Below are 94,100 nucleotides of genomic sequence, written 5' to 3'. Positions count from 1 at the left end.
ACGGAGGCGATGTGCAGTCGCAGTCCGTGCTTTTCGACGGTGCGGTCTCGGTAGGCGAGGACTTCGGGGAAGTTGTGTCCGGTGTCGACGTGCAGGAGGGTGAAGGGGATCGCGGCGGGGGCGAAGGCCTTCAGGGCGAGGTGCAGCATGACGATGGAGTCCTTGCCGCCGGAGAAGAGGATCACCGGCCGTTCGAACTCGCCCGCGACCTCACGGAAGATGTGGACGGCCTCCGACTCCAGGGCATCCAAGTGCGACAGCGTGAAGGCCTGTTCGACCGTCGCGGAGGTCATACGAGCCCCCTCGCCGCGAGCACCGCGTGCACCGAGTCCGCGGACTCCTCCGGGGTCTGCAGATGCGTCTCCAGCGTGAGCGCCGGGTCCAGCGGCGGCTCGTAGGGGTCGTCGACGCCGGTGAGCCCGGTCAGCCGGCCCGCGGCCTGCCGGGCGTACAGCCCCTTCACATCGCGCTCGCTGCACACCTCGACAGGGGTGGCGACATGCACCTCGATGTACGGCGTCCCGCTCGCCTCGTGCCGCTCCCGGACGGCGTCGCGGCTGTCGGCGTACGGCGCGATGACGGGCACCACGGCGAGGACGCCGTTGCGCGCGAGCACCTCGGCGACCAGGCCGATGCGCTGCACGTTGGTGTTGCGGTCCTCGCGCGAGAAGCCGAGACCCGCGGAGAGGAACCGGCGGACCTCGTCGCCGTCGAGCACCTCCACCCGGTGCCCCTCCGCCTTCAGACGGGTCCCGAGTATCCGGGCGATGGTCGTCTTGCCCGCGCTCGGCAGGCCCGTGAGCCAGACGGTCGCTCCCTGAGCCCTTGCCGTGGTGGTCATACGTGCGGTCCTCTTCCTGTCCTGGCGTGCGGCTCACGACGCTAGGTAAGAAACATGAGAAGAGGGACGGAAGAGGCTGAGGGTTCCCTTAGCGCCTCATGATGTAACCGAGGTCACATGCCGGTGGGTTCGGTGAAGCGCGCCCCCGTGTCCCGCAGCCGCTCGTGCAGCGCCCGGAACACGGCGGCCGAGCGGGCGCCCGGCCAGTCCTCGGGCAGCAGCGCGGAGGGCAGCCCCGGGTCGGCGTACGGGAGGTGGCGCCAGGTGTCCAGAGCGAGCAGATAGTCGCGGTACGCCTCCTCGGGCGGGGTGTCCGCGCGCCGCCGCCAGTCGCGCAGCACGGTCGCGTGCTGGTCGAGGAAGGCCTCGTGCTGCTTGGCGATCGCCGCCAGGTCCCACCAGCGCGCGACCGCGTCCGCCGTAGCCGCGAAGCCCAGGTGCTCCCCGCGGAACAGCTCCACGTAAGGGTCCAGCCGCAGCCGCGCCAGGGTGTGCCGGGTCTCCTCGTAGAGCCGCGCGGGGGCGAGCCAGACGCCGGGGGCCGCCGTCCCGAAGCCGAGACCGGCGAGGCGTGAGCGCAGTACGTGCCGCTTCTGCCGCTCGGACTCCGGCACGGAGAAGACGGCGAGCACCCAGCCCTCGTCCTCGGGGGGCGCCGTCGCGTACACCCGCCGGTCGCCGTCCTCCAGCAGTTGGCGGGCGTCGGGCGACAGCGCGTACCCCGCGCCGCCCGCCGCCGTACGGGCCGGTTCGAGCAGTCCGCGGCGCTTGAGCCGGGACACCGACGAGCGTACGGAGGGCGCGTCGACGCCGACCGCGGCGAGGAGCCGGATCAACTCGGCCACCGGCACGGGGCCGGGCATGAAACGGCCGTACGCGCCGTAGAACGTGACGATGAGGGACCGGGGGGCGTGCTGCTCTGACACGTTGATCACTCTAGTGCGCGAAGATCACTTGGGACCGCCGCCGGTGGACAACTCACCCTCCGGCGCGGGCGGCGACGGAGTCTCCCCGCTCGCCGGCGCGGCGTCCGCGCGCAGCCGGAAGCGCTGCAGCTTTCCCGTCGCCGTGCGCGGCAGCGCGTCCAGGAAGACGAACTCGCGAGGGCATTTGTACGGCGCCAGCTCGGACTTGAGGAAGGCGCGCAGCGGCTCGGCGTCCTTGCGTGCCCCCTCTCTGAGGACCGCGTACGCCACCACCACCTGCCCGCGCGCCTCGTCGGGCCGCCCCACGACCGCCGTCTCGACCACGTCCGGGTGGCGCAGCAGGGCGTCCTCGACCTCGGGCCCGGCGATGTTGTACCCCGCCGAGATGATCATGTCGTCGGCGCGGGCGACATAGCGGAAGTAGCCGTCGGGGTCGCGCACATAGGTGTCGCCGGTGATGTTCCAGCCGCCGCGCACGTACTCCCGCTGCCGTGGGTCGGCGAGATAGCGGCAGCCCACCGGGCCGCGCACCGCGAGCAGTCCGGGCTCGCCGTCCGGCACCGGCGTCCCCTCGGTGTCGACCACCCGCGCCTGCCACCCCGGTACGGGGACGCCCGTCGTCCCGGGGCGGATGTGCTCGTCGGCCGCGGAGATGAAGATGTGCAGCAGCTCGGTGGCGCCGATGCCGTTGATGATGCGCAGTCCGGTGCGGTTGTGCCAGGCCCGCCAGGTCGCGGCGGGCAGGTTCTCGCCCGCGGACACACAGCGCCGCAGCGAGGTCGTGTCGTGCTCGTCCAGCTCCGCCAGCATCGCCCGGTAGGCGGTCGGTGCGGTGAACAGCACCGAGACGCGGTGCTCGGTGATCGCGGGCAACAGCTGCCCCGGGCCCGCCTGTTCGAGCAGCAGGGAGCAGGCTCCGGCGCGCATCGGGAAGACGACGAGGCCGCCGAGCCCGAAGGTGAAGCCCAGCGGGGGACTGCCGGTGAAGACGTCGTCCTCGTGCGGCCGCAGCACGTGCTTCGAGAAGGTGTCCGCTATGGCCAGCACATCGCGGTGGAAGTGCACACAGCCCTTGGGGCGGCCGGTGGTGCCGGAGGTGAACGCGATCAGCGCGACGTCGTCGGCGGCCGTGTCGACCGCCGTGAACGGTTCGTCCGGGGCGCCCGTGATGCGCAGTAGCAGGTCGTCGGGCGCGTCCCCGCCGTAGGTCGTGATCCGCAGCCCCGGGATCTCCGCCTTCGCCAGGTCGTCGACCGACCGTACGTCGCACAGCGCGTGGGTGACGTGGGCGATGGCGCACATGGTGGTCAGCTCGTGCGAGCGCTGCTGGGCGAGCACCGTGACGGCGACCCCGCCCGCCTTCAGGACCGCCAGCCAGCACGCGGCGAGCCAGGGTGTGGTGGGGCCGCGCAGCAGCACCCGGTTGCCGGGTACGACGCCCAGTTCGGTGGTCAGGACGTGGGCGATCCGGTCCACCCGGGCGAGGAGGTGCCCGTATGTCCACAGGTCGCCGGACGGCGTGCGGAAGGCGGGGCGCTGCGGTGGCTTGTCGGCGAGGAGTTCGGCGGCGCAGTTCAGCCGTTCGGGGTAGTGCAGCTCGGGCAGGTCGAAGGGGAGTTCGGGCCACTGCTCGGGGGGCGGGAGGTGGTCGCGGGCGAAGGTGTCGACGTGGGCCGAGGTCGTCGGCTCCAGGGTGTCGCCGTCCATGGAGGGTCGCCCCCTTGTCGTGGTGGGCTCTCAGCGCTCAGCTCGTGGCTCTCGGTGTGCTCGGTGCTCGGCTCTCGGTGCTCTCGGCTCGCGTCTCGCACAAGGAGCGTATCGTGTTGGTGACGACAGTCAACGTCTCGCGATAGCCTGGGGTCCCGCAGTCCGACGGCGGAGAGGGAACCGGCAATGACCGCATTCTCGCTCGATCCGGCACAGACCGCCTGGTGTGCCGAGCTGCGCGCGCTGGCCGAGGAGCGGTTGCGCCCGCTGGCGGAGAAGGGCGAACCGGGTCACGTCAACCGTGCTCTTGTCGCCGAGTTGGGCCGGCTCGGGCTGCTCGCCCGCCTGTTCACCTCGGGCGCGCTCGATCTGTGCCTGATGCGGGAGTCCTTGGCGCGCGGTTGCACCGAGGCCGAGACGGCGCTCGCCCTGCAGGGCCTCGGTGCGCATCCGGTGCACGCGTACGGCACCCGGGCGCAGCGCGAGCGCTGGCTGCCCCGGGTCGCGGACGGCAGTGCGGTGGCCGCGTTCGCGCTCAGCGAGCCGGGCGCGGGCTCGGACGCGGCGGCGCTGGCGCTCCGCGCGGACCGGGACGCCCCGGGGGTGCCCGCCTGCGCACCGGCGCCCGGCGAAGCCGCACCCGCGGCCCACGGGGCCTCGGCCGCGGCCTCTGGAGCGGCGCCCGGAGCCCCCCGAGCCGTGCCTGCGGCCTCTGCAGTCGCGCCTGCGGCCCCCGGCACCTTGCCCGCGGATCCCGGTTCCTTGCCCGCCGACCCCGAGCCCTCCGTCGTCGAGGCGCGGGAGTCGCCCGTTGCCGAACGTGAGGGCTCGGGGAGCTGGCGGCTCAGCGGGGAGAAGTGCTGGATCTCCAACGCGCCCGAGGCGGACTTCTACACCGTCTTCGCGCGGACCACCCAGGGCGCCGGAGCCCGTGGCGTCACCGCCTTCCTGGTGCCCGCCGACCGGCCGGGCCTCACCGGCACCCCGCTCGACATGCTCTCCCCGCATCCCATCGGCGCCCTCGCCTTCGACGCCGTACCGGTGACGGCGGACGACGTGCTCGGCGAGCCCGACCGCGGTTTCCGGGTCGCGATGCACACCCTCAACCTCTTCCGCCCGAGCGTGGGTGCCTTCGCGGTCGGCATGGCGGAGGCGGCCCTCGCGGCGACGCTCACGCACACGGCCGGGCGTGAGGCGTTCGGCGGCAGGCTGAAGGACCTGCAGACGGTGGCTCACCAGGTCGCCGAGATGGCGCTGCGTACGGAGGCGGCCCGCCTGATGGTCTACGCGGCGGCGGCGGCGTACGACGAAGGGTCCCCGGACGTGCCCCGGCGCGCGGCGATGGCGAAGCTGCTGGCGACGGAGACGGCCCAGTACGTGGTCGACGCGGCCGTCCAACTGCACGGCGCCCGTGCCCTGCGCCGCGGCCATCTCCTCGAACACCTCTATCGGGAGGTCCGCGCGCCTCGTATCTACGAAGGCGCCAGCGAGGTCCAGCGGGCGGTCATCGCCAAGGAGCTGTACGCGTCGGTGGAGGCCCCGTGAGCGTCGAGAGCCTGGAGGTTCAGTGAGCACCGAGCGCGTCAACCCGCCCGAACTCTCCCCGCCCACCGGCTTCTCGCACGCCGTCGTCGCCACCGGCACCCGCGTGGTCTTCCTGGCGGGCCAGACCGCGCTGGACACGGACGGGAAGGTGGTCGGCGAGACCCTCCCGGAGCAGTTCGAGAAGGCGCTGACCAATCTGCTGACGGCGTTGCGGGCCGCGGGCGGCACCCCGGCCGACCTTGCGCGGGTCACGGTCTACGCCACCGATGTCGCGGACTACCGTGCGCGGGCCCCCGAACTCGGCCGCGTCTGGCGGCGGTTGGCGGGACGGGACTATCCCGCGATGGCCGTCGTCGGCGCCGCCCGCCTCTGGGACGAACAGGCCCTGGTCGAACTCGACGGTTTCGCGGTGCTGCCGTAGCACCCCGCCCCGGAACTCCCGGAACCCCCGGAGGGACTAGGCGGCGACGGCCAGCCGCTCGGCGAACACCCGGTGCGGAGCGACCACGCTGCCGTCGGGGAGCAGTTCACCGCTGTCGTCGAAGACGATCGCGCCGTTGCACAGCAGGCTCCAGCCCTGCTCGGGGTGGGCCGACACGATGTGCGGAGCCCTGGAGTCCGCGGACGGGCACAGAGTTTGGTGGGAACACATGACGCACCTCCACGTCGGATGCGATGAGTGTCGACGGCACTGTCGCCGCCTCGCATAGGTAAGACCATGCTCCCGCGGCGAACTCATCGGAACCGCCGGTCGAGAAGCGTGACAACACGCGGACAACTCTCGAACGTTCCCATGACGCACGGACTCGACCCGCGACGGACCGGACCCGCCGTATACCGAACTCGCCGTATACCGGACTCGCCACCAAAGGGGTGAGGATCACCGCCTCGGGCCTGTGCGCCCGGTACCTGTGGAGCCCCCCACGTTCCAGGAGGTACCTCATGCCCTTGCGCCAGGTCTTCGGCGCGGCCACCGGCGCCGTGCTCCTGCTGCTGTTCGCCCCGTCCACCGTCGCCGTGTCCGCCGTCGCCGTGTCCGGCGGCGCCCTGTCGGCCCCGTCCGAGACGGTCACCGTCGACTCGACCGGTCACCTCGCCGCCGACGGAACCGTCACTCTCTCCGGCACCTACCGTTGTCTGAGCGGTACGGGGCCGGTGCTCGTCTCCTCGTCGGTGTCGCAGGGCGACCCCCGGATCCGCTACGGCATCGGCGGCAGCGCGGCGGTCTGCGACGGCGCGGAGCACCGCTGGGCCAACTCGGAGAAGCGCACACCCGGCACCCTCGCACCGGGCGCCGCCCATGTCGAGGCCACCCTGATGGAACTGAGCCCCGCCCTGGGCGGTCTGCCGCTGCCGCTGTTCCACGCGCTCCAGCAGCAGGACATCACCCTCATGGAGGGCTGAGCCGGCGCACGGGCGGGACGGGACGGCACACGGCGGGCTCGCCGAAGGGTGGCGCGAAGTCGTCCCCCGGCGAGCCCCACTACCTTCCGTTCGTCCTAGATGTCCCTGAACGTCTCGATCTGCGCTCCGATCGAGTTGAGCCGCTCGGCCAGGTCCTCGTAGCCGCGGTTGATGACGTACACATTGCGCAGCACGGACGTGCCGTCGGCCGCCATCATCGCCAGCAGCACGACCACGGCGGGGCGCAGCGCGGGCGGGCACATCATCTCGGCGGCGCGCCAGCGGGTCGGGCCTTCGACCAGCACGCGGTGCGGGTCGAGCAGTTGCAGCCGGCCGCCGAGCCGGTTGAGGTCGGTCAGGTAGATGGCCCGGTTGTCGTAGACCCAGTCGTGGATGAGGGTCTTGCCCTGTGCGGAGGCCGCGATGGCCGCGAAGAACGGCACGTTGTCGATGTTCAGGCCCGGGAACGGCATCGGGTGGATCTTGTCGATCGGCGCCTCCAGCTTGGAGGGCCGTACCGTCAGGTCCACCAGTCGCGTTCGGCCGTTGTCGGCGAAGTACTCCGGGGTGCGGTCGTGGTCGAGGCCCATCTCCTCCAGTACCGCGAGCTCGATCTCCAGGAACTCGATCGGCACCCGGCGCACCGTCAGCTCCGACTCGGTGACCACCGCGGCGGCGAGCAGGCTCATCGCCTCGACCGGGTCCTCGGAGGGCGAGTAGTCCACGTCCACGTCGATGTTCGGCACGCCGTGGACGGTGAGTGTGGTCGTGCCGACGCCCTCCACCCGTACGCCGAGTGCCTCCAGGAAGAAGCACAGGTCCTGGACCATGTAGTTGGAGGAGGCGTTGCGGATGACGGTCACGCCGTCGTGGCGGGCGGCGGCGAGCAGCGCGTTCTCGGTGACGGTGTCCCCGCGCTCGGTCAGCACGATGGGCCGGCCGGGGGAGACGGCCCGGTCGACCTGGGCGTGGTAGAGGCCCTCGGTGGCGGCGATGTCGAGCCCGAACCGCCGCAGCGCGATCATGTGCGGCTCGATGGTCCTGGTGCCGAGGTCGCAACCGCCCGCGTACGGCAGCTTGAAGGTGTCCATGCGGTGCAGCAGCGGGCCGAGGAACATGATGATCGACCGCGTCCGGCGGGCGGCCTCGGCGTCGATCGCCTCCATGTCCAGCTCGCTCGGGGGCACGATCTCGAGGTCGACCCCGTCGTTGATCCAGCGGGTGCGGACGCCGATCGAACCGAGCACCTCCAGAAGGCGGTAGACCTCTTCGATCCGGGCCACCCGGCGCAGCACCGTGCGCCCCTTGTTCAGGAGCGTCGCGCACAGCAGTGCGACGCACGCGTTCTTACTGGTCTTGACATCGATCGAGCCGGACAGACGACGTCCGCCGACCACGCGCAGATGCATCGGACCCGCGTAGCCCAGAGAGACGATTTCGCTGTCCAGGGCTTCACCGATTCGGGCGATCATCTCAAGACTGATGTTTTGGTTGCCGCGCTCGATGCGATTGACGGCGCTCTGACTTGTGCCGAGTGCCTCGGCGAGCTGCGACTGTGTCCAGCCCCGGTGTTGCCGGGCGTCACGGATGAGCTTGCCGATGCGTACGAGGTAGTCGTCTGCCATGGCGCGACCGTATATCTGATGTGAGATAAAGAGAAACGGAGCGCACCCGTCCGAGTAGTGGCCTACAGCACACCGCACCCACAGGGGAGTTCGGGTGCGGCGCCGTGGCGGCACGGCGAGTTCGCTCAGCGCTCCCGCCGGCGCGTCGTGCGCCGCCAGCCGAAGGGGCCCGGCAGATCCATCGACGTGGTGCGGCGTCCACTGCTGCTGCGGGTGTGGTGCGGCCCGTGCCGGCCGCCCGTGGTGATCGACCACGAGCGCCGGTTGATGTTCAGCCGCACCCCGGGAAGGATGCGGAAGCTCTTGCGGAACGTGAGAGGCATGGGTGGTCCCCCTTGGGGCATTTCACGGCATTTACGTCGTTTCGTGGCGCCGACTGTGGCGCGTCCCGTCCCCAGTACCCCGAAGCGGGCGATGGTTGCCTGTGAATTCCCGGCGTGTTCAGCCTCGTTCGGCTGCCCCGCGCTCCACGAGCATCTGGGTGCCGATGACCCCGAGGAGGGCGACCTGTTCGGCGTCCCGCGTTCCCGGCTCGACCGTGTAGACCATGATGTGCAGGTCGCTGCCCGCGACGCTGAGCACGTCGCAGTCGAGCGTCAGGGGGCCCAGCTGCGGATGGTCGATGGTCTTGCGCGAGGCCTCGTGGTGGCCCACGGCCTCGGACTTCCACAGCTCGTCGAACCGGTCGCTGTTCGCGCGCAGCTCCTCGATCAGGCGCCGCAGTCGCTGGTCCGCCGGATACCTGCGCGCGGTCGCGCGCAGGTCGGCGACCACGGTGGTCTCGAACTCGCGCCGTGCCTCGGGGGTGTGGCGGACGTGGGTGCCTGGGCCCACGAGGTTGCGCCACACCGCGTTGCGCTCGTTGCCGCGCCAGCCGGACGGGTCGCCCATCAGGGCCGCGTACAGCGGGTTGGCCAGCAGCAGGTTCCATGCCGCGTCGAAGACCGCGACGGGCGTTCCGGTCAGCCGGTCCAGCATCCGGTGCACGCCGGGGGTGATGTGGGCGGGCACCGTGCCGCGTCCCGGTGGGGCCAGCCCGGCGAGATGGAAGAGGTGTTCGCGTTCGGCGCCGGACAGCCGCAGCGCCCGGCCGAGCGCCTCGACGATCTGCTCCGAGGGGTTGCTCGCCCGGCCCTGTTCGAGACGGGTGACATAGTCGACCGAGATCCCGGCCAGCAGGGCCAGCTCCTCGCGGCGCAGTCCGGCCGCGCGCCGGTGCCCGCCGACGGGGAGCCCGGCCGCCTCGGGGGAGACCCGGTCCCGCCAGCGCCGGACCGTCCGCCCGAACTCCGTACTCGCCATGCCCCCACTGTGCACCGGTCGGCCCGCCCGTGCCTGGTACTGGCGGTGCCAGGCACGGGCGGCCGGACCCGTGACCGCCCGCCCCGCCCCGCCCCGAGCGCGGTGTTCCCCGCCCAGAACGCCGTCGACAGGGTGTCGCCGTGCCCGCGTATCCGCCGATGCCGTCGCTCCTCGAGACCGCCCGGCTGACGCTGCGGCCGTGGTCCGACTCCGATGCCGAGGGTCACAGCGCGCTCTTCGCGGAACGGGGCGACGGGCCGCTCCCGGTCGAACGGAGCCGCGAGATCATCGCGGCCCAGCTCGCCGCGGCGGCGTCGACCGGCATCGCTCTGCTGCCCGTCGACCGCCGCGACACGGGCGCCTTCATCGGCTACTGCGGGCTCCTCGTCGGCCGGGCCTCCCTCGACGAACCCGAGATCGCGTACGAGTTGTTCCGGAGCGCCCACGGGCACGGCTATGCGACCGAGGCGGCCTCCGCGGTGCTCGCCGCCGCGGGCGCGACCGGGCGCGGGCGGGTCCGGGCGACCGTGCGCACCTGGAACGCTCCGTCGTTCCGTGTCCTCGAAAAGCTCGGGTTCGAGCGCGACCACGTCTCGGCCGACGACCGCGGCGAGCTGGTGTGGCTCACGCGCGCGCTGCCCCGGGCGCGCCGGAGTGACTGACGGCAGGTCGACAGCATGCCGGGCATGACCCGGGGGCGCCCATGTACTAGAGTTATCTCGACATCGAGATATCTGCCGAGGTGCACCGCAGCCGCACGGTGTCGTCAGGTCCGACAGTAAGGCTTGCCTAACTTAGCCTTACCTTAGCGGATCGGCCAAGACGTAGTGGCGGCAGGATGCGGTGGGAACGCGCACATCAATGAAGGAGACTGTCGTGTCGGCGAACAGCTTCGACGCCCGCAGCACGCTGCAGGTGGGCGACGAGTCGTACGAGATCTTCCGGCTGGACAAGGTGGAAGGCTCGGCTCGCCTTCCGTACAGCCTGAAGGTGCTGCTGGAGAACCTGCTCCGCACCGAGGACGGCGCGAACATCACCGCCGACCACATCCGCTCCATCGGCAACTGGGACTCCCAGGCGCAGCCCAGCCAGGAGATCCAGTTCACGCCCGCCCGCGTGATCATGCAGGACTTCACCGGCGTGCCCTGTGTCGTCGACCTCGCCACCATGCGTGAGGCCGTCAAGGAGCTCGGCGGCGACCCGGCGAAGATCAACCCGCTGGCCCCGGCCGAGCTGGTCATCGACCACTCCGTCATCGCCGACAAGTTCGGCACGAACGACGCGTTCGCGCAGAACGTCGAGCTGGAGTACGGCCGCAACAAGGAGCGCTACCAGTTCCTGCGCTGGGGCCAGACCGCCTTCGACGAGTTCAAGGTCGTCCCGCCGGGCACCGGCATCGTCCACCAGGTGAACATCGAGCACCTGGCGCGTACGGTCATGGTCCGTAACGGCCAGGCGTACCCCGACACCCTCGTCGGCACCGACTCGCACACCACCATGGTCAACGGCCTCGGTGTGCTCGGCTGGGGCGTAGGCGGCATCGAGGCCGAGGCCGCGATGCTCGGCCAGCCGGTCTCCATGCTCATCCCGCGCGTCGTCGGCTTCAAGCTGACCGGTGAGCTCACCCCGGGCACCACCGCCACCGACCTCGTGCTCACGATCACCGAGATGCTGCGCAAGCACGGCGTCGTCGGCAAGTTCGTCGAGTTCTACGGTGAGGGCGTCGCCGCCACCTCGCTGGCCAACCGCGCCACCATCGGCAACATGTCGCCGGAGTTCGGCTCGACCGCCGCGATCTTCCCGATCGACGCAGAAACGATCAAGTACCTCAAGCTCACCGGCCGCAGCGAGCAGCAGCTCGCGCTCGTCGAGGCGTACGCCAAGGAGCAGGGCCTCTGGCTCGACCCGGCCGCCGAGCCCGACTTCTCCGAGAAGCTGGAACTGGACCTCTCGACGGTCGTCCCGTCGATCGCCGGCCCGAAGCGCCCGCAGGACCGGATCATCCTGGCAGGCGCCGCGCAGCAGTTCGCGCAGGACGTGCGCAACTACGTCGACGAGGACGACGAGGCGGGCAAGGAGTCCTTCCCGGCCTCCGACTCCCCGGCCGCCACCAACGGCGTACCGACCCGTCCGACCACGGTCACCGCCCCCGACGGCTCGACCTACGAGATCGACCACGGCGCGGTGACGGTCGCGGCCATCACCTCCTGCACCAACACCTCGAACCCGTACGTCATGGTCGCCGCCGCGCTCGTCGCGAAGAAGGCCGTGGAGAAGGGCCTGACCCGCAAGCCGTGGGTCAAGACCACCCTCGCCCCCGGCTCCAAGGTCGTCACCGACTACTTCGACAAGGCGGGGCTCACCCCCTACCTCGACAAGGTCGGCTTCAACCTCGTCGGCTACGGCTGCACCACCTGCATCGGCAACTCCGGCCCGCTGCCGGAGGAGGTCTCCAAGGCCGTCAACGACCACGACCTCGCCGTCACCTCGGTCCTCTCCGGCAACCGGAACTTCGAGGGCCGCATCAACCCCGACGTCAAGATGAACTACCTGGCCTCCCCGCCGCTGGTCGTCGCGTACGCGCTCGCGGGCTCCATGAAGGTGGACATCACCAAGGACGCGCTGGGCATCGACCAGGACGGCAAGCCGGTCTACCTGGCCGACATCTGGCCCTCCGAGGCCGAGGTCAACGACGTCGTGGCGAACGCCATCGGCGAGGACATGTTCAACAAGTCCTACCAGGACGTCTTCGCGGGCGACGCCCAGTGGCAGGCGCTGCCGATCCCGACCGGCAACACCTTCGAGTGGGACCCGCAGTCCACCTACGTCCGCAAGCCCCCGTACTTCGAGGGCATGGCGCACGAGCCGTCCCCGGTCACCGACATCGCCGGTGCCCGTGTGCTCGCCAAGCTGGGCGACTCGGTCACCACCGACCACATCTCCCCGGCCGGCGCCATCAAGGCCGACACCCCGGCCGGCAAGTACCTCACCGAGCACGGTGTGGAGCGTCGTGACTTCAACTCCTACGGCTCGCGCCGAGGCAACCACGAGGTCATGATCCGCGGCACGTTCGCCAACATCCGCCTGCGCAACCAGATCGCGCCGGGCACGGAGGGCGGCTACACCCGCGACTTCACCGTCGAGGGCGCGCCCGTCGCGTTCATCTACGACGCCTCGCGCAACTACATCGAGCAGGGCACCCCGCTGGTCATCCTGGCCGGCAAGGAGTACGGCTCCGGCTCGTCCCGCGACTGGGCCGCCAAGGGCACCGCGCTCCTCGGCGTCAAGGCCGTCATCGCCGAGTCGTACGAGCGCATCCACCGCTCGAACCTCATCGGCATGGGCGTCCTGCCGCTCCAGTTCCCGGAGGGCGCCACCGCCGAGACCCTCGGCCTCACCGGCGAGGAGACCTTCTCCTTCACCGGCGTCGAGGAGCTCAACAACGGCACCACCCCGCGCACGGTGAAGGTCACCACCGACACCGGCGTCGAGTTCGACGCGGTCGTCCGCATCGACACCCCCGGCGAGGCGGACTACTACCGCAACGGCGGCATCATGCAGTACGTGCTGCGCAACCTGATCGCCAAGTAAAGCGCCGGGGCGGAGCGCCGAGCGAAGCTTCCAGCAAAGCGCCGAGCAAGCGGTCCGGTACCGCGGTCGGGCCGCACCCCTCCTCGCGAGGGGTGCGGCCCTTCGCCTTTCCGCTCGCCTTTCCGCGCGGGTCACACCCAGTCGCGCCGCGCCGCCCGCACCCCCAGTTGGAAACGGCTCGCCGCCCCCAGCCGCTCCTGCAGTTCGCTCACCCGCCGCCGCAGCGTCCGCAGGCTCACGCCCAGGTGCCGGGCCACCGCCTCGTCCTTCATCCCGGCCGCCAGCAGCCGGATCAACGCCTGCTCGCCCTCGGAGAGTTCACCGTCGCCGACCGGCCGGCCGAGCGGGGTCGCCTGCTGCCAGGCCAGGTCGAAGAGCTTCTGCAGGGCCTCGGTCACCGCCGAGTTCCGTACGACGACCGCGCAGTAACCGCCCGCGGTGGACGCGGTCAGTGGGAGCATCGCCCGGCCCCCGTCGACCAGCAACAACTTGACCGGCACCGACGGCAACACCCTTGCCTGCTCGCCGAGTTCGACCATCTTCCAGGCCTGGAGCAGGACCTTCGGGTCCTCCAGGGCGGTCGCCGCGTAGACCGCGCGGTAGGCGATCCCGCGGCTGAGCAGCTCGGCCTGGAGGTCCAGTTGCGGGGTGAGCGGGGCCAGATACGGGGGCGTGTCGAAGACGCACACCTCGCGTTCGGCGTGTGCGTAGAGTTCCTCCAGACGGGCCGCGGTGGCGCCCTCTCCGGAGACGACGTCCACCAGCCGCGACGGGTCCTCGCGCAGGAGTCCCGCGTCGTAGGCCGTCGCCATGTCCTGGGCCGTAGCGGCCAGTAGCTCGGACTCCGTCTCCCGCCGCCGGATCAGCGCGCGGACCGCCACCCGTGGGTCGACCGCCCGTAACCCGCCCATGGAGTCGGGGGGTTGAAGCAGTCCGAGGTGGAGCAGCCGGTGACAGGACTCGCGCACCTGGGACGGGGACGTGCGGGTCAGCAGCGCCCAGCCGGCCGCGCCGGCGTCGGGCTGATGGAGGATCGTCCGGTACACCAACTCGTCCATGGGGGAGACCCCCACCGCGGCCCAGGGGCTCGCGGCAGGGGTCTGTCCTGCCGTGTCGTACGCCGTGTTCGCCATGGCTCGGCACGTTAGAGGATCTTTGTTAAGGCCGGAGCCCCGCTGCGGACGAGTGTCCCCCTACCGGCCATGGGCCCAGCCGTTGGGCTACTTCAGGCCATAGGCCCTCAGCACGGTCTGGTCGATCTGGTTGCCGTCACTGTCGGCGGCCTGCACCCGCAGCGAGACGAACTCGGCGCCCCTGGGGTGCTTGATCTCCGCCTTGCCCTTCTTGACCCTCACTTCCTTCCAGGAGGCGCCGTCGTCGAACGAGGCCCAGGCCTTCAGGCTGCTCACCTCGACACCCCCTTCCTGGTTCCGGACGGCGAGCCCGAGCTTCATCTTCCGGTCGGACTCGGCCCGGTCGAGGAGGTCGATCTTGTTCAGGGCGTAGTCGACGGAGAGGATCGGCAGATTCGTCCGCGCGTCGGTGTGCCCCGAGGCGAAGGTCCACTCGGTGTGGGTGTTCGTGGAGTACTTCGCCCAGTCGGCCCTGCGCGCCACGTCCACCACGAAGCGGTACGAGGCCTGGTCCGCCGGGACGTTGAAGACGCCGTAGCCGCCGAGCGTCGCCTCGCCGAGCAACGTGCCCGCCGCGTCGTACAGCTTGCCCTTGCCGGTGTCTTCGGTGCCGTCGATGCGTCCGTAGTGGCCGGGTGTGGAGTCGCTCACCTCCGCGATCTGCAGGGTGATCTTGTCGCCGGTGCGCTGCGAGGGGCCGTACCGGGCGTTCGTCGCGGGACGCACCACCTGGCCCAGCCAGTCCTCGGCGGGCAGGGTGCCCGCCTTGTCGTAGATCCGCTCAGTGCCCGACTCGCTGCTGTAGGCGCTCCAGCCGACCGAGTGGTTGACGCGGGTGTCGGGGCTGACGTTGAAGTACTCGGTGCGCTGCTTGCCCAGGGGCACGTTCTTGCCGGTCTCTACCGCGGCCACGGACCAGGGGCGGAAGGCGAAGATGAAGTCCTTGCCGATCTGGCCCTCCTCGGAGGCGTGGTAACGGGCCGTCGCCTTCACCAGGTCGGAGCTGCCCAGACGGTAGGTCTGGTTCGCCGAGATGCTGCCGGGCTGCGGGAGCAGCAGGTTGTACACGTACGGGCTGTCCGCCGTGCCGCCCAGCTTCAGTTTGACCTTCTTGCCGGTCTTCAGGAGCGCGGTGAGCTTCGCGCCCTCCTCGCCGGAGGCGATCATGATCGGGATGGTCGTGCCCTCCACGGAGGTGGGCCAGGCGCCGGGCGTCCTGCGATAGGCGATCACATAACCCGCTCCCGCCGCGGTGGCGTTGACCAGCGCGTCGTCCGCCCACTCCGTGGGGCCGAGCCCGACCACCGCGACCTTGCCCTTGACGTCCAGGCCTTCGAAGTCGGCCGCGGTGCCACCGCCCGCGTCCACCGCCTGGACCGTTCGGTCACCGGTGAACTTCACCGGGAGACCGTTGTAGTAGTTGGGGTACTCGAGCGGCAGCGCGTACCTCTCCGGGCTGCTGACGCTCGCCGTCAGGTCCTTGGCGTACATACGGAACTTGGAGTAGAACTCGAAGTTCCCCTGGGTGACCTGCTTGGTCGGCGCCACATAGACGTGGTCGGTCCAGAAGCCCTGGCTGTAGCTCAGGGTCCAGTTGCTGGCGGGACCGTCCCGGTGCCAGGTGGTGTTGAAGCCCTGGAACTCGGCGTCGTCCTTCACGACCGGCTTGATCTCGTTCGCCGTGCGGGCGTCGAACGTGATCTCGGTGTCCTTTGCGGCCTTGATCTCCGGATCGCCGACCACCGAGGTGCCGACCGTCGTGCCGCCCGCGTCGCGGTCGGCTATCCACGTGCCCATCGCGTACGTACCGGCCGGAACCTCCAGGGTCGAGCCGTCGGTCACATAGCCGTACCCGCTGGTGATCGCGCCGTTCAGCTCCGTGAGCGTGTAGAGCGCCGAGGGCGCCGCCTTGCCGTCACGGCCGACGAGGTTCACCTTCAGACTGACCGTCCCCGGCGACTTCTCGTAACCGACACCGGTCGTGACGGTGACGCCGCCGGCGGTCGCGATGATGTGGCCCGCGTACCGGCCCCGGGTCTCCTTCGCGGGGTCGACCGTGACCGGAACGGTCGCGGTGCCCTTCGCCGGGACGGTCACGGTGTCCGCGCCGAGGGTCACCTCGGCGAGCGTCGAGGAGACCTTCAACTCCACCGGCTCGTCGGTGGAGTTGGTGTAGGTGATGTCCTTGCTGTCGACCTCGGTGTCGTCGTCCGCGTACGTGCCGAAGCTCAGCGTCGGCGTCGCGAAGACGCCCTGCAGAGCCGCCCGTACGGCGTCGACCCGGCCGTCGCCCTGCTCGAAGACACTGTTGTCCGGCATGGTCTTCGCGGTGCTCGCCAGATCCTCCTTGATCTGGGCGCCGGTCCAGTCCGGATGCGCCTGTGCGACCAGCGCCGCGGCGCCCGCGACATGCGGGGTCGCCATCGACGTACCGCTCGCCGTGGTGTAGTTGTCGTCGACCGGGGTGCCCATGGCGGTGCCCGCGGCCCGCGCGGCCGTGATGCTCACGCCCGGTGCGGTGATCTCCGGCTTGACCGCGTAGTCGCCGTAGCGCGGGCCGCGGCTGGAGAACGAGGCCAGCTTGTCCGACTTGTCGACGGCGCCGACCGTCAGCGCGGAGTCGGCGGTCCCCGGGGTGCCGATCGACTTGGCGGTCGGCCCCGCGTTGCCCGCAGCGATCACGAAGAGGGCGCCCGTGGACCTGGACAGCTCGTCGACGCTCTCGGTGAGCGGGTCGGAGGGGCCCGCTGCCTTACCGCTGATCGATATGGAGACGATCTTCGCGCCGGCGTGGGTCGCCCACTCCATGCCCGCGATCATCCACGACGTCTGTGCGCCACCGGTGTTGTCGGCCACCTTGCCGACCAGCAGCTCGGCGCCCGGTGCCACCCCCTTGTACCGGCCGCCCGAGGCCGCGCCCGAGCCGACGATCGTGGACGCCACGTGGGTGCCGTGGCCGTGCCCGTCCTGCACCGTCTCGTCCGGCACGAAGCTCTTCGAATCCGCGATCTTGCCGGCGAGATCCGGGTGACCCGCGTCCACGCCCGTGTCCAGGACGGCGATCTTGACGCCCTTGCCGTCGTAACCCGCCTTCCACACGTCGGGGGCGCCGATCTGCGGAACGCTGACGTCGAGTGAGACCGACAACTTGGCGTCCAGCCACAGCTTGTCGAGACCGTCGCCGAGCTGCCGGGCGGCCTTGGAGGTGGGTTCGGTACCGGGGGCCGGGGCGATGTCCGCCCAGAAGGCGGTCGCCGCGGTCGACTTCCTCGCGCTGAGCGCGGCGCCGTCGATACCGGGCAGCGCCAGCGTCCGGCGTGTGCCCTCGGGAGTCTCGGCGCCCTTGCGGTAGGTGGCGATCAGCGGGATGACGCCGGTTCTCTCGTCCGCGTATCCCTGCTTCACGAGTTGGCTGATGTTGAACAGGGCCGGATCCAGGCGGCCGGCCTGGACGAGCGGGATCGCGTCATCGGGTACGACGCTGACCTCGCCGTTCTGTTCGGTGGTGACGAAATCGACGGCTTCCCGGCCCCGGCCGCGCTCGACGTCGACGGCCTGTTTCCCGTCCTGGCCTTCGGTGATCGAGACCGTGTCCCCGGTGATGAGAGTGACGGTCCGGGTGCTGCCCTGCGCCGGGCCCGGTGGGGCGACCGCCGAAGGGATCGGGGCCGCTGCCGAGGGCGCGACCGCACCCGCGAGCAGAGCGGCGGCGCCTGCCATGGCCCAGAGGGCGTGGAGTCTTCGCATCTGTGGACTTCCTCCCCTTGAGAGACCTGGTGAGGTCCCGGACCAGCGTGCGGGCCGGGGGCGAAGGGGCTCAAGGGATTCCCGTGGCCGGGCCGTGCCAATGCCCCCTTCGGCCAAGGGAGTTGGGTCCAACTCGGACCCTTCGCGGGGGGCGGCGACGAGGGCGCGATCCGGTCAGGTGGCACGTTCGCACGGCTGTCGCTCAGGCGGAGCACAGGGTTCTCCCAGCGGACCGGGACAGGATCGGTACATGTCCGGCCCTCGAAGCGACCAAGTCCGTGTGCTGATCGTCGATGACGAGCCGGCGCTCACCGAGCTGCTCTCCGCGGCCGTCACCGAGGCGGGCTGGCGGCCCTACCCGGTCGCCGACGGGCACAGCGCCCTGCGCGCGGCCCGCGGCTGCGCCCCGCACGCGGTCGTGCTCGACGGGATGCTGCCCGACCTCGACGGAATCCAGGTACTGCGCAGGCTGCGGTACGAGAATCCAAGACTGCCCGTCCTCATGCTGACCGCGCGCGACGCGCTGGAACACCGCATCGACGGACTGTCCTCGGGCGCCGATGACTACGTGACCAAGCCCTTCTCCCTGGAGGAAGTCGTCCTGCGGCTGCGCGGACTGCTGCGCAGGGCCGGCGCCGAACCGCTCCGGGCCGACGACTCCGTCCTGGTGCTCGGTGATCTCGTCCTGAGCGAGGAGACCCGCGAAGTGCGCCGCGACGGTACACCGATCCAGCTCACCGCCAAGGAGTTCGACCTGCTCGGCCTGCTGCTCGGCCACCCGCGGCAGGTGCTGAGCAAGGCCCAGATCCTCGACCACGTGTGGAGCAGCTCCTTCGACGGCGGCGGCAACCTCGTCGAGGTCTACATCTCCAGCCTGCGCCGGAAGATCGACAAGGGGCGGGCGCCGATGATCCACACCCTACGCGGGGTGGGGTACGCGATCCGCCCGGTGGAGGACGGGAGATGAACCTCCGACAGACCCGGCTCCCCGGACGCTCCCGGCCCACGGCGCGGTCGGGACGTTCGCTGCGCACGCGGCTGCTGCTCTTCATCAGCGCCACCCTCGTCGCCGTCTGCGCCGCGATGGCCCTCACCACCGTCTTCGCCCAACGCTCCTATCTGCTCGGCAACCTGGACCAGCGCGTCACCGACGCCGCCGAGCGCAGCCAGGGCGGCCTCCAGCGCCGCAGCGGCGACGACACGGACCTGGGGTTCCTCAGCGAACGGGGACAGGCCGTCGGCACGCTCGCCGCCCGGTTCGACGAGGACGGGGACATCCTCGCCGCCGAGGTCGTCACCCACGACGGCGGCCAGCAGACCCTCACCGCCGTCCAGCGCGCCGCCCTCGACGGCATCACCACCGACGGCTCCCTGCACACCCGGACCGTCCCTGGCCTCGGCAGCTACCGTGTGACCGCCCTCGGCGGCGACGGCGTCCCCGTCCTCACCGGGCTCCCCATGGGCGACGTACAGGACATGATCGGCCGGCTGGTCGCGGTCGAGGGCGTGGTGGCCGCAGTCGGCCTCACCGCCGCGGGCTGCGTCTGCGCGGTCGTCATACGGCGCCAACTGCGCCCCCTCGGGCGGGTCGCCGCCACCGCCGTCGAGGTCTCCCGCTCCCCGCTGGGCCACGGCGAGGTCACCGCCCTGACCCGCGTCCCCGAACGCGACACCGACCCCGGCAGCGAGGCCGGCCAGGTCGGTGCCGCCCTCAACCGCATGATCGACCACGTGGAGTCCTCGCTCGCCGAACGCCAGCGCGGCGAGGAGGAGATGCGCCGCAGCGAGGAACGCATGCGCCGCTTCCTCGCCGACGCCAGCCATGAACTCCGTACACCTCTCGCCTCCATCGCCGGATACGCGGAACTGATGAACCGCGGCACCGAGCGGATCGAACCGACCCTGGCCTGGCGCCGGGTCTCCGCCGAGTCGGCCCGGATGACCGGCCTCGTAGAGGACCTGCTGCTGCTCGCCCGGCTGGACGAGGGCCGGCCGCTGCACGCGGCCGAGGTGGACCTCGCGGCACTGGTCGCCGAGGCGGTGTGGGACGCGCGGGCCGCCGGGGACACCCACAACTGGCAGCTGGCGCTGCTGCTGGACGCCCCGGCCCTGGTCGTCGGCGACGAGGCACGGCTGCACCAGGTGGTGGCCAACCTGCTGGCCAACGCCCGTGTGCACACACCCGTCGGCACGACCGTGATCGCCTCGGTGGAGGCCACGGAAGCGGCCTGCGTGATCCGTGTCCGCGACGACGGTCCCGGCATCCCGCAGCACCTGCTCCCGTCGGTCTTCGAACGCTTCACACGCGGCGACGTCTCGCGCGCCCGCGGCGGCCCCACGGAGGGCGGCTCCGGCCTCGGACTCGCCATCGTCGAGGCGGTCACCGTCGCCCATGGCGGTCGCATCCGCGTGGAGAGCGCCCCGGGCCGTACGGAGTTCACGCTCGAACTGTCCCCGGCCGAAGGCGCCAGGACCCCTGACCCGGCATCCGCTCCGGCACCCGCGTCGGCCTGATCCCCAGCACCTTCGTCCCCGCCCCTGTGCACCCACCATGAAGGTCAACGAAATTGTTGACACTTTCTTCGGTGGCGACATACGTTCGTAGGCGTCAGACCGAGGTGCGCGCCATGCGCGGGTGACGCGACAGCGGCCCGCCCCGGCGCCCGGAAGGGAGCGGTTCGTTGTCCTCGCGCCGGCCTTTTCCCCGCCGCACCTGCCGGCCCCTTCTCCGCCCCACGTGCCGGACCTCTTCCTGGCCGCACTTCAGGTTCGCCTCAGGTTGCTCCCCCAGAGTCGTGGGCGCCCGGCCGTCCGCCACGGACGTGCCCACGACGAAGGGATCCAGCGACGATGACCGAGCTCGACACCGGAGAGCATGCGGCGCAGTCCGGGACGCCTCCGCAGTCCGGGACGGACTCCCGCGCCCACGCGGACCGGCGCAACTTCATGCGGAGGGTCTTCTTCGCGAGCGGCGCCGCGGCCGTCGCCACGATGGGCGGCGCCGGAGCCTGGACCGCGCTCGCCGACGACACCGCCACCCCCACCGCCGACGCCTCCGCCACACCGAGCGGCGCGCCCAGCGGCGGCCCCAGCGGTGGTCCCGGTGGCGGCGCGGGCGGCCCCGGCAACCAGACCATCACGGAGGACTTCTTCGGCCTCACGACCGACGGCAAGCGGATCGACGACCTGTACGCGATCCACTCCACGGGAGTCGCCACCGCTCCCGTGATCGCCGCCGCGAACGCCTTCCTCGCCGGGCTCACCGACACCCAGAAGACGGCGACGCAGTTCACGGTCCACTCCACCGAGTGGCGCCTGTGGAGCAACATCGACTCGTACGCACGTCAGGGCGTCACCCTCGCCGACATGACGGATGCTCAGAAGGCGCTGGGCACGGCTCTGCTGAAGTCGGCGCTCAGCGCGGACGGCCTGGAGACCACCGAGAAGATCCGCAGGATCAACCAGGCGGCCGGCGAGGCGATCGGCAACACCGCCTCCTTCAACGAGGACGCGTACTACTGGACCCTGATGGGCACCCCGTCGGCCACTGAGCCCTGGGGCTTCCAGTTCGACGGCCACCACCTGGTCATCAACTACTTCGTGCTCGGCGACCAGGTCGTCATGAGCCCCTGCTTCTGGGGCTCCGAGCCGACCTCGATGGAGATCGACGGCGAGACCGTGACGGTCTGCCACGAGGAGGTCGTGGCGAGCCTCGCCTTCGTCAACTCCCTCACGCAGGCGCAGCAGGCGGTCGCCATCGAGTCCGCGACCAAGTCGAACGAGTCGATGAAGGCGGGCGCCTTCTCCGACAACGCCGTGCAGACGTACACCGGCCTGCGCGCCGACGTCCTGAACGGGGCGCAGAAGAAGAAGCTTCTCGGCATCGTCGAGGCCTTCGTCGGCCGCGGGAAGGCCGATGTCGCGAAGGTGCGGATGGCCGAGGTCCGTAAGTACCTCGACCAGACCCATGTGACCTGGGCGGGCGGCACGGCCGACGACTCCGCCTTCTACGTCCGGGTGCACAGCCCGGTCGTCTGGGTCGAGGTCGACTGCCAGGCCCCGGGCCCGCTCGCGGGCGCCTACGGGGCCACGCAGGGCAGCGGCGCGACCCAGAAGCACGTCCACTCCATCATCCGCACGCCCAACGGCAACGACTACGGGAGGGAGCTTCTTCGACAGCACTATCTGACGTCACCCCACCATCGGTGACGTGACCGACTCAGGTGGTTTCTCAGTCATAGGAAAATCGGTACCTGAGTGGTTTCTCCGTCATGGCGAGGGCCGCACCCGATGTCAGGGGGTGCGGCCCTCGTGCGTGAAGCGTTTACAGAGGTGGTTGTGCGCGCTAACGTCCGCATGAGGTGGGAGCGCTCCCATGCGGCGGACCGGAACCCGCCGGGAGTTGCTCCCGCCTCACCTCACCCTCCCCGCGCTATTGAGCGAAGGGTCTGTTCGCCAGGTCTGCATCCGTCATGAACGTGACAAGATCGCGATGATCGCGGCCGTCCCGCCACCGCTCCCTCCTCCTCGACGTGCCGATGCTCGGCTGGATGGCCGACTGGACCCTGCCGGGCGGGCAGTCGGTCGTCAGCCTCTGGAACGGCAACGCGACCTGCGGCGGCCAGGACGTGAGGGTGCACAACGCCGACTGGAACGGTGCACTGGATCCCGGGAAGGGCGCGGCCTTCGGGTACGTCGTCTCGGGCTCCGGCGGTGATCCCGCGACCGGGCTTTCCTGTCGGGTCGGTTGACCGGCTCTGGGCGGACCGGGTGGGTGGTGTGGAACTCACCCGGTCCGCGAGCCCGGGCGGGCGAGGGGGGTGCTGCCCGGGGTGGAGGTCCCCCTGCTCGAGCGAAGTCGAGAGCTTGGGGGAGCGTGGCTTGTGACGACCGAGGCGTGCGACAACGTTGTCTGATGGTCTGTACATGACTCTACCGCCTCAACCGACAACGATGTCAAGCGAGTTGAGGGACCACTGAGGGGCGCGTTGCGCCATAGGGGTGTGCGCCGAGCGTGCCTGAGGGGTCGCACGCGGTCTTCCGTGGTACGCGTGGCGCACGTTACTGTTCCTGCGGCTTGTGCGACCTGTGGTGCGCGACCCGTCCGAAGGAGGAGGGGCCGCGTCATGCGTTTCCGTCCGTCATCCGTCCTGCTCGCCGCCGCTTTGGCGGCCGCCGGGATCACCCCCGCCGTCACCCCCGCGGCGGCTGCCACCGCCGCGCCCCCCGACCTCGTCCGGGACCCCACCACCTACGTCGACCCGCTCATCGGCACCAAGAACGGCGGCAACGTCTTCCCCGGCGCCGTCGTCCCCTTCGGCATGCTCTCCTGGAGCCCCGAGAACACCCGCGGCGACGCCACCCGTACGGCCGCGCCCGGTGGTTACCAGTACGACGCCACCCGTATCAGGGGCTTCAGCCTCACCCACATGTCCGGCACGGGCTGCGCGGGCGGCAGTGGCGACATCCCCTTCTTCCCGTACGCCGGTGAGGTCACGTCCTCCCCGGCGAGCGACACCAAGGACGCGGTGTACGCGGCCGACTTCGCGCACACCGACGAGACCGCCGAGCCCGGCCACTACAAGGTCGGCCTCGCCTCAGGCGTCACCGCCGACCTCACCGCGACGGCGCGCACCGGCTCGGGCCGCTTCACCTTCCCCGCAGACAAGCCCGCCTCGCTGCTCGTGCGCAGCGCCAACTCCGAGGTGGGCTCGACCGATTCGACCCTGAAGATCGACCCGGCGACCCGCACGGTCTCCGGGTCCGTCACCTCCGGGAACTTCTGCGGCTACCTCGACCCCGAAGGCCAACGCGCCTACTACACGCTCTACTTCACCGCCCGCTTCGACCGTGACTTCAAGTCGACCGGCACCTGGCAGGACGACAGGCTGAGCCCGGGGTCCACGGAGGCGAGCGGCGGCACCGGCGGCTTCGCGAGCGGCGGCCGTCCCGTCGCGGGCAAGGGCGCGGGCGGCTATGTGGAGTTCGAGCCCGGCGCCGACCCCGTGAACGTCAAGGTCGGCATCTCCTATGTCAGCCAGGCGGGCGCCGCCGCCAACCTCGCGGCCGAGAACCCGCCGTCCCGTTCCTTCGCCTCGGTCCAGGACGCCGCCCACCGGGCCTGGCGCGACCGGCTCGGCGCGATCAGGGTCGGCGGCGGCAGCGACAGCGACCGCACCACCTTCTACACCGCGCTCTACCACGCCCTTCTGCACCCGAACGTCATCAGTGACGCCGACCGCAGATACCGGGGCCCCGACGACAAGGTCCATGTCGTCGGCCGCGGCCACCGGGCCCAGTACGGCACCTTCTCCGGCTGGGACGTCTACCGCTCCCAGGTCCAGCTGCTGACCCTGCTCAGCCCGGACACCGGCTCCGACATCGCGCAGTCCCTGCTCGAACTCGCCCGGCAGAACGGCGGCGTCTGGGACCGCTGGCTGCACGGCGCGAGCGGCACCCACGTCATGAACGGCGACCCGTCCCCGACCGCGCTGGCCGGCATCCGGGCCTTCGGCGGTACCGACTTCGACCTGCGCGGCGCGCTGGACTCGCTGGTCAAGGCGGCGACGTTGCCGACCGAGGGCGACCTCTCCTCCTCGGGCAAGCCGGTCCTGTCCGTCGGGCAGCGGCCGTCGCTCGACAAGTACCTCAAGCAGCACTACATGCCCTCCGTGTCCAACGCCTGGGGCGGCGCCGCCGAGACCCTCGAGATGTCCGGCGCCGACTTCGCGCTCTCCCAACTCGCCACGGCGGCAGGGAAGAAGCGGACGGCCGCCGACTTCGCCCAGCGCTCCCAGTGGTGGCAGAACAACTTCAACATCGCGGCCGACCCGAGTGGTGGCTACATCGCGAACCGCAAGGCGGACGGTAGCTGGGTCACCGGCTTCACCCCGGCGACCGGCAACGGATTCGTGGAGGGTACGGCCGCCCAGTACACCTGGATGGTGCAGCACAACCCGGCCGGGCTCTTCGCCGCGATGGGCGGCCGGGGCAAGGCACTCGACCGCCTCGACACCTTCTTCCACAACGCCGACGGCAGCTGGGCCTTCACGGGCAACGGCGGCGACAAGTCGGAGCTGGACAACGAGCCCTCGATCAACGTGCCCTACCTGTACGCCTACGCGGGCGCGCCCTACAAGACGCAGGAGACCGTCCGCGCCGCGATGACGGGGTTGTGGTCGACCCAGCCCGGCGGCATCCCCGGGAACGACGACCTGGGGGAGATGTCGTCCTGGTACGTCTTCTCCGCGCTCGGCATGTATTCGCAGGTCCCCTCCCGCGGCGAACTCGTCCTCGCCTCACCGCTGTTCACACGGGTGGAGATCAACCGGCCCGGTGGCAACGACATCGAGATCCGCGCGAACGGCGCCGCCGACGACGCCCCGTACGTGCGGTCGCTGAAGGTCGACGGCCGTACCAGCGACCGTCCTTGGCTCCCCGCCTCCTTCGTCCGCGACGGCGGCACGCTCGACTACACGCTCTCCGGTACCCCGAACCGCACCTGGGGCAGTGACCCGGCGGCCGCCCCGCCGTCCTTCCGCGAGGGCGAGCAGCCGTACCAGATCGGTGTCGGCCCGACCACGGCGACGCTCGCACCCGGCGGCAGCACGAAGCTCGACATCCGCGCCCTCGCGCTGAGCGGCGGCACCGGCCCCGAAGTCCGCTTCAAGGTGGACACCCCGGCCGGCGTGACCGCGACCCCCGCCGAGGGCACCGTGACCGACGGCTCCCAGGAGATCACCCTGTCCGCCGGTGACACCGCCCAGCAGGGCTTCTACGACGTCAAGGTCACCGTGACGTCGGCCGCGACCTCCTACGCGCAGCCGGTGGCCCTGACCGTCGCGGCGCCCGGCTCCCTCCTGGCCGCCTACAACAACACCGGTGTCTCCGACGACACCGGCGACCACGACGAGGCCGACTACGACGGCGGCGGCTGGAGCTACTCCCGTCAGGCCCTCGCCGCCGCCGGCCTGACCCCCGGCGCCCAGGGCACCGTGGACGGCCTCACCTACACCTGGCCCGACTCGCCCACCGGCCGTCCCGACAACGCCTCGGCGACCGCCCAGACCATCGAACTCGTCCGCCCGGCCGACCGGTTGTCCTTCCTCGGCAGTGCGGTCAACGGCAACCAGCAGACCCACGCGGCCGTCACCTACACCGACGGCAGCACGGACTTGGTCGACCTCTCCTTCACCGACTGGACCGTCGGCGGCGGAGGCGGCACCGTCCAGTACGGCAACGAGACCGTCGCCAGGACCGCGTACCGCAACGTCGCGGGCGCCGACAAGGACCCGGTGGCCACGTACATCTTCGCCACCAAGCCCTTCCAGGCCCCGCCCGGCAAGACCGTCAAGAGTGTGAAACTCCCGGACAACGCCGACCTGCACGTGTTCACCCTCGCCGTGGGCTGAGGCCGCGGCCGTACAGCGGGGCGGGCGCGGAGAACGATCTCCGCGCCCGCCCCGTCCCCGTGAGGGGTGTCAGCCCAGCAGTTCCACCTCCGCGAGTGTCGCCTCGCTGTCGAGGACCAGGCGGTAGTGCGCGTACGCGCCCGGATGCGCGACCGAGAACACCCGGGTCTGCTTGTCCCAGGTGAAGGACTCGCCGGAGCGCTTGTCGAGGTCGGCCCACGTGGTGCCGTCGGAGGAGCCCTGCAGGACCCAGCCCCCCGGGGCCTTGGTGCGGTCCGCGGACGAGGTCAGGGTGTACTGAACTCCCGTGGCCGCGGCGGACGTCGGCAGGTCGACCGAGGTGACCGTGGCGTCCGTCGCCGAGGTGTTGTCGAAGAGCGCGCCGTCACCCTTGAGGACGTCCGCGCGGGGCGCGGGCACCTTGTCGTCCTGGGTGATCGACACGGGCGCCGCGTCCTTGCCCGTGCCCCACGACGACGGCTTGGAGCCCATGTCGAACTCCAGGACGCCACCACGGGAGATGAGCGAGTGGGGGAGTGAAGTCGACGTCCAGCGCTTGCCGTTGAACTTCACGCCCTGCACGTACACGTTCTTCGCGCTGTTCTTCGGCGCCTTGACGACCAGGTCCTTGCCGTTCTCCAGGTGCACGGTCGCCTTGGTGAACAGCGGGGAGCCGATGGCGTATTCGCCGCTGCCCATCACCAGCGGGTAGAAGCCGAGCGAGGAGAAGAGGTACCAGGCGGACTGCTCGCCGTTGTCCTCGTCGCCGTGGTAGCCCTGCCCGATCTCGCTGCCGGTGTAGAGGCGGGAGAGGACCTCGCGGACGTTCTTCTGCGTCTTCCAGGGCTGACCCGCCGCGTCGTACATGTAGTTCACGTGGTGGGCCACCTGGTTGGAGTGCCCGTACATGCCCATCCGTACGTCACGGGCCTCGGTCATCTCATGGATGACCCCGCCGTAGGAGCCCACGAAGTCCGGCGAGGCCGTCTCGGGGGTCGCGAAGTACGCGTCGAGCTTCTGGGCCAGCCCGCTCCGGCCGCCGTACAGGTTGGCGAGGCCCCGTGAGTCCTGGGGCGCGGTGAAGGCGTACCCCCAGCCGTTCGTCTCGGTGTAGTCGTAGCCCCACACACGCGGGTCGTACTTCGAGGAGTCGAGGCGCCAGTTGCCCTGCGCGTCGCGGCCCTGGAAGAACCCGGCCTTCGAGTCGAAGAGGTTCACATAGTCCTGGGCCCGGTTGAGGAAGTACGCGGACTCCTCCTTGTAGCGCTTCTTGCCGGTCTTCTTGTAGAGGGCCTGGCCCATCTCGGCGATGCCGTAGTCGTTGACGTATCCCTCCATCGCCCACGAGAGGCCCTCGCCGGTGGCGGTGCTGGTGTAGCCGAGGAAGGGGGACGTCGACATGCCCTTGCGGCCCACGCCGGAGGCCGGCGGGACGACGGTCGCGTTCTTCAGGGCGGCGTCGTAGGCCGCCTCCGCGTCGAAGTCCACGCCCTTGACGTACGCGTCCGCGAACGCCACGTCCGAGGAGGTGCCGGTCATCAGGTCCGCGTACCCGGGGGAGGACCAGCGCGAGGTCCAGCCGCCGTCCTTGTACTGCTGCACGAACCCGTCGACCATCTCACCCGCCTGAGAGGGCGTCAGGAAGGAGTACGCCGGCCAGGTCGTCCGATACGTGTCCCAGAAGCCGTTGTTGACGTACACCTTGCCGTCGACGATCTTCGCACCGGTGTGGGTGGGGGTGTCGGGGCCGGGCATCGCGGAGAACGGCGAGGCGTACTGGTACTTCGAACCGACCTTTTCGAAGCCGGAGTTGGGGTACAGGTACAGCCGGTACATGCTGGAGTACAGCGTGGTCAGCTGGTCAGGCGTCGCGCCCTCGACCTCGACCTTGCCGAACAGCTTGTCCCACGTCTTGCGCGCCCGCTCCTTGACGGTCCCGAACGAGGTGCCGTCGGGGATCTCCTGGCGCAGGTTGTCCTTGGCCTGGTCGATGCTGATGAGGGAGGTCGCCAGGCGCAGGGTGACCGTGTGGTCGGCGCCGGGCTTGAACTTCAGGTACCCCTTGACGCCGGACGAGCCGCCGTCCGTGACCGGCGCGTCGAACACCCCGTAGACGAAGAGCCGGGTCGCACCCGTCGACAGCCCGGACTTCACGTCCGAGTACCCGGTGACGATCCCGTTGTCCTTGTCCAGCGTGAGGCCCGCCTGCTCGGTCACGTTGTCGAAGAGCACGCTCGCGTCCTCATCCGGATAGGTGAAGCGCAGGGCGGCGGCATGGTCGGTGGGCGCCATCTCCGCCTTGAGACCGTTCTCGAAGGTCACGCCGTAGTAGTACGGGCGCGCGGTCTCGTTCTCGTGCCGGAAGGCGAGCGCGCGGGCGGTGCGGCCGGTGTCCGGGGTGCCCGAGGCGGCCGAGGGCATCACCTGGAAGGTCTGCCGGTCACCCATCCAGGGGCTCGGCTCGTGGCTCGCGCTGAACGCCTCGATGGTCGGCAGGTTGTCCGCGTTGTTGGCGCGCGCGTAGTCGTACAGCCAGCTCAGCGAGCCCGCGTTGGTCACCGGCGTCCAGAAGTTGAAGCCGTGCGGCAGGGCCGTCGCCGGGAAGTTGTTGCCGCGCGAGAAGCCCCCGCTGGAGTTGGTGCCGCGGGTCGTCAGCGCGTAGTCGGCCAGATGCGCCTTGGGCTTCTCGGGAGCCACGGTCTTCAGCGCCACGTCGTCCAGCCAGCCGCGGAACTTCGCCGGGCCCTGGGGGGAGTCGTACGCGAGGAGTATCCGGTCGACGGTCTTCCCGGCCGCGACCGAACCGATCCGTGAGGCGACGTTGTTCCACTGGTTGACGTACAGCACCTTGGCCGCGCCCTGGCCCTGCGGCGTCAGCGCGAACCCGTGCTGGTCGACCGCGTTCAGGTCACTCAGATAGGTGCCGTCCGTGAACGCCAGGTCCACCGTCACGTTCGTGGCGTCGTAGTCCCGGTCGCCGTCCGCCATCGAGGGGAAGATCCGGTACGACAGCTCGGTGTCGCGCCCGACGCCCACGTTCACGTCGAAGACCTTGTTGTACGAGTACGCCCGGCCGTCCGCCTTGTGCGTACCGGCGTAGCGCAGGGCCCGCTTGCCCGTGAAGCCCGCGCCGGCCTTCGCGGTGGGGGAGCCGCTCGGTCCCCGGTCCACCAGCGAGAGCATGTCCTTGGGCGTCGGGTCGTCGCTCTTCCCCGTAGAGAACTGGACGTCGGCGAGCTGGAGGATGTCGCCGCCGTTGTTCTTGGTGACGTCGAGCCGGAAGTGCTGGTACTCGACGGGGCTCGCGATGTCGTACGGCTTCGTCTGGAACCGCTCGCCGAAGGACTCGCCGGAACGGGTGTCGAGGGTCTTCCAGTCCTTGCCGTCCGTGGAGCCCTGGAGGGTCCAGTCCTGGGGGTCGCGCTCGTCGTGGTCGTTGGCCGACGTCAGCGCGTACGTGACGACCTTGACCGGGGCGTCGAAGTCGAACTCCGCCCAGCCGGTGGGCTCGAAGGTCAGCCACTTGGTGCTCGACTCGTCGTCGACGAGGTTCTCCTTCACCTCGCCGCCGCCGGTGTTCTCGCCGCTCGCGCGGACGTCGGTGACGTGGTCGGTGACATTGCCGGGGATGCCGCTGCTGTAGCCGCCGTCGACACCCGACGCACGCTTTGCACCGTCTGCTCCGGTGTCCACCGTGTTGAGCCAGGTCGGTGCCGGATCGCCTGATTCGAACGAGGAGGCGAACTCGCGATCGGTGGACGCCGTTTGGGCCGGAAGGGCAATCGCGGTGCCCTGCGAGGCCACTACCAGGGAAAGCGCTACCACCCCCATTATTGTCGAAGAACCCCATCTGAGCCGAGCCGAAGAACTCCGTCTGTACCGAGCTCTGTCCTGCATGCGCGAGCACCCTCCCTGGCCTTGGACAACGTTGTCAGACTAGCTGCGCAAGGACCAGTAGGGAGTCAAGTTGTCAGTGGTGTCAAGGGTGTTGGATGTGGCGTCCGGGATGAATATCGTGCGACGAGCTGCGCATTACTCCCATGGTGGGAGATTGGTGCCCTGTCGATCTTCCCCCGGGGAAGTCGCGGACGCCCCACATTTCCGCGAGGTCTCAACTCGGAAAAGACCCGCGGGTAAACCCGCTTTCGATCTTGCTCCGCTGGCGGGAAGTGGACTATACCTGTCGGCACCCGCCCAGCCGTTCGACGGCCGCGGGCAGGCACGTCCCGGGGGGAATCGGGCGTCGGCGGCCAGTGTGACGGGCAGGGATCGCCGCGTTGACCGACTGAATCCCTCACGCATGACCCCAGCTTGACCTAACCGCGGTGCCGGGGAGGATCCGGTTCACCGCCTGAGTCCTGGAGAAGGCGAGGACTTGAGCATGGGATCCACTTCCGCCGAGAACAGCAACACCGAGGGTGTCGGCCGCCGTGACCTGATCAAGCGGTCCGCGGCACTCGGCCTGATTTCCGTACCGACGATGAGCTTTTTGTCTGCTTGTGCGAGCAGCGACAGCGGCTCCGGTGACAAGGCCAAGGCCGGCAAGAAGACCACGAAGAACCCGCTGGGCGTCAACGAGACGGCCCCGCTCGCCGTCGTCATCTTCGACGGCGGATTCGGTACGAAGTACGCGACCGACGCCAACGCCCAGTACAAGACGGCCTACCCGAAGGCCAAGGTCAACTTCCATGCGACCCAGAAGATCCAGTCCGAACTGCAGCCCAAGTTCAACGGCGGCACCCCGCCGGACCTGATCGACAACTCCGGCGCCCAGCAGATGGACATGGGCGTGCTCGTCGGCAAGAAGCAGCTCACCGACCTGACCCCGCTCCTCGACGCGCCGTCCATCGACGACCCGTCGAAGAAGGTCCGCGACACGCTGCGTCCCGGCATCGTGGAGATGGGCCAGTTCGACGGCGCGCCGGTCTGGATCATGTACTACGCGTACACCGTCTACGGCGTCTGGTACTCGCAGACCGCCCTCGACAAGCTCGACGCGACGTACCCCGAGACCTGGGACGCGATGCTCGCGCTGTGCGAGAAGGCGAAGAAGAAGGGCATGGCCGGCTGGACGTACGCGGGCAAGTACCCGTACTACCTGCCGTTCTCGCTCTACCCCTTCATCGCCAAGATCGGCGGCCGGGAGGTTCTCGACAAGATCGACAACCTGGAGCCGGGCGCCTGGAAGGACCCGGCCGTCAAGTCGGCGTTCGAGGCGTACTACGAGCTCTACAAGAAGGGTTACATCCTCCAGGGCACCCCGGGCATCGACCACATCCAGTCGCAGACCGCCTGGGCCAAGGGCAAGGCGCTCTTCATCCCGAACGGCTCCTGGGTGGAGAACGAGTCCGCGAACGTCATCCCGAAGGACTTCAACCTGGCCGTCAGTGGCCCGACCGGTCTGGACAGCTCCGACAAGATGCCGTTCGGCACCATCTGGGCCTCCGGCGGCGAGCCCTTCATCGTGCCGGCCAAGGCGAACAACCCCGAGGGAGGCATGGAGCAGCTGCGCATCATGCTCAGCGAGGCCTCGTCGAAGAACTTCACCAGCCAGGTGAAGTCGCTGACCGCCTACAACGGCGGTACCGACGGCATCACGCTGACCCCGGGCCTCAAGTCCGGTGTCGCGGCCCTGGAGAAGGCCGGGACCAACGTGGTCAACCCGCGGCTCCAGGACTGGTACGTGAAGCTTCAGAAGGAGCAGATCGGTGTCGCCGGTCTCGGCGAGATGATGGCAGGACGGCTGACCCCGGCCGAGGCCATCAAGAAGATCCAGGGCTACGCGGACGCGGCGGCCAAGGACCAGTCCATCAAGCACTACAAGCACCAGTAGCGGCGCGTGTCCACGCGTCACCGGCGGTGGCAACCGCGATTCGATCGGGGTCGGTAACCATGCAACACGGCAAGTACCGGTTCATCGTGGGGTTCTTGGTGGCCCCCTTGGCGTTGTACGCGATCTTCGTGATCTGGCCCTTCGTCCAGGCCATCTACTACTCGTTCACGGACTGGACCGGTCTGAGCCCCGACTTCAAGATGGTCGGTTTCGCCAACTACACCAGAATGCTGCACGACGACATCTTCTGGAAGTCGTTGCAGCACAGTCTGCTGTTCGCGTTGCTGCTGCCGCTGGTGACGCTGGGCCTCGCGCTCTTCTTCGCCTTCATGCTCAATGTCGGTGGGCGGCGCCGAAAAGGCGCCGCCATCACCGGAGTGCGCGGTTCGGGTTTCTACAAAATCGCCTACTTCTTCCCGCAGGTGCTGTCGATCGCGATCGTCTCCCTGCTTTTCCAATTCGCCTACAACCCCAACGACGGCGTCATCAACGGGACGTTGAAGGCCATCGGCCTCGGCAGTGTCCAGCCGGACTGGCTGGGCGACCCGAACCTCGCCCTGTGGTGTGTGATGGCGGTGCTGCTGTGGAGCACGGTCGGGTTCTTCGTCGTGCTGTTCTCGGCGGGAATGGCGTCGATTCCGAAGGACTTCTACGAGGCCGCGCTGCTCGACGGCGCGAGCCGCGCCACCACCTTCTTCAAGATCACCCTTCCGCTGCTCTGGGACACCGTGCAGTCGGGATGGGTGTACATGGGGATCCTGGCGCTCGGCGCCGAGGCGTTCGCCGCCGTACAGATCATGACCGTGGGTCCCGGCGGCCCCGACTACTCGACCACGGTCCTTCCGCTGTACGTGTACCAATCGGCGTTCCGTGACGCGAACGCCGCCTACGCCACCACGATCGGTGTCGCGCTGCTCATCGTCACGCTGCTGTTCGCGGCGATCGTGATGCGACTGGGCCGGCGCGAGCGGTTGGAGTTCTAGCTTGACGCTCCCCTCCCCGAAGGGAGGGGATTCTTACGGCTCGCGCCGTGAGACTTCCTGTTTCATCGCCGACTGCCCGTCCGGAGAACTCCGTTGGGGTCTTACACCAGCTCCGCAGGCTGCAACCGCCCGTCCGGCGGCCAGAAGGTTCTTCGCTGCGTTCACGTCCCGGTCGTGGGTCGTACCGCAGTCGCACGTCCAGGTGCGGATGCTGAGCGGCATCTTCTGCTGAAGGGCGCCGCAGGTGGAGCACAACTTGGAGGAGGGGAAAAAGCGGTCTACCGCGATCACTTCCCGCCCGTACCACTGGGCTTTGTACTCCAGCATGCTCCGGAACTCCGACCAGGCCGCATCACTGATGGCGCGGGCGAGGCTCCGGTTTTTGACCATGTTGCGCACGGTCAGGTCCTCGATCACGAGCGTTTGGTTCTCACGCACGAGACGAGTGGTCAGTTTGTGCAGGTGGTCCCTGCGCCGGTCGGTGATACGGGCGTGAACGCGGGCGACCTTGCGTCTGGCCTTGGCGCGGTTGGCTCCGTCACCCTTGGCCTTGCGGGACAGCTCTCGTTGGGCCCTGGCCAGGCGGGCACGGTCTTGGCGTTCATGCCGGGGATTGGCGATCTTCTCGCCGGTCGAGAGTGTCAGCAGGTGTTCCAGGCCCACGTCGATCCCGACCGCGCCGGCGTTGACGGGGAGCGGCTGGACGCCGGGGTCCTCACACAGCATCGAGACGAACCAGCGTCCCGCCGCGTCCTGGGACACGGTCACCGTGGACGGCTTCGATCCTTCGGGGAGTGGCCGGGACCACACGATGTCGAGCGGCTCCGCCATCTTTGCCAAGGTCAGTTTGCCGTCCCGGAACCGGAAACCGCTGGTGGTGTACTCGGCCGAGCGGCGGGACTTCTTCCGCGACTTGAAGCGCGGGTACTTGGCCCGCTTACCGAAGAAGCTGGTGAACGCCACCTGCAGGTGGCGCAGACACTGCTGGAGCGGGACGGAGGAGACGTCGTTGAGGAACGACAGTTCCTCGGTCTTCTTCCACGCCGTCAGCAGTGCCGACGTGGCGTTGTAGTTGACCCGCTCCTGTCGCGTCCACGCCTCGGTGCGGGCGGCGAGCGCCATGTTGTAGACCTTGCGAACGCATCCGAACGTGCGCGACAGCTCCGCTGCCTGCGCATCGGTCGGACGGAAGCGGTACTTGAACGCCCGCTTCACATGGCTCGTGGTCATGATCACAAACTAGCGCTGCTGCAGGTAAGGATCAAACCTGCGGGTCACAGCACTGCGATCCGCTCCGGCCGCGAATCGCAGCTCTTCGCCCTGCTCCGCAGGAGTCCGTTTCCTCTCCGCCCTGAAGGGCGGAGTATTCACGGAGGGATCCGATGAAGACCACTGACACCCCGCCGCCCCTGGAGCCGGTCGAGGACCGTCCTCAGCAGGTGACGAAGGAGAAGACGCCGCCGCAGAAGGCGAAGAGCAGCGAGGGCGGCATCCTCAACGCCTTCTCGCACGGCATTCTCATCATCTGGGCGATCATGGTCGTACTGCCCCTGCTGTGGGCGGTGATGACGTCTTTCAAGGACGACGACTCCATTTTCAGCTCGCCCTGGTCGCTGCCGGACAAACTGCACTTCGACAACTGGTCGCGCGCGTGGTCGCAGGCCCACATGAGCGACTACTTCGGCAACACGCTCATCGTGGTGGGATTCTCGCTGCTCGGTACGCTCGTGCTCGGCTCGATGGCGGCGTACGTCCTCGCCCGATTCGAGTTCCCGGGCAACCGATTCATTTACTTCCTCTTCGTCGGAGGAATGAGTTTCCCGATCATGCTGGCCCTGGTTCCGTTGTTCTACGTCCTGAACAACATGAGTCTGCTGAACACGCTGCCGGGTCTGATCCTCGTCTACATCGCCTACTCGCTGCCGTTCACGGTCTTCTTCCTGACCTCGTTCTTCAGGACGCTCCCGACCTCGATCGCCGAGGCGGCGTTCGTGGACGGCGCCTCGCACACCAGGACCTTCTTCCAGATCATGCTGCCGATGGCCAAGCCGGGTCTGGTCAGCGTCGGGATCTTCAACTTCCTGGGCCAGTGGAACCAGTACATGCTCCCCACCGTGCTGAACACCGACCCCGACAAGAAGGTCCTCTCCCAGGGCCTCGTCGAGCTGGCGACCAGCCAGGGCTACAAGGGCGACTGGTCGGGCCTCTTCGCGGGCCTGGTGATGGCCATGCTCCCGGTGCTGGCCGCGTACATCATCTTCCAGCGACAGGTGGTCCAGGGGCTGACGGCGGGGGCTCTCAAGTAGACCGAGCCCGGCAACGGCCGAATCCGTCGAACACCGAGAACTCCCTGGAGTACGTCATCCCCTCCGAATACGCGGAGGGGATTACGCGTACTCGGTCCCGCGTACTCGGTCCCGCATATTCGGCCCCGTACATTCGGTTCCGCATATTCAGTACCGCACATTCGGTCCCGCCTATTTGGTCCCGCCCACTTGGTCCCGTCCCCTCGGTTCCGCATTCCCCGGCGCCGATCCCCCGAAAACGGCTCCACCCCGCCCGGAGGGGTTCCGCGGGAGCCCGCGCCCGGCGGGGCGGCATCTTGATCTTGATCTTGAACTGCCGAGGCGGCGACAACTTGTAATCAGTCGGGGTGTGACCTGGACCACAGAAGGATCTACGGCCCAGTCTGTCCCGCACGCGTGTGCTCATCCGCGCCGGATGCAGCTCAACCTCTTGACGGGAGGTAACCCAAACAGCTCAGCTTAGAGTTCACTAGTTGGACATAGGCGGGGCCTCATCGTGGCGGCCCCGTACGCGGGAGGTCGTCGTGGAGACTCCGGGGTCGCAGTCGTCGCTGCACCGAGCCAATCTGGAGCGCGTCGTACGTGCGGTGCGCCTTGCCGGTTCGCTCACGCAGGCGGAGATCGCGAGGACGACGGGCCTCTCCGCCGCGACCGTTTCCAATATCGTCCGGGAACTCAAGGACGGCGGAACGGTCGAGGTCACCCCCACTTCGGCGGGTGGCCGCAGGGCACGCAGCGTGTCCCTGAGCGGTGACGCCGGCATCGTCATCGGCGTCGACTTCGGCCATACGCATCTGCGCGTCGCGGTCGGGAACCTCGCCCACCAGGTGCTGGCCGAGGAGTCCGAGCCGCTGGATGTGGACGCGAGCGCCGCACAGGGCTTCGACCGGGCGGAAGAGCTGGTCAACCGCCTGATCGCGGCGACCGGGGTGGACCGGTCCAAGATCGCGGGTGTGGGGCTCGGCGTGCCCGGTCCCATCGACGTGGAGTCGGGGACCCTGGGGTCCACCGCGATCCTGCCGGGCTGGACCGGCGCGAAGCCCGCCGAGGAGCTGCGGGGGCGGCTCGGCGTGCCCGTGTACGTGGACAACGACGCCAACCTGGGCGCGCTCGGCGAGCTGGTCTGGGGCAGCGGGCGCGGGGTCAAGGACCTGGCGTACATCAAGGTCGCGAGCGGTGTCGGCGCCGGGCTGGTGATCGACGGCAAGATCTACCGCGGGCCTGGCGGCACGGCGGGTGAAATCGGGCATATCACTCTCGATGAATCCGGTCCCGTCTGTCGCTGTGGCAATCGGGGCTGCCTGGAGACCTTTGCGGCGGCGCGCTATGTGCTGCCGCTGCTGCAGTCCAGCCACGGCACGGACCTGACCATGGAAGGCGTCGTCAGGCTGGCTCGGGACGGCGATCCGGGCTGTCGTCGGGTGATCGCCGATGTCGGCCGTCACATCGGAAGCGGGGTTGCGAATCTCTGCAACCTGCTCAACCCGAGTCGGGTGGTCCTCGGTGGCGACCTCGCCGAGGCCGGGGAGCTCGTCCTCGGGCCCATCAGGGAGTCGGTCGGCCGGTACGCGATCCCCAGTGCCGCACGTCAACTCTCGGTGCTTCCAGGGGCACTTGGCGGGCGCGCGGAGGTACTCGGGGCACTCGCCCTCGCGCTCAGCGAGATGGGCGATTCGACCCTTTTGGACGGATCGCTGTCCGCGGGCGCCCCTGCCTTCACTTAGAGAACGCATGGCACCGTTGCCATCTCGTTAAGTATTTACTTCTTGACGTCGCACGCGTGGCCGAGTTGACTTCCAGCCACCTCGGCCGCAACGACGCGGCCTCGTCAGGGAGGTTTCTAAAGTGAACACGCGTATGCGTCGTGCCGCGTTTGCCGTTGCTGCTGGTGCGATGGCCGTTTCGCTGGCTGCTTGTGGCAGTGCCAAGGAGTCCGGCGACAAGAGCGACAGCTCGAGCTCCGCCAAGAAGGGCGACGCGATCAAGGTCGGTCTGCTCCTTCCCGAGAACCAGACCGCGCGTTACGAGAAGTTCGACCGGCCCTTGATCGAGAAGAAGGTCAAGGAACTGACGAACGGCAAGGGCACGCTCCAGTACGCCAACGCCAAGCAGGACGCCACCACGCAGGCGCAGCAGGTCGAGACGATGATCACCGACAAGGTGGACGTCCTGATCGTCGACGCTGTGGACTCCGCGGCCATCAAGAACTCGGTCCAGAAGGCCAAGGACGCCGGCATCCCCGTCGTCGCCTACGACCGTCTCGCGCAGGGTCCGATCAGCGGCTACACGTCGTTCGACAACACGACCGTCGGCAAGACGCAGGGTGAGGCCCTCCTCACGGCGCTCGGATCCAAGGCCAAGTCCGGCAAGATCGTGATGATGAACGGGTCGTCCACCGACCCGAACGCCGCCCAGTTCAAGGCCGGTGCCCACTCCGTCCTCGACGGCAAGGTGAACATCGGCAAGGAGTACGACACCAAGGACTGGAAGCCGGAGAACGCCAACGCCAACATGGAGGGCGCCATCACCGCCCTCGGCAAGAAGAACGTCATCGGCGTCTACTCCGCCAACGACGGCATGGCCGGCGGTATCATCACCGCCCTCAAGGCGGCCGGCATCTCCGTCCCGGTCACCGGCCAGGACGCCGAGCTCGCGGGTGTGCAGCGCATCCTCACCGGTGAGCAGTTCATGAGCGTCTACAAGTCCTACCCGCAGGAAGCGAACACCGTCGCCGAGATGGCCGTCGCGATCGCCCAGGGCAAGTCGCTCGACACCATCGCCAAGGACAAGGTCGACAGCCCGACCGACAAGGCGATCCCCTCGGTCATCGTCCCGGTCGTCTCGCTGACCAAGGACAACATCAAGGACACCGTCCTCAAGGACGGCATCTACACGGTCAGCGACATCTGCACCGGCGCCTACAAGGCGAAGTGCGACGCGCTCGGCATCAAGTAGTCCGAGCAACTGAAGTAGCCGCCGCAAGTCTCTATCCACGTACGGGAATTCGTTCTTGAATTTCCGTACGGGACTTGCGTCATCGAAGCCCCTCCGGCGCCCCGCATCCATCAGCCCCGCAAAGCTAGGGCGGGGCGCCGGACGGAACACCCCCCTCCACAAACTTCTGCACAACCTCCCGCCGGGTCAGGCGGCGAAGGAGATGGTTCACGTGTCCGCTACGCCTGTTCTGGCGTTGCGCGGGGTCTCCAAGCGATTCGGTGCCGTCCAGGCGCTCACCGACGTAGAGCTTGAGGTCCACGCCGGTGAAGTGGTCGCCCTGGTGGGCGACAACGGCGCAGGAAAGTCCACGCTGGTGAAGACGATCGCCGGCGTGCACCCCATCGATGAGGGCGTCATCGAGTGGGACGGCAAGGCCGTCCACATCAACAAGCCGCAAGACGCGCAGGGCCTCGGTATCGCGACCGTGTACCAGGACCTGTCGCTGTGCGACAACATCGACGTCGTCGGCAACCTCTACCTGGGCCGGGAGCTGAAGAAGCGCGGCATCCTGGACGAGGTCGAGATGGAGCGCCGCTCCCGCGAGCTGCTGGACACGCTGTCCATCCGTATCCCGAGCGTCCGCATCCCGATCGCCTCGCTCTCCGGCGGTCAGCGCCAGACCGTGGCGATCGCCCGTTCGATGCTCGGCGAGCCCAAGCTCGTCATCCTCGACGAGCCCACCGCGGCCCTCGGTGTCGAGCAGACCGCCCAGGTCCTCGACCTGGTGGAGCGGCTGCGTGAGCGCGGTCACGCGGTCATCCTCATCAGCCACAACATGGCGGATGTGAAGGCCGTGGCCGACAAGGTCGCCGTCCTGCGCCTCGGGCGCAACAACGGCATCTTCGAGGTCAAGTCGACCTCGCAGGAAGAGATCATCTCCGCCATCACGGGCGCCACGGAGAACGCCGTGACCCGTCGTGCGGCGCGCAGCAATGGGGAGGCTCAGAAGTGAGCATCGACAAGACCTCTGAGACCCCCGAGGACCACGTGGTGGAGAACCCCGAGGCGGCCGCCGCGGCGGTCACCGCGGTCGACCCCCGCCTCCTCGTGCGCGAGCAGGGCCTCGCGGGCTACGCCTCCGAGTTCAAGCGCAAGATGAAGGCCGGTGACCTGGGCTCGATCCCGGTCGTCCTCGGTCTGGTCATCATCTGGATCATCTTCCAGAGCCTGAACTCCAACTTCCTCACCGCGGGCAACCTGTCCGACATCTCCGTCGCCATGGTCGGCACGGGCATGATCGCCGTCGGCATCGTCTTCGTGCTGCTGCTCGGTGAGATCGACCTGTCGGTCGGTTCGGTCTCCGGTGTCGCGGGCGCCGCGTTCGCGGTGCTGAACGTCACGCACGGCATGAACGAGTATCTGGCCTTCGTGCTGGCCATCCTCACGGGCACGGTCGCGGGCGCGATCCACGGCTTCGTGTTCGCGCGCATCGGTGTGCCGGCCTTCGCCGTCACCCTGGCCGGTCTGCTCTTCTGGAACGGCTTCATGCTCCGGATCCTGGGCGACAACGGCACCATCAACCTGGACAGCAACGGCCTCGTCGCCAAGCTGACCAGCTACTACTTCACCGATGTCGCCGCCGCCTACGCGCTCGCCATCGGTGTCACCGCCGTGTTCTTCCTCAGCTCCTTCTACGGCAACAAGCGCCGCGAGGCCGCGGGTGTGCCGTCCCGGCCGCTGAGCGAGACCGTCCTGCGCACCGCGCTGCTGGCGATCGTCGCCTTCGCCGTGGCGATCACCTACAACCAGTACAAGGGCCTTCCGCTGGCCGTGGTGATCTTCATCGCGGTGCTGCTGATCACGGACTTCGTGCTGCGCCGGACCGCGTACGGCCGGAAGATCTTCGCGCTCGGTGGCAGCGTCGAGGCCTCCCGGCGTGCCGGTATCAACGTGGAGATGGTGCGGATCTCGGTCTTCGCGATCTCCGGTACGTTCGCCGCCATCGGTGGTCTGTTCATCGCCTCGAAGATCGCCTCCGCCAACCAGGGCGCGGGCGCGGGTGACCTCCTGATGAACGCGATCGCCGCGGCGGTCATCGGTGGCACCAGCCTCTTCGGTGGCCGCGGTCGTACGTGGAACGCGCTGCTGGGTGTGCTGGTGATCGTGTCCATCCAGTACGGTCTGGCGCTGCAGGGCATCGCGTCGCCGATCCAGTACATGATCACCGGTGGTGTGCTTCTCGCCACGGTCGTCATCGACGCCATCACGCGCAAGACGCAGAAGACGGCCGGTCGCGCGTAGCGGCGTGCGGGGAAGCTGCGGGCCGGCTGTGGCTGGTCGCGCAGTTGCCCGCGCCCCCGAGGGGCGCGCTGCCCGCAGCCCCCTTTGAACCTGTGCCCGGTGCCAATGGCGGTGCCGGGCACAGTCATGTCCGGGCGGAACATTAGACTCGACAGGCCCGGCAAAGCTCGAACAGCTCTACTGCAAGGAGGCACGGGTGCCGCTGCTGACCCGCATCAGGGGACCGCGCGATCTGGACCGGCTCAGCCTGGAGCAGCTGGACCAGCTGGCCGGCGAGATCAGGACCTTTCTCGTCGACGCGGTCTCCAAGACAGGCGGCCACCTCGGCCCCAATCTCGGTGTCGTGGAGCTCACCATCGCCCTGCACCGCGTCTTCGAGTCGCCGAAGGACAGGGTGCTGTGGGACACCGGTCACCAGTCCTACGTCCACAAGCTGCTCACCGGCCGTCAGGACTTCTCGAAGCTGAAGATGAAGGGCGGCCTGTCCGGCTATCCCTCGCAGGCCGAGTCCGAGCACGACGTGATCGAGAACTCGCACGCCTCCACGGTCCTCGGCTGGGCCGACGGTCTGGCGAAGGCCAACGAGGTGCTCGACAGGGACGACCACGTGGTCGCCGTCATCGGTGACGGCGCTCTCACCGGCGGCATGGCCTGGGAGGCGCTCAACAACATCGCGGACGCCAAGGACCGCCACCTGGTCATCGTCGTCAACGACAACGAGCGTTCGTACGCCCCCACGATCGGCGGCCTCGCGAACCACCTGGCGACCCTGCGCACCACGGACGGCTACGAGCGCTTCCTCGCCCGGGGGAAGGACCTCCTGGAGCGCACGCCGGTCGTCGGCAGGCCGCTCTACGAGACCCTGCACGGCGCGAAGAAGGGGCTCAAGGACTTCATCGCCCCGCAGGGCATGTTCGAGGACCTGGGCCTGAAGTACGTCGGCCCGATCGACGGCCACGACATCGAGGCCCTGGAGTCGGCGCTGGCCCGCGCCAAGCGCTTCGGCGGCCCGGTCATCGTGCACTGCCTCACCGAGAAGGGCCGCGGCTACCAGCCCGCGCTGCAGGACGAGGCGGACCGCTTCCACGCCGTCGGCAAGATCCACCCCGACACGGGCCTGCCGATCGCCTCCTCCGGCGCCGACTGGACCTCCGTCTTCGGCGAGGAGATGGTCAAGCTCGGCCAGGAGCGCAAGGACGTGGTCGCCATCACGGCCGCGATGCTCCAGCCGGTCGGCCTCGACAAGTTCGCCAAGGTCTTCCCCAAACGGGTGTACGACGTCGGTATCGCGGAGCAGCACGCCGCCGTGTCCGCGGCGGGCCTGGCGACCGGCGGACTGCACCCCGTCTTCGCCGTCTACGCGACCTTCCTCAACCGCGCCTTCGACCAGGTCCTGATGGACGTGGCCCTGCACAAGTGCGGCGTGACGTTCGTGCTGGACCGCGCGGGTGTCACCGGTACGGACGGTGCCTCGCACAACGGCATGTGGGACATGTCGATCCTTCAGGTCGTGCCGGGTCTCAGGCTCGCCGCGCCGCGTGACGCCGACCAGGTCCGCGCCCAGCTGCGCGAGGCCGTCGACGTGACCGACGCGCCGACCGTGGTCCGCTTCTCCAAGGGCGCGGTCGGTCCCGCGGTGCCCGCGGTGGGCCGGATCGGCGGCATGGACGTGCTGCGTGAGCCGGGCACCGACGTGCCCGACGTGCTCCTCGTCTCCGTCGGCGCCCTCGCCCCGATGTGCCTGGAGATCGCCGGCCTCCTCGACCAGCAGGGCATCTCCACGACCGTCGTCGACCCGCGCTGGGTCAAGCCGGTCGACGAGGCCATGGCCCCGCTCGCCGAGCAGCACCGCGTGGTCGTCACCGTCGAGGACAACTCCCGGGTGGGTGGCGTGGGCTCGACGATCGCGCAGGCCCTGCGCGACGCGGGCGTCGACGTCCCGCTGCGCGACTTCGGCATCCCGCCGCGCTTCCTCGACCACGCCTCGCGCGCCGAGGTCATGGCGGAGATCGGCCTGACCGCACCGGACATCGCCCGTCAGGTCACCGGTCTCGTCTCCAAGCTCGACGGCCGCTTCCCGGGGGCCGCCGCGCAGGCGGTGGACTCGGTGGAGCCCGCCCGAGACTGACGTACCACGGTCGAACGCAGGTCCATTGGGCCGGTTTCGCCACCCCGCACGGGTGGCGAAACCGGCCCATTTGCGTGAACCCGACCGCATCGGGGCATGCGCGGTACAGGCCCCCTCGATCATGTCGAGGACACCGAGCGTGGAGGTAGGCCCGTGAGCAGCACCCTCTTCAGGACGAAGAAGGTCGAACAGTCGATCTTGGACACTGAGGAGCCGGAGCACGCACTCAAGAAGTCGCTGTCGGCTCTGGATCTCACCGTCTTCGGCGTCGGTGTCATCATCGGGACCGGCATCTTCGTCCTCACCGGCAAGGTCGCCAAGGAGAACGCGGGCCCCGCGGTCTCGCTGGCGTTCGTCGTCGCGGGTGTCGTCTGCGCCCTGGCGGCGCTGTGCTACGCGGAGTTCGCCTCCACGGTCCCGGTGGCGGGGTCCGCGTACACCTTCGCGTACGCCTCGCTCGGTGAGCTGCCCGCCTGGATCATCGGCTGGGACCTGGTGCTGGAGTTCGCGCTCGGTACGGCGGTGGTGGCCGTCGGCTGGTCGGGGTACGTGCGCTCGCTCCTGGACAACGCGGGCTGGCATCTGCCGGGCTATCTCAGCGGGCGTGAGGGGTCCTCCGGGTTCGGCTTCGACATCCTCGCCGCCGCGCTGGTGCTGGTGCTCACGGCGATCCTGGTCATCGGCGTGAAGCTGTCCGCCCGCGTCACCACGGTCGTCGTCGCCATCAAGGTCACCGTCGTGATGATTGTGATCATCGCGGGCGCCTTCTTCATCGTGGGCGACAACTACACGCCCTTCATCCCCAAGGCGCAGGCCCAGGAGGCGGGCGGCAGTCTCAAAGCCCCGCTCGTCCAGCTCATCTTCGGCTACACACCCACCAACTTCGGCGTGATGGGCATCTTCACCGCCGCCTCCGTCGTCTTCTTCGCCTTCATCGGCTTCGACGTGGTGGCGACGGCCGCCGAGGAGACCAAGAACCCGCAGCGGGACATGCCGCGCGGCATCCTGGGCTCGCTCTTCATCTGCACCGCTCTCTACGTGGCCGTGTCGATCGTCGTCACCGGCATGCAGAGGTACGACCGGCTGTCCATCGACGCCCCGCTCGCCGACGCCTTCAAGGCGACCGGGCACCCCTGGTTCGCGGGCGTCATCAGCTTCGGCGCCGCCGTCGGTCTGACCACGGTCTGCATGATCCTGTTGCTCGGCCAGACCCGGGTCTTCTTCGCGATGAGCCGCGACGGACTGCTGCCGCGGTTCTTCTCCCGGGTCCACCCCAGGTTCCGCACCCCGCACCGGCCGACCATCCTGCTCGGTGTGATCATCGCGATCGTGGCGGGCTTCACCAGCCTCAGCGAACTGGCCGAACTGGTCAACATCGGTACGCTCTTCGCCTTCGTCGTCGTCGCGATCGGCGTCGTCATCCTCCGCCGCACCCGCCCCGACCTGCCCCGCTCCTTCCGCACCCCGCTGGTCCCGCTCGTCCCGATCGTCTCCGTCCTCGCCTCGCTCTGGCTGATGCTCAACCTGCCGGCCGAGACCTGGCTGCGGTTCGCGATCTGGATGGTGATCGGCTTCGTCGTCTACTTCCTGTACGGCCGCTCGCACAGCCGTCTGGAGCGGCACGAGGAGGCGACCGAGGCCGCGGTGCACCCGCCGCGCCCCAACACCCAGTGATCGGCTCCTATTGATGCTCCGGCCCCGTATGTCCCGCTTCGGTGGAGACCGCGGGGCCGGATAGCGTGCACCGTATGCTCGCCGGGCTCCTGGAAACACCACGCTCCGCAGCCGCGTCACGGATGTCGGGCCCCGGCTACTGGAGACGGCTGCTGCCCGTCCTCGGGGTGCTGGTCTGTCTCACCCGGGCCCCCTCCTTCGTACGGCCGCTGTGGAACCCCGACGAGGGCTATCTCGCCGTACAGGCGCGGATACTGGCGGGCGGGGGAGAGCTGTACGAGACCGTCGTGGACCGCAAGCCGCCGCTCGTGCCGTGGCTGTACGAGGCGGCGTTCGCGGTGTTCGGCTCCGGTTCGCTGACCTCCGTGCGCGTCCTCGCGATCGTGGCCCAGCTGTCGACCGCCGTGCTGCTGGCCTCGCTGGCCCGGCGTCGCTGGGGCGATCCGGCCGGGCGCACGGCCGGGGTGCTGTACGTGCTGGTCTCGATCGGGCTCAACCCCGAGGACGCGCAGGCGGCGACCTTCGAGGTGTTCATACTGCCCTGTACGACGGCCGCGATGTGGTGCGCCGACCGGTGCCGCTGGGGCGCCGCGGGGGTCGCCGTGGCGTGCTCCTTCCTGACCAAGCAGACCGGTGGGGTGGTGCTCGTGCCGGTGCTGTGGATGCTGTGGCGGCAGGAGACGCCACCCCGAAAGGGACTGCTGTGGATGGGAGTTGGCGTGGTCACCCCGGTCCTCGGCGCGGCGCTGCTCACCACCCCGGCGGGTTTCCTGTTCTGGACGGTCACCGGTTCGGGTGCCTACGTCTCCTTCACGGGCTCCGAACTCCACGTCCTGTCACGGGGGCTGACCAACACGGGGATCCTCGCGGCGGCCTGCGCGGGCCTGATCCCGCCGATCCTGCGGGCGCTGCGCGTGGCTCGCACCGGCGCGGCCGAACTCTGGCTGTGGCTCGGCTCGTCGGCGGTGGCGGTCCTGGTCGGCTTCCACTTCTTCGGCCACTACTACCTGCAACTCATCCCGTCCGTGGCCCTGTTGGCGACGGCCGCGCTCCAGATCCTGCCCCGCGACCGCCTGCCGACCGCCGTCTTCGCCTCGGCCGGCTGCTGCGCGCTGTTCCTGGCCTGGGGCCTGCTCGCGCCGCGCCCCGAACTCGGGCACGCCCAGCGCCTCGCCGCCGCCCTGGACCACCGCACGGATCCCGGGGACCGCGTCCTCGTGTGGGGCATACACCCGGAGACGTACTGGCTGGCGAACCGGACCCCCGCCAGCCGCTATCTGACCGCCGGGCTCCTCACCAACTACAGCGGGGGCCGCGACGGTCCCCAGGTGGGCGAGAAGTACGCCGTCGAGGGCGCCTGGCCGGTGTTCCGCGCGGAACTGACGGCCCACCCACCGGCCCTCGTCGTCGACGACTCCCGGGGCAAGCCGTACACCCCCGACCGGGTCGGCTCGCTGCGCCGGCTGCTGGCCGCGGGGTACGAGGAGGCGGGCACGGTGGACGGGGCGGTGCTGTACGCCCGCGCGGGGCGGCCGGACTGACGCCGGGGCCGCGCCGCGCACCCGGCTCGCCCCACCCGCTCGCCCGCCGGCCTGCTCCGGCTCAGCGTCGCGCGCCGGCTCAGGAGGGCCCCCGTACCGTCCGGGGTCCCGCCACCTCCGCGCCCGACTCGGCCACCCTGCGCCGCAGTTCACGGTCCGCCGTGATGACCAGGACGGGGCGGTCACCGGCCTCGGTCACCACCTCCACGATGCGGTCGTCGCCGCTGCCGGGTGCCGCCACGACCCGGACACCGGCGACGGACTTCACACCCCTGGCCGCGCCCTCCACCACGAGGACCAGCTCCACCGGACCCTCGTGCCCGGGCAGTCCGTCCCGGGCGAGCCGGTCCCGCAGCCGCTCCGCGGCACCCCGGCGATCGCGCCACCAGCCGTCGGGGACGGAGCCGACGACGTTGGCGGCGTCGATGATCACGAGCAGAGGCTGGTCGGTCATCCGGCCAGCGTCGCATGAGCAGCCCGGGGACATCCGTTTGAACAGTCGTTTGAACGGCCTTCACGCGGGCTTGAGGAAACGTTCATCCTATGATGGGGCGCGCTCGGCCTCCCGCGTGCCCGCACGCGGAGGCGGCAGGGGAGCCGCGTCGAGTGTCATGGGAAAGGGCAGGTCACGTCATGCGGACCAGATCCGGGCGCGCCGCCGTCCGGGGCAGAGCGAAGGTCGACGCCGACGCACCCGGGGGAGCCGGGCGGCACGCGGCGGACACCGTGGTCGGCGGCCCCTGGCTGGTCCTCGGCAAGGACGGCAGACTCAGCGCGTACGCCCACGGCCGTGCGGGGCTGCTGCGCTGGACCGAGGCCCGGCGGGGCGGGTCGCGGTGGACTGGCCCGGACGTCTTCCCGGCGGCCGATCTGACGTGGGTGTCCGTGGCCCAGGGAGCCGACGGCTACGTCCACTTCCTCGGCCGGCGCGAGGTCCGCAAGGGGGACGGACCGCCCGCCGTCGAGATCGTCCACGCCATCCAGTACCAGACCGACCGCCCCGTCACCGAGTGGCGCTCGCTGGGCAATCCGCACAAGGACCGGGACAAGGCGGCGCGGCTCGGCGTGCCGTCCGCAGCGGTGAGCCCGGACGGCACGGTGCATGTCTTCGTGCGCAACGCCGGGGGCGGTGTGATGCTGCGCCGGGAGCTGCCGGGCGGCAAATGGGGTCCCTGGACCGACCTCAAGGGCAGCCGCGTACAGGATCCGGTGGCCGCGGTGGTCCATCCCTCCGGTCGCGTGGAGGCGATGGCCGGGGGTGACGGCTGTGTCATGCGCTGGGTCCAGGAGGAGCCCGGCGGGGACTTCCGGCAGGCCCCGAACATCCCGCTCGCGATGGCTCCCGGCAGCGCCGTCGCACTGGCGACCGGGCCCGACCGGGCGACGTACTACTGGACCGACCCGGCCACCGGCGGGATCGTCGCGCACCGGCCGGGGAGTTGGGTGATCCCGCTGGGCGGCGCGCCGGCCGGGGAACCCGTAGTGGCACTCCGCGCGGTCCTCGACGGCTACGACTGCACGGTGCTGGCTCATCGCGACCTCGACGGTCAGCTCATGCTGGCCGCCTGCGGCACGGAGAACGAGCAGGCCGGGCTGTGGTGGTCACCCACCGGCGAGCGCGGCGTGGGCGCACCGGCGGCGGCCCTCGACGCGTACGGGCGTGTCGTGCTCGGGATGATCGGCGCGGACGGTGCGTTGTGCGTCGCGCGGCAGAACGGTGACGGGGGTCTGGTGATGGCCCCGTCCGTCCGCCTCTGACGGCGGCACCGACGGAGCGTCACCGGCGGACCGGACCCGGCGGAGCGTTACCGGCGGGCTGGACCTGGCGGAGCGTTACTGGCGGGCTGGACCTGGCGGAGCGTTACTGGCGGGCTGGACCTGGCGGAGCGTTACTGGCGGGCTGGACCTGGCGGAGCGTTACCGGCGGACCGGACCCGGCGGACCGGACCCGACCGACCGGACCCGACCGACCTCCACCCACGGACCGCCACCGAAGGACCGGCACCCAAGACCTGGACCGGGCGCGCCGCTTCTGCTCCGAGCGGCTCGGTCTGGACGGGTTGCGCAACGCACCGGGCCCCGCGCTGAGTCCGGCGCGTTGCCCAGCTCCTGGCGTTGTCACCGCAGGGCGTCGGGAGGGTCGGCCGGTGCGGGTCCCGCACGCCGTCCGTCAGGACTTGGTGCCGCCTGTCGCGGGTGACTTCTTGGCCGACTCGGGGACGGTCTCGTCCTCGCGCAGGGCCTTCCAGAGTCGGCCGGCCTGTGGCTGCGCGGCCACGACCCGGTTGGGGTCCTGGGTGTCGTACTGGACGGGCAGCATGATCGTTTCCATGCTGTCGGGGTCGATGGCCTTGAGGCTGCCCCCGTACTTGGCGAGCTTGGTGAGGGAGCCCAGGCCGGAGTCGGTGGTCAGCGCCTTGGTGGCGGAGCTGGCGATGTCGTACAGCTTCGTCGGGCTGCCCAGCACGTCCTGGCGCTTGACCTCGGCGAGCACGGCGAGCATGAACTTCTGCTGGAGACCGATGCGGCCGAGGTCGCTGCCGTCGCCGTAGCCGTAACGGGTGCGGACGAGCTTGAGGGAGTCGGTCCCGTCCAGGTGGTGGGTGCCCGCGGTCAGGTCGAGGGCGGTCTTGGAGTCCTTGATCGCCTCGTCGAGCTTGATCGTCACCCCGCCGAGGGCGTCCACGAGGTCCTTGAACCCGGCGAAGTCGATCTCCATGTAGTGGTCCATGCGGATGCCCGAGATCGACTCGACGGTCTTCACCACGCAGGTCGGACCGCCCAGCGAGTAGACGGAGTTGAACATCACGCGCTTCGCCGCGGGCAGTTGTCCGCCGGAGGCGGTGGTGCAGGCGGGGCGGCTGACGAGCGTGTCGCGGGGGATGCTCACCGCGGTCGCGCGCGTGCGCCCCTCGGGTATGTGCACCACCAGCGCGGTGTCGGAGCGCGCGCCGCTCACGTGCCCGGTGTTGAGGGAGGCGTTGGCGCCGGACCGGGAGTCCGAGCCGAGCACCAGCAGGTTCTGGCCACTGGTCGGCACCTTCTCGGGGCGGTCGTCCCCGAGCGCCTTGTCGATGTCGACGTCGGAGAGGTTCGAGTTGAGACTCTCGTACATCCACCAGACCGTTCCGCCCGCCCCGAGCAGGACGACGGCCAGGCCCAGGGCGATCCAGCGCCACACCCGGCGGCGTCGCGGCGGCTTGCCGTCGCGCTTCGACGGCGCGCGCCTGGATCTACGGGGGCCCGACTCCGTCTCCGTCAGGGCGTGCGTCATTCCGCGGTGTCCTCTCGCTGCCGGCTCGGTGCCGAAAATCGAACGGGGGAGGGCACGAGTGGGGGGAGAGGCCGAGCCCGAAGCGGCTCATGTGCCGCGATGTGGCTGAACTATAGACCGACTTTCGAACAAGCTCGGCGGCGGCCGATTCATGAGGGCGTTACCCGAGGTTCACCCCAGGCATGGACAGCCGTGTGTTTTCTGTCATTTGTAATCACTGTTGACAGTTGATGATTCACCTAGTGATGATGTGCCAGACCTGTGAAGGTTAAAACTTTGGTGTGAATGGCACCGTCGCTGTTGACGGTGGGGACGCGGTCGCGGATTCGAGCCGGGGGGCACGAGGGCGGGCGACCGTGAAGGTGCTCGCCGTCGGTTTCCGGCCAGGCGAGGAATGAGGAGGGTGGCTGTGCCGCTGCATGCGTCTGCCCATGAGGGGCAGCGGGTGTGACGACCGTTTCCGACCCCGCCGTCCATCGGGCGGTGGGTGACTCCGGCGGTGCCTCGGGGGCTCGCACCGGTGCCGCCGGGCAGGCCTCCGCCCGGCCGGGGCGCACCGCGCCCGACCCCGAACGGGGCGACGTCTACGTCGAGCCCGGCCTGACCCCGCTCTCCGCCCGCGAGGCGAACCGCAGTGCCCTCACCGCGCTGCTCGCCTCGGCCGGCGTCGGGTACTTCGCGGTGCGCGGCACCTCGGACCACGGCACCGTCGTCGCCGTCGCCGAGGAGGACCGCGAACGGGTGCTCGGTGTGCTGTTCCGGGGCCTGAGCCAGTACCCGGGACACCTGAGCGTCATCGATCCCGACAGACCCCGCCAGGCCGGCCCGGTCTCCTCGCGCGACCCGAAGGCCTGGCGCGAGGTCGCCACCGCGCGCGTCCTCCAGGTCAGCTGGTCGCGCACCGACCCCGGTCGCCATCTGCTGCTCGGCCACGAGTACGGCTGCGCGATCGAGTTCTGGCAGCGTCAAGGCACCCATCTCGTGGCGCCCCGCGCCAACCGCGTCACCTGGGCCGTCGCCGCCGACGGCGTGAACGTCCTGGGCGCCGCCCGGCTGTTCAGCCGGTTCGTGTCGGACTGGACCGAGCGCCACCTCGCGCCCGCGCTCGCCACCCGGCCCGAGTTCCTGGTGAACTGCGCCGACGACATCGCCTTCCCCGTCGACGCCGTCTACACCTGGGTGGACGGCAACGATCCCGCCTGGAAGCAGCGCAAGGCGCAGGCGAAGGGCGAGGTCTACCACGCGGAGTCGGCGAGCGACGCGCGCTTCATCAGCCGCGACGAGCTGCGCTACTCGGTGCGCTCGCTGCACCTGTTCGCGCCCTGGATCCGCAACGTCCACATCGTCACCGACGACCAGGTCCCGGACTGGCTGCGCGAGGACCTGCCGGGTGTGCGCATCGCCACCCATCGCGAGATCTTCCGCAACCCCGCGGACCTGCCGACCTTCAACTCGCACTCGATCGAGAGCCAGCTCCACCACATCGAGGGGCTCGCCGAGCACTTCCTGTACTTCAACGACGACATGTTCATGGGCCGCCCGGTGGCGCCGCAGGCCTTCTTCACCCCGAGCGGCACCGCGCGCTACTTCCCCTCCCGCAACCGCATCCCGCAGGGGCCGGTCGTCGCGACCGACACGCCGGTCGACGCGGCCTGCAAGAACAACCGCGCGCTACTGAAGAAACGTTTCGGCAGGGTGATCACCCAGCCCATGGAACACATCCCGTACGCCCTGCGCCGCAGCGCGATGGAAGAGGCCGAACGGGACTTCCCCGAGGCCTGGGCGCGGACTTCCGCGAGCCGCTTCCGGGCGATGACGGACCTCTCACCGACCTCGTCCTTCGCGCTCTACTACGCGGCGCTCACCGGACGGGGCCAGCCGGGCTCCATGCCCTTCACCTATCTGCAACTGGCCGTGCCCGACCTGGCCGACCGGCTGCAACGACTGCTCGACGGCAGGGACCAGGACGCCTTCTGTCTCAACGACGCCTTCTCCACACCCGAGGACATCGAGGCCCAGCAGGAACTGCTGGACGGATTCCTCAACGCCTACTTCCCCACCCCGAGTCCCCACGAGATCAGCCCGGACCCCGCCGGTCCCCACGAGCGATGAAACGGAGTTCATGACGTGTCCGACCCGACGTCGATGAGCTCCGCGGCCCACGTCTACAAGCGACTCGTCCCCCAGCCACTGCGCTCCGCCGCGGCCGGCACCGTCCCCCTGCGGGTCCGCCGCAAGGTCAAGCGCGGCCTCGCCCGGACCCTCGGCCGCCGCGAGGCACGGCTGCATCGACGCGCCCTGCGCCGTGTGCGCAAGGCGGAGTTCGGGCACTCCGAGCGCCGGATCACCGCCCCCGACGGGCGGGTGGGCCACGTCCACACCGGCCTGACGATCGACCTCGCCCGCCGCCTCGACCACGACCTGGTCACCTTCGCGCTGGACGCCGCCGACATCCCGTGGTTCGCGGTGCCCGCACTCGACGACCGCCGGATCTGCCTGGCCGTGGAACAGCGCGACAAGGGCGCCGTACGCCGTGCCCTGCGCGCGTTGATGGAGGAGCACACCGGATACGTCGTCTCGGTGTCCCCCGCGAAGAGCGACACCGAGACCGTCCCGGCCAGCCATCTGAAGGCCTGGAAGCACTTCGGCAAGGCCAAGGTGATCCGCCTTACCTGGCTGCGCACCGAGCCCACCGAGAACCTGTGGGTCGGTGAGGACCAGGGCATCGAGATCGAGTTCTGGACCGTCAACACCGACCTGCCCCAGGAACGGCTGGCCGGACCGCGCCCCAACCGGGTCCAGCGCACCGTCCCGACCGACGCGCTCGGCATCGAGATCGGACTCGACCGGCTCTCCGGGTACTGCGACATCGACGGCGACATGGACCCGACGATCACGCTCGAGAACTTCGACATCCCCCGGCTGGAAGAGATCACCTTCCCCGTCGACGCGGTCCTCCTGTGGCAGGACCCCACCCCCTGGGCCGAGGAACTGCTGCGCGCCGCACTGCGCTCGCTGCACCAGTACGCGCCCTGGGTCGACGTCGTCCACGTGCTCGCCGAGGCGCCGCTGCCGGGCTGGCTGCGCGCCGACGACCGGCTCGACATCGTCCGTGCGGCGCCGGGCGCCGAACGGGCCCTGCACCAACTGCCCGACCTCGCCGACCACTTCCTGCTGCTGCGCCCGGGCGCCCTGATCGGCCGTCCGGTCCGCCCCTTCGACTACTTCACCCCGCACGGCGCGACCCGCCCCCGGCGCGGCCCCTGGAACGCCGAGGAGTCCTTCGCCCCGTGGACCCGCGCCGCCTACACGGCCACCGGCCGCGTCACCGCGCACGGCTACGCCGCGGGCCCCCAGCCCTACCACCGCGACACCCTCGCCCGGCTCGCGGCGGCCGGCACCACCCCGCCCGAACCCGCCGACGGACAGCGGCTGCCCGCCGTACCCGGCACCCACCCCATGGACGGGCTCGTCCACCACTTCGGGTACGTCGCCGGACTCGCCGACCCCTCCGGCGAGGCGTCCGTGCTGCTGCACGCGGCCCTGCCCGGGATCGAGAACCGTCTGGAGCGACTCCTCGTCCGCCAGGACACCCAGCAGATCCACCTCTTCGGCCTGGGCTCCGAAGAGGCACACCACCGGGGCGGCACCGACGCCGTCCACCACTTCCTCCGCCGCTACTTCCCCGTCGCCTCCGCCTTCGAGCACGGGGAACCCGAAGACCCGGACACGCATTCGTGAGCACTGGCAACCCCGAGGCATCCGCCGCGGTCGGGGTGTACCGCACCCTGGTCCCCACCGGCCTCAGACGCCGGATCGCACGGCGCGTGCCGATGGGGCTGCGCATGGCCCTCAAGCAGCTGCTGCGCCGGCTCCAGTCCGTCACCCTGGGAGCCCGGCTCTTCCGCGGCCTGCGGGCCCGCCGCCGCTGGCCGCGGCTGTTCGGCGAGGGCGAGCGGCTCGCGGTGCTCCCCGGCCGGGGAGCCCAGATCGCCCTCGTACGCCCCACGGTGTCGCCGCTCGGACTGCGCGAGGCCAACCTCGAACTGGTGGCGACCCTGCTGGAGGAGGCGGGCGTCGACTACTTCGCGATCCGCGGCAACTCCGACTTCCGCTCCAGCCTGGCCGTCGCCGAGGCCGACCGCGACCGGGTCCGTAGAGCCCTGGACCGCTCCGCGCGCACCGGACCCGTCTACGTGAGCGCCTGCCACGGCGACAAGGCGACGGGCCGTACCGCGCTGTGCGGCTCCCGGCGCGGCCGGCACGTCACCCACGCCTCGCGGGTGCTGCGCGTCGGCATGGTGTGGAGCGACCCGAAGGGCTCCCTCGTCCTCGGCCTGGCGTACGGCTGCGACATCGAGTTCTGGCAGCCGAGCGAAGGGCGTCTGGTGGCCCCCCGCCCCAACCGGGTCACCGAGGACGTCGCCCCCGACGAGCCCCGGGTCACCATCCCGGTCAGCCGGCTCACGGGCTTCGCCGCCCTGCACACCCGCCGCACCCGCTCGGTGCGCACCATCCGGCCGTGCGCCGACGCGCTCCCCGAGGACGTGCGCTTCCCGATCGACGTCGTCTACACCTGGGTGGACGGCAACGACCCCGCCTGGCAGCAGCGGCGCGCCGCGTTCGGACACGGCGGCTATCACACCGAGTCCGCGAACGCGGCCCGCTACATCAGCCGCGACGAACTGCGCTACTCACTGCGCGCGCTGGAGCAGAACGCCCCCTGGGTCCGCCATGTCTACGTGGTGACGGACCGTCAGCGCCCGGCCTGGCTCAACGACCGCCACCCGCGCGTCACCGTCGTCGACCACTCCGAGATCTTCGACGACCCCAGCGCGCTGCCCACCTTCAACTCGCACGCCATCGAGAGCCGGCTGCACCACATCAAGGGCCTGTCCGAGCACTTCCTCTACTTCAACGACGACATGTTCCTGGGCTGCCCCGTCACCCCCCAGGACTTCTTCCTCTCCAACGGCATGACCCGTACGTTCTTCTCGCCGTCCCAGGTGCCGCGCTGGGACCTCACCCAGGGCGACCGTCCCGTCGACGCCGCGGGCAAGAACAACCGGCGCCTCATCCTGGACAACTTCGGCTCGGCCATCGTCCAGAAGCTGCGGCACGCGCCCTACGCCCTGCGGCGCAGCGTCCTTCAGGAGATCGAGCGCGACTTCGCCGACGCCCACCGGCAGACCTCGCTCAGCCGCTTCCGCAGCGCCACCGACATCTCCATCCCGTCCTCGCTCTACCACTACTACGCCTATTTCACCGGCCGGGCGGTGCCCTCGACCATCGGCTTCGCCTACCTCGACCTGGCGAAACCCGAGATCCAGCGGCGCCTGGGCATCCTGCTGGCCCGCCGCGACCGGCAGGCGTTCTGCATCAACGACACCCTCTCCGACGGCCAGGACACCGAACGCCAGACGGCCATGCTCAGACGATTCCTCGACGCGTACTACCCCGTGCCCAGCCCCTTCGAGCGGAAGGAACCCGAGATCCGGTGAAGATCTCCTTCCTCATCAACAACATCTACGGCATCGGGGGCACCAACCGCACGGTCATCAACCTCGCCGAGGCGCTCGCCGTCCGCCACGACGTGGAGATCGTCTCCGTCTTCCGGCGCGCGACCGCCACCAAGTTCGAGATCTCGCCGCGGATCACCGTGCGCGCCCTCGTCGACCTGCGACCCGGCTCCGCCGACCGCGGCGCCGCCGGCAGCGACGAACCGAGCGAAGTGGTCCCGCGCCAGGAGGAGTTCTCCGCGCAGTACAGCAGGTTCACCGACCAGCGCATCATCCGCGACCTGCAGAAGACGGACGCCGACGTCGTCGTCGGCACCCGCCCCAGCCTCAACCTCTTCGTCGCGGCCCACACCCGCGACGGCGCGCTGCGCGTCGCCCAGGAACACATGACCCACCTGGCCATCCCGCCCGCCGTACGCGCGGAGATGGCCCGCGTCTACCCGCGCCTGGACGCCGTCACCACCGTCACTGAGGCGGACGCCCGGTCGTTCCTGGAGAACACCCCCATCCCCGGCATCCCCGTGGTGGGCATCCCCAACAGCGTCCCCCAGCCCGCCGTACCGCCCTCCGACTGCGCGCACAAGGTCGTCGTCAGCGCCGGCCGCATGCACCACATCAAGCGCTACGACCTCCTCATCCGCGCCTTCGGCATGCTCGCCGAGGAGTTCCCCGACTGGCAGCTGCGCATCTACGGCGACGGCGGTGAGGCGGGCACACTGCGCACCCTGGTACGGGAACTGGGCCTCGCCGGCCGTGCCCTGCTGATGGGCGGCTTCTCACCGATCGAGTCCGAGTGGGCCAAGGGGTCGATCGCGGCGGTCACCTCCAGCGCCGAATCCTTCGGCATGACCCTCGTCGAGGCCATGCGCTGCGGCCTGCCCGTCGTCTCCACCGACTGCCCGGTGGGCCCCCGGGAGATCCTCCGCGACGGCGAGGACGGCTTCCTCGTCCCGAACGGCGACACGGAGGCGATCGCCCAGGGCCTGCGCCGCCTCATGGCCGACGAGGTACTCCGCCGCGACATGGGCGCCGCCGCACTGCGCAACGCCGCCCGCTACGACCCCGCCGCCGTCGCCGCCCGCTACGTCGACCTCTTCGAGGACGCCGCCCGCCGCCGCGCCGCCGCCGTCCGCGGCTACCGCGCACCGGAGGGCCCCAAGGAGGCCGCCACCGCCCAGGTCACCGTGCCCCCGGTCTCCCTCGGCGCGGCCACCGTGGACGTCACCGCGGACGACGCGGGCTGGCTGCGGTTCGCCGCCGACGGCCCCGGCGAGGGGCGGCAGCGCTGGCAGTTCGTGCTGCGCCACAAACCCTCCGACGACGACCGCCGCCCCGACCTGCCGCTGCGCACCGTCCGCAGAACACTCGACAACGGCGGCACCCGCTACACGGCCGCCCTCACCCCGTCCGCCCTCGACGAACTCGGCGACGGACGCTGGCAGGTGACCATGCGCAGCCCGAAGTCGCCCGTCGTGCACATGAAGGCGGGCCTGCGCGACACCCGGGCGCTCATCGACGCCCGCGCCCGCCTCATGGCCCGCCCGCCGACCCGCTCCGTCGGCTGGAACCTCCCCTACGCCCAACCCAACGGCCGGCTGATGCTGCGCACCGTGCTGCGCGAGGAACACGCCGAGTGCACCTCGGTCGAGGTGACCGACACCGGCATCACCCTGGCGGGCGTCCTGTGCGGCGAGCGCCGGGTCGAGCCGGGCGCCCTCTTCGTCGTCAGCCGGCGGGGCCGGTACGCGAGGAACCTCACCGTTCCCGTCGAGAACCTGGGCCGCCAGGGGTTCCGCGCCGAGGTCCCCCTCCGCCGGATCGTGGACCTGCGCCTCGCGCGCTGGGAGGACTGGGACTGGTGGCTCCAGCCGCACCCCGCCGACCGCCGCAAGGTCCGCGTCTGCCACCTCCTCGAGGACTTCCCCGACGTCAAGGGCGCCTACGCCTATCCGTCCGTCCCGCTCGTCGGCGACGAGCCCTCCCCGTACGCCGTCGCCCACCCGGCACGCCCGGTGTGGGTACGGCCCTACTGCTCCGCCTCCGGAGCCATGGCCATGAATGTGGTGGACCGATGAACCCGACGACTCGCTCCCTCCTGCACGTCGTCGCCCACCAGGACGACGACCTGTACTTCATGAACCCCGACCTCGTCAGATCCCTCCAGGACGGCGACCTCGTCACCACCGTCGTCCTCACCGCCGGCGAGGGCGACGGGATCAACGCCGACACCAACGACCCCGAACACGCCGCACTGCCACCGGACTTCACCGCCTACAGCACCGAGCGCGGCTGCGGACTGCGCTCCGCGTACGCCCGGATGGCGACCGGCGACCGCGACAGCCGCTGGCACCGCGAACCCGTGGACCTCGTCCCCGGGTTCGCCGCCGAGCGGTTCACGCTCGTCGACCGGGACGGCGTGTGCCTGTACTTCCTCCAGCTCCACCAGGGTGCGCCCACCGACCGCGGCCGCACCCGGATCCACGAGCTGTGGGAGGGCGCCCTGCGCACCCAGGCCACGTTGCCGGTGCGCGGTTGCACGGTCGGCGAGGTGCAGCACGTCACCCGGGAACAGGTCGTCGGCGCGCTGACCGCACTGCTGGCCCACGTCCGCCCCACCGTCGTACGGACCATGGACCCCGACCCCGAACACGACGGCGGCAAGGAGGAGTACGTCTGCTCCGACCACGTCGACCACACCGCCACCGCGCACTTCGCGCTCGCCGCCCTCACCCGGCACCGCGAGGCGGGCCACACCCCGGTCGTCGAGCACTACCGCGCCTACGCCAACCGCTTCTGGGGCTACAACCTCGACTCGGCGGCGGTCTCGGAGAAGGCCGAGTACCTCGCCACCTACGCGGGCCTCGACGCCCCGCAGGCCTGCCCGCACGGCACCTGCGAGCGGTGCGGCGACCGGCAGCTGGGGCCGAACCCCTTCCGCAGCACGCACATGCGCAGCGCCGCCTACCGCTACTCGCCCACGACCGACTGGCTGCGCCTGGGTCCCGACGGCCGGCTGAACGCCTTCGGGGTGCTCGCCGGACGGCTCGCCTTCTGGACGGAGACCGCCCCCGCGAGCGGCGAGTGGAAGGGCCCCTTCGTCCTCGGCGAGGGCTGGCTCGCCCCCACCCTCGCCGTCACCGGAGTACCCGGCGGCCCCGCCGAACTCGTCGGCCTGCGCCGCCAGTCGGTGGTCGGCAGCGGGGTCACCGTCGATGTCGTCCACACCGTGCAGGATCCCGACGGCAACGGCATCAGCGGCTGGCGGACCCTGGAGAACCCGGACTGGTCCCACGGCGACGGCCGCCGTCAGCGCGAGGTGGGCGTGCCGTCGGCCGCCGTCGACGGCATGGGCCGACTCCACGTGTTCGTGCGCGACTTCGCCCAGGGCATCAGCCTGCGACGCCGCGACACCACGGGCGCCTGGGCCCCCTGGGAGAACCTCGGCGGCTCCTTCGTCCAGGACGCGGGCACGGCCCTGACCACCGAGAACGGCACGGTGGAGCTGTACGTCCCCGGCAAGAACACCGTATGGCGCTGGTACCAGCCCGAATCCGGCGGCCCCTTCACCCTCGACGACACCCTCAAGACCGGCCGCCCCGCGACCGGTGGCGTCACCGCCGTCGACTCGGGCGCGGGCCGCACCTGCCTGTACTACCGGGAGGCCGGCACCCAGCAGGTCATGGCCTATCGCCGGCACCCCGACGGCCGCTGGCCCGGATCCGGCGCCGGGCTGGGCGGCCACGGAGGTACGGGCGCCGTGGCCGCGCTGTGGGCACCCGAACGCGGTGCCCGGGAGGCGTACCTGGCCCACCGGGGCAGCCGTGGCCGCCCCGTCGTGTCGCTGCCCGACCGTGACAAGGACATCTCCGGCACCCACTGGCGGGAGTCCGGCGACATGTTCACCCACGCCCCCGCGCTGGCACGGGACGCCGCGGGCGCCGTCGTCCTGGCGGTCATCGGCACCGACGGGCGCCTGCACGTCCGCCGCCAGCTGTCACCGGCCGCGGGCAGCCCCCTGGGCCCCTGGCGATGACGCGAGGGCCCCGGATTAAAGTGAACCGGTGAACGGCGAATGGCTCAGACGCGGTCGCGACGGCAGGCTCAGTGTGTACCTGCTGTCGGGCACCGCCGTCCACTGCCGGGCGGAGCGCGGCCCCGGCGGCCCCTGGGACCCACCGCGCACCATCGGCGGCGAGCAGCGCCTGCACCCCGTCCTCGCCGTCGGCCAGGGCGCCGACGGCTACGCCCATCTCGTCTCCTGGCGCCCCACCGTGCCCGGCGAGTCCGGGCTCGTGCACACCACGCACTACCGGCCGCGGCTCGCCGCGCTCGACTGGCACTCGATCGGGCACCCCAACAAGACGGGTGACCGCACCGGTACGCCGGCCGTCGCGGTCGACGCGCAGGGGCGTGCTCACGTCTTCGTGCGCAACAAGGGCGGCGGGGTCAGCATGGTCGCCCAGAAGGAGAAGGGCGGCTGGGATCCGTGGCGCGACCTCAAGGGCAGTGACGTACGGGAGGATCTGGCGGCCGTGACGGGGGAGTCAGGGCTCGTCGAGCTGTACGCGGTCGTGGCGGACGGGATCGCCCACTGGCGCCAGGAGGAGCCGGGCAAGCAGCCGGTGCTCCAGGAGTCCCTGGAGACGCCGGTACGTCCGGGCACCCTCCGGGCCCTCGCCACCTCCCCCTCCTCCACCACCCTCTTCTTCACCGACGAGGCGGGTGACGTGTGCGCGTGGCGCCCGGGCACCAAGCCGGTCGCCGTGCTCGCGTCGGCCGGTCCCGGCCCCGTCTCGGCGATCCGCTGTGAACTCGACGGCTACGACTGCACGTTGCTCGCGCAGCGGTCGGCGAGCGGTCGCATCGTCTTTGCCGCGTATCCCACCGAGCAGGAGGCGGCGGGGGCGTGGTGGACCGAGTCGGGTCCTGGGCTTCCCGTCGGGGCCGAGGTGTCTCTTGCCGAGGACGAGGACGGGCGTGTGGTGGCGGCGACCCTGGCCCCGGGCAGCGAGGAACTCCTCCTCACCCGACGCAAGGACGAACCGGGCCTGGCACTGCAGGCCTGGCACCCGGTGTAACAGAAACCCGGGGTGTGCTCTTCGACTGCGGGCGGGCGAGGGCCGGTCGCGCGGTTCCCCGCGCCCCTCAAGGGCGCCGGCGTGCATCTTTCAGCCCGTCCGGCGTCTGAGGACGAGGGAAACGACGGGTGCCCTGTATGCCACGTTGGCATACAGGGCACCCGGCGGACACAGTGGAGCGCTTACGCGGGGACGGAAGCCACCCCGGCCTCCAGGAACCGCTTGCCGGTCACTCGCTCGGAGACGCCCTCACGGTCCAGGTAGGGAGTGATCCCGCCCAGGTGGAAGGGCCAGCCGGCACCGGTGATCAGGCAGAGGTCGATGTCCTGGGCCTCGGCGACGACACCCTCGTCGAGCATCAGACCGATCTCCTGGGCGACCGCGTCCAGGACACGGGCACGCACCTGCTCCTCCGTGAGGACCACGTCGCCCTGCTTCAGGAGCGCCGCGACCTCGGGGTCCAGCTCCGGCTTCCCGGAGTCGTACACGTAGAAGCCGCGCTTGCCCGCCTTGACGACGGCCGCGAGGTTCGGGGAGACCGTGAAGCGGTCGGGGAAGGCCCGGTTGAGGGTCTCCGAGACGTGCAGACCGATCGCGGGGCCGACCAGTTCGAGCAGGACCAGCGGAGACATCGGCAGACCCAGCGGCTCCACCGCCTTCTCCGCGACCTCGACCGGCGTGCCCTCGTCGATGACGTTCTGGATCTCGCCCATGAAGCGGGTGAGGATGCGGTTGACGACGAACGCCGGGGCGTCCTTCACCAGCACCGCGGTCTTCTTCAGCTTCTTGGCGACGGCGAACGCCGTGGCCAGCGAGGCGTCGTCCGTCTGCTCGCCGCGCACGATCTCGAGGAGCGGCAGGATCGCGACCGGGTTGAAGAAGTGGAAGCCCACGACCCGCTCGGGGTTCTTCAGCTTCGACGCCATCTCCGTCACCGAGAGGGAGGAGGTGTTGGTGGCGAGGATCGCGTGCGCCGGGGCGACCGCCTCGACCTCCGCGAACACCTGCTGCTTGACGCCGATCTCCTCGAAGACGGCCTCGATGATGAAGTCGGCGTCGGAGAAGCCCTCGGCCTTGTCCAGGACACCGGTCACCAGCGCCTTGAGGCGGTTGGCCTTGTCCTGGTTGACGCGGGACTTCGCCAGCAGCTTGTCGATCTCGGCGTGGACGTAGCCCACACCCTTGTCGACCCGCTCCTGGTCGATGTCCGTGAGGACGACGGGTACTTCGAGGCGGCGCAGGAAGAGCAGCGCGAGCTGCGAGGCCATCAGGCCCGCGCCCACGACACCCACCTTGGTGACCGGACGGGCCAGGTTCTTGTCCGGCGCGCCCGCGGGGCGCTTGCCGCGCTTCTGGACCAGGTTGAAGGCGTAGATGCCGGAACGCAGTTCGCCGCCCATGATCAGGTCGGCGAGGGCGATGTCCTCGGCGTCGTAGCCCTTCTGCAGGTCGCCGTCCTTGGCCGCCGCGATGATGTCGAGGGCGCGGTACGCGGCCGGAGCCGCCCCGTGCACCTTGCCGTCGGCGATGAACCGGCCCTTGGCGACGGCCTGGTCCCAGGCCTCGCCGCGGTCGATCTCGGGACGCTCGACCGCGATGTCGCCCTTGAGGACGGACGCGGTCCAGATCAGCGACTGCTCCAGGAAGTCGGCGCCTTCGAAGAGGGCGTCGGCGATGCCGAGGTCGAAGACCTGCTTGCCCTTGAGCTGCTTGTTCTGGTTGAGCGAGTTCTCGATGATGACCGAGACGGCCTTGTCGGCGCCGATCAGGTTCGGGAGCAGCGTGCAGCCGCCCCAGCCCGGGACCAGACCGAGGAAGACCTCGGGGAGGGAGAAGGCCGCGATGGCCTTCGACACCGTGCGGTACTGGCAGTGCAGACCGACCTCGACACCGCCGCCCATCGCAGCGCCGTTGTAGTACGCGAAGGTCGGGACCGCGATGCCGGCGAGGCGCTTGAAGACCTCGTGGCCGCCCTTGCCGATGGCGAGCGCGTCGTCGTGCTTCTTGAGGAGCTCGACGCCCTTCAGGTCCGCGCCGACCGCGAAGATGAACGGCTTGCCGGTGACGCCGACACCGACGATCTCGCCGGCCGCCGCCTCCGCCTCCACCTGGTCGATGGCGGTGTTGAGGTTCGCCAGCGACGCCGGGCCGAAGGTGGTCGGCTTGGTGTGGTCGAAGCCGTTGTCAAGGGTGATGAGCGCGAAGCGCCCGGCACCGGACGGCAGGTCGAGGTGGCGTACGTGCGCGGACGTCACGACCTCGTCGGGGAACAGCTCGGCCGCACCCTTCAGGAGTTCAGCGGTGCTCACTTGTTGCCTCCGGCGTCCTTGTGGTGCGGGTTCTCCCAGATCACCGTGGCGCCCATGCCGAAGCCGACGCACATGGTGGTGAGGCCGTAACGGACCTCCGGCTGCTCCTCGAACTGGCGGGCCAGCTGCGTCATCAGACGTACGCCGGAGGAGGCGAGCGGGTGGCCGTAGGCGATGGCGCCGCCGTACTGGTTGACGCGCGCGTCGTCATCGGCGATGCCGTAGTGCTCCAGGAAGGCGAGCACCTGGACGGCGAAGGCCTCGTTGATCTCGAAGAGGTTGATGTCCTCGATGGACAGGCCCGCCTTGGCGAGGGCCTTCTCCGTGGCCGGGATCGGGCCGTAGCCCATGACCTCCGGCTCGACGCCCGCGAAGGCGTACGAGACGAGCCGCATCTTCACCGGCAGGTTGTGCTCGCGGGCGAAGTCCTCGCTCGCGATGATCGAGGCGGTGGCGCCGTCGTTCAGACCGGCCGCGTTGCCGGCGGTGACCCGGCCGTGCACGCGGAACGGCGTCTTGAGCCCGGCCAGGTTCTCCAGCGTGGTGCCCGGACGCATCGGCTCGTCGGCGGTGACCAGGCCCCAGCCGGTCTCACCGACCTCCGCGTTGGTGTTGCGCACCGAGATCGGCACCAGGTCCTGCTGGATCTTGCCGTTGGCGTACGCCTTGGCGGCCTTCTCCTGCGAGCGCACGGCGTACTCGTCGGCGCGCTGCTTGGTGATCGTGGGGTAGCGGTCGTGCAGGTTCTCGGCGGTCATGCCCATGAACAGGGCGGACTCGTCGACCAGCTTCTCGCTGACGAACCGCGGGTTCGGGTCCACGCCCTCGCCCATCGGGTGGCGGCCCATGTGCTCGACACCACCGGCGATGACGGCGTCGTACGCACCGAAGGCGATGGAGCCCGCGGTGGTGGTGACGGCGGTCAGCGCGCCCGCGCACATGCGGTCGATGGAGTAGCCGGGAACCGACTGCGGCAGCCCGGCGAGGATGCCCGCGGTCCGCCCCAGGGTCAGACCCTGGTCACCGATCTGCGTGGTCGCGGCGATGGCGACCTCGTCGATCTTCTTCGGGTCGAGGCCCGGGTTGCGGCGCAGCAGCTCCCGGATGGCCTTCACGACGAGGTCGTCGGCGCGGGTCTCGTGGTAGATGCCCTTCGGGCCCGCCTTGCCGAACGGGGTGCGGACGCCGTCGACGAAGACGACGTCCCTGACGGTACGAGGCACGATGGCTCTCCTCCAGATGCGGGATGGCACTGCTGCGCGTCGCACGCGACTGAGCGCGCGCTCACCCCGTCATGCTACTTGCGAGTAACCACCCTGCCCAGTCCCGACGACGGGAGCGGCGAACGTCACATCCGCCGATCGTCTCCGCTCGGGCACGGACATCGTCTCGATCTCCGTCCCGTTGCTCTGTACGCCATCCGGGGATCTTGGCGTGATCTCGCCGTCGCTCTTCGCTCCAAGGCCCCCTTGAGGCGACTACGAACCCTTAACGGCCAGCGCAGCCACCAGTACCGGTGTGACCAACTCCACCTGCCACGCCCGAGCCCCGTACCCGGCGAGCGCGGCCGAAACCGACTCGGCGTCGGCGCCGGCCGGCGGCTCCCAGCACACCCGCCGCACCGTGTCCGGAGTGATCAGGTTCTCCTGCGGCATGTTGAGCTGTTCGGCCAGCGCCGACACGGCGGCCCGCGCCGCGGAGAGCCGGGCGGCGGCGGCCGGGTCCTTGTCGGCCCAGGCACGCGGCGGCGGCGGCCCGGTGACGGGCTGCCCCGGCTGCGGCAGCTCGGCGTCCGGCACTGCCTTCGCGCGGTCCACGGCGGCCTGCCACTGCTCCAGCTGGCGCCGCCCCATCCGGTGCCCGAACCCGTTCAGCGCGGCAAGCGCGTGCACATTGGCCGGAAGGGAGAGCGCGGCCTCCACGATGGCCCCGTCCCCCAGCACCTTGCCCGGCGAGATGTCCCGGCGCTGGGCGATCCGGTCCCGGGCCTCCCACAGCTCCTGCACGACCGCCATCTGCCGACGGCGGCGCACCTTGTGCATCCCGGATGTCCGGCGCCAGGGGTCCTTGCGCGGCGGCGCGGGCTCGGCCTGCGCGATCGCGTCGAACTCCTGTCGGGCCCAGTCCAGCTTGCCCTGCCGGTCGAGCTCCTTCTCCAGGGCGTCGCGCAGATCGACGAGCAGTTCCACGTCGAGCGCGGCGTAGCGCAGCCACGGCTCCGGGAGCGGGCGCGTGGACCAGTCGACCGCGGAGTGCCCCTTCTCCAGTACGAAGCCGAGCACGCTCTCGACCATCGCGCCCAGGCCCACTCGGGGGAACCCGGCCAGGCGTCCGGCCAGCTCGGTGTCGAAGAGCCGTGTCGGCACCATGCCTATCTCCCGCAGACACGGCAGGTCCTGGGTGGCGGCGTGCAGCACCCATTCGACGCCGGAGATGGCCTCACCGAGTCCGGAGAGGTCGGGACAGGCGACGGGGTCGATCAGCGCGGAGCCGGCGCCCTCGCGGCGCAGCTGCACCAGATAGGCGCGCTGGCCGTATCGGTACCCGGACGCGCGTTCGGCGTCCACGGCCACGGGGCCGGAGCCGGCGGCGAAGGCGGCGATCACCTCGGCGAGCGCGGTCTCGTCGGCGACGACGGGCGGAATGCCCTCTCGGGGCTCAAGCAAAGGGATCGGCGCCGATTCGACGTCGTCCGGAGGGCCGCCTCCGGTGGTTCGCAGTGAGCTGTCTTCTGCGGTCTCTTGGGCGTCGGTCACCTGTCAAGAGTATCTGTGTATGGACCACGCCCGCCGACGGAACGTTCCGTCGACGGGCGCAGGAGGGTCGTAAACCAGTCAGGTCGGTGAGCGTTCCGGTCCGGTGGGGGGTGTGCCCCCGTTTCAGTGGATGATCCCCGTCCGCAGGGCGACCGCCACCATCCCGGCGCGGTCGCCCGTGCCGAGCTTGCGGGCGATGCGGGCGAGGTGGCTCTTGACGGTCAGCGCGGACAGGCCCATGGAGACGCCGATGGCCTTGTTCGACTGGCCCTCGGCGACGAGCCGGAGCACCTCGACCTCTCGGCCGGAGAGCTCGCGGTAGCCGCCCGGGTGGCTCGGGGCACCCGGGGGGCGGCGGTGCATACGGGCGGCGGCCGAGCCGATCGGCGCGACACCGGGTCGGGTGGGGAGCCCGACGTTCGTACGGGTGCCGGTGACGACATAGCCCTTGACGCCGCCCGCGAGGGCGTTGCGCACGGCACCGATGTCGTCGGCGGCGGAGAGGGCGAGGCCGTTGGGCCAGCCCGCGGCTCGGGTCTCGGACAGCAGGGTGAGCCCGCTGCCGTCGGGCAGGTGGACGTCGGCGACACAGATGTCGCGCGGGTTGCCGATTCGGGGACGGGCCTCCGCGACGGACGACGCCTCGATGACGTCGCGCACTCCGAGCGCCCAGAGGTGGCGGGTGACGGTGGAGCGGACCCGTGGGTCGGCCACGACCACCATGGCGGTCGGCTTGTTCGGGCGGTAGGCGACCAGGCTTGCGGGCTGCTCGAGGAGAACGGACACCAGGCCTCCTGGGGGTGCGGGACGGGGACCGGCTGTGGGGATGGAGCCGGGGCGAACCGTGCTTTCAAGGTCACAGACGTCTTCGGCACCAAACCCGTCCGCCTTTAGAGAATGATCACGATTTAGTGAGTAACAATCCGTGCAATTCGGACACGCGATCGATCATCCGAAGATCGAACCGAGTCGTTCCGTGTCGCGACACGGCTGAAAGTGGCCGTATCGACAAAACCTCGGCAAGGAACTCGGCAAAGGGCGCGGCGTTCCGCGAGGTCGAAAAGGGCGCCCGTTCGATGTGACACGGGCGCCCCGGAAGACGGAGGAGCGGAAAAACGGAAGAAGGTGCGTTCAGCGGGACTGCGGACCCCGGCGCTGCGGGAGGGTCACCACCGAGCCGTCGCCCGGCCCCGCCGGGGGCAGGCCCGCGATCTGGCAGAGCAGATCGCACCAGGCGGCGAGGTGCGCGGCCGTGTCCGGTACCCCGCCCAGGCCCTCGCGGGGCGTCCAGGAGGCCCGGATCTCGATCTGGGACGCGGCGGGGCGCTCGGCCAGCCCCCCGAAGTAGTGCGAGCTCGCCCGGGTGACGGTGCCGCTCGGTTCGCCGTACGACAGGCCGCGGGCCTGCAACGCGCCGGTCAGCCACGACCAGGAGACGTCGGGGAGCAGCGGGTCGGCCGCCATCTCCGGCTCCAGCTCCGCGCGGACCAGCGTCACCAGCCGGAAGGAGCCCTGCCAGGCGTCGTGCCCCGCCGGGTCGTGCAACAGGATGAGCCGGCCGTCCGCCAGGTCCTCGTCGTCGGCGACGACCGCGGCCTCCAGCGCGTACGCGTAGGGGGCCAGGCGCTGTGGTGGGCGCGTCGGGTCGATCTCGATCTCGGGCCGCAGCCGCGCGCCCCTCAGTGCGTCGACGGCAGCCCGGAAGGGTGGCGGATCCGTCTCCCTCGCATCCCGATCCCCCTCCTTGGCATCGTCCATTTCGCCAGCGCCGTCCGACAGTCGTCCCTGAGCCGCAGCCATGCGGGGAAGATTAAGGGGAACGGAGCCCGCGCGCAGGGAGAGACACCCGTGCGCAGGACCACTGTCCGGATCGTGCCGCGCGAAAGCGCAGGCGGGAGCGCCCCGCTCTCAGCGCCGGAGCCCGGCACGTGAGGGTCCGCGGGGCGTGCGAGACTTTCCGTCGTGAGTGCCAATGACCGCCCCGCCACGGGCCAGCCGCCGACAGCCACGTACGAGTCCGCCTTCCTGAAGGCTTGCAGGCGTGAACCCGTGCCCCACACCCCGGTGTGGTTCATGCGGCAGGCCGGTCGCTCGCTGCCCGAGTACCTCAAGGTGCGCGAGGGCATCGCGATGCTGGACTCCTGCATGCGGCCCGAGCTGGTCACCGAGATCACCCTCCAGCCCGTGCGCCGGCACCACGTGGACGCGGCGGTCTACTTCAGCGACATCGTCGTCCCGCTGAAGGCCATCGGCATCGACCTCGACATCAAGCCGGGCGTCGGCCCGGTCGTCGCGAACCCGATCCGCACCCGCGCCGACCTGGCCCAGCTGCGCGATCTGACCCCCGAGGACGTCTGGTACGTCACCGAGGCGATCAAGCTCCTGACGGCCGAGCTCGGCGAGACCCCGCTCATCGGTTTCGCGGGCGCGCCTTTCACCCTCGCGAGTTACCTCGTGGAGGGCGGTCCGTCCAAGAACCACGAGCACACCAAGGCGCTCATGTACGGCGACCCGCAGCTGTGGGCCGACCTGCTCGACCGTCTCGCCGAGATCACCTCCGCCTTCCTGAAGGTGCAGATCGAGGCGGGCGCGAGCGCCATCCAGCTCTTCGACTCCTGGGTCGGCGCCCTGGCACCCGCCGACTACCGGCGCTCGGTGATGCCCGCGTCCGCCAAGGTCTTCGAGTCCGTGGCCGGGTACGGCGTGCCGCGCATCCACTTCGGTGTCGGCACCGGCGAGCTGCTCGGCCTCATGGGCGAGGCCGGCGCGGACGTCGTCGGCGTCGACTGGCGCGTCCCGCTCGACGAGGCCGCGCGCCGCGTCGGCCCCGGCAAGGCGCTCCAGGGCAACCTCGACCCCGCTGTCCTCTTCTCCACCACCGAGGCCGTCGAGACCAAGACCCGCGAGGTGCTGGACGCCGCCGCCGGTCTCGAGGGCCATGTCTTCAACCTCGGCCACGGCGTCCCGCCGAACACCGACCCGGACGCGCTGACCCGCCTCGTGGAGTACGTCCACCAGCAGACCGCGCGCTGACCTCCTACGGGGGACGACCCACGGGGGACGCCGCCCGCCTCACCAGCTGTGCCGCGCCTGTCTGCCGAACAGCAGGCTGCGCGGTTCCGGCGGTGGCGGGGTGCCCGGGCGCAGCGGCCAGGCCAGCAGCATCCCCACGAGGAAGCCGACCACGTGGGCCTCGTACGCCACGGTTCCGGCGGTGGAGACGCCGCCGCCGGACGAGTACACCGCCTGCAACGCGAACCAGAAGCCCAGCACCATCCACGCGGGCAGTCGCAGCGGCAGGAAGACCAGGAACGGGACGAGCACCCAGACCCTGGCCCTCGGATAGAGCACCAGATAGGCGCCGAGGACTCCGGCGATCGCTCCGGAGGCGCCGATCAGCGGGTCGGCCGAGTCGGCGTTGAGATACGCGAAGCCGTACGCCGCCGCGTAACCGCACGCCACGTAGAACACCGCGAACCGCACATGTCCGAGGCGGTCCTCGATGTTGTTGCCGAAGATCAGCAGGAAAAGCATGTTGCCGAGCAGATGCAGCCAGCTGCCGTGCAGGAACATCGCGGTGAGGACCGAGAGCGGCGGCGACTTGTCGTACGTCGGCGGCCCCACCAGACACCCGGGGCCCCCTGCTCCGACGCCGACGTCGCCGGTCGGGACCAGGCGGGGCAGTTGGTGGTGGACCAACTCCTGCGGCACCGCGGCGTAGTGCTCCAGGAACGCGTGCAGATGACACAGCTGGGAGAGCCCGCTGTCACCCGCCACCGATCCCGCGAGGCCGGGCGTGTAGAGGAACACCAGAACATTGGCGGCGATCAGCGCATACGTCACATAGGGCGTGCGGCGCACCGGGTTCACGTCATGGACGGGGATGACCACGAGGAACTAGTGCCCGGGATACGCCGGGTGAATCCGTGAACGGCCCCGCCCCCGCATCCGTATGTCTCCTCAACCGCCCGCGCCGCGACGAAGACGCGACGCGAGAGACGTGAGGACACAGGCGATGAACGACCGAGTTACTCCTCTGATGCATGCCCTGCCCGACGGCGAGGCGGAAATCGCCCTGGTGCTGCACCTCCCCTGGGAGGACGTCGCCGCGCTCGGCCAGGAGGCCGGACGGCTCGCGGCGCGCATGCAGCGGCCGGTGACCCTCGACGAGGCCGTCAGCCACCGACTGCGCTCCGCGCGCTCGGCCGCCCACGCCAAGCCGCCCACCACCCAGCCCGCGGCCGTCACCGCCTCGGCGTCGGTGTCCTCGCTTCCCGCGCGGCCGCCGGCCGAGCAGGCGCGGCAGGCGATAGACCGCATCAACGGGAACGCCGGACACGAATCGGCGTAGGGGCGCCGTGGGGCGCTCCTCTTACCCGGCGTTCTTGCGTACCGCCGTCACCGCCTTGCGTGCCGCCACCAGGATGGGGTCCCACACCGGTGAGAACGGGGGCGCGTAGCCCAGGTCCAGGGATGTCATCTGTTCCACCGTCATGCCCGCGGTCAGCGCCACCGCGGCGATGTCGACCCGCTTCGCCGCGCCTTCCCCGCCGACGATCTGCACGCCGAGCAGCCGCCCCGTGCGGCGCTCGGCGAGCATCTTCACCGTCATGAGTTCCGCGTCCGGGTAGTAGCCCGCGCGGCTGGTCGACTCGATGGTGACGGCCTCGAACCGCAGGCCCGCCCGGTGCGCGTCCTTCTCGCGCAGCCCGGTGCGGGCGATCTCCAGATCGCAGACCTTGCTCACGGCCGTACCGACGACACCGGGGAAGGTCGCGTACCCGCCGCCCACGTTGGAGCCGATGACCTGCCCGTGCTTGTTGGCGTGCGTGCCCAGCGCGATGTGCCGTTCGCGTCCCGAGATCAGGTCGAGCACCTCGACGCAGTCGCCGCCGGCCCAGATGTTCTCGTGCCCGCGCACCCGCATCGCCAGGTCGGTGAGCAGCCCGCCGTGCTCGCCCAGGGGGAGTCCCGCGGCCCGTGCGAGCGTGGTCTCGGGGCGTACGCCGATGCCGAACACGACCACGTCCGCCGGGTACTGGGCGTCCTCGGTGGCCACCGCGTGGACCCGGCCCGCGTCCCCGGTGAGGAGCTTGGTGATCTCGGCGTCGTTGACCATGGTGATGCCGAGGTTCTCCATGGCCGTGTGCACCAGGCGGCCCATGTCGGGGTCGAGGGTGGACATCGGCTCCTTGCCGCGGTTGACGACCGTCACCTCGTACCCGCGGTTGATGAGCGCCTCGGCCATCTCCACGCCGATGTAGCCCGCGCCGACGACCACCGCGCGACGGCCCTCGGTCGTCGCCAGGGTGTCCAGGAGGGCCTGGCCGTCGTCCAGGGTCTGCACGCCGTGCACGCCCGGAGCGTCGACGCCCGGCAGGTCGGGGCGGATCGGACGGGCGCCGGTCGCGATCACGAGTTTGTCGTACGAGGTCCACTCCTCGGCCCCGGTCTCGAGGTCGAGCGAGCGGACGCGGCCCCCGTCGACATCGATCTCCGTGACCTCGGTGCGCATCCGCAGGTCGATCGCGCGCTCCCGGTGTTCCGCCGGGCTCCGGGCGATCAGCCGGTCCCGCTCGGGGACGTCGCCGCCCACCCAGTACGGGATGCCGCAGGCCGAGTAGGAGCTGAAGTGACCGCGTTCGAACGCCACGATCTCCAGCTCGTCGGGCCCGCGCATCCGGCGTGCCTGTGACGCGGCGGACATGCCCGCCGCGTCACCTCCGATCACGACCAGTCGCTCCGTACGGCTCATGCTCATGCGAACACGCTACGGGGACCGGGCATTTCAGTCCTCGTCGCCACCCTCTTCGCGCACCGGCCCTGCCACCGGCAGCGAACCCGCGCTCGCGGGAGCCGCTTCGGCCCCGGGCCGGCGCGGCTGCCCCGTACGGGCGAGCCGCAGCCACAGGGCGAGGAGGAGCCCGGCGCTCAGCAGGAACGGGAGCACTACGCCGAACACCACGGCGATCCAGCGCAGCATCGTGACGAACGCGTCCCAGCCGCCCGTCAGCGCGTCCAGGAAGCCCGGCGCGTCGGACTTCTTCGCGGCGTCCTTCAGCGGGGTCTCGGAGAGGGAGAGCGTGAGGGTGGCCAGGCCGGTGCGGTCCTTCAGGGACGCCTGCTGGGCGAGCAGGGCGTCGAGGTCCGACTCACGCGTGCTCAACTCGCCTTCCAGGGCGACCACATCGCTGAGCTTGGTGGCCCGGTCCATCAGCTCGCGGACCCGGGCCACGCTGACCCGCTGCGACGTGACGCGGCTCTCCACGTCGACGACCTGGTCGGTGACGTCCTGCGCCTTCGCCGTCCGCTCGACGACCTTCCCGGTGCCCTCCAAGGCGGAGAGCACCGCGTCGTAGCGGTCGGTGGGCACACGCAGTACGGCTCGGGTGCGCTCGCGGCCCCCGCCGTCCCGGGTGGTCGTCTCGTCGCCGACGTAGCCGCCCGCGTCGACGGCCGCCGTGCGGGCGGAGTCCAGTGCCTTGGGCACATCCTTGACCTGCAGGGTCAGTGAGGCGGTGCGGATGATGTGGCTGCCGGCCGGCACGGATGTGCCGGTGACCTTGGACGGTCTGGTGGACTTTGCGCCGCCCGCGCCCGAGGCGACGCCGTCCGCCGCGCCCGAGCGGGCGTTCTCGGCGCCCGGCGCGACCGCCTTGTCGGCGCTGGAGGCGGAGCCACCGCCGGCGCCGCAGCCCGTCACCGCGAGGGCGGCGGCAAGGACCATCCCGGCGAGTACCGGGCCGGTTCGTGCGGAACGTCGTGTGTGCATGTGGGCGTACCCCCGTGGCCGGTGACTGCTGACCTTCCTTCGACGCCGGGACCGGGCGCGACGTTTGCCGGATCCGATCGCGATGCGGTCACGGTCGGGGCTCGCGCAGGGCACCGCCGAACGGGACGACGGCTCCGGGTCCCGGCGGGCCCCTCAGCGGGGTCTGAGAAGGTGGAGGCATGCGCGCACAGGACAGTCGTACGGGTTCGGGACAGGTCGTCGTCATCGGGGGTGGCATCGCCGGTCTGGCCGCCGCCCACCGCCTGCTCGACCGCGGCGCGCGGGTGACCGTCCTGGAGGCGTCGGACCGCGTCGGCGGCAAGCTGCTGCCCGGCGAGATCGCGGGCGCGCGGGTCGACCTCGGCGCCGAGTCGATGCTCGCCCGCCGCCCGGAAGCGGTCGCGCTCGCCCGCGAGGTGGGCCTCGCCGACCGCCTCCGGCCGCCCGCCACCGCGACCGCCTCCCTGTGGACGCGCGGCGCGCTGCGCCCCATGCCCAAGGGCCACGTCATGGGCGTACCCGGCACGGCCGCCGCCCTCTGCGGAGTCCTCTCCGACGAGGGCATGGCCCGCATCGAGCGCGACGCCGAGCTGCCCCGCACGGAAGTCGGCGACGACGTCGCGGTGGGGGAGTACGTGGCGGCACGCCTCGGCCGCGAGGTCGTCGACCGCCTGGTCGAGCCTCTCCTGGGCGGTGTCTACGCGGGCGACGCGTACCGCATCTCGATGCGGCTGGCCGTCCCCCAGCTGTTCGCCGCCCTCGGTACCCATGTCTCCCTGACCGAGGCGGTCCGCGAGATCCAGGCGAAGGCGGTCGCGGCCCAGCAGACCGGGCCGGTGTTCATGGGCATCGAGGGCGGAGTGGGCCAACTCCCGCTCGCGGTCGCGCGGTCGGTGCGCGCGCGGGGCGGCGAGATCCTCACCGGCGCGCCGGTGACGGAGCTGCGCCGCGCCGGGGACGGCGGCTGGCGGGTGGTGGCCGGGGGAAGCGTCCTGCACGCGGACGGGGTCGTCGTCGCGGTGCCCGCGGGCGCGGCCGCCGCCCTGCTGAGGGCCGAGGCGCCCGCGGCGGCCACCGAGCTGGCCGGTGTCGAGTACGCCTCCATGGCGCTGGTGACGCTCGCCTACCGGCGCGCGGACGTCACCCTCCCCGAAGGGAGCGGTTTCCTGGTGCCGCCGGTGGACGGCCACACCATCAAGGCATCCACCTTCGCCTCCCAGAAGTGGGGCTGGATCGCCGAGGAGAACCCCGACCTGCTCGTCCTGCGGACCTCCGTCGGGCGGTACGGCGAGACGGAGGTGCTGGGCCGCGACGACGCCGACCTGGTGGACGTCTCGCGGCACGACCTGCGCGAGGCGACCGGCCTGGCCGCCGAGCCCGTGGCGACCCGGGTGACCCGGTGGGACGACGGCCTGCCGCAGTACCCGGTCGGGCACCACACGCGTGTGATCCGCGTCCGCGAGCACGTGGCCAAGCTCCCGGGGCTCGCCGTCTGCGGCGCGGCGTACGACGGGGTCGGCATCCCCGCGTGCGTCGCGAGCGCGTACGCCGCCGTGGACCAGCTGGGCGGCGACCGTGCGGGAGTGGATGCGCTGGGGGCGAACCCGGTGCAGAGTCTGCACGGCGGAGCGGGAGAATAGCCTCATGAGTGACGACGCCCCCACCACCGAGTCCGGCAGGGTCCCGAACAAGGGCAAGCTGGCCAAGGACCTCAACGAGGTCATCCGCTACACCCTGTGGTCCGTGTTCAAGCTGAAGGACGTGCTGCCCGAGGACCGCGCGGGCTTCGCCGAAGAGGTCCAGGAGCTCTTCGACCAGCTCGCCGCGAAGGATGTCACCGTCCGTGGCACGTACGACGTGTCGGGGCTGCGCGCCGACGCCGACCTGATGATCTGGTGGCACGCCGAGACCAGCGACGAGCTCCAGGAGGCGTACAACCTCTTCCGCCGCACCAGGCTGGGCCGCGCCCTGGAGCCGGTCTGGTCGAACATGGCGCTGCACCGCCCCGCCGAGTTCAACCGCTCGCACATCCCGGCGTTCCTCGCCGACGAGACGCCGCGCAACTATGTGAGCGTCTACCCCTTCGTGCGCTCCTACGACTGGTACCTGCTGCCCGACGAGGACCGCCGCCGCATGCTCGCCGACCACGGCAAGATGGCCCGCGGCTACCCGGACGTGCGCGCCAACACGGTCGCCTCGTTCTCCCTCGGCGACTACGAGTGGATGCTCGCGTTCGAGGCCGACGAGCTGTACCGCATCGTCGACCTCATGCGCCACCTGCGCGCCTCCGAGGCCCGCATGCACGTCCGCGAGGAGGTCCCGTTCTACACCGGCCGCCGTAAGTCCGTGGCCGAGCTGGTCGCCGGGCTCGCCTGATCAGGGAGCCTGGCGGGTCGTCTTCGCGTCCTCACGGGCCTGGGCGTCGTGCCGGGTGGTCTTGTCACCGCCCGGCGCCGCCGGCTCAGGCTCCGCGTGCGGGGCGCACGCCGCGCGCCGCTCCGGGAGGCGGCCCTCCAGCAGGTACGCGTCCAGGTAGCCGTTGACGCAGTGGTTGGGCCCGCCCGCGATGCCGTGGGTCCCGGCGCCGTTCTCGGTCACCAGGACCGAGCCGGACAGCCGCTGCTGGAGCTCGACCGCCCCCTCGTAGGGCGTCGCCGCGTCCCGCTCGGCTGCCAGGATCAGGACCGGCGCCAGCGCCCCGGGCAGCGTCCGCACATCGAGGGGCTTCTGCCGCGGCACCGGCCAGTACGCGCACGGCAGATTCATCCACACGTTGTCCCAGGTCTCGAACGGTGCCACGCGCGCGAGCCGCGTGTTGTCCCGGTCCCAGGTACGCCAGTCCGTCGGCCAGGACGCGTCGTTGCACTCCACGGCCGTGTACACCGCGTTGCCGTTCTCCGCCTCGGCCGACGCCTCCGGATGCGGCCCGGCCTGCTGGATCAGCGGCTTCGGGTCGCCCTTCAGATAGGCGGACAGCGCCAGGGCGCGCTTCGGCCAGTAGTCGTCGAAGTACCCCGCCTCCAGGAACGCGCCCTGCAACTGACGCGGCCCCACCTTGCCGCCCGCGGGCGCCGCGGCGAGCCGAGCCCGCGCCTTCTCGTAGTTGTCCAGCACCGCTTGGGCCGTGGTGCCGAGCGCGTACTCCTTGTCGTGCCTGGCGATCCACGCGCGGAAGTCCGCCCAACGGGCCTCGAACGCGGCCGACTGGTCGAGGTTGTTCCGGTACCAGATCTGCCGGGGGTCGGGGTTCACCGCCGAGTCGAACACCATCCGGCGTACGTGCGAGGGGAAGAGTGTCGCGTACAGGGCGCCGAAGTACGTGCCGTACGAGGCCCCCATGAACGTCAGCTTCCGCTCGCCCAGCGCGGCGCGCAGCACATCGAGGTCGCGGGCGTTGTTGAGCGAGGTGTAGTGCCGGATGCCCTGCCCGGAGCGCTTGAGGCATCCGCGGGCGTACGCCTGTGCCTCCGCGATGCGCTCCTTCTTGTACGTCTCCGAAGGGTTCGTCGGCGACTGCGCGGGCCCCTTCAGAAAGCGCTTCGGGTCCTCGCAGGACAGCGGGGCCGAGCGGTCCACGCCGCGCGGGGCGTAGCCCACGAGGTCGTACGCGGCCGCGATGCGTTTCCACTCGGGGAGGAAGCCGATCAGCGGGAAGTACATACCGGACGCGCCCGGGCCGCCCGGGTTGTAGACGAGGGAGCCCTGACGCGGCACCTTGTGCTTGGAGTTGCGCAGGTCCTTGCCGGTGGCGCCGGCGCGGCTGACGGTCAGTTTGATCTTCTTGCCGTCGGGTCGCGCGTAGTCCAGCGGCACGGTGACCGTGCCGCAGCGCATCTCGACCGGGAAGTGGTCCCCCTTGGGGCACGCGCCCCAGGGGATGCCGGCCGTCGCGGCGCGGGCGGCGGCGACGACGGTGCCGCGCGCCTCGAGGGCGGCCGCGGGGTCCGGCCAGGCCGCCGTACCGCCCGCGGGGGCGGCGACGAGGCCGCTCAGAAGCAAGGACCCGGTGGTTCCGTACAGGACGGCAGCTCTCATCGCGTATCCCCTTCGGCGCACGGCAGCGACAAAAGGGATGTTTGGTTCGTCAGTTGATGAAGTAAAGCACCTGGTGCCGGTGTCGGCCCCAATGACCCCTATGCGCCCCCTCGGGCGCCGTCAGCGCTGCCGCTCGGGGCTTCGGTCGCGGTGCGCGAAGGCCGCGCGCAGCTCCGGCCCGCCGACCGCGCGGACGCCGCGTACGGCGACCGAGGTGAGGTACGTACGGTCGTCGCCGGTGGCGTCGGGGTGCCGGGCGAGGGTGCCGAGCAGCCGCTGTCCGGCCGGGGAGGCCCAGCGCGTGTACGGGTGGACCTCGATGCGGGCGATGGCGAGACAGCTCACGGTGAGGATGAGCGGCAGCGAGAACCACACGGCGATCGGCACGTCGTTCTCGCTCACCCGGGACTGGGAGGGCATCAGCACGGCGACGGCGCCGAGCGCGAGGACGGCCGCTGCGGCGGCCTGGACCTGGCGGATGGCGCTCGCGACGGTGGTGCGGGCGCCGTCGGGCACGGCGAGGCCCGCGGCGACGAGACGGTCGGCGAGGCGGCCTACGGAGTCCGCAGCGGCCGTGCTCGCCCGTACGGGAGCTATCCGGGACTGCCCCTGCGGACCGATCGCCCCGATCACCGAGCGCTCCATCTCGTCGCGACCGCGCGGGTCCACGACGGTCGCCCAGCCCGTGTGCGCGAGCAGCAGCCGCCGCTGACGGGCCATCGACACCAGGGTCAGATCGGCGACCCGGGCGGGGCCGCCGGACAGGAACGCCGCCTCGTACAGCGTGAGGTGGTGTCCGCGCGCCGCGTCGGCGTCGACCGCCGCCGCGCGCACGGCGGCCAGGCACAGCCGAGTGCAGGAGATACCGGCCGCGGCCCAGGCCAGGAGCAGGAGAAGGACCCAGAACATGGCGTTTTTCTACGCGAGGAGTCCAGGTCGGCGCCACGGTATGCCCACGATATGGACGGAGCGTTGTGGCTCTGTGACGTTCCGGTGCCCGCCGGGGCGCTCCCCAAGGGGCGCCGCGGTGCTAGCTCTTGGGGCGGGACGCGGCCGGGGGCAGTGGATAGGTTCCGGACGGGGTGACGGGGACGGGGCTGTCCGGGGACTCGGTGGGACCGGGCGGGGCCGGGGAAGCCGTCAGCGGGGGCGGGCTCGCGGTCGCGGCGTCCTGGGCGAGGGCGTCGAAGTCGACGTACCCGGTGGCTTCGAGGACCTTGATGTGGTCGAGCACGGTGGTGTTCGCGTCGTCGGCGAGGTCCCGTACGAGGGAGTTGCGAGTGTTCGCGCGGACCTGGGCGACGACGGAGAAGACCTTGCCGTGCGCCCTGCGCAGGATGTTCGCGAATTTCTGGTCGTAGTCCGTGCCGTGCGCGGCGTCGAGCGTGGCCAGCCAGCCGCGCTGCTGGGCGTTGGGCTGGTTCGGGAGTTCGAGTCCGAGCCGTGCGGCGACGTTCCGGACGCGCGCGTCGAGGAACGTGTGGCCCTCGACGAGGTGCGCGCCCGCCGTCTTCACGGCCTGGGTGGTGCCCCGCTCCTCGGCCTGCTGGCCGGCGGGCAGTTCCCACAGCCCGGCGAGCCGGACCTTGGTGATGAACTCCCGGTCCAGTGCGGACAGCGGACCGAACTGTGTCGACACGGACTGGGCGTTCAGGGTGTCCAGGCCGGTGCCGGCGCGGTCCGCGTACGACCAGATCGGAAAGATCAGGGCGGCGAGGGTCGCGGTGAGGGCCGCGACGATGAGTCCTGTCCCACTGACCAATCCGGTGCGGTTGATGGATCGCATGGTGCCTCCTGTTGCGGCACCGCACGCTAGTGCGCTACGGGTGCGGGTTGGCATATTACTTCGGGCGCTACGCCAACTGCCGTACGAGGAGAAAGGGTTGCCGGGTGGGAAGAAGGCGCCGAATGGGGTAGTTCGACCGCAGCCCAGACCATCAGGAAACCCAGGAAAACGGACGTGGGATCCGGCCGGACGGGGACCGGTGTTAACCCCGGCACACTCTGCCGGAGCGAGGCACTACGGCGCGCGTAGGAGTGCGCGTCGGCTCCTGTGACGCGGGCGGGGTCAGCGGCGCAGCAGTACCCGTCGGGTCGCGCGGGCCAGCCGGGCCGTGGGCCGCTGCGACGGCGGGGTCGGGCCGGATCGCTCCAGCCACCACGCACGCAGCCGCCGCCGCGTCTCCGCGTCCTCGGGGTGCCCCGCGAGCAGCATGTACTCGGTGAAGTCCAACGCGTCGCGGCGGTACCCACCGCTCATCGGATGCCCTCCCGCGTACGCGAGGAACGCCGGCCGGTACGCGTCCCCGAGGATCTCCGGCAGCTCCACCGCCACCTTCGCGACGACGTCCGCCCGCTTGGTCGCGAGCGCCCGCGCCTGCACACCCAGCCGCCCCCGGTCGAACCCTTCGGGTACGGGGGTACCCGCGACGAGCGCGGACAGCAGCGCGGCCTGCCCGAGCGCGAGCCGCTGCCGCGTACCCACGGCCACGTCGGCCGCGTGGTTCCCCGCTGCCCCGGGGGTGCCGCTCGCGGTGGCGGCGGCCTCACCCGAATACGGGCCTGCCGGGGTTTCGGACGGCGTCACGACCCGTGCCCGTGCCTTCGTCAGGGTGACTCTGATCGCCCCGAGCTCCCTCTCCAGTTCGCCCGGGTCCGGGAAGTTCTCGTCGCGTTCCAGGAGGACCCCCGGTGGCGTCACGCGGGAGGCGAGGTCGGCCAGGATGTCGAGGACCTGCCGGGGGACGGGGTGGGCGTGGCTGTCGTGCCAGACGCCGTCCCGTTCGAAGCCGCCGGCGACGTGGACGTAGGCGATGGCCTCGACGGGGAGTTCGCCGAGGGCCTTCGAAGGGTCCTCGCCCCGGTTGACGTGGTTCGTGTGGAGGTTGGCCACGTCGATGAGCAGGCGTACGCCGGTGCGGTCCACCAGGTCGTACAGGAACTGCCCCTCGGTCATCTCCTCCCCGGGCCAGGAGATCAGCGCGGCGATGTTCTCGACCGCGAGCGGGACGGGAAGGGCCTCCTGCGCGATACGGACGTTCTCGCACAGCACGTCGAGGGCGTCCCGGGTGCGGGGGACCGGCAGCAGGTGCCCGGCCTCCAGCGAGGGCGACGCGGTGAGCGCGCCCCCGGCCCGTACGAACGCGATGTGTTCCGTGACGAGGGGTGAGCCCAGCGCCTCGGCCCGCTCCGAGAGGGCGGCGAGCCGGGACTCCTCGGGCCGGTCCGCGCCGCCGAGGCCGAGCGAGACCCCGTGCGGCACCACCGTGACACCCCGCTCACGCAGCCGCAGCAGCGACTCGGGAAGATGCCCGGGGCACAGGTTCTCCGCCACGGCCTCGACCCAGTCGATGCCGGGCATGCGCTCCACGGCCTCGGCGATCTCCGGCCGCCACCCGATTCCCGTCCCCAGCCGCTTCGGCTGTGTCATGTCGCCTCCTCCGTCACCGCTCGAACCCCGGCTGCTGCAACCCTGGCCGCTGTCTCCTCACGACGGACCCGTGTTCCGGCGTGACGGAGTCATGGCCCCGGGAAGCGGGGCCGAACCCATGACGCCGGACGTTCAGAGCAACATTTGAGGTTCCGCCGGCGCCCCGAGGCGCCGGCGGCCGCACCGGCTACCGCAGCACGTTGTCCGGATCCGAGGGCTCCGGCCGGGCGGTGTTGACCTGTCCCGGCGGCGCGGGCGACGGACTCGACGTGGCGACGACGCCGTCGGCCGGCTGCACCGGCGGCGCGGAGGGCGCCGTGACGCCGGCGGCCGGCGCCGGGGGACCGCTCGGGCTCGCCGTCGACAGGGCGGCCGTGTCGTTGGCGATGGCGTCGAAGTCGACGCTCCCGGTCTTCTCCAGGATGGTGATGTGGTCGAGCACGGTCTGGTTGGCGTCCGTGGCCAGCTGCCGGACCAGCGTGTTGCGGGTGGAGTTACGGACTGCGCCGATCGCCGGGAAGATCTTGCCGTGCGCGGCCCGCAGCAGGTTCACGAACTTCCGTTCGTATTCCGTGCCCGTCGCCGCGGTCATCTCCTGCAGCCAGCCCTGCTGCTGCGCGTTCGGCTGGTTCGGCAGCTCGACATTGAGCTGGGCCGCGATGACCCGCACCCGCTTGTCGAGGTCGGCGTGGCCGACGACCAGGTGATCGCCCACCTCCTCGATCGCCTTGTTGGGAGCCCGCTCGATCGCCTGCTGTCCCGCCGGCAGTTCCCAGAGTCCGGCCAGCCGCACGCGCACGATCAGATCGCGGTCGGCGGCGGACAGGGGTCCCCACTGTGTGTTCACCGTCCCCGCCGCGAGATTCGCCTGCCCCGTGCCGGCGCGGTCGGCGTACGACCACACCGGGAACGCGAGCGCGCCGACAGTGGCGGCGAGCGTCGCGATGACGAAGGCAGAACCATTGATACGCCGCAAAATGAGCCTCCCGGGGAAACCAACTGGTCGTTGGAAACCTGCACTTGGCCAGCGACGTGAGATACGTGCGGGACACCGGGAATGTTCAAGCGCGATTAAAGCGAACCCTTGGTTCAGGTCAAATCGGCTCTGAATCCGCGCCGTCGGCCGACAGCGGCCACTTCTCCGGTGTACGTCCGAGCAGCCGCAGCGCCTCGTCCAGCGGATCCGTGCCCGGGGGCGCGTCGACCGGTGGCGCGAACGCGAACCCCGGCCCGCGACCGGCCGGATCCGTCGGTACGAGGCGGGCGACGGCCAGGGCCGCCCCGCGGACGTGGTCCGGCAGTTCGAGCCCGGCGCCGAGCGCGGCGGCGACGTCCCACGCGTGCACCACGTAGTCGACGAAGTGGAAGCCGAGAGCCATCCCGCCGGGGAACCCGCCCCCGTCCCTGATCTCCGGCAGCACGAACTCCCCCTCCGTCACGCCCGGTTCGGCGAACGCGGCCAGCACCGCCGTCGCCGCTCCCCGGTAGGTCCGCTCCGGGTCGCTCATGTCCTGCGGCTCCCGCCAGTACGCCGTCTCGTGCCCCGCTCCCCGGGCGGCGGCCGCGAACCCGTGGTGCTGCGCGGCCATGTGCGCAACCAGCCGGCGCAGCGTCCACCCCGCACACGGTGTGTCCCGCTCCCAGTCCGTGCCCCGCGCCAGTCCGACGAGCCGCAGCGACTCGTACACGGCGATCCGGTCGAGCTCGACGATGTCCACTCCGGTCGATGTCATACACCGAGCATAAAACTGAGCGAACGATCGTGCTACTTGTTTTCGGCCGTGCGGTTTCCCGCGGCGAAGGCTCGGCAGCTCGGGAGACCTCGGCAGGTCAGGAGACCTCGGCAGGTCAGGAAGGCTCGGGTACGAGGGACGGGTCGGTCGCCGCCGCGCGCAGCCGGGAAAGGATGGCGACGCGGGCCATGCGATAGACGTCCGTCTCGTCGCGCAGCACCGACACCGCGTTCGCCGTCTCCATCAACGCGATGAGCTCGAAGGCGAGTTGCGCGGCATCCGTGTCGGAGCGCAGCTCACCCAGGTCCCGGGCCTCGGTGACGGTGTGCTCCACATGGGCCGCCCAGTCCCGCTGGGCCTCCGCGACGGCGTCGTGCACGGGCCCCGACCGGGCGTCGAACTCGGCGATGACCTCGTAGAAGAAACAGCCGCCGGGGAAGACCCGGCCCTGGGAGTAGTCCAGCCAGAGTTCGCACAGCCGCCAGGTCCGGGCGACACCGGCGGGGGTCTCGGACGCGGGCCGGGTCACCTGCTCGACGTAGATGCGCGCCGCTTCCCGCACGGTGGCCAGTTGCAGCTCCTGCTTGGAGCCGAAGAGCGCGAAGACCCCGCTCTTGCTGAGCTGGAGCTCGGTGGCGAGACGGCCCACGGACAGTGCTTCCAGTCCTTCGACCGAGGCGATGTCGACCGTGCGGCGGAGCACCAACTGCCGTGTGCGGTTGCCGCGTTCGACCCTGCCGTCCAGCCGGGTCCCGGCCATCGCGCCTCCTCGGGTCCGTAGGTCACTCAGGGTCGGTCGGGATCGGTCAGGAGCGCAGCGCCGGGTGGTCGGCCACCACCGTGCACGACCCCGGTGCGATCTCCGTGAACCCGGCGTCGCGCACCAACGGCAGCCCGGAGGTGGTGAGTCCGCTCCAGCGGGCCGGGTCGGCGGTACGGACGGCGAGGGGGAAACCGGCGTCGCGCCAGGCCGCCCGCTCCTCGTCCGACAGCTCCCACCAGGCCAGCTGAGCGCCGTGCCCGGCCTGCGCCATCGTCTTGCCGGCCGACATGTCGAGGTCGGGGTTGAGCCACAGCACGGGCGCCGTCGGGTCCGCGTCGAGCGGGGGCTGTGGGTCGTCGAGGTCGGTGCCGGACACCTGGAGTTTGACCAGGTCCTTCGGCCAGCCGTCCAGGGGGACCGGCGGGAAGACGCGCACCTCGGCGGACTTCCCGGTCACCGTGATGCCGGGCAGAGCCTCGGCCCGCCGCCACTCGGCGCCGCGCGCCCGTCGTACGACCTTGCGGATCCGGGCGTCCTGCCAGTCCCGCACCGCCTGCGCCCAGTCACCGTCCCCGAGGGCCCGCTCATCGCCGAGGATCGTCAGCACGGCGCGGGCCGCGGTCTCCAGCGCGTCCGTGCGTGCCGGGGGAGCGGCCTTCTCGATGCGCACGACCAGCGGCAGCACGAACTGCGGGGCCTCGTCGCGCGCGGTGCGCTCGGATCGGAAGGGGCTGTCCTCGGCCGAGCCGGGTACGTCGGGTCGGCCGGGTGCGTCGGCTACGGTCGGGTCGCTGCTCACGCCCTCCAGTGTGCCAGGCGGAAGATCGGTTCTTCGGCGAGCGGTCATGCCGCCGGCACCGGCACCGTCACCCTCACCCGGAACAGGCGGTCCGCTGTGCCTCCTGCCACTCGCAGACGGGGCACAGCGTGATCCCCTTGTACGACTCCGGGTACTCGGTCGGCTTCCGGCACAGCACGCACTCGGCGAACGGCGGCCCGGCGTCGGTCGGGTCCGGTGCCGGGACGGGGGCCGCCGGGGTGGCGCAGTAGTCGTCGCTCATGGTCCCAGCGTAGGCCGGGACCGGAGCACGCCTACGTGGTGCCGTGTCGCTCGCTCCGCGTCGCCGAGCCGATCATCTCGGAGACCTTCACGAAGCGGAAACCCTGCTTGCGCAGCTCGGGGACGATCGTCCGCAGGGCCTGTTCGGTCACCGGAGCCGCGCTGCGCGTGCAGTGCATGACGACGACGGATCCGGGCTTCACACCCTCCAGCACCTGCCGGGCCACGGCGTCGGCGTCGGTCGCGAAGGCGTCCCCGCTGACGACGTCCCACTGCACGGCGGTCACGCCCACGGCGCTCAGTGTGCGCAGGGCCTGCTGGTCGTAGCACCCGCCGGGGAACCGGAAGTAGGGCATCGCGTGCGGCACGCCCGCCCTCTTGAGGGCGGTGTAGGTCTCCTCCACCTCGGCCCGCATCCGCTCCTGGGGCACGGTGGGCAGGCCATAGCAGTTGTCGGTGAAGGCGTAGTGGCTGTACGAGTGGTTGGCGACCTCGAACAGCGGGTCCTGCCCGATGTCCCTGGCCTCCTTGGGGTACTCGTCGGCCCAGCGTCCGGTCATGAACAGGGTCGCCGGCACCTTGAACGCGCGCAGCGTGGCGATCAGTTCGGGATTGTCGAAGTGCTCGCCGGCCGCGGCCCGTGGCCCCTCGTCGGCGGTCATGTCCGCGTCGAAGGTCAGCGCGACGGTCTTGTCCTGCGTGCGCGGACCGTTGGTGAAGACGGGGGTGATACCGCTGGAGCCGGGGGCGAGTGTGGGGGGTCGCGAGGGCTGGGCGGTTGCGCTGCCCGAGGCCGACGCGGGTTGCCCTGGGCGGGCGGCGTGCGGGGTTCCTGGGGTCCCGCAGGCGGCGAGCGCGACCCCGAGTGCGCCGAGGGCGCAGGTCGCGGCGAATCGTCGTACTGGAATGATCACCCGATAAAGATATGTGGGCAATGCTTACTATTCGCCCATTGTTCGCACGTGCCCGGCGGCCGGGGCGCGGAAGTCACCCGGCTGGACCCGGCGCAACGCACGCCCTCTCTCTGGCCGTGTCGTGAGTCGGTCTCATGCGCCGGTCTCGTACGCCGGTTCCCTTTTCCCGTGTCCGCGTGCAGGATCGAACCCCTGTCGCGACCGATCCGAACGGCAGGACCGACGCGAGACGGGATGGGTACCGGTGCCGAACCGGCGACGCGCTGCTTCACCGGTCCTCCTCTTCACCGCGATCGCCCTGCTGGCGAGCGGGTGCTTCCTGGGGCCCTCGGATCCGGCGGACACGGCGGTGGCCGGGGCCAGGGTCGAAGGGGAGACGATCGTCGTCAAGATCCCGCTCTGTCCCTCCGACGTACTGCGGCGGGTGGACGTCACGGACTGGGACAAGGCCGAGGACGCGAACCCGCCGATCGTCTGGTGGGCCTCCGGTCCGCGGACGGCCTCGGCGAAGAGGGGCGTCGTCAGGCTCTGGTCCGCCGAGGGGTTCGACCGTCATGCGGCCGAGCCCGCCCCCGTGCCGCGCACCCTCGATGTGGCATACCTGGACCCCTCGGGTGAGGGGCTCGACTACGTCGTGAGCCTGCGTACGGTCGCCGCCGCGCAACTGAAGCCCGGTCAGTACTGGACCGACGACGGCCCGAGGACCGCCGCCCAGATCGACGCCCAACTCGGCTGCCACACGGCGCCGGCCACACGCACACCGCCTCGGTCGCCGTAGAGGCTTGGGACGGGCAGCTGCCCGCGCCGGACCCCGCGGACCGGGGCGGGCAGCCCGAGGCCGCAGGTCAGCTGTCCTCCAGTAGCCGAGATCGGCCGCCTGTTCGACCTCGGTCGGTGCGTCGGAGACGGGCAGGGCCACCGGCTGGTCGGGGCGAGCCAGGGCGGGAAGGCGCCGCCGTCCGCCTCGATGAGATCATGGTGGTCTCCTCGCTTCTCGAGGGGCGAGTGACCACACGGCGAAGCCCCGGGGCACTCGCCCCGGGGCTTCGGACTCGTCAGCAGTCAGCGCGCCGGGACACTCTCCGGCGTCGTCGTCTTCACGGTGGCACGCTTCATGGGAGGGGACCGCTAGCAGGCGGTCGGCGGGCGGTCGCGGCAATGAGTGGGGGCGATCAGTGGAGGCGATCCGTGGGGGCGATCAGTCGGGGCCTGGGAGAGGGCTTGTGCCGGGGTTGTCGAGCGGGAACTCGTCGTCCTCCGCCTCGCCGCGCCTGAACTTGTCACCCTTGGGTTCATCGAGCACGAACTCGTCGTCCCTGTGCTCGTCGGGCCGCGGACGCGTCGGTATCTGCTCCACCGTCGGCGCCCCCGGCTGAGCCTGTGCCCGTTCCAGGAACCGCAGCAGTTCCACCGGGAAGGGAAGCACCAGGGTGGAGTTCTTCTCGGCGGCGACCGCCACCACGGTCTGCAGCAGCCGCAGTTGGAGCGCTGCGGGCTGTTCGGACATCACCCCGGCGGCCTCCGCCAGCTTCTTCGACGCCTGGAGCTCGGCGTCCGCGTTGATGATGCGGGCCCGCCGTTCACGGTCGGCCTCGGCCTGCCGGGCCATCGACCGTTTCATCGTCTCCGGCAGCGACACGTCCTTGATCTCGACCCGGTCGATCTGCACACCCCAGCCCATGGCGGGACTGTCGATCATCAGCTCCAGGCCCTGGTTGAGCTTCTCCCGGTTGGAGAGCAGATCGTCCAGGTCGCTCTTGCCGATGATCGAGCGCAGTGAGGTCTGCGCCATCTGCGAGACCGCGAAGCGGTAGTCCTCGACCTGGATGACCGCGTCGGCCGCGTCGACCACCTTGAAGTAGATGACCGCGTCGACCCGGACCGTGACGTTGTCCCGCGTGATGCCGTCCTGCGCGGGGACGGGCATCGTCACGATCTGCATGTTGACCTTACGCAGCCGGTCCACACCGGGGATGATCATGGTGAACCCGGGCGGCCTGATGCCACCCCGGAGCCGGCCGAGCCGCAGCACCACGCCCCGCTCGTACTGCTTGACGACCCGGGCCGCCGCGGCGACGTACACCAGCCCCGCGGTACCGGCCACCGCGGCCGTGGCCAAGAGCTCTTCGAGCATGACGACCCCCTTTCGAGCCGCCGTATACCACCACTAATCCCACGATATGCCTCACGCGGGCTCGCGGTCGAGGATCCCCCCGACCGCGAGCCCCGGGGGTCAGCCGATGGTCATCTTCACCGGTTCCGTCCCCGCCTCACTGTGCCGCGCCGACCAGTTCTCCAGCGCGGTGCGGCAGGCGTGATCGAGGTGGTGCAGGCCGGAGAGGTCCAGTTCGACCGGGCGGTCCTGGGGCAGCGCCTCGAGGCTGTCGAGGATCTTCGGCAGCCTCAGGAAGGTCGCGTTGCCCGACAGATACGCCTGGACGGGGCCCGCACCCTTGTCTATGACCTCCAGGCGGACGTGCGAGGCCTCCCATGCCGTCTTGGCGATCGCCAGGGCGAGCCCGATGAGCACCCCCTCGAACATGCTGACGGCGACGATCGACACCGCCGTGACGACGAGGATCAGCGCCTCGCCCCGGTGCTCGCGCCACAGCGAGACGACCTCGCGCAGCGGGACCAGCTTCCAGCCCGCGTGCACCAGGATGCCGGCGAGGGCGGGCAGCGGGATGACGCCGAGCGCGGCGGGCAGCAGCGCCGCGAACAGCAGCAGCCAGACGCCGTGCAGCACGCGGGACGCCTTCGTCCGCGCGCCCGCCTGGACGTTCGCCGCGCTGCGCACGATCACCGCCGTCATCGGGAGCGCGCCGAGCAGTCCGCAGACCGTGTTGCCCGCGCCCTGCGCCATCAGTTCCCTGTCGTACTCGGTCCGGGGACCGTCGTGCAGCCGGTCCACGGCCGCCGCGCTGAACAGCGACTCGGCGGAGGCGATCAGCGTGAAGGCGAGCACCGTGCCGAGCACGCCCACGCTCGCGAGCTCCCCGAAGGCCTCCAGGCTCGGCAGCTGGATCGAGCCGACCAGCCCCCGCACCTCGACCTTGGCCACCGGCAGCCCGAACCCCGAGGCCACCAGGGTGGCCAGCACGACCGCGCCGAGGGCCCCCGGCACCGTACGCACCCGGCGCGGCAGGCGCCGCCACAGGACGAGCACGGCGATCGTGCCCGCCCCGAGTCCGACCGAGGCCAGCGCCTCGGTGCTGCGGGCCGCGTCGACGACGGCCTCCGGCAGTCCGGCGAGCTTGTCGAGTCCGGAGGCGGGGGCCTTGAGCCCGGCCATCGAGTAGAGCTGGCCCGCGATCAGCACGAGGCCGATCCCGGCGAGCATGCCCTCGACGACGGCCACCGAGATGGCCCGGAAGTAGCGCCCGAGCTTCAAGGCGCCCATGAGGAGTTGGAGCACACCCGTGGCGAGCACGACGACTCCGAGGACGGCGAGGTCGTACTCCCGTACGGCCTCGAAGACCAGCACGGTCAGTCCGGCCGCAGGCCCCGACACCTGAAGGCTGCTGCCGCGCATCAGGCCGGTGACGAGACCACCCACGATGCCGGTGACCAGGCCGAGTTCCGCCGGGACACCGGAGGCGACGGCGACGCCCACGCACAGCGGCAGGGCGACCAGGAACACGACGATCGATGCGGCGAAGTCCTGCCGCAGGTGGGGGAGTTTGCTCAGCGGGCTCGAAGTGTTCATCGCGCGGCTCACAGGGCCTCGAAGGTGTCGGTGTGCGCACGGTGTTCGCGCACGGCCCCGGTGTGGACCTCGTAGTACCAGCCGTGCAGACGCAGCCGGCCCGTCGTCAGGGCCCTTTCCACACAGGGGTATCCGCGGAGCCTGAGCAGTTGTGCGAGGACATGGTTCTGCACCGCGTCGGCGACGGTGGGGTCGTCGCCCGGTGCGTCGGACGGGCGCTGCGCCTGCGCGAGCCAGTCGCGCACGGCGGGTACGGCCGTCAGGTCCTCGCCGCGCACCAGTGCGCCGACGGCACCGCAGTGCGAATGGCCGCAGACCACGATCTCGGACACGCCGAGCACGTCCACCGCGTACTCGACGGTGGCCGCCTCGGAGGTCGGCCGGCCGAGGACGTACGGCGGGACGATGTTGCCCGCGGTGCGCAGCTCGAAGAGCTCGCCCGGGCGGGCGCCGGTGATCAGGGCCGGAACGACCCGGGAGTCGGAGCAGGTGATGAACAGGACCTGCGGGGACTGGCCGTCGGCGAGCGAGGCGAACTCCTCGGGCCGCCGGCCGAAGGAGCGGGCATGGTCGATGAGGGGCTGCATGTCAGTTCCTCCTGGCGCGCCCTGAGGGCGCGTCGGCTTACAAGACGGAGCGTGGGGGGACGCGCTCCGCTCAGCAGCGGAAGACCTGAAGTGCGGCGGGGGAGTGGGAGGCCTGGGATCTCGACGTGCGCGGGTGCGCCGGGGCGGGCGCGAGCGGCGCGTACGAGGCCGCGGGGTCGCTCGCGAGCAGCGCGCGCGGGGGCGTGTCGGGGACGAGATCCTCGTCGCGGGTCCGCTGACGGGCGCCCAGAGGGGGTGCCACCTTGTGCGGATGCTCCGCTTCGGCGCAGGAGACGACTTCGCCCCTGTGCGCGGACGCGAACGCCTCGGTGGGAGCGAAGAGCTGGAGGCTGATCAGGACGGCGGCGAGGAGCACGTACAGGGGTCGGGCCGTCGTACCTCGTAACATGCGCCCCCTCCCAGCGTCTCGTCCTCCATGTCAATACATAGGTTAACGCGGCAAGTTGTTTGCAGGGTTAACTCGACGTTTCACAGTGAAGTGGGCCGAAAACGCTGTGGAGGGGCCGAAAAACTACGCCTCGACGAGCCCCTTGGCGTCGCGGGCCAGCGCGGTGAGCCGGGATATCGCGCGGAAGTACTTCTTCCGGTAGCCGCCGTTCAGCATCTCCTCGCTGAAGAGCTGATCGAAGGGCATCCCGGAGGCGAGGACGGGCACCTCGCGGTCGTACAGCCGGTCGGCGAGCACCACGAGCCGCAGCGCCGTCGACTGGTCGGGCACCGGCTGGACGTCGGTGAGGCAGACGGCCTTCAGGTCGTCGGTCAGGGCCCCGTAGCGGCTGGGGTGCACGCGCGCGAGGTGGTCGAGCAGATGCGGGAAGTCGTCGAGGGAGGCCCCGGCCGTGGCGTACGCGGCCTTCGTGACCTGCTCGTCGGTGAACGGCGCCGGGGCCTCGGGCAGCCCGCGGTGACGGTAGTCCTCGCCGTCGATGCGCAGCGGCCGGAAGTGCGCGGACAGCCCCTGGATCTCGCGCAGGAAGTCGGCGGCCGCGAACCGGCCCTCGCCGAGCTTGCCCGGCAGGGTGTTCGAGGTGGCCGCGAGCGCGACCCCCGCGTCGACCAGCTTGCCGAGCAGGGTGGAGACGAGGACGGTGTCGCCCGGGTCGTCGAGTTCGAATTCGTCGATGCACAGGAGACGGTGCCCGGAGAGCGTCTGCACGGTCTTCTGGAAGCCGAGCGCGCCGACCAGGTTCGTCAGCTCCACGAAGGTGCCGAAGGCCTTGAGCGCGGGCTCGGCCGGGGTGGCGTGCCACAGGGAGGCGAGCAGATGGGTCTTGCCGACGCCGTAGCCGCCGTCCAGGTAGACGCCCCGGGGGCCGGCCGGGGTCTTCTGTGCCTTGGCCTTGCCGAAGCCGAAGAAGCCCCGTTTGCCGCCGCCGAGCGCGTGCGCCCCGCCGAGACCGGCCGCGAAGCCGGCGAGGACCTGTACGGCCTCGGTCTGGCTCGGCTGGTTCGGGTCCGGAATGTACGTTTCGAAGCGCACGGAGTCGAAGCGCGGCGGCGGCACCATCTCGGCGACTAGCCGGTCCGCGGGGACGTGCGGCTCGCGGGCGCACAGGGACGTGGGGGCTGCTTCGGGTATCGGTTCGATCCCGGAAGCGGCGGTGGAGGACGACACGGTTCCCCACTCTAAGGGCCGTGCCACACTGCACGACATGCGACGCCTGTTCCCTGTGACCTACGAAACAGCAGCCCAGGCCACCGCCGGGGCCCCCGATGCCCCTGGTGCGGGTGTGGCGGATGTGACGGATGCGACGGACCGTGAGTGGGAACTGCTGGAGCTGGCGGCGGCGTACGCCTACCCCGAGCTCCGCCCCGCCGGTGTCCGGGAGCCCTGGCTGCGGGCCAACATGGTCTCCACGCTCGACGGCGCCGCCCAGCACGACGGAAAGTCCCAGGGCATCTCCAGCGCCGCCGACATGCGGATCTTCGGGGTGCTGCGGGCTCTCGCGGACGCCGTGGTCGTCGGCGCGGAAACGGTACGCCAGGAGGGTTACCGTCCGGCGCGCGCACGTGCGGAGTTCGCGGGGTCCCGGGAGGCGGCCGGACAGGGCCCGGCGCCCGTGATCGCCGTCGTCACCGCGAGCCTCGACCTGGACTTCTCGCTGCCCCTGTTCACCTCGCCCCTGGTGCCCACGCTCGTCCTGACGGGCGCCGCGGCGGCCCCCGACCGGGTGGCGGCGGCCGAGAAGGCGGGCGCCGAGGTGGTGATCGCCGGGGACGGGATGGGCGTGGACCCGGTACGGGCCGTGCGTGCCCTCGCCGAGCGCGGCATGACCCGGCTGCTGACGGAGGGCGGCCCGCGGCTGTTGGGCCAGATGGTCGCGGCGGGTGTCCTCGACGAACTGTGCCTGACTCTTTCCCCGACGCTCACCGCGGGAGACGCGCAGCGGATCGCCGGGGGGCCCGCGATGGCGGTTCCCGAGCGGTTCGAACTGGCGTCCCTCCTGGAGGAGGCCGGATTCCTCTTCGCCCGATACCGTCGCCCCTGACCGGTGGCCCTGGCGTCGGTCCCGGCGTCGGACAGGGCAAGACCGTCGGCCAGGGCAAGACCGTCGGCCAGGGCAAGACCGTCGGACAGGGCAAGACCGTCGGCCAGGGCAAGGTAGCGGAGTGGATCGTTCCGTTTATCTTCCGCTGGGCACACTGAAAATCGCAGTCCCCGTGCGATCACGGGGCAGGATGGTTTCCGCAGGGGGCCAAGGAGGCCCACGGAGGAGAAGGGCGCCTGTCGTGTTCACAAGCGTATTGATGATCGAGAAGGCCCTGACGTCCGCCGACGTGGAGTTCGTCACCACCTTGCACGGTGACGAGGCGGTCGCCTTCCATGTGCTGCTCCAGCCGCGGGGCGACCAGGCGGACCGGCTGCTGCGGGCCATCGACGACGTCGCGCTCGGAGAGCTGGACGAAGCGGCCCACGAGCGTGAGACGCCCGAGGGCGCGGACGCGGCCGGTCAGGGGCAGCAGGCCCTCGACGTGTCGCTGGTGGCGCTGCGCTCGGCCGGCAGCGAGGCCGAGGGGCGGCTCATCGAGAACCACCCGCTCGACGCGCTCAAGGAGCTGGTCGACGAGATCGACGCGGACGAGGTCATCGTGCTGACCGACCCGCACTACGTGGAGGAGTTCTTCCATCGCGACTGGGCCTCGCGGGCCCGCCACAAGGTCGGCGTGCCGGTGCTGAAACTGTTCTCGCACAGCAAGGTCTAGGGCTCCCGGCGGCGTGGCCGTGGGGGCCGTGGGGGCTGCTGGGATCGGTCGGGTGCGGCCGGCACGTGGCTGGTCGCGCCCACGCGGCGGAGCCGCACATGTCACGGCCCCGCGCCCCTGGGAGGTTGCGGGGGGCCGCACGGAATAGGCTGGGGCGGGTTCCTGTCTGTGGGAGCGCGCTCACCGTCGTACCGGATCTTGGGAGATACACGCATGGCACCCGGCCTTCCTACCGCCATGGACCGACCGCACTTCATCGGCATCGGCGGCGCCGGGATGTCGGGCATCGCCAAGATCCTGGCGCAGCGCGGGGCGAAGGTGGCGGGCAGCGACGCGAAGGAGTCCGCCACCGCCGAGGCCCTGCGGGCGCTGGGCGCGACCGTGCACATCGGCCACGCGGCGGACCACCTGGCCCCCGACGCCACCTGTGTCGTGGTGTCCTCGGCGATCCGCGCGGACAACCCGGAGCTGGCCCGCGCGGCCGAGCTCGGCATCCCGGTGGTCCACCGCTCGGACGCCCTCGCCCGGCTGATGGACGGCCTGCGCCCGATCGCGGTCGCGGGCACGCACGGCAAGACCACGACCACGTCGATGCTCGCGGTGTCCCTCTCGGCGCTGGGACTGAACCCCTCGTACGCGATCGGCGGCGACCTGGACGCCCCCGGCTCGAACGCCCTGCACGGCGACGGCGAGATCTTCGTCGCCGAGGCCGACGAATCGGACCGCAGCTTCCACAAGTACGCCCCCGAGGTCGCGATCGTCCTCAACGTCGAGCTCGACCACCACGCCAACTACGCCTCCATCGACGAGATCTACGAGTCCTTCGAGACCTTCGCGGCCAAGATCGTGCCGGGCGGCACGCTGGTGATCTCCGCGGACCACGAGGGCGCGCGCGAACTGACCCGGCGCCTGCCGGCGGACGTACGGGTGGTGACGTACGGCGACGCGCCCGACGCGGACGTACGGGTCCTGTCCGTGCTCCCCCAAGGCCTGAAGAGCGAGGTGACGGTGCTCCTCGACGGCAAGGAGCTGACCTTCGCCGTCTCCGTCCCCGGCCGCCACTACGCGCACAACGCGGTGGCCGCGCTGGCGGCGGGCGCGGCGCTGGGCGTTCCGGCCGCGGAGCTGGCCCCCGCGATCGCCTCCTACACGGGCGTGAAGCGGCGTCTGCAGCTGAAGGGCGAGGAGGCGGGCGTCCAGGTCGTCGACTCGTACGCGCACCACCCGACCGAGATGACGGCCGACCTGGAGGCCATGCGCGCGGGTGCCGAGGGCCGCATCCTGGTGGTCTTCCAGCCTCACCTGTTCTCCCGCACCCAGGAGCTGGCCAAGGAGATGGGCGAGTCCCTGGCTCTGGCCGACGCCTCGATCGTGCTCGACATCTACCCGGCCCGCGAGGACCCGATCCCGGGCGTCACCAGCGAGCTGATCATCGAGGCGGCGCGGGCTGCGGGCGCGGACGTGACACCGGTCCACGACAAGGCGCAGGTGCCCTCGGTCGTCGCGGGAATGGCGAAGCCCGGTGATCTCGTTCTCACCATGGGCGCGGGAGACGTGACGGACCTCGGTCCCGAGATCCTGACCCGCCTGTCGAAGTAGCCGTGACGTTTGTGAGGGGTTGAGCTTCATGTCGTACGACATCGAAAAGCCGGACGAGCAGTGGCGCGCGGAGCTGACCCCGGCCGAGTACACCGTCCTGCGGAAGGCGGGCACCGAGCCGGCCTTCACGGGCGAGTACACCGACACCAAGGCCAAGGGTGTCTACTCCTGCCGCGCGTGCGGCGCCGAACTTTTCACCTCGAACGAGAAGTTCGAGTCCCACTGCGGCTGGCCGTCCTTCTACGACCCGAAGGAATCCGACGCGGTCGAGCTGATCGCGGACCGCTCCCACGGGATGGTCCGCACGGAGGTGCGGTGCGCCCGCTGCGGATCGCACCTCGGCCATGTCTTCGAGGGCGAGGGCTACCCGACGCCGACCGACCAGCGGTACTGCATCAACAGCATCTCGCTGCGGTTGGCATCCGACGAGGACTGACCGCCGGGTTCGCCGGGAATGGCGGCGTGCCGGAGGCGCTGGGCGTCAGGAAACTTGACCCCGGCGTACCCCGAATCGTCCGTCTCCTGGGCTCTGACCCGGGCCTATGGCCTGGGCGGGGCCCCTGCACCACACGGAAGCCGCAGGGGCGGCGCCCGGAGCCGTGTCGGGCGGCGGCGGGTTCGATGAGTGATCTCGGCGATTCGCGTCTGCGGCCCGCGGAACAGCGTGACGACACGAGCGCGTTCAGGGCGCACCCGCCGCTGGTCCCGCACGGCATGTGCGTACACCCCGGGGTGAACGGCATCTCGCTGCGGCCGACGTCCGATCAGGGCCGACCTCGCTGTTGAGCGCGCTGGCATCATGCTGCACCACCATCACAGGTGTCGCCCGCTGTGGTCAGGGGCGAGCGACGGGCCGCGGGGGAAGTGATAGCGCGGTCCGGCGGTTTTGGAACGCGCTTGTGGTGTGGAACGCCGCAGCTCAGCAGGCTCCACGGCGATTCACGGCACCCCTCCCAGGGAAAGCGGTGCGCTTAAACGGCTTGCCGAGCGTGGCGCGGTACGCAACCTCGTCCACCCGGCGCATCTGCCCACCGCCCTCGCCCAGAACGAGGCGCGCGGCCGGGCCGCCGGACTGCTCGGCCAGCCGGGGGCGTGCTGCTGTACTCGGCGGCCAGGCGGCTGCCCTTCGGCTTCGCGGCCTTCGGCCGGCGACGACGTGCTCGTCGTCGACAACATGCTGGCCGCGCATGGCCGGGAACCCTTCACCGGACCCCGGAAGATCGCGGTGGCGATGGCCGAGCCCTCGCGTTCGCTCGTCTCCGCCTGAGCCGTCCGGCCCACTTCGCCACGAAGGCCCGGGGGGGGGGGGGGGGGGGGGCGGCGCCCCCGCCCCCCCGGGGGCCCCCGGGCGGACACCGCGCCGAGCCCACAGCAGAGCGCACAGCGGGACACCCCGGACCGACAA

Annotated in this window: 73 protein-coding genes and 1 pseudogene; 37 read left to right on the top strand and 37 right to left on the bottom strand. The window is 70.6% G+C overall.

What is annotated here, in order from left to right:
• From ACIRA5_RS43865 to ACIRA5_RS43850, 4 genes are all read right to left on the bottom strand, one after another.
• Positions 1-293, bottom strand: a 293-nt coding sequence (locus tag ACIRA5_RS43865; RefSeq protein ID WP_403701256.1) for a phosphoadenosine phosphosulfate reductase family protein, incomplete at its 3' end; no start/stop codon positions are given.
• A complete protein-coding gene (cysC, locus tag ACIRA5_RS43860; protein WP_266629758.1) occupies positions 290-841 on the bottom strand; it encodes an adenylyl-sulfate kinase in 552 nt (183 codons plus the stop codon). The genes ACIRA5_RS43865 and cysC, both read right to left, overlap by 4 nt.
• Positions 842-954: 113 nt before the next feature.
• On the bottom strand, positions 955-1,776 hold the full coding sequence (locus ACIRA5_RS43855) for a PaaX family transcriptional regulator C-terminal domain-containing protein (RefSeq protein ID WP_403701253.1): 822 nt from the start codon (positions 1,774-1,776) through the stop codon (positions 955-957).
• A 15-nt stretch (positions 1,777-1,791) separates the two neighbouring features.
• On the bottom strand, positions 1,792-3,474 hold the full coding sequence (locus tag ACIRA5_RS43850) for an AMP-binding protein (protein WP_403701250.1): 1,683 nt from the start codon (positions 3,472-3,474) through the stop codon (positions 1,792-1,794).
• Between the two features lie 186 nt (positions 3,475-3,660).
• Between ACIRA5_RS43850 and ACIRA5_RS43845 the strand changes: the two genes are divergently transcribed.
• Both ACIRA5_RS43845 and ACIRA5_RS43840 read left to right on the top strand, forming a co-directional pair.
• Positions 3,661-5,019: an acyl-CoA dehydrogenase family protein gene (locus tag ACIRA5_RS43845; RefSeq protein ID WP_403701247.1), complete on the top strand. Its 1,359-nt coding sequence runs from the start codon at positions 3,661-3,663 to the stop codon at positions 5,017-5,019.
• Between the two features lie 22 nt (positions 5,020-5,041).
• Positions 5,042-5,440 carry a RidA family protein gene (locus ACIRA5_RS43840; protein ID WP_075030547.1) on the top strand — a complete coding sequence of 133 codons (399 nt, stop codon included), beginning with the start codon at positions 5,042-5,044 and terminating at the stop codon, positions 5,438-5,440.
• 36 nt (positions 5,441-5,476) lie between these two features.
• Here ACIRA5_RS43840 and ACIRA5_RS43835 read toward each other — a convergent pair whose 3' ends face one another.
• Positions 5,477-5,671: a DUF5999 family protein gene (locus ACIRA5_RS43835; protein WP_143603174.1), complete on the bottom strand. Its 195-nt coding sequence runs from the start codon at positions 5,669-5,671 to the stop codon at positions 5,477-5,479.
• 290 nt (positions 5,672-5,961) lie between these two features.
• Between ACIRA5_RS43835 and ACIRA5_RS43830 the strand changes: the two genes are divergently transcribed.
• Positions 5,962-6,423, top strand: a complete 462-nt coding sequence (locus ACIRA5_RS43830) for a DUF6299 family protein (protein ID WP_403701244.1) — start codon at positions 5,962-5,964, stop codon at positions 6,421-6,423.
• Between the two features lie 95 nt (positions 6,424-6,518).
• On the opposite strand, the gene ACIRA5_RS43825 is transcribed toward ACIRA5_RS43830, so the two are convergent.
• The 3 genes from ACIRA5_RS43825 to ACIRA5_RS43815 form a co-directional block, all read right to left on the bottom strand.
• Positions 6,519-8,048 carry a UDP-N-acetylglucosamine 1-carboxyvinyltransferase gene (locus ACIRA5_RS43825; protein WP_352048029.1) on the bottom strand — a complete coding sequence of 510 codons (1,530 nt, stop codon included), beginning with the start codon at positions 8,046-8,048 and terminating at the stop codon, positions 6,519-6,521.
• Positions 8,049-8,173: 125 nt separating this feature from the next.
• Positions 8,174-8,371 (bottom strand): DUF4236 domain-containing protein, encoded by a 198-nt coding sequence (locus ACIRA5_RS43820; RefSeq protein WP_403701241.1) that lies wholly within the window; start codon positions 8,369-8,371, stop codon positions 8,174-8,176.
• Positions 8,372-8,489: 118 nt separating this feature from the next.
• Positions 8,490-9,350, bottom strand: coding sequence for a helix-turn-helix transcriptional regulator (locus ACIRA5_RS43815; RefSeq protein ID WP_403701238.1), 861 nt, complete (start codon positions 9,348-9,350; stop codon positions 8,490-8,492).
• Between the two features lie 158 nt (positions 9,351-9,508).
• Here ACIRA5_RS43815 and ACIRA5_RS43810 point away from each other — a divergent pair, with 158 nt between their 5' ends.
• On the top strand, positions 9,509-10,012 hold the full coding sequence (locus tag ACIRA5_RS43810; protein ID WP_403701279.1) for a GNAT family N-acetyltransferase: 504 nt from the start codon (positions 9,509-9,511) through the stop codon (positions 10,010-10,012).
• Between the two features lie 214 nt (positions 10,013-10,226).
• Entirely contained in the window at positions 10,227-12,941 is a 2,715-nt protein-coding gene (gene acnA / locus ACIRA5_RS43805) for an aconitate hydratase AcnA (protein ID WP_403701235.1), read from the top strand.
• A 131-nt stretch (positions 12,942-13,072) separates the two neighbouring features.
• Here acnA and ACIRA5_RS43800 read toward each other — a convergent pair whose 3' ends face one another.
• Both ACIRA5_RS43800 and ACIRA5_RS43795 read right to left on the bottom strand, forming a co-directional pair.
• Positions 13,073-14,074, bottom strand: coding sequence for a helix-turn-helix domain-containing protein (locus ACIRA5_RS43800; protein ID WP_403701231.1), 1,002 nt, complete (start codon positions 14,072-14,074; stop codon positions 13,073-13,075).
• Between the two features lie 87 nt (positions 14,075-14,161).
• Positions 14,162-17,821 (bottom strand): S8 family serine peptidase, encoded by a 3,660-nt coding sequence (locus ACIRA5_RS43795; RefSeq protein WP_403701227.1) that lies wholly within the window; start codon positions 17,819-17,821, stop codon positions 14,162-14,164.
• A 250-nt stretch (positions 17,822-18,071) separates the two neighbouring features.
• Here ACIRA5_RS43795 and ACIRA5_RS43790 point away from each other — a divergent pair, with 250 nt between their 5' ends.
• The 5 genes and pseudogenes from ACIRA5_RS43790 to ACIRA5_RS43770 all read left to right on the top strand — a co-directional run bounded on the left by ACIRA5_RS43790 (position 18,072) and on the right by ACIRA5_RS43770 (position 26,232).
• Complete coding sequence (locus ACIRA5_RS43790) at positions 18,072-18,788, top strand: response regulator transcription factor (protein WP_403701224.1); 717 nt, start codon at positions 18,072-18,074, stop codon at positions 18,786-18,788.
• Positions 18,785-20,335, top strand: a complete 1,551-nt coding sequence (locus tag ACIRA5_RS43785) for a sensor histidine kinase (protein ID WP_403701221.1) — start codon at positions 18,785-18,787, stop codon at positions 20,333-20,335. The genes ACIRA5_RS43790 and ACIRA5_RS43785 overlap by 4 nt, the downstream gene beginning before the upstream one ends.
• Positions 20,336-20,671: 336 nt before the next feature.
• Positions 20,672-22,030, top strand: a complete 1,359-nt coding sequence (locus ACIRA5_RS43780; RefSeq protein ID WP_403701218.1) for a DUF3500 domain-containing protein — start codon at positions 20,672-20,674, stop codon at positions 22,028-22,030.
• A gap of 320 nt (positions 22,031-22,350) precedes the next feature.
• Positions 22,351-22,572: pseudogene (locus ACIRA5_RS43775) on the top strand (cellulose binding domain-containing protein); the annotation flags it as partial.
• A gap of 375 nt (positions 22,573-22,947) precedes the next feature.
• Positions 22,948-26,232, top strand: a complete 3,285-nt coding sequence (locus ACIRA5_RS43770; protein WP_403701215.1) for a GH92 family glycosyl hydrolase — start codon at positions 22,948-22,950, stop codon at positions 26,230-26,232.
• 69 nt (positions 26,233-26,301) lie between these two features.
• Here ACIRA5_RS43770 and ACIRA5_RS43765 read toward each other — a convergent pair whose 3' ends face one another.
• Positions 26,302-30,063: a GH92 family glycosyl hydrolase gene (locus tag ACIRA5_RS43765; protein ID WP_403701212.1), complete on the bottom strand. Its 3,762-nt coding sequence runs from the start codon at positions 30,061-30,063 to the stop codon at positions 26,302-26,304.
• A 550-nt stretch (positions 30,064-30,613) separates the two neighbouring features.
• Here ACIRA5_RS43765 and ngcE point away from each other — a divergent pair.
• Positions 30,614-32,065, top strand: a complete 1,452-nt coding sequence (gene ngcE, locus ACIRA5_RS43760) for an N-acetylglucosamine/diacetylchitobiose ABC transporter substrate-binding protein (protein WP_403701209.1) — start codon at positions 30,614-30,616, stop codon at positions 32,063-32,065.
• A 59-nt stretch (positions 32,066-32,124) separates the two neighbouring features.
• The gene (locus ACIRA5_RS43755; RefSeq protein WP_067375431.1) at positions 32,125-33,048 is read left to right on the top strand and encodes a carbohydrate ABC transporter permease; all 924 of its coding nucleotides are present in this window, start codon (positions 32,125-32,127) and stop codon (positions 33,046-33,048) included.
• Positions 33,049-33,081: 33 nt separating this feature from the next.
• Here ACIRA5_RS43755 and ACIRA5_RS43750 read toward each other — a convergent pair whose 3' ends face one another.
• Positions 33,082-34,278, bottom strand: a complete 1,197-nt coding sequence (locus ACIRA5_RS43750; RefSeq protein ID WP_403701206.1) for an RNA-guided endonuclease InsQ/TnpB family protein — start codon at positions 34,276-34,278, stop codon at positions 33,082-33,084.
• A gap of 152 nt (positions 34,279-34,430) precedes the next feature.
• Here ACIRA5_RS43750 and ACIRA5_RS43745 point away from each other — a divergent pair, with 152 nt between their 5' ends.
• The 8 genes from ACIRA5_RS43745 (at position 34,431) to ACIRA5_RS43710 (ending at position 45,935) form a co-directional block, all read left to right on the top strand.
• Entirely contained in the window at positions 34,431-35,354 is a 924-nt protein-coding gene (locus ACIRA5_RS43745; RefSeq protein WP_403701204.1) for a carbohydrate ABC transporter permease, read from the top strand.
• Between the two features lie 524 nt (positions 35,355-35,878).
• Positions 35,879-37,078, top strand: coding sequence for an ROK family transcriptional regulator (locus tag ACIRA5_RS43740; protein ID WP_403701201.1), 1,200 nt, complete (start codon positions 35,879-35,881; stop codon positions 37,076-37,078).
• 133 nt (positions 37,079-37,211) lie between these two features.
• The gene (locus ACIRA5_RS43735; RefSeq protein WP_403701277.1) at positions 37,212-38,309 is read left to right on the top strand and encodes a sugar ABC transporter substrate-binding protein; all 1,098 of its coding nucleotides are present in this window, start codon (positions 37,212-37,214) and stop codon (positions 38,307-38,309) included.
• Positions 38,310-38,511: 202 nt separating this feature from the next.
• Positions 38,512-39,303: an ATP-binding cassette domain-containing protein gene (locus ACIRA5_RS43730; RefSeq protein ID WP_403701198.1), complete on the top strand. Its 792-nt coding sequence runs from the start codon at positions 38,512-38,514 to the stop codon at positions 39,301-39,303.
• A complete protein-coding gene (locus tag ACIRA5_RS43725) occupies positions 39,300-40,592 on the top strand; it encodes a sugar ABC transporter permease (RefSeq protein ID WP_403701195.1) in 1,293 nt (430 codons plus the stop codon). Before ACIRA5_RS43730 ends, ACIRA5_RS43725 begins: the two co-directional genes overlap by 4 nt.
• 196 nt (positions 40,593-40,788) lie before the next feature.
• On the top strand, positions 40,789-42,720 hold the full coding sequence (dxs, locus tag ACIRA5_RS43720) for a 1-deoxy-D-xylulose-5-phosphate synthase (protein WP_403701192.1): 1,932 nt from the start codon (positions 40,789-40,791) through the stop codon (positions 42,718-42,720).
• A gap of 153 nt (positions 42,721-42,873) precedes the next feature.
• Positions 42,874-44,394 (top strand): amino acid permease, encoded by a 1,521-nt coding sequence (locus tag ACIRA5_RS43715; RefSeq protein WP_403701189.1) that lies wholly within the window; start codon positions 42,874-42,876, stop codon positions 44,392-44,394.
• A 74-nt stretch (positions 44,395-44,468) separates the two neighbouring features.
• Positions 44,469-45,935, top strand: coding sequence for an ArnT family glycosyltransferase (locus ACIRA5_RS43710; RefSeq protein ID WP_403701186.1), 1,467 nt, complete (start codon positions 44,469-44,471; stop codon positions 45,933-45,935).
• A 79-nt stretch (positions 45,936-46,014) separates the two neighbouring features.
• On the opposite strand, the gene ACIRA5_RS43705 is transcribed toward ACIRA5_RS43710, so the two are convergent.
• Positions 46,015-46,389 (bottom strand): NTP pyrophosphohydrolase, encoded by a 375-nt coding sequence (locus ACIRA5_RS43705; protein ID WP_403701183.1) that lies wholly within the window; start codon positions 46,387-46,389, stop codon positions 46,015-46,017.
• A gap of 179 nt (positions 46,390-46,568) precedes the next feature.
• Here ACIRA5_RS43705 and ACIRA5_RS43700 point away from each other — a divergent pair, with 179 nt between their 5' ends.
• A complete protein-coding gene (locus ACIRA5_RS43700; RefSeq protein WP_403701180.1) occupies positions 46,569-47,693 on the top strand; it encodes a hypothetical protein in 1,125 nt (374 codons plus the stop codon).
• Between the two features lie 412 nt (positions 47,694-48,105).
• Here ACIRA5_RS43700 and ACIRA5_RS43695 read toward each other — a convergent pair whose 3' ends face one another.
• Complete coding sequence (locus tag ACIRA5_RS43695; protein ID WP_403701177.1) at positions 48,106-49,209, bottom strand: LCP family protein; 1,104 nt, start codon at positions 49,207-49,209, stop codon at positions 48,106-48,108.
• 447 nt (positions 49,210-49,656) lie between these two features.
• Here ACIRA5_RS43695 and ACIRA5_RS43690 point away from each other — a divergent pair, with 447 nt between their 5' ends.
• From ACIRA5_RS43690 to ACIRA5_RS43665, 6 genes are read left to right on the top strand one after another with little or no spacing between them, the layout of a single operon-like run.
• Entirely contained in the window at positions 49,657-51,321 is a 1,665-nt protein-coding gene (locus ACIRA5_RS43690; RefSeq protein ID WP_403701174.1) for a stealth family protein, read from the top strand.
• Positions 51,322-51,336: 15 nt separating this feature from the next.
• Positions 51,337-52,950 carry a sugar phosphotransferase gene (locus ACIRA5_RS43685; protein WP_403701171.1) on the top strand — a complete coding sequence of 538 codons (1,614 nt, stop codon included), beginning with the start codon at positions 51,337-51,339 and terminating at the stop codon, positions 52,948-52,950.
• Entirely contained in the window at positions 52,947-54,710 is a 1,764-nt protein-coding gene (locus tag ACIRA5_RS43680; protein ID WP_403701168.1) for a stealth family protein, read from the top strand. The genes ACIRA5_RS43685 and ACIRA5_RS43680 overlap by 4 nt, the downstream gene beginning before the upstream one ends.
• Entirely contained in the window at positions 54,707-56,803 is a 2,097-nt protein-coding gene (locus ACIRA5_RS43675; RefSeq protein ID WP_403701165.1) for a glycosyltransferase family 4 protein, read from the top strand. The genes ACIRA5_RS43680 and ACIRA5_RS43675 overlap by 4 nt, the downstream gene beginning before the upstream one ends.
• A complete protein-coding gene (locus tag ACIRA5_RS43670) occupies positions 56,800-58,761 on the top strand; it encodes a hypothetical protein (protein WP_403701163.1) in 1,962 nt (653 codons plus the stop codon). The genes ACIRA5_RS43675 and ACIRA5_RS43670 overlap by 4 nt, the downstream gene beginning before the upstream one ends.
• Positions 58,762-58,789: 28 nt before the next feature.
• Positions 58,790-59,806 (top strand): hypothetical protein, encoded by a 1,017-nt coding sequence (locus ACIRA5_RS43665; protein ID WP_352048057.1) that lies wholly within the window; start codon positions 58,790-58,792, stop codon positions 59,804-59,806.
• 182 nt (positions 59,807-59,988) lie between these two features.
• Here the strand turns inward: ACIRA5_RS43665 and ACIRA5_RS43660 are convergent, their stop codons facing one another.
• The 5 genes from ACIRA5_RS43660 to ACIRA5_RS43640 form a co-directional block, all read right to left on the bottom strand.
• The gene (locus tag ACIRA5_RS43660) at positions 59,989-62,115 is read right to left on the bottom strand and encodes a 3-hydroxyacyl-CoA dehydrogenase NAD-binding domain-containing protein (RefSeq protein WP_403701160.1); all 2,127 of its coding nucleotides are present in this window, start codon (positions 62,113-62,115) and stop codon (positions 59,989-59,991) included.
• Positions 62,112-63,338, bottom strand: coding sequence for a thiolase family protein (locus ACIRA5_RS43655; RefSeq protein WP_403701157.1), 1,227 nt, complete (start codon positions 63,336-63,338; stop codon positions 62,112-62,114). The genes ACIRA5_RS43660 and ACIRA5_RS43655 overlap by 4 nt, the downstream gene beginning before the upstream one ends.
• 255 nt (positions 63,339-63,593) lie before the next feature.
• Positions 63,594-64,871: a ribonuclease D gene (locus ACIRA5_RS43650; RefSeq protein ID WP_403701154.1), complete on the bottom strand. Its 1,278-nt coding sequence runs from the start codon at positions 64,869-64,871 to the stop codon at positions 63,594-63,596.
• A gap of 123 nt (positions 64,872-64,994) precedes the next feature.
• Positions 64,995-65,657: a response regulator transcription factor gene (locus ACIRA5_RS43645; RefSeq protein ID WP_054234007.1), complete on the bottom strand. Its 663-nt coding sequence runs from the start codon at positions 65,655-65,657 to the stop codon at positions 64,995-64,997.
• Between the two features lie 345 nt (positions 65,658-66,002).
• Entirely contained in the window at positions 66,003-66,629 is a 627-nt protein-coding gene (locus ACIRA5_RS43640) for a DUF3000 domain-containing protein (RefSeq protein WP_403701274.1), read from the bottom strand.
• A 204-nt stretch (positions 66,630-66,833) separates the two neighbouring features.
• Between ACIRA5_RS43640 and hemE the strand changes: the two genes are divergently transcribed.
• Positions 66,834-67,904, top strand: coding sequence for a uroporphyrinogen decarboxylase (gene hemE / locus ACIRA5_RS43635; protein WP_403701151.1), 1,071 nt, complete (start codon positions 66,834-66,836; stop codon positions 67,902-67,904).
• Positions 67,905-67,943: 39 nt separating this feature from the next.
• Here the strand turns inward: hemE and ACIRA5_RS43630 are convergent, their stop codons facing one another.
• Positions 67,944-68,762: a rhomboid family intramembrane serine protease gene (locus ACIRA5_RS43630; RefSeq protein WP_403701148.1), complete on the bottom strand. Its 819-nt coding sequence runs from the start codon at positions 68,760-68,762 to the stop codon at positions 67,944-67,946.
• A 124-nt stretch (positions 68,763-68,886) separates the two neighbouring features.
• Here ACIRA5_RS43630 and ACIRA5_RS43625 point away from each other — a divergent pair, with 124 nt between their 5' ends.
• Positions 68,887-69,222 carry a hypothetical protein gene (locus ACIRA5_RS43625; RefSeq protein ID WP_403701145.1) on the top strand — a complete coding sequence of 112 codons (336 nt, stop codon included), beginning with the start codon at positions 68,887-68,889 and terminating at the stop codon, positions 69,220-69,222.
• Between the two features lie 21 nt (positions 69,223-69,243).
• On the opposite strand, the gene ACIRA5_RS43620 is transcribed toward ACIRA5_RS43625, so the two are convergent.
• Positions 69,244-70,632, bottom strand: coding sequence for an FAD-dependent oxidoreductase (locus tag ACIRA5_RS43620; protein WP_403701142.1), 1,389 nt, complete (start codon positions 70,630-70,632; stop codon positions 69,244-69,246).
• Between the two features lie 27 nt (positions 70,633-70,659).
• A complete protein-coding gene (locus ACIRA5_RS43615) occupies positions 70,660-71,643 on the bottom strand; it encodes a DUF4349 domain-containing protein (RefSeq protein ID WP_403701139.1) in 984 nt (327 codons plus the stop codon).
• A gap of 179 nt (positions 71,644-71,822) precedes the next feature.
• Here ACIRA5_RS43615 and hemG point away from each other — a divergent pair, with 179 nt between their 5' ends.
• Both hemG and hemQ read left to right on the top strand, forming a co-directional pair.
• The gene (hemG, locus tag ACIRA5_RS43610; RefSeq protein ID WP_403701136.1) at positions 71,823-73,283 is read left to right on the top strand and encodes a protoporphyrinogen oxidase; all 1,461 of its coding nucleotides are present in this window, start codon (positions 71,823-71,825) and stop codon (positions 73,281-73,283) included.
• Between the two features lie 4 nt (positions 73,284-73,287).
• Positions 73,288-74,019: a hydrogen peroxide-dependent heme synthase gene (gene hemQ / locus ACIRA5_RS43605; protein WP_403701134.1), complete on the top strand. Its 732-nt coding sequence runs from the start codon at positions 73,288-73,290 to the stop codon at positions 74,017-74,019.
• Here the strand turns inward: hemQ and ACIRA5_RS43600 are convergent, their stop codons facing one another.
• The 10 genes from ACIRA5_RS43600 to ACIRA5_RS43555 form a co-directional block, all read right to left on the bottom strand.
• Entirely contained in the window at positions 74,020-75,678 is a 1,659-nt protein-coding gene (locus ACIRA5_RS43600; protein ID WP_403701131.1) for an alpha/beta hydrolase, read from the bottom strand.
• A 120-nt stretch (positions 75,679-75,798) separates the two neighbouring features.
• Positions 75,799-76,587 carry a TIGR04222 domain-containing membrane protein gene (locus tag ACIRA5_RS43595; protein WP_403701128.1) on the bottom strand — a complete coding sequence of 263 codons (789 nt, stop codon included), beginning with the start codon at positions 76,585-76,587 and terminating at the stop codon, positions 75,799-75,801.
• 121 nt (positions 76,588-76,708) lie between these two features.
• Positions 76,709-77,464 carry a DUF4142 domain-containing protein gene (locus ACIRA5_RS43590; RefSeq protein WP_403701125.1) on the bottom strand — a complete coding sequence of 252 codons (756 nt, stop codon included), beginning with the start codon at positions 77,462-77,464 and terminating at the stop codon, positions 76,709-76,711.
• A 282-nt stretch (positions 77,465-77,746) separates the two neighbouring features.
• Entirely contained in the window at positions 77,747-79,108 is a 1,362-nt protein-coding gene (locus ACIRA5_RS43585) for a DUF692 domain-containing protein (protein WP_403701123.1), read from the bottom strand.
• Positions 79,109-79,295: 187 nt separating this feature from the next.
• Positions 79,296-80,084 carry a DUF4142 domain-containing protein gene (locus tag ACIRA5_RS43580; protein WP_403701120.1) on the bottom strand — a complete coding sequence of 263 codons (789 nt, stop codon included), beginning with the start codon at positions 80,082-80,084 and terminating at the stop codon, positions 79,296-79,298.
• A gap of 118 nt (positions 80,085-80,202) precedes the next feature.
• Positions 80,203-80,841 (bottom strand): TIGR03086 family metal-binding protein, encoded by a 639-nt coding sequence (locus ACIRA5_RS43575; RefSeq protein WP_403701117.1) that lies wholly within the window; start codon positions 80,839-80,841, stop codon positions 80,203-80,205.
• Positions 80,842-80,956: 115 nt separating this feature from the next.
• A complete protein-coding gene (locus tag ACIRA5_RS43570) occupies positions 80,957-81,601 on the bottom strand; it encodes a TetR/AcrR family transcriptional regulator (protein WP_403701114.1) in 645 nt (214 codons plus the stop codon).
• Between the two features lie 46 nt (positions 81,602-81,647).
• The gene (locus ACIRA5_RS43565) at positions 81,648-82,403 is read right to left on the bottom strand and encodes a peptidyl-tRNA hydrolase (RefSeq protein ID WP_403701111.1); all 756 of its coding nucleotides are present in this window, start codon (positions 82,401-82,403) and stop codon (positions 81,648-81,650) included.
• 73 nt (positions 82,404-82,476) lie between these two features.
• Entirely contained in the window at positions 82,477-82,665 is a 189-nt protein-coding gene (locus ACIRA5_RS43560; protein ID WP_352048076.1) for a hypothetical protein, read from the bottom strand.
• Positions 82,666-82,696: 31 nt separating this feature from the next.
• Complete coding sequence (locus tag ACIRA5_RS43555) at positions 82,697-83,578, bottom strand: polysaccharide deacetylase family protein (RefSeq protein WP_403701108.1); 882 nt, start codon at positions 83,576-83,578, stop codon at positions 82,697-82,699.
• Between the two features lie 244 nt (positions 83,579-83,822).
• Between ACIRA5_RS43555 and ACIRA5_RS43550 the strand changes: the two genes are divergently transcribed.
• The gene (locus ACIRA5_RS43550; protein WP_403701106.1) at positions 83,823-84,356 is read left to right on the top strand and encodes a hypothetical protein; all 534 of its coding nucleotides are present in this window, start codon (positions 83,823-83,825) and stop codon (positions 84,354-84,356) included.
• Positions 84,357-84,776: 420 nt separating this feature from the next.
• Here the strand turns inward: ACIRA5_RS43550 and ACIRA5_RS43545 are convergent, their stop codons facing one another.
• The 5 genes from ACIRA5_RS43545 to zapE form a co-directional block, all read right to left on the bottom strand.
• Positions 84,777-85,712: a slipin family protein gene (locus ACIRA5_RS43545; RefSeq protein ID WP_403701103.1), complete on the bottom strand. Its 936-nt coding sequence runs from the start codon at positions 85,710-85,712 to the stop codon at positions 84,777-84,779.
• 99 nt (positions 85,713-85,811) lie between these two features.
• Complete coding sequence (locus ACIRA5_RS43540) at positions 85,812-87,284, bottom strand: SulP family inorganic anion transporter (protein WP_403701100.1); 1,473 nt, start codon at positions 87,282-87,284, stop codon at positions 85,812-85,814.
• Positions 87,285-87,292: 8 nt separating this feature from the next.
• Positions 87,293-87,871, bottom strand: coding sequence for a carbonic anhydrase (locus ACIRA5_RS43535; protein WP_403701097.1), 579 nt, complete (start codon positions 87,869-87,871; stop codon positions 87,293-87,295).
• Positions 87,872-87,941: 70 nt separating this feature from the next.
• Positions 87,942-88,280: a hypothetical protein gene (locus ACIRA5_RS43530; RefSeq protein ID WP_403701094.1), complete on the bottom strand. Its 339-nt coding sequence runs from the start codon at positions 88,278-88,280 to the stop codon at positions 87,942-87,944.
• Positions 88,281-88,403: 123 nt separating this feature from the next.
• Entirely contained in the window at positions 88,404-89,546 is a 1,143-nt protein-coding gene (zapE, locus tag ACIRA5_RS43525; protein ID WP_403701091.1) for a cell division protein ZapE, read from the bottom strand.
• Here zapE and ACIRA5_RS43520 point away from each other — a divergent pair.
• The 5 genes from ACIRA5_RS43520 to ACIRA5_RS43500 all read left to right on the top strand — a co-directional run bounded on the left by ACIRA5_RS43520 (position 89,545) and on the right by ACIRA5_RS43500 (position 93,962).
• On the top strand, positions 89,545-90,381 hold the full coding sequence (locus ACIRA5_RS43520) for a pyrimidine reductase family protein (RefSeq protein ID WP_403701089.1): 837 nt from the start codon (positions 89,545-89,547) through the stop codon (positions 90,379-90,381). The genes zapE and ACIRA5_RS43520 overlap by 2 nt on opposite strands.
• A 241-nt stretch (positions 90,382-90,622) precedes the next feature.
• Positions 90,623-91,096, top strand: coding sequence for an indole-3-glycerol phosphate synthase (locus ACIRA5_RS43515; protein WP_403701088.1), 474 nt, complete (start codon positions 90,623-90,625; stop codon positions 91,094-91,096).
• A gap of 213 nt (positions 91,097-91,309) precedes the next feature.
• Positions 91,310-92,695 (top strand): UDP-N-acetylmuramate--L-alanine ligase, encoded by a 1,386-nt coding sequence (murC, locus tag ACIRA5_RS43510; RefSeq protein ID WP_403701085.1) that lies wholly within the window; start codon positions 91,310-91,312, stop codon positions 92,693-92,695.
• Positions 92,696-92,723: 28 nt separating this feature from the next.
• Positions 92,724-93,131: a peptide-methionine (R)-S-oxide reductase MsrB gene (msrB, locus tag ACIRA5_RS43505; RefSeq protein ID WP_403701083.1), complete on the top strand. Its 408-nt coding sequence runs from the start codon at positions 92,724-92,726 to the stop codon at positions 93,129-93,131.
• 468 nt (positions 93,132-93,599) lie between these two features.
• On the top strand, positions 93,600-93,962 hold the full coding sequence (locus ACIRA5_RS43500; protein WP_403701282.1) for a hypothetical protein: 363 nt from the start codon (positions 93,600-93,602) through the stop codon (positions 93,960-93,962).
• The last annotated feature ends 138 nt before the right edge of the window (positions 93,963-94,100 follow it).

This window comes from Streptomyces sp. NPDC096311 (genome assembly GCF_044763085.1).
Taxonomy (GTDB): domain Bacteria; phylum Actinomycetota; class Actinomycetes; order Streptomycetales; family Streptomycetaceae; genus Streptomyces.
The sequence above is the reverse complement of the archived record's forward strand: the minus strand, read 5'-3'. Positions and strand labels throughout refer to the sequence as shown.

Bases quoted from the DNA above. Each gene is read 5' to 3' on its own strand.
- cysC (WP_266629758.1), bottom strand. From the start codon at position 841: ATGACCACCACGGCAAGGGCTCAGGGAGCGACCGTCTGGCTCACGGGC.
- ACIRA5_RS43850 (WP_403701250.1), bottom strand. From the start codon at position 3,474: ATGGACGGCGACACCCTGGAGCCGACGACCTCGGCCCACGTCGACACC.
- ACIRA5_RS43845 (WP_403701247.1), top strand. From the start codon at position 3,661: ATGACCGCATTCTCGCTCGATCCGGCACAGACCGCCTGGTGTGCCGAG.
- ACIRA5_RS43835 (WP_143603174.1), bottom strand. From the start codon at position 5,671: ATGTGTTCCCACCAAACTCTGTGCCCGTCCGCGGACTCCAGGGCTCCG.
- ACIRA5_RS43830 (WP_403701244.1), top strand. From the start codon at position 5,962: ATGCCCTTGCGCCAGGTCTTCGGCGCGGCCACCGGCGCCGTGCTCCTG.
- ACIRA5_RS43825 (WP_352048029.1), bottom strand. From the start codon at position 8,048: ATGGCAGACGACTACCTCGTACGCATCGGCAAGCTCATCCGTGACGCC.
- ACIRA5_RS43820 (WP_403701241.1), bottom strand. From the start codon at position 8,371: ATGCCTCTCACGTTCCGCAAGAGCTTCCGCATCCTTCCCGGGGTGCGG.
- ACIRA5_RS43815 (WP_403701238.1), bottom strand. From the start codon at position 9,350: ATGGCGAGTACGGAGTTCGGGCGGACGGTCCGGCGCTGGCGGGACCGG.
- ACIRA5_RS43810 (WP_403701279.1), top strand. From the start codon at position 9,509: ATGCCGTCGCTCCTCGAGACCGCCCGGCTGACGCTGCGGCCGTGGTCC.
- ACIRA5_RS43800 (WP_403701231.1), bottom strand. From the start codon at position 14,074: ATGGCGAACACGGCGTACGACACGGCAGGACAGACCCCTGCCGCGAGC.
- ACIRA5_RS43795 (WP_403701227.1), bottom strand. From the start codon at position 17,821: ATGCGAAGACTCCACGCCCTCTGGGCCATGGCAGGCGCCGCCGCTCTG.
- ACIRA5_RS43790 (WP_403701224.1), top strand. From the start codon at position 18,072: ATGTCCGGCCCTCGAAGCGACCAAGTCCGTGTGCTGATCGTCGATGAC.
- ACIRA5_RS43785 (WP_403701221.1), top strand. From the start codon at position 18,785: ATGAACCTCCGACAGACCCGGCTCCCCGGACGCTCCCGGCCCACGGCG.
- ACIRA5_RS43780 (WP_403701218.1), top strand. From the start codon at position 20,672: ATGACCGAGCTCGACACCGGAGAGCATGCGGCGCAGTCCGGGACGCCT.
- ACIRA5_RS43770 (WP_403701215.1), top strand. From the start codon at position 22,948: ATGCGTTTCCGTCCGTCATCCGTCCTGCTCGCCGCCGCTTTGGCGGCC.
- ACIRA5_RS43765 (WP_403701212.1), bottom strand. From the start codon at position 30,063: ATGGGGGTGGTAGCGCTTTCCCTGGTAGTGGCCTCGCAGGGCACCGCG.
- ngcE (WP_403701209.1), top strand. From the start codon at position 30,614: ATGGGATCCACTTCCGCCGAGAACAGCAACACCGAGGGTGTCGGCCGC.
- ACIRA5_RS43755 (WP_067375431.1), top strand. From the start codon at position 32,125: ATGCAACACGGCAAGTACCGGTTCATCGTGGGGTTCTTGGTGGCCCCC.
- ACIRA5_RS43750 (WP_403701206.1), bottom strand. From the start codon at position 34,278: ATGACCACGAGCCATGTGAAGCGGGCGTTCAAGTACCGCTTCCGTCCG.
- ACIRA5_RS43745 (WP_403701204.1), top strand. From the start codon at position 34,431: ATGAAGACCACTGACACCCCGCCGCCCCTGGAGCCGGTCGAGGACCGT.
- ACIRA5_RS43735 (WP_403701277.1), top strand. From the start codon at position 37,212: ATGCGTCGTGCCGCGTTTGCCGTTGCTGCTGGTGCGATGGCCGTTTCG.
- ACIRA5_RS43730 (WP_403701198.1), top strand. From the start codon at position 38,512: ATGGTTCACGTGTCCGCTACGCCTGTTCTGGCGTTGCGCGGGGTCTCC.
- ACIRA5_RS43710 (WP_403701186.1), top strand. From the start codon at position 44,469: ATGCTCGCCGGGCTCCTGGAAACACCACGCTCCGCAGCCGCGTCACGG.
- ACIRA5_RS43705 (WP_403701183.1), bottom strand. From the start codon at position 46,389: ATGACCGACCAGCCTCTGCTCGTGATCATCGACGCCGCCAACGTCGTC.
- ACIRA5_RS43700 (WP_403701180.1), top strand. From the start codon at position 46,569: ATGCGGACCAGATCCGGGCGCGCCGCCGTCCGGGGCAGAGCGAAGGTC.
- ACIRA5_RS43695 (WP_403701177.1), bottom strand. From the start codon at position 49,209: ATGACGCACGCCCTGACGGAGACGGAGTCGGGCCCCCGTAGATCCAGG.
- ACIRA5_RS43670 (WP_403701163.1), top strand. From the start codon at position 56,800: ATGAACCCGACGACTCGCTCCCTCCTGCACGTCGTCGCCCACCAGGAC.
- ACIRA5_RS43640 (WP_403701274.1), bottom strand. From the start codon at position 66,629: ATGGACGATGCCAAGGAGGGGGATCGGGATGCGAGGGAGACGGATCCG.
- ACIRA5_RS43625 (WP_403701145.1), top strand. From the start codon at position 68,887: ATGAACGACCGAGTTACTCCTCTGATGCATGCCCTGCCCGACGGCGAG.
- ACIRA5_RS43620 (WP_403701142.1), bottom strand. From the start codon at position 70,632: ATGAGCATGAGCCGTACGGAGCGACTGGTCGTGATCGGAGGTGACGCG.
- ACIRA5_RS43615 (WP_403701139.1), bottom strand. From the start codon at position 71,643: ATGCACACACGACGTTCCGCACGAACCGGCCCGGTACTCGCCGGGATG.
- hemG (WP_403701136.1), top strand. From the start codon at position 71,823: ATGCGCGCACAGGACAGTCGTACGGGTTCGGGACAGGTCGTCGTCATC.
- hemQ (WP_403701134.1), top strand. From the start codon at position 73,288: ATGAGTGACGACGCCCCCACCACCGAGTCCGGCAGGGTCCCGAACAAG.
- ACIRA5_RS43600 (WP_403701131.1), bottom strand. From the start codon at position 75,678: ATGAGAGCTGCCGTCCTGTACGGAACCACCGGGTCCTTGCTTCTGAGC.
- ACIRA5_RS43595 (WP_403701128.1), bottom strand. From the start codon at position 76,587: ATGTTCTGGGTCCTTCTCCTGCTCCTGGCCTGGGCCGCGGCCGGTATC.
- ACIRA5_RS43590 (WP_403701125.1), bottom strand. From the start codon at position 77,464: ATGCGATCCATCAACCGCACCGGATTGGTCAGTGGGACAGGACTCATC.
- ACIRA5_RS43585 (WP_403701123.1), bottom strand. From the start codon at position 79,108: ATGACACAGCCGAAGCGGCTGGGGACGGGAATCGGGTGGCGGCCGGAG.
- ACIRA5_RS43575 (WP_403701117.1), bottom strand. From the start codon at position 80,841: ATGACATCGACCGGAGTGGACATCGTCGAGCTCGACCGGATCGCCGTG.
- ACIRA5_RS43570 (WP_403701114.1), bottom strand. From the start codon at position 81,601: ATGGCCGGGACCCGGCTGGACGGCAGGGTCGAACGCGGCAACCGCACA.
- ACIRA5_RS43560 (WP_352048076.1), bottom strand. From the start codon at position 82,665: ATGAGCGACGACTACTGCGCCACCCCGGCGGCCCCCGTCCCGGCACCG.
- ACIRA5_RS43545 (WP_403701103.1), bottom strand. From the start codon at position 85,712: ATGCTCGAAGAGCTCTTGGCCACGGCCGCGGTGGCCGGTACCGCGGGG.
- ACIRA5_RS43540 (WP_403701100.1), bottom strand. From the start codon at position 87,284: ATGAACACTTCGAGCCCGCTGAGCAAACTCCCCCACCTGCGGCAGGAC.
- ACIRA5_RS43535 (WP_403701097.1), bottom strand. From the start codon at position 87,871: ATGCAGCCCCTCATCGACCATGCCCGCTCCTTCGGCCGGCGGCCCGAG.
- ACIRA5_RS43530 (WP_403701094.1), bottom strand. From the start codon at position 88,280: ATGTTACGAGGTACGACGGCCCGACCCCTGTACGTGCTCCTCGCCGCC.
- ACIRA5_RS43520 (WP_403701089.1), top strand. From the start codon at position 89,545: ATGCGACGCCTGTTCCCTGTGACCTACGAAACAGCAGCCCAGGCCACC.
- zapE (WP_403701091.1), bottom strand. From the start codon at position 89,546: ATGTCGTGCAGTGTGGCACGGCCCTTAGAGTGGGGAACCGTGTCGTCC.
- murC (WP_403701085.1), top strand. From the start codon at position 91,310: ATGGCACCCGGCCTTCCTACCGCCATGGACCGACCGCACTTCATCGGC.
- msrB (WP_403701083.1), top strand. From the start codon at position 92,724: ATGTCGTACGACATCGAAAAGCCGGACGAGCAGTGGCGCGCGGAGCTG.